The following is a 115343-nucleotide window of genomic DNA, read 5'->3' as shown; positions in this document are numbered from 1 at the left end:
GGTTTCTGCGCGCCGACCACTCCACCTCCCTGGCAACCCCGCAAGCCTATCTGCGGCGCATCGCGCAAAATCTTCTGATTGACCGGGCGGAACGCGGCTCCACCAAGATCGCCGAGCGGTCGGTGGGACTGATGGAAATCCATGACCTGGTTGCCCCTGACGATCAACACCGCGATCTGGTCGGCCGCGAGGAACTTCACCATTTCAATGCGATATTGCAGCAGCTCAAACCCCGAACCCTTGAGATATTCCTTCTGAGCCGCGTTGAGGGGTACACCTACAAACAGATCGCCAGTAAGCTCGGCGTGACCGTCTGGGGCGTCAAGTGGCATATGCTGAGAGCGATCGAACATGTTGACCGAAATCGGGGCACCCGATGAACATGGGGTACTGGTTCTCCCGCTCGCGCCGGATCGAGCGGCAAGCCTCCCGCTGGGTCATGCTCATGATCGACGATCCGCACAAGTATTCGGGTCGCGTGCAGCGGTGGATGGAGCGGAGTCCTGAACATCGCGCGACCTATAGCCGCATAGTCGCGGGACTGGGCCGTGCCGGAAACGCGGCCGCGATGTTACCGGAACTGCAGGAATTCATGGTGCGCAAAGCTACTCCGCCAGCGAGACAAGCTCGCAGCCCGCTGGCTCTCGCGGCCCTCGCCGGACTGGCTATCATTAGCGTGGCGGCACTTTATCAGTTCAAGGCTGGTGATCCGCGTCCTGTGCCGATAGCCACCGCGAATATCTTCAACGCCGAGCCCGGCAAGAAAACAATCGAGCTCGCCGACGGATCGCACGTCACCTTGTTTGGCGCGACAAGGCTGGCCGTGCGCCTCAGCGCGCATGAGCGGCGCATCGATCTGTTGAGCGGACGAGCGCGCTTTGAAGTCAGCCACGACGCCTCGCGTCCCTTTGTCGTTATCGCAGGGGGCGGCAGTGTCACCGCGCTGGGCACATTGTTCGAAGTCGAGGTCGGAGCGAAGGTCGCTGTACACCTGCTGCGCGGGCGGATCCGGGTGGTCATGCCCAAGGCCGTGCCGGCCAGTACCCCCCGCGATGTCATCCTGACAGCGGGTCAGGATGTGTCCTACACATCTGAGGGCAGTGCCGATGAAGCCGCTGGTCACATTGCGCCTGCTCAGGCAGCACGAGACGAGGCTGGTACGGATGGCCCGAAGCGAACATTTGACGACGTGCCGGTGTCCACGATCGTTGCTGCCGCGAATAGGCAGTTCGACGTTCAGATCGAACTGGCCGATCCGTCCATCGGCCAGGAAAAAATCTTTGCTGAACTAAATTTTTTGAACCCTGAATCCGTTGCCCGAAAACTGGCGGAAATCCTCGATCTTTCCATAGACCGCAGCCGTCCCAGACGCCTTCGTCTGACGAGAACCAACTAACCACTTTTCTCGTAACCCGGTCTTCCCCTGTTGACCCCGCCGGAATGTGAAGGGCGGACCAACAGGGGGTACGACATGAGACCAAATCGGGGAGTTCTTCTGGCAGGCGCAGCCATTCTCGCGCTTGCAACTACGGAAACGGCCTGCGCACAGGATACCGGCCAGCAGACCTACGATATTGCCGAAACCGACCTCAAATACGCTCTTGGCGCCGTGGCCCGCCAGGCCGGCTTCGAACTGGTCGTGCGCAGCGATGCCGTTCAGGGCAAGCAATCCGCGGCAATCCACGGAAACTATACCCCGCGCGAAGCGATCGAGCTGCTGCTTCGCGGCAGCGGACTTCGTGCGGAAATCAAGGACGGAACGATTTTCGTCAGCAGAGTTCCGGCCGCCACCCCGGCCAAAATCAGCGCAGGCACGGAGACATCTGAGATCCTCGTGACCGGCTCGCGCGTTCGCGGGGCACCGATCGCATCGCCCACCATCAGCATCACCCACGCGGACATGGTCAATGCGGGCCAAACGCGCATGGCCGATGTGGTGCGCGATATCCCGCAGAATTTCGGCGGCGGAACCAATCCGGGGATCGGCTTTGCGGTCCCGGAATCGAAGGGTAATAGCCTGGGCAGCGCTTCGTCGATCAACCTCCGCGGTCTGGGTTCGGACGCCACGTTGACGCTGCTCAACGGCCACCGGCTGACCTACAATGCGGCTGATCAGGGCATCGACATCTCCGCCATTCCACTTGCCACGGTGGAGCGTATCGAGATCGTGGCCGATGGCGCCTCGGCGCTTTACGGCTCGGATGCGGTTGGGGGCGTTGCCAATATCATCCTCAAGTCCGATTTCGATGGCGTCGGGATCAGCGCGCGCATTGCCGGATCGACCGAGGGTGGCGGCTTTCAACAGCAATACGGCGCAACGGCAGGACAGGTATGGAATTCGGGCGGAGTGATCGTCGCCTACGAGTTCGAACGCGACAATGCGCTCATGGGCCGGCACCGGGACTACACCAAGGACCGCCCGGCCCTCACCCTGTTCCCGTCCATCAAGCGGCACAATGTCCTTGTGAGCGCGCACCAGGAACTGACGAGTTCGCTGACCTTTTCCGTCGATGCTCTCTACAACCGGCGGCGAACCGAGCGCAGCTACGCCTCGACGACTGACCCGGATTTTCAGGTGGCGGGCAACTACCGGGGGGACAAGTCGAACGCCTATGCCATCGCGCCCGAACTTGCCTGGGACCTTGGCGCCACGCGCCTCACGCTTTCCGGCATGTATGGCGTTGACAGAACGCACTACCTCGCCAATGTCTATCGTGGCGGCAGCCTCATTTTCCAGTCGGCCGGGTGCTACTGCAACAAGGCCCAGGCAATCGAACTGTCGGGCGAGACCCCGCTGTTTGCCCTCGGCGGCGGGGATGCCCGGATCGCCTATGGCGCGGGATACCGCAACAACGACCTTCACGGGTTCCGCACCCTCGGCGCGGTACAGGACATCCGGGCCTCGCAGGACAGCTACTACGGCTTTGCCGAGTTGAATCTGCCGCTCGTCGGCCCGCAAGACGAACTGTCGTTCTTGCACCGCCTCAATGTAAGCGCGGCCGTGCGCTACGAGGACTATCCGGGCATCGACCGGATCGCGACACCCAAGCTCGGCCTGATCCTGGCTCCGAGCGAGGACTTCGAGATCAAGGCCTCGTGGGGCAAGTCCTTCAAGGCTCCCACGCTCTACCAGGGCTACAGCGACAAGGTCGCGGTGGTGGACGCTGCTGTCTACTATGGCGGGGGCAGCTACCCCTCGTCGGCCCAGGTGCTGGAAGTTACCGGTGGCAACCCGAACCTGAAGCCGGAACGGGCATCGACCTGGACGGTGACATTCGCGGCGCATCCGGTCGCAGTGCCCAATCTCCGCTTCGAGATCAGCTACTTCAATGTGCACTACCGTGACCGGGTACTGCAGCCGGTCACCTATCTCTCGCAGGCATTGAGCAACGCCGTTTACGCGGACCAGGTATCCTTCGACCCTTCGGTTGCCGACCAGCAGGCCGCGCTCGCCGATGCCCTGTTCTACGACTATTCTCCGGCGGGCTACGATCCTGCCGCGGTCGTCGCCATCGTCACCAACAACTATCAGAACATCGCACGCCAGGTTGTCCAGGGCGTCGATGGATCGCTGCGCTACCAGGCCGATGTCGGCGCGGCGGGTCGCCTGTTGTTCAACGCCTCGGCCTCGTATCTGGAAAGCCGGCAGCAATCGAGCCCGCTGCAGCCCAGCGCCGCCCTTGCCGGCAACATCTTCAATCCGCCCCATCTTCGCGGACGTTTCGGCGTCACCTGGGAGAACGGGCCCTTCACCGCTGCCCTCAATGGAAACTACATCGGCCCGGTCAAGGACATACGCTCTGCGCCCTCGGTTCGCGTCGGCTCGATGACCACGTTCGATATCAACCTGCGCTACGAGTGGGGGCCGGGCAACGAAACCCTGAGCGGGCTCAGCATCGGGCTGTTTGTCCAGAACGCGCTCAACACCCGGCCCGATCTGATCGACTCGCCCCGGCTCTACCAGGCCCCCTACGATTCGACGAACTACTCGCCATTCGGCCGGGTGCTGGCCTTGAGCCTTGCCAAGAAATGGTAGCGAACGCCTCCTGCCTGAAGCCGGCGACCTTGTCCCTTGCCGCCGCATTCGCCGCGTTCACTGCCACCCCGGGCGCCGCGCAGGCCGGCGTCCGGGGAACCCGGGATCCTTGCGCAGGCGTGCTGGCAAGCCCGTTCGCCTCGCCTTCCCAACGGACCGCCTCTGCCCGGGATCTCGTGAGGCTGAGAGACGTTGGCTTCTACACCGGCTTTGCTCGCAAGAGCCCCCTCGGTGTCGCACCGGACGGGCGCAGGATCGGCTACGTGATCACACGGGCCGATCCTGAGACCAACGCCTGGTGTCAGGCGCTCGTTGTCCAGGATTTGGATGCGCCCGAACCGCGGGTCGTGGACACTGGCGGCACGTATATTCCCGTCATCCGCTATATTCGCGGCAACCGCACGAACACAGGCGCACCCGATGTGATCCGCCCGGCCTGGTCGCCCGATGGCAAATGGCTCGCTTACCGCAAGCGCGTGGACGGCATCACGCAGGTGTGGCGTGTGCGCGCCGATGGCAGCGAAAGTCACCAGGTGACCCACTCGGACGTCGATGTCGCCGACACCGGGTGGTCCCCTGACGGCAAGAGCCTGCTTTTCACCCGCGAGACCGGCGTGCTGGAAGCCGATGAGGCCATCAGGCAGGAAGGCCACGTCGGGTATCACTACGACGCGCGAACAACGCCCTTCTCGGGGATGGAACCGGCCGTTTCCGGACCGCGTCCGCTCGAATACCTCGCGATCGATCTTGCGACCGGCAAGATCCGCCCTGCCACCGAAAGCGAGAGGCACATTCTGGGAGAGCCAACTTTCGAGGGCCTTCCGGCCGGTTCCTCGAATGTCACGCAAAGCCGCGACGGCACCCTTATCTGGACCACCGCCAGCGACCCGAAACTCCTGATGAGTCCCCGGACCATCTGGCTCAAAAATTCTGGCGGGCCGGCTGTCGCATGCACCGCGCCCGCCTGCCGCGACATGAAGCGCGATGTCGAAGCGCTGTTCTGGGACGGCACCGCCGTGCTTTTCCTGAAGCGGGAAGGCTGGGCGGACGCCAGGACCGTACTCTACCGATGGGCGCCCGGAGCCGCCGCGCGCCGCCTTCACGAAACCGAGGATCTCCTGATGGGCTGCACGCTCACGGGACAACACCTGCTGTGCATGCGCGAGGGCACGCGCCAGCCCCGCAGGATCGTGAGCATCGACACCCGCACGGGAAAGGAGACGGTGATCTACGACCCGAACCCGGTCTTCCAGAACCTGAAGCTCGGTCGGACCAAGCGCCTCTACTGGCGTAATCGCTATGGTTTGCCGGCCTTCGGGGATCTCGTGCTGCCGCCGGGCTATGCCGGGGAAAAGCCGCTTCCCCTCATCGTGGTTCAATACATAACCCGGGGTTTCCTGCGAGGCGGCACGGGCGATGAATATCCGATCTGGCTATTCGCCGCCCATGGCTTTGCGGTGCTGAGCGTTCAGACCCCGCCGATGTTCCACGAGAGCCTGCCCGACGGCACGGTGCGAACCTGGCAGGAGGCCGAAGCCGCCGATACCAAGGGCTGGCGCGAAAGGTGGAGCACCCTCACCTCGGTGCTGGCGGGAATTGCCGCGGCGAAAAACGAAGTTTCCATCGATCCTGCGCGCATTGGCATTACCGGCCTTAGCGACGGGGCAACCACGGTGCAGTTCGCGCTGGTCAACGTGCCCAATACGTTCGCAGCCGCGGCCGTATCATCGTGTTGCATGGGGCCGGTGTCCATGCGTGTAACCGGTGGCCCGGCCTTCTATGCGCAGCTGCGCGGCGCAGGCTATCCCTCGCTGGCGAAAGACGATCCGGCCTTCTGGAGGGCGCTGTCGCTGGCCGAGAATGCCGGGCGGATCAGGGTGCCCCTGCTCATGCAGCTCGCCGATCACGAAGCCCCGCTGGGGCTCGATGCCTACACGCGCCTGCACGATCACGGCGCTCCGGTGGACCTCTTCGTGTTTCCGGGAGAATATCACACCAAGACGCAGCCCGCCCATCGTCTCGCCATCTACGAGCGCAACCTGGCCTGGTTCGATTTCTGGCTGGGCGAACATGCCGGGCCGTACGTACCGCAATCGGATGATGTACGGCGATGGCGCGCGATGCGAGAAGGCCTGGCCACGACACACACGCCCTGACGGCCGTCACGCCGCACTTTGCTCCCGAGACAGAACGCTGCGCACCCACATCTCGACATCGAGCAATTTCAGGATACGCAAGGACGCCTGCCCCGTCAGCGGCGCATTGCCGTCGAGCGCGGCAGCGAGGACTTCGATATCCAGCAGCCCTCGCCCGGCCAGTTCACCTTGACAGAGCCAATCGCGGATCTGCCTGCGATCCCGTTCAAGAACGCGCACCACGAACCCGTCGGGACCGCCCTTCTCGCGGCGATCGAGGATTTCAGGAGGAAGGCGATCGGCAAAGGCCCGCCGCGCGATCCAGCGATCACGCCCGCCCCTGCACCACAGCGATGCCGGGATGCGCAGGCACAGTTCGACGACTGGTTGGGCCAGCAGCGGGGAGATGATGGGGCGGTCCCGCTCGCGCGCCAGGCCTTCGAGATGGTTCTGGATGTTCATGATCGAGGCGATGTGCCCGGCCTTTCCCGGTGTCGCCCCGCGCGGGGCAACGAGCCAGGGATGATCGAGGCGTGCCGGAGAACCATTCCTGATCCGCTCGTTCAGAAAGGTCAGATCGCGCGGCCAGCGAAAGCCGGGAGAGCGCAGCCAGGCCCGCCGCATGGCTTTGCCCAAGACATGGAGCACACTGGTTTGCGCCAGGCGCGCAAGGTCGCGGGCGGTCACCAGGGCCGCGAGCGGTTCGCCCCGCCGCAGATGATCGGCGACCGGAGCCGCGGAAAGGAGGTAGCAGAAGACATTGTCCCCGCCCCCGCCACCGAGGTACGCCCCTGCCCCGAATTCATCGGCCATCTGCTGGCAGGCCCGGTCGATCGACTGCGCGAAGCCGCGTGAAATCGGGCGCGGCAGGTGCGCGCTGTCGCATTGTGTCAGATCCACCGAATCGATATCCTCGAACCTTTCGACGAGCGGTGCACCGCAGGCCCTGGCCATCGCCCGCGCATAGTGCCGTTCATCGCCCAGCGGTTCCTGTGTCGCCATGGTGAGGCCGGTGAAGCGCGCGCCGATCGTTGAAAGACTGGCCGCCACGATCGAGGAATCGAGCCCGCCCGACAGGGTCAACACCATGTGCTCGTAGGGCATCGTCAGCGACCGAACGCATTGCACGATCGTCTTGCGCAGGAGCGAGGCCGCCTGCTCCTCGTCGAAGAGCTGCCTATCGCGCGCCGCGAAAGTCCAGGGCGACCATAGTGCATCGATCGCCGGATGCTCGGCGTGGATGGACAGGCGCTCTCCACCGAGCAGTTCGGTCAGCCCGCGAATGCAGGATCGTGCCCGTCGCAGTTGGCTCGCCTGGAGATGGACGGCGAGTTCCTCCCAGTCGATGTCCAGGGGCAGTTCCCCGCACTGGCTGGCAATGTCGATGTCCGAGGAGATGACGGTCACGCGGTCCTGCAAGTGGTAATAGCAGGGCATGCCGGCAGAGGGATCGCGGATGACGGAAACCTCGCTGCCTTCACCGCGCACGACAAACGCGACATATCCGCCCCAGAACTCGCGCACCAGCGAGGCGCCGGCGGATTTCAGAACAGCGTCGCAAGCCAAGGACTTGAGCGTAGTCAGGCTGGTGTCGCCAAGGCCGGAAAAGACCTGCCCGAGAAGGATCAACTCACCCTCGCTGGTAACCGAAGTCACGACCGAGCAGCTGGTCACCATGCGCAGGCGACCTGACGAGATCATGCGGGCATCAGGCCCCAAGAGGCGCTGCGCGCGCTCGATTCGCTGATCAATCTCCGGCGACTGCCATCCAGGATGCGGCAGGATCCAGGCGATGTAGCGCGGCCGGCTCATACGGCCAGGATCGGCGTGAACTGGCGAACGCGCTCGAGGCTATCGTTGAGGAGCGTATCCCCGGCCTGGACCCAGGCATGGGCCTGGAAAGGGTTGATCGCAACGCCGATCACGAGCTCGCAGGCGTGTCCGCTCGCACGCAGCGTTCCGGCGAGCGCGAGTGAACGAGACAGGCAATTGCGCAATGGCGTGACCAATAGCCCCGCCGCTTCGAAGGCCCAGCAGATCCGCCTCGCATCCTCGAAAATGTTCGTACCGGCATTGTGCTCGAGCCGGCATGCCGATAGCTCGCTGACGAGATCAGAGAGCGGGCGCGTCTTCAGCTCATGCTGGGAGCGCTTGAGAGCCCAGGCTGCGCGCGCCTGGCGCCACGCACCAATGGGCAAACGCTCTGTGTCGAGCAGACTTGTCGCAGGATGAAATGCAGGCATGAAGGGCAGAATTGAACCCTGCCCGCTTACCTGCTCCAAGATGCCATCGCGCACCAGGCCATCCAGTATCGCGGGATCTCCATCCTCCGGATGGTGCTCGTCCACAAGCCGCAAGAAGGCCGCTTCGCACCGCGCGGGAAGCCCGAAATACCGGTCGCTGCGAAGATCGAGAAAGATGGCGCGTTCACCGAGACGGGCAAACGAAACGCCTTGTGCCAGAACCAGGCCCATGCCCAAGCCCCTTGTGGAGCGGTGCACGCCCGAAGGCGCACACCGCGGGTAGAAGTCAGTCGTCGGAAATGCCGGTCTGGATCCGAAGACCGACCTGGTCGGCGGCAACGTCGCCGTTGCCCTCGGTGCGCTCGCTGACCGCGCCGAGTTCGATCACACCCTCTTCGATGTGCTGGGTTTCACGTTCCATGGGAACCTCCTTCTGTCTGCCGCGGGATTGCGGCCTGAAGGATGCTATGCCCGGGCGTGCGTATACCCGATCACATAAGTTCCCAATCTGGGAGGGATGGCAGGGGCGTGCCGATAGCCGATCCCTGACACCCTAAAACGCTCGTCTTTCAAGGGACATAGATCGCGCGGACAATGGCCGGCACCCGCCGCAACCGGCGCCTGTGGTAGGCGCGTATCGCCGCGATCGCGGTCGAAGCCGGACCGGCGGCCAGCGCGCTCCAGACCGTCATGAGTTCGGCTGACCGGTCGCCGAGCTGGAATTCATGAAGGCGCGCGAGGTGGAGTCGGCTGCCGATAGCCTCGATCGCCGCGCCATGTTCGCCATTACGCGACGAACGACCTACCACTGCGAATAGGTCGCTCGTGGCCTGGACAATGGCTTCGGGATCGTCGTCGCGCAGCGCCAGCAAGCGTGGCAGCAGATCTTCTGCGTCAGCGCCGAAATCGCGGTGCCGCAAGGCAAGGCGCACGACATCCTGGTGCCATGCATAGAGGTTTGCAAGGGCACTGGCTTCGAAGTGCGGGACCTCGAAACCGCCCCCTGCCTGATGGTGCAACAGCCTTTCAGCGGCTAGGCGCTGCATGGCATCGCGCACCGGCGAAATGCTGGTCCCGAATTCCTGGGCGATGCTGTGCGAAATGACCGGTGTTCCAGGCCGGAACCGGCCGTGCATCACCTCGCGCTTCAGGCGCTGGTAGGTGAGTTCGGCGGTCACCGGTTCTGGCGCCACGCGCGAAAACCTCAGGCGCCTGCCGCCGACGGCGGATGATCGCCGGCAGGCCGGACCTGCTTGCCCAGGGTTTCCAGATAATAGTCGCCGATGCACTTGATCGTGTGATCCTTGAGACCGGCAAAGTGATCGACGATGAAGCCTACCGGGAATTTCATGTCGCTCTCCATGAACAGGAGCGGCACGAGAAGGTAGGAGACAGGCAGGCCGAGCGCTGCCGCGCACTTGATGTGCAGATCGATGGTCGAGCGGGGATTGCCCGCTTCGATCTCGCGAATCCAGCGCGCACCGATGCCGATCGTGCCGGCCAGTTGACGCTGCGTGATGCGTGCATGCTTGCGCCGCTCCTCGATGGTTCTGCCGGACAGCAGCTTCATCTCGTCCAGCAATTCATGGCCGCTTTGGGCACTGAGATATCGGGACATGTCCAGGACTCCCTGAAAACCGCCCAAAAAGGTTCGGAGCTTGGCCCGACAATCTCTATTGCTGGTGCCTTATACGCCGACGGTCAAATACAACAGTTTCCAAATTGAGAAGAACTTGCGCACACACTCTTTGGAAGAGGCCACAAGAACCGCTTTAAACACGCAAGACAGGCAAGAAACGGCGATTTCACAATTTTAATTGAGAATGCGCCTTGAGCAACCGACTGTCGTCCGTTGCTTCAAAGCCCAGGAGTCCGGCGATGTAGAGGTCCCGCACCGTAGGGGCTGCGGCAAAATCGGTAGATTCGCCCAACCTTGCTCGGATCGCATCCATGCGCTCGGCAAGTTGCGGGGTGGCCCCCACGAAGTGCGGCGTGCTCCCGCAGCTGCGAGCGAAGCGCTGCGTAACGAGTTCGGCCGCGATGTCACAGGGGGCAAGCCCTTCCAGCACGCTCACCGCAACGCCCAGTGTCTGCCCATAGGGAATGAACGCGCCGACAAGGCCGGCAAGGCGGCAGTGGCAGGCAAGGTACAGCGACACGCCGTCAGCGGACAGCATCAGCTTGTAGGTTCTCGATTTGCGCATCGTGCTGTGACCTCCCTTCAGCGATTCGCCGCTTCTTCCCCTGTTGAGACGCTCCTGGCCGAAAATCGGGCAGTTCAGGCTGTGCGCTGCGCGCAATAATGGGTGCTTTCAAGGCCGATAGCGGAACTCCAGTGCCGATGTGGGCGCTTGAGTGCCCCGACAAGGTCTTGAGTGCCCTCGTTCTTGCAGCACTCCCCCACTCATCGTCATGACAATGGTCGACCCACAGGGAACGGAACGCCTTGGCCCGACAGCCCCGGCTTACCGCCAAAGCCCTGGTTCAATCACCAATGATCCCCCGTTCGTTTCCGAAGCGGGAACGTTCCCGCGAAAGGAGGCCTCGTGCCCGATGCCCGACCCCATGCGCATGGCACTACTCGCGATGCTCCCCTTAATGCCGCTCACGGCGTGCAACGTGGCGGCGAGGTTGGATCCGCCACCGCCCATCCGCCCGCCAAGCCGCATCGTTGCCACCTCGCATGGCTTCGCGATCGAAAGGATCGGCCCTGATGAAGAGCGGCATTCCAGCGCTGCGCTGGTCCCGCTCGGCCGCACGATCCGCCTCGATCCGGCGCTTCTTCCGTTTCCCTCGTCCTTTCCCATCAGGAGCACGCCCCATGCCCCTTCCCCGCAAAACGATCCAACGCAGGCGATCGGCGACCGCCACGATGCTGGTTCTCAGCCTGATCGGTACGACGCCGTCCCTCGCCCAGACAGGACCGACAACGACCGGTAGCGATGCCCAGGTTCTGAGCCAGGCGGCGGAGGCCGCGCAGCGCCAGCTCCACCAGACCTTCACCAACCTTACATTCGAGGAATTCGGTCCCGCCCCGATCAAGGGCGCGATCTACCAGGCCTTCGCCGGCGGGCGGGTGATCTACTATGCCCCGGCGAGCGGCCACATAGTCTTCGGCACGGTCTACGACAGGAACGGCCTCAACGTGACCGCGCTGGCCCAGGAGGCCAGCGCCAGGAAGCGCTTCAAGCTCATTGATCCCAAGAAGGCGCTGGCCATCGGTCCGGTCGCAGCACCCACCGTGATCGAGTTCACCGATCCCGACTGCCCCTATTGCCGCGCGCTCGACCGGTTCTGGGCGGCCAAGGCCGCCGAAGGCAAGCCGGTACGCCGCCTCATCTATTTCGTGAGCAAGATCCACCCGCAATCCGCGGCCAAGGCCGAGCATATCCTGTGCTCGAAGGACCAGGCCGCCGCCTTCCACGCCATCTACGCCGGCGCCGATCCGCAAACGCTACTGACCTGCGAGGAAGGCAAGGCGCGCGTTGCCGAGGATGCAGCACTGGTCGAGGCGATGGGCATTGGCGGGACGCCGACGCTAATCGCCGGCGGCAAGCTCATCTCAGGCTTCCGCCAGGCCGAGCTCGAGGCCTTCCTCGACGGCAAGCAGGCCGGGCATTCTGTCGAAAGCGAGAGCGGCGACAATGCCGCGCGCTGACCTGCAACACCCCCATCTGGCGGACGCCAGCTGCCTGGCCTTCGATGCCGCGGCGCGGCGGACCGGAATGCCGGCACGCGCGGTCCTCTCGGAGCCGCCCGCCTCGCGCGACGGCAGGCAGCGATATTCCATCGATGCCGAAAGGCTCAAGTCCCGGCGGCTCCCATCTGATGGAGCACAAACAATGATCCCAAAACTCCGGCGGAATGCCCTCGCCGTCCCCAACATGCTCGCCAATCTTGGCCTCCCCCTGGCCCTGATGGTGCTCTTCAGCACCGGTGCCCACGCCTTCACGGCACCGGCGGTGGGCGATCTTGGCTACGACATCTACGACATCGTCGTGAACAAGGGCGTCAAGGGCCCGCTCGGCTTTGTCGGCGGCGTCGCGGCCTTCCTCTTCGGCGTCTCGCGGCTCTTTTCCAACGTCATGGTCGGCATCCCGACCATCGTTGCCGCGGTGTGCCTGATCAAGTCGGACACCATCCTCCAGACCTTTGGAATGGTGATCTGACATGCGGTGCGCGGACCTTTCGGGTTGTCCCCTTGGCCCGCGGGGCCCGCGCACCGCGCCCCGGACCGAAGGCCGATGGTCGGCCTTTGGAAAATGGCGCCTGGCGACAGGTGTCATGAAGCAGGAGGAGAAGGGCATTGGACGAACGTCTGCCCCAGTATCTGCACGGCCCGGTCCAGATCCTATGGTTCGGCTCGGACGAGTTCATTCTGGTCATGTCGACGATCTTCGTTGCCGCCATCGTCGGCGGGATCGTCGGATGGACGCTCATCGGCGCCCTTCTCCTTTTCATCCCCTGGAAGCGGGCCCGCCCGCGCGGCTTCCTCTCCCATCTCGCCTGGCGCTGGGGCCTCGTGCGCTTTGCCCACTACCCGGGTCCCACCCAGACCCGCTTCTTCGAGTGAGACCGACAATGGCGCTGTTTCGCAATGGCATTCGTGGCGACAAGGACGTGGCCTCGCGGCCCGACCCACTCGCGGGCAAGCCCGCAAGTTTCGGCATCCATCGCTACCTGCAAGGCTCGGCCAACCTCTTCGAGGAAAACCGGCTCCTCAAGTTCGCGATTTGCGGAACGCTGGGGGTGACGGCGGTACTGGGCATGCTGCTCTACACCACCAACCAGAACCAGCGCACGGTGATCGTGCCCTTCGGTGCGGGCGGCGATCTCTACGTCACCGGCAATACGCCCTCGTCAGGATACCTGCGCACCATGACCCGCAATGTGGTCAGCCTTGCCGGGACATATTCGGCCTACAGCGCCGATCGGCAGTTCCAGGAACTGCTGAGCCTTGCGCATCCCAGCGCCTACAACGGCCTTCGCGACAGCTTCAACGCCATTCTCGACGAGCTCGCGAGCAATCCGACACTCTCGATTGCGACCTACGTCCGGTCCGACCAGCCCGTGACCTGGACCAGGAGCGAGATCGTGGTGCCCGTCGAGAAGGTGCGCATCATCGGCGGGGTCGTGCGCAAGTTCCGGGGCAATTTCCGGATCGGCTACGCGATCGACAACGGCCGCTTCTGGCTCACCCGCCTCTCCGAGGAAAAGTTCGATGCCGAAACCCACTAGGCGCAGCCCAAAACGCGCGGGCGACACCGCGCTGCTCGCCGCCGTCATGGTCGCGCTTCCCACCCCCGCGCCGGCGCAGACCGTGATGGCCCTGCCCGACCAGACGAGCACCATTCGCCTCTCCAACCGCGATATCAACCATGTGGTCTGCGAGGGCGGCGAGATCGAGGACGTGCGCTTTTCCGCGGAGAAGGCGATCGCGGTTGAAAAGGCCCGATCGGACGCCTGGATCAAGTTCCTGGTGAAGGAAATCGATGAGCTGGGCGCGGTCACCAGAAGCTACGTCACCACTCCTTCGGAATTCTTCGTCTCGTGCAATGGCGCGATCTACACGCTTTATGCCGAACCTTCGGATATTCCGGCGCAAACCGTGACCCTGGCCCCGGGGCGCCCCCAGCGTGCAAAGGCCAACGCCGATCTGCTGGGCCCCCTGGTCGAGGAAGAACGCGCGGTTTCTATCAGCCTTGCCATGCTGCAGGACCGGCTGCCCGCAAGCTTCGCCGCAGTAGCGCCTGCCTCGGGCACGATCGCGCTCCCCGCCCTTCCCGGCATTGAACTGACGGAACGCCGGCGCGTCGCAGTCGAAGGCGCGGAGCTTTCGGCATCGGAATACCTTGTCAGCCCGGCGGCAAGCGTGACTCTCGACGAGCGCAACTTCCTCGACCGGAGCCTTGGCACCAACATCTTCGCGGTCACGCTCGACCGTCTCGTCCTCAAGGCGGGCGAGACCGCGCGCCTCGTCGTCATCCGCAGGGGAGAGGCGCAATGAGCAATGACACGCGCCGCCCGGGGAACACGCGTCCGGCGCACAGCGGGCATGAAGGTAAGCCCGAAGGCAGGGAAGCCGACAAGGACATCCGCCCCGGAACGCCCCTGATGCATCCCTCGCTTGTCGATGTGCTGCGCGCGCGCTGGGACACGCTCGGATCGGGCACGCGCCTTCGCGTCAAGCAGGCAACACTTCTCGGCGCCGTCGGGCTGCTTGGCTATGCGCTCTATACCGCCAGCAGCGCGGGCGATGAACCCGAGGCCGACACGCCCGAAGCATCGACCCTCAACATGGGCGCGGGCCTTCGCGGCGACAGCCTCGAGGAGAAGCTGCGCGGCGATTTCAAGAAGGTCCTCGACGACCAGAAGCTGCTGGGCGACCGGCTCGCCGCGATCGAGGAAGGCAAGGCTCCGGGCCAGGCCGGCGCCCCGGCCCTCGGCGAAGACCTGGGCGATCTGCCACCGGCACTGGACGGAGACATACCCTCCTTTCCGCCCCCGCCCGAAGGCATTCCCGACACCATCACGGCCATGCCGCCGCTGCCGCCCTCAGCCCCGCCTGCACCGCCTGTCGAGAAGGTGGTTGGCGCGATCGGGTCTGCGACGAGCCCGGTGCTCGCCAAGGGCACCGAGGGAGCGGCAGCGGACTCGAAAAAAAAGAATCGGACGATCTATTTACCGCCTGGTTTCATGAAGGCGCGGCTCCTGACCGGCGTTGATGCCCTGGCAAGCCGCGATGCGACCTCGAACCCCGAGCCGATCATCGCCCGGGTCCAGGCGCCGGCCGTCCTGCCCAATGACGTCAAGGCGAACCTCTCCGGGTGCTTCGTCATCGGCAATGCCACCGGCAGCCTCGCCAAGGAGCGGGTCGAGGTCCAGCTGGTGAGCCTCTCGTGCGTCGACTTCGATGAACATTCCGTCGTCGATCAACCGGTCAAGGGCTTCTTCGTCGATGCCGATGGCAAGAAGGGCCTCTCGGGCCGCGTGGTGACGCGGGCCGGGGCCGCCCTTGCCCGCAGTTTCATAGCCGGCACCATCAGCGGGATCAGCCAGAGCGTCGAGAATACCTTTGGTGAAACCTCGACCTCGGCGCTCGGCACGGTGCGCTCGCTCGACGCCGCCGATGCCGCGAAGACCGGCATCGCGGGTGGGCTTTCCAAGTCCTCGGACAAGCTCACCGACTTCTACCTCGATCTTGCCCGCCAGGCGGGGCCAATCGTCGAGGTGGGCGCCGCCAAGGACGTGGTCGTCGTCATCCAGGAGGGCGTTGCCCTCGAAATCAAGCCCGGCGCGGGATCGCAGTTCTGATGCCCTGCTTTCCCTCATTGCACCGCTGCTCAACATCCGGAGAAGCCCCCATGGTCCTGCTCCCCGATTATTCCAAGCCGCGAGCCACGGGCCTGATTGCACCTGTTCTGATGGCCCTTGCAGCATCGCTTTCCGGCTGCGCCTCGCTCGGGTCGGTCATGTCGCCCTACCCGGAAAAGTTCTCCTGCAAGAACCCCGATCATGGTCAGTGCATCCACCCCGAGGACGCCTACGAGGACGCGCGCGCGGGCCGCAAGGGACGCTCGGATCCGGCCGTGACCAACGACAGGAAGCTGCTGCGCGATCGCGGCAAGGCTGCCGGTAACTTGCGCGACAGTGCCCGCGACGCAGCGGGCGCCTTCGCCGGCTACCGCGACAGCGTCTACCGCGAACTCCAGGGCCTGGTCGAGGCCCCGGTGACGCCGATGCTGAAGTCGGGCGAGACCGTGCGCACGCTGATCCTGCCCTATGCCGACCGGCAGCGGGCCGACCGGCTCTTCATGCCGCGCTACGTCTATTCGATCCTTGAACGCCCGACCTGGGTGGTGGGCGGTTATCTCGTAAAGCCCGTATCCCCTGCCGCGCAGCTGCCGGTGCTGGGACAGATCCGCGAAAAGCCCGTCGATGGCATCGCTACCGACGGCCCAGGGCATGCTGAACCCATGCCAGCATCGGAGACCGGCCAATGAGCGCCCGCCCCAACAGGGACAGGATCGGCGATCTCAGCTTCGCGGCGCTGCGCCGGCAGGTTTCGCGGGACTCCTACTCCGATCACCTCCCACTCGTCGCCTGGGCCGAGGAGGAAGGCGCGTTCCTCACGATCGACGATGGTTGGGGCTACGCCTGGGAACTGACACCCAGCGCCTACATGTTCGCACATGTGCACTCGGCGCTGTTGGGTCTGCTCAACATTCATTTCGAGCCCGGCACCGTGCTGCAGATCATCAGCTTTGCCGATCCGCTCATCGACGGCGCGCTTGATGCCTTCCTTGACCTCAAGACCCGCGACGATCCGCTGATCCAGGCTTCGGCGCGGCGCACTTACGATTACCTGCGCGACGGACGCCATGGGCTTGGCGCGCTGCACGGTATCCCGGTGCGGAACTTCCGCACCTTCCTGGCAGTCAAGACGCGCAAGCCATTGGGCCGCGATCCAAGGCGCCAGATCGAGGAGCAACTAGCACGCCTCGGGATCGCACCGATGCCGCCAGAGGCCCTGATGGCCTTCTACCGCCGCGTCTTCAACGGCGTGTTCACCTCGGCTCCGGGCCATTTCTCCAACGGCACCAGCGATGGCAGCGCGCCGCGCCCCTTGCGCAAGCAGATCATCGATGCCGGGCCGGACTTGCTGTTCGAGGGCCCCGAAGTCTTCCTCGGCGGCCAGGTCGCACGCTGCCTCACGCCAAAGGCGCCTGCGCGGCGGATCACCGCGGAACGGGCCAGTAGGCTGACCGGCGGAATCCGCGGATCTGCCGAGGACAGCGACCAGATCGGCGGCCCCTTCCTCTACACCCTGAACGTGCTCTTCGATCACAGCGCGTTCGAGATCCACAAGCGCGCGCAGATTCTCTCGGCCCAGAAGGCCGCAGGCTCCTTCGCGGTCGAGGTCGGCAAGCAGATCGAGGAAATCAGCTGGGTGCTCGACGAGGCCGGGAGCAGCCGCTTCGTGCGCGTCATCCCCTCGGTCTGGGTCTTCGGCGAAACCCGAGGGCAAGCGCGAGAAATGGCCGCGCGCGCAAGGCGGTTGTGGGAAGCCGAGCCCCTGCCCTTCATGATGCAGGAGGAAAGCTACCTCAATCCGATCCTGCTCCCCATGAGCCTGCCTTTCGGGCTCTATGCTGACGGCAAGACGCTGCGCATGCTCGAGCGCGATTTTCGCATGCCGGTGAAAGCCGCCGTGCTGATGAGCCCGATCCAGACCGACTTTCGCGGCGGCGGGCGTCCGGCCCTCCTCTACACCGGCCGCAAGGGCCAGCTCATCACGCTCGATCTCTTCGATCCACGCATCAACAACTACAACTTCATCGTCTCGGCCGAGTCCGGCGCGGGCAAGAGCTTCCTCCTCAACAACCTGTGCCAGCAGTACTACGCGAGCGGCGCGCTCATCCGCATCATCGATATCGGCGGCTCCTACCGCAAGCTCTGTACCCTGTGCTCGGGCCGCTACATCGACCTTGGCGAGGAACGCCTGGTCCTCAATCCCTTCGACCTTGGCCTTGCGATCGACGGCGAGGACAAGCAGTCCGCGATCGCCATGGCCGTTGCCATCGTCGCCGAAATGGCCAACGCGGCCACCCGCAAAGGCGTTTCCACCTCGGAATGGAACCTGCTCAAATCCGCTGTCCAGTGGACCATTGATACTGGCCGTGCCGAACGCGGCATCGATGCCGTGCGCGAGTGGCTCGGAAGCTATCCGGCCCAGACCCGGACCGATCTCGACAAGGTCGAGCATCTCCTCCCCGTCGCGCGCGAGCTGGCCTTCAACTTGCGCGACTTCGGGTCGGACGGCGCCTACGGTCACTACTTCAACGGTCCATCGACCTTCGATATCTCGAGCGACGAGTTCGTGGTGCTCGAACTCGAACGCCTCAAGAACATGCCCGACCTCTTCAACGTCGTGGTCATGGTGGTGATGAACGCGGTCACTCAGGAACTCTACCTCTCGGGCCGCGACCGGCCAAGGTTCGTGCTCTGCGACGAGGCCGCGCAGTTCATGACCCGCAGCGACGGCCAGGACCTCTCGCGCCTCGCCGAAGCCTTCGGACAAGGCTACCGTCGCGCACGCAAGTACCAGGGCAGCTTCGGCATCGTCATGCAGTCGATGAACGACCTCCTGCTCTTCGGCGGCACCGGCCAGGTCATCCTCGAAAATGCGGCAACGCGCTTTCTGCTCCAGGGTTCGACGTACGAGAAGGCGGTCGAGAACAAGATCCTCGACTACTCGCCCTTCGTGCTCGACCTCCTGAAGTCGGTCCGCAACAACAAGCCCAACTACTCCGAAGTCTTCATCGACTCCCCGCTGGGTCTGGGTATCGCCCGGCTCGTCGTCGATCCCTTCAGCTACTGGATCAACACCTCGGCGCCGACCGAAGTCGCCGCCTTCGAGGCGCTCATTCGCCGAGGCCGCTCACCGCTTGAGGCCGTCTGCGAACTTGCAGAGGTCGATCCCGCCGAAATCCTCGGCACCCGTCCGCCGCTCCTTCTCACCGCGCAGGATGAGGAGGCAGCATGATGCGAACGCGCCCCAGCCACCCCGACCAGATGAGCCTCGACTGGAGCAAGGATGCCGAGATCGAGCGTATCATCGAGGCGCGCGTTGCCATTCGCGCAGAGGCCGCGGCCCTGCGCTGGCGCTTCCGGCTGATCCTTGTCGAAAGCGTCATGATGACAGCCCTGGTGCTGGCAGCAGGCTTCATGCTGGGGCAGCCCACCGCGCTGGTACTGCGCGGCGCGTTCCTTGTCGGCATCGCCTGCTTTGCAAGCGGCATGCTGCTCATCGTGCTCTCAGGTGCCGCATGCCACCTCTCCGCGCGCCTGCGCCGCGGGAGGCACCGGTGATGAGGCCCCTGCCCCCGCAGCACGATCACGCGCGCGCGGTTGCCCTGTTCCAGGCCGCGACCATCGCCTCGCTGGTGCTCGCTTCCGCCCTGCTCGGCGCCACTGCCAAGGGCGCGACTTCGACGATCGGGCGCACATGGCCCATCGCCGAGCCGGATGCCCTCTCGGAAATCGAGGCCCGCACCGCCAGACTCCCTGCCGACATGCGAGCGCAGTTTGGTCCGCGCTCCAGATGGTCGGCCATGAAGGCGGCCTCACTGACGCCCGCCACCGTCAACCGGACGCGAAATGTGGTTCCCTTCTACACGCTCGATACCGAAATCCGCCTGCCGGACGGCAAGGTGCTCTACCCCAAGGGCTTCACCTTCAATCCGCTCGACTACGTGGCGCTTCCCCAGCGCCTCGTAGTCGTCCGGCCCCGCGATCTCGCCTGGGCTCTCCAGACAGCGCGCTTGAGCGATTTCATCCTGCTGGCGGCAGGCGATGCACGGGATGAGGACGCGATCACGCTGTCCGAGCGCACGGGCCGGCCGATCTTCATTCTGGAAGAGCGCGTGAAGCAGCGTCTCGGCCTTACCGTCGCGCCGGTCGTGGTGCGCCAGCAGGGCAAAAGGCTCGAACTCACCGAAGTCCGCCTCGATCGGCGCGGGAACCGAAAGGATGCCACGACTACGCCCGCCAGCGAACGCAGGCCCCAGCCATGAACCGCTCACGCGTCCGAAACTCCCTTGGAGCAGCCCTGCTTTTCGCCTCAAGCCTGGCAGCGAGTCCGGCCCAGGCATCGTCCTGCCCGGCAGGCACGGTGTTCAATCCCGTAACCAAGGTGCGCTGGAACTGCATCTTCCCCATCACGATCGGCGGCGTGCGCGTGGGCAGCACCGACAAGCTCTCGCGCGAGCTCGACGCGCAGTCCTCCTCCAAGCCGCTGTGCGCCTGTCGCAAGGGGGCGACATTCTGGTTCGGCGTCAAGGTGAGCTTCTGGTCCCCGAACCGCATGATCGATGTCGTGACCGAGCCAGGCTGCATGATGGCTCTGGGTGCCGATCTCATGCCCACGCACGGCCGCCTCCAGGGCAGCCAGAGCTCGATTTCGGACGGGACGAACACGCGCAAGATGTTCGCGCAGATGCACTACTACATCTCGCCGGTCTGGAAGATGCTCGACATGTTCACCGACCTGCCCTGCCTCGAGGACGACGGTTTCGACGTAGCGATGATCACCGAGGTCCTGCCGACCTGGCAATCGGGAACGCTTGGTGCGATCATTCAGCCCGAGGGCATACTTTTTGGCAATCCCGCGGCGGGACTTGCCTGCATGGCTGACAGCGCGGCGGCCGCCGCGGGCAAGGTCATCGATCCGCTATTCTGGTGCATGGGTTCGTGGGGCGCGACGTACCCGGTCGCGGGCGACATCCATTTCGATGACAGTGTCGAGGCCTGGGCAGGCCTGGCGGCGCGCGGCACATTCATGATGGGGCGGCTCGGCGCGCTTACCATTTCCTCGGCCGACGGCTGCTCGTTCATCCCCCAGCCCATCTGGACCAAGAGCCGCTACAAGTATCAGCTCATGGAGCCGGTCAAGGGCGGCAAGTGCGTGAACGTCGGGCGTCCGGGCGCGCTGTGGTCCTCGGCCAAGCATGCCCCGGGGCAGGACAACGCCCAGTTCATGCTCTTCGAGAAAGTCATCTGCTGCGCAGGAGTGAGCACGCCATGAGCGCTCCCCCTGCCCGCATCTCACCCCATCCTCTTTTCGCGCGCGGCCCGGTCCCGCAATGGTCTGCCCGCCACAGCCACGAAGGCTGCCGGGACGCGCGCGGAACAGGAGCGGCCTTGCCTGCCCCCGGGCAGGGTCGCTCCGCCCCCGGTCGGCATGGCTGCCGGCGGATCCCCGGAACGTTCGCCCTCTCAACCGTCCCGGGCTCCGCCGCGGCCATGCCGGCCACCCTTGGCCATCATGCTCCCATCGGGGTCCGGCCTGCTCCCGGAGGGAGCGGGCAATGAGACGCTGGCCATGCCTTGCCGTGAGCACGATCGTTCTGCTTCCCGCCGCCCTCCAGGCCCAGGGCGTGGAAGAGCGCGCCAAAACCGCGGCCAGCGCCTCGCGGGCAAAGACCGGGACCAGCGATGTGCTTCTCGATACCTACGTGACGCCCGCCATGAGCGGAGAGGCCGTGACGACGATCGATGGCAGCAAGAGCTTCACGCCCACCATCGCCTGCCAGAAGAGCGCGAAGCTGCTCGAAGTGCTGATCCAGCCTTCGGGAACCGGCGACATCGGCCTCGTTCGCATCTCGCGCGACACCGACATGGACGGTACTTTCGATACCAACTCGAACTTGCCCGTCCCGGTTTCGGGCATCTGCGCCAATGGCGTGCTCTCCTGCGATCCCGGCACTTGGACCAATTGCCGCGCCTTTCGCTGGGACGTGGATGCGGCGAAGAACCTGAAACTGACCGAGGTCCAGATGCCCGAACTTGCCGGATGCTATTGCGTCAATGCCAGCTGCGGCAGTAATCTCGTCTTCGGCAACCTGGCAACCGTCCTCAAGGACCTTGGCGGCGGAATGGTCGGCGCGCTAACCACCGCGTTCCCGGCGGTCGGTGTTGCCGAGGCGCGGATCAACGGGCCCGTGATCGACTATGTCGGCGCACAAACCACCAGTTGTACCGGCGGCGATGCTGCCGCCGAAACCGCCTACCGCAAGAATCCCACCGCGATCGGCGGCGATGCCTTTGCGCTGAGCTCCACGAACTCGGTGTTCCAGGCCCTGCAAGGCTCGGCGGCCGGCTCCGGCAAGGCCGAAGTGACCCGTGCATGCACGATCGAGCGGGAGATCAAAGTCCGCTCCTGGAGCTTCGACGATGTGCTGGGAGTGTCAGGCGCGGTGCAGACGGTCACGAGTTGCGGTACCGATTGCCGGCGCTACCGGATCGGCGGCGACGGGAACTGCAACGATGTGCCCCCGCTTTTCAGCGCGACCATCGATACTCATGCGCCCGATCGCATCGTCTCGGCCCGCGTCGTCGGCCTGGGCGCCGACGACTGGGTCCAGGGTCGCGTCAACGGCCAAATCATTGGCTCGACCGGTAAACGTCCCTGGCTCACCGATGGCCTGCCGACAGGTGATTGCCGCCAGGGCGGCAGCGATCCCTATGTCCCGCTCGATATCGATATTGCTCCGCTTCTCAAGGCCGGTTCGACCACTGTGGCCGCAAGGGTGCGCGGCGGCGGCGATGGCCGCCAGGGCTACATCGACATCGAGATCACCGCGAAAACGGGATGCGATGTGAGCGAGCGGCTGATCGACCTGTGCGCCGCCAATGCCGCTGACGACACATGCCGTCTCTACAATGAGACGGTCGATGGGGTAGCTACGGTCGTGAACGGGGTAGGCACCGGCCTTCGTCCCCTTGCCGGGACCCGCCTGTTCGGGACCGGCGCCTGCACCTTCCAATTCGCCCGCGACTTCTTCAGCCGCGAGCGGCAATACCGCTGCATCGTCGATAGCGCAGCCCTACCGGAACCCGATCTCAGCCGCGGCGCTTACGTCATCGACCACTCGACCGAGACCCTGCTCGCCGATCGCCAAACCGCGTCCGATGGCACTGTCACGACCTCGACGCGACCCTTCAGCCTGCCGGAGCGGGGCTCGGTGCCGACGTGCGAAGCGATCTGCAAGACGCGCGCGCCGCGCGCCAATACCGATGCAGCGCCTGCCGGTGTGGTTGGCGCAAAACAGAACGATCCCGCCGGCTACGACACCTTCTATCACGTCTGCAACAGCGCCAATGCCTGTCCTGCAGGCCCCGGTGAACAAATTGTAAGCGCCTGCGGCTGCCTCGATGATTTTCCCGAGGCCGTGGTCATGATGCAGACCGTCCGGCTCGCAGGCGCAGACATGGTCTGCACGAGTGCTGTGCGATGAGAGCCTCCCGCCTTCTCCTTGCACTCATGGCTGGCGCAAGCTTTGCCGTCACAGCGCCTGTCCATGCCGAAGCGCTCTGCGCTGCCGATCTCGACGGCAACGGCGATGCCGCCGCGCCCGGCGAAGCTGCCAGCTGCCTTGCAACCACCAGCGGGAACTGGCTTTGCCCGATCGAAGCGGTGAACTGTGTAGCGGGCACCGATGGCTCCTACGCCTGCCCGCTCGGGGACCAATTCGCTTGCGAAATACCCTCCTCGGGCAGCACTCCCGCCTGTTCACCCCACGCCTGCCTCGATACCGATGCGACACCGATCGCAGAGGAACCCGCCATAAACGATCCGGGCGTTCCGGCCGATGGGGCGCTCGATGCCGAGGGGAACTGCACCGCTAGAATCGAGATCTTTTCCGGCCGCGCCATGCGTTGCCGCCCTCCGGGACTTTCCGACAGCTTCCAGAATTGCTGCAAGGACAAGGGCAAGATCGTCAAGGACGGCATGGGCTCGTCGGTTGCCTCGATCGGCACCAAGATCGCGGTCGCCAAGGGCGTCTTCACCGGCATGAAAGCCGCCTATACCGCCTTCAAGGCCGGCGCCACGGCAGGCGAAGCCGCCAGCGCAGGCGCAAACGCGCTCATCGTCGGGATCGATCCGACCTCGATCGCGATCAGCCTTGCCGTCAACTTCATGATCGAGGTCCTGCTCGCGGGCTGCGACCAGGAAGACATGGAGACCGGCATGCTGCGCGGCTCGGACATGTGCCACGAAGTCGGCACCTACTGTTCCTCCAAGATCCTGGGCGTCTGTGTCCAGAAGGCCAAAGGGCACTGCTGCTTCAACACCCGGCTCGGGCGCATCATCCAGGAACAGGGCCGCCCCCAGCTCATCGCCTTCAACCAGACAGGCTGGGGCACACCCAAACATCCCTACTGCCGCGGCTTCACGCCGGAAGAGTTCCAGGCCCTCGACTTCTCGAAGATGGATCTCTCCGAATACTACTCGGACATCGAAGCACGCACCCAGAGCGAAATACAAATCGATATGGAGGCAAGGATCGATGCCTACTTCCGCCCTTGAGGATTTGGCTGATGCCGGGCTGCGAACGGGCATGTTCTGCGCTTCCGGTGCTCACGTTCAATCGAACCCCGTTCATCCTGAGCGTGTCGAAGGATCTGCGCCGGTTCTCGAACCTACCCATTCTCGCTCCGGCCTGAGCCAAATCCGCGTTGCGCTATGGTCAGTTATCCCGATTCTGGCGCTTTCACTGGCCTCTCCGGTCTCTGCACAGGAGACATCGGACAAAAGCTCAGCCGGGACCAAAAATCCGGTCGCACAGCAGGGTGACGCGGCCATGGATCGGCTGAAGGAGGCCGTGAGCCGGCAGAAGACGGACACCGTATCGGGACCGACCGCGCTGCCCGACCTGCCCGACGAACAGCGCCGCCGGGCCTTCGATGGTCTGCGGGCGCGGACACCTGCGCCGGAACTGGCGGCACGGGCACGTCGGGGACTCGAGGCAGCGCGCGAGGGTGTGGCGACAGAGCGTGAGACGATGGCCCGGCGCATGGCACAGGCCTTGGGGTTGGACGCGCCCGATGCAGTGGCGGTCGCGGATGCCGTGCAAACACCCGCAGCCAATAGCTGGGTGCCGGTGCTGTTCGTCTCGTCCTCGATGCCGGTTGCGGTGCTGCGCACTTACGCGGGCCAGCTCGAGAAAGCGGGCGGGCTCATGGCGTTTCGCGGAATGCCGGGCGGGCTGACGCGTGTCGGGCCGATGGCCAAGCTTTCCGCCAAGATCCTGCGCCTCGATCCGGGCTGCGAAGGCCCGGCCTGCGCGATGCGGGGCGTCCAGATCATCGTCGATCCACTGGTGTTTCGCCAGCACGGCGTCACGCGCGTCCCCGCCCTCGCCATGATCCCGGGCGATCCGGCCCAGCCCTATTGCGAGCGCGACGACGGCGCGCCGGTAAGCCCGCATCTGGTCTACGGCGATGCGGCGCTATCCGGACTGCTTGGCGAATACGCCCGCCTCGGCGGCAGACAGGAGGTGCGCGATGCTGAAGCTCGTCTGGAAAACCGCTAGGTCCGCCTGGCCCGGCATACGCGACCTGCCGCTGCGCGCCGCCGTGGCGCTGGGAAGCGCGGGGCTGGGCGAGCCGGTGCGCCCAACCCGGCTCTGGAAGGCCTACGCCATCGTGCTGCCTGTCGGGCTCCTCGCCTGCTGGGCGATCCCACAGGTCACCTGGGTCATGAGCCCCTCGATCCCCGCCATCGCGGTGCGCGCCGATCCCGGCCCCATCCGCAAGGGAGACTTCGTGATGTTCACGCTCTCGCATCCGCTAGCGGGGCCCGAGCCCGTCAATGTGACCAAGGAAGCGCTGTGCCTGCCCGGTGATAGGATCGCTATGGTCGAGCACCCCTCGATGCAGCCCTCCCTGCGAGCAGGCAAGACCGATGGCTGGTACTACTGCAACGGTGAGCTTCTGGGCATTTCCAAACCGGTTGGCCGCAATGGGCAAGCCCTCACGCACTGGATGCCTGCGGAACCGCTTATTCCCGAAGGCATGATCTACGTTGGTTCGCCCCATCCCGATGGCTTCGACAGCCGCTATTACGGCCCTGTGGCGATCAGCCGCCTCACCCGCATGAGGAAGGTGCTGTGAAGATGCGCGCGCGGCCTTTCCCGCCTCTGCTGGCGACCGTCCTGGCACTGAGCCTGCCGCCTCCCGCCATTGCGCAGCAAGGGCCCGGGACCCGCGAGGTCAAGCAGGGCTATTGGTGGTATGCGCCGCCTCCCGTGCCCGTAACGGACAGGACAGAAGAACCGGATCCGCTGGCCAAGCCCGTCATTCCCCCCATGGCCGAACTGGCGAGCTGGACACCGCCCCGCATTCGCAGGCTCATCGAGGACCAGCGCGACTATGCCGCGACCGTGCTCACCGTCGATGCCGTCGCCGACTTCTGGCGTCTCGAAGACTTCGCCCGGCGCAAGGCCCGCGCCTTTGCCGGGCTCACCCAGATCGCCATGCTGCAAAATCCTGCGCTAAATGCGAAGTCGACCAATCCGATGGTGGGCGATGCGAGAGCCGAGCTTACCGCTCACAAGGATCAGGTCCGGCAGCGCTACTTGCGCGCGCACGCCAATGAATTCGCGCTCGTCATGTTCTCGCGAAGCGCCTGCGGCTATTGCCGTGTGCAATGGCCCATCGTCCAGCGTTTCCAGGACGAAATGGGCTGGCAAGTCACACTGATGGACCTCGACAGGCGTCCGGACCTTGGAGCGCGCTACGGGGTCGAAGTGACACCCACCACCATGATCATTCGCAGGAACAGCCAGCAGCGCATGGTCATTGCCGCCGGGATCGAGGCCTACCCGAACCTCGCCCAGATGGCCTACCAGGCAGTCAAACTGCTCACCGGCGACATCCGCCCCGAACAGTTCATGACGGGCGCAGGCGAGGAAGGCGGCTTCTTCGATGCCCTTTCCGCGGGTCCCATCGCGGCAAGCGATCCGCGTGCACTGTCCCGGGACCCGGGAATGGGCGATCTGGCCGCCCATCGGGGGTATGGCAATTGACGCGAGCCACGCGCCTCCTGCTCCCGGTCGTGGCCGCCGCCTGCCTGACCGCACTTGGTCCTGCCAGCCCGGCCCTGCCTGCGGCGCGGGAAGATGCCAGGGCAGCCGCGATCCACCCGGTTTCCAACATCGCACAGATGCAGGCCTGGCTTTCGCGCGTACCGGTCACCCGCGAATTTCCGCCCGACTTTGCCGGATCGCTGCGCGCATATGCCTCCGCCTTTGTGATCGAGATGAGCACGGCGCCGGGATGCGTGCCGTGCGCGGATCTCTGGACCCGGCTCGGCATGCTGCGCCAGCACTATGGCTGGCAGATGCGCACGCTATCGCGCGAGGACGCGCTGCTGCGCTCGGGCCGGCTTGGCCTGCCCTGGGTCGGCCATCCCGTCGCCTGGGTCCGGCCCATCGACGATCCCTCCCGCATGGTCCCCATCGCGATCGGCACTGATCATGCACCCAACCTTGCGCGCAACGCCTGGCTGGCCGCGCGCATGCTGACCGGCGTGCGCCCGGAAGTCGGCGTACGTGCGCTGTCCAAGTTCACCGGGATCGTGGGCGCAAGCCCGATATCCCGATTCCATCGCTGAGGGACCGTTCATGGCGGGCAGGTCCCTTCCCCTATCGGCACGAACAGAAAGACGCCCGCCATGGCCAAGTGCTTCTCCCGCCTGAACATTGCCGCAGCCGCGTTGCTCGCCTCGTGCGCGGCAAGCGCGCCAGCCCATGCCCAGAGCTGGGCCGAAACATGGTTCGACAATGTCACCTACACGAGCCCGGGCAGCTTCGAGGACCAGACCCGCGGCTACGTGACGGCCGGTGGCATTTCGGGCCGGGTCGATGTTCACAACGACTACCTCACCAGTCTCACCCTGCCCAAGATCAAGGCGGGATGCGGCGGCATCGACATGTTCCTGGGCGGGATGTCCTTCCTCGATCCCGACTATCTTGTTCAGAAGCTGGAAAGCATACTCCAGGCCGCACCCGCCGTCGCATTCCAGTACCTCCTCGAAACCCTGGACGAGAAGATGGGCAACATCATCTCCAAGATGGAAGCGGCAACCAACTTCCTGAACTCGATACAGGTGAACGACTGCCGGCTTGCCAACCGCATGGTCCAGATCGCACACGGCGATGACAACATGTCGGGCATCATCGAGGAGATGACCGGCTACAAGTCGGTCAAGCAGGGTTTTGCCAAGAGCTACCAGCAGAGCCGCGAGAAGATCGAGGCGAACGCGAACAACCCGACCGAGGACCTGAAGGAAGCACTCGCCAACTGCCCGGCCGAAGTTACCGAGATCTTCCGCACCGGATCGCTGCTCTCGCATGCCGCAACACGAGTTGGTGCAGGTGACTGGGCGAGCGTCATGCGAGCGCGGGTGGGCGACGTCTACATGCGCTGGGACGCGGCCGACAAGGTGCCGCTCTTCTCGGCAATCCCGGCCTGCCCGCACCAGGATACCGAAAGTGCTGAGGATTTCCTGACTGGCAAGGTCCAGCGCCGCGCGCTCAACATTCCAGCGACTGCCGCCGATTGCTCGGCCGGAACCGGCAAGGGTGCGTTGGATTTGGCGCGCGAACGCATGGAAGCGATCGCCGGCAAGATCAGGTCGCGGACTGCGCTCACGACCGACGAGCGCCAGTTTGTCGCCAATATCCGCACCCTGCCCGTCTACCGCATGCTCGAATGGGGCGTGCGCCAGGGCGTTCCGGACTCGGTGATCGCCGACACCGACGAGCTGGTTGCCCTCACCCTCGCCTACCAGATGCTCAATGACCTCACGCGCAGCATCGACTTTGCCGTCTCGAACGCCGAGCGCGGGGCCACTGCGGCAGGCGCAGCCGATGCCGCCAATACCAACCTGTGCCAGACCCGTATCCTCACCAAGGGCATCGAGCAGCTTCGAGGCCTGCGCGAGGAAGTGCTGCGCCAGCGCGCGCAGATGCGCCAGAGCTATATGGCAGCGCTCGACGCCGCCAATCTCTCGGCCAATTACGCCGGGCTCATCCGCCAGCGCGACCGCGATGCGCGCGATGCCACCGGTGCCGCTGCGGCACCTGGCCGGTGAGGCGAGACATGACCCAATCCTCCCTTGCCCGCACCGCCATCGGCCTTCTCACCGCCCTGGCTTTGAGCCTCATCGCAACACCGGCCCTGGCGGTCGATACGAGCTTCTACACTTATGATGGCTTTGCCGAGACCGTCGATGCATTCCGGCTTGTCTCGATGATCTTTGCCGACCCGCGTTACGAAACGCTGGTCGTGATCATTGCGGTGGTCGGCATTGCGCTCGGCGCCGTGATTGCCAGCGTACGCGGGCAAGGCATGGGCCTTGTCGCTTTCGGTTTCCAGATCCTGGTGGGCGTCGGCCTTTTCGTGGGGCTGATTGCCACGACCGGCACGGTCCATGTCTACGACAAGGTGCGCAACGCCTATCAGCCAGTGGGCGATGTGCCGAACCTTCTCGTGCTTGTTGCGGGCGTCACCAACCTGATGGAGCGCTCGCTCGCCGAGACCATCGACGACAATACGCTGGATCCGGGTGCCAAACTCGAATTCGGCGCGGGCGGGCACAGCTTCGATCTCTTCCTCAACGCCGTGTCGCCCAATGGTCCGATGACCGACAGCTTCCTCGATGCAACGATCAAGGACTATCTGCGCCAGTGTTATCCGGTGGCGCGCGTCTCTCCGGCCTACCCTGTCGACGACGACCAATTGTTCCGGACTGCGACCGACCTGCCGGCAGCTTTTGCGGCCATGGCCGGGCCATCGACATTCAGCACGGTCTATACCGCCGCTGACAAGGGCGGGACTACGGCCAGTTGCACTGAGGCCTGGGATCATATTCACACGCGGCTGTCCGATCCCACTCTGTTCGAGGGCTACACCCGGCAGGTCTGTCAGCGAACGGGTTACGACATAGCCGATGCCGCCCAGCTTGCCCGTTGCCGCTCGCGCATTGGCGATATGGGGCAAATGATGATGGGAACGCCGCTTGTCCTTCAGGCCTTCATGAGCGATGTGCTGCTCGGTAATGCAGTGGGCGACGTGCTTTTCGAGGACAGTCCGGCAGCAGCAGCCCGGGTCATGGCCAACAGGGCGATCGTCTCGAATGGCCTGGCGACCATGTCGGTTGCCAACGAGTGGATGCCGACGATCCGGGCCACTGTCTTTGCCATCATGTTGTTCATGGTGCCGATTGCTCTGCTCTTCGTGCTGACCCCCATAAACTTGCGGGTGGCAAGCTTTGCGATCGGGCTCTTCGTCTTCGTCGCGCTGTGGGGCGTGATCGATGCCGGGATCTACCAATTGACGCTTGGCCGGGCGATGGAAGTCCTCGCGCAGATGCGCAGCAACGCGGTTGCCGCCAATGCCTGGATGCTGGCGCCCTCGGCTGCCATGAAAGCGCTTGCCATCTTCGGTACCTTTCGCACCGCAGCGGCGGGATTGGCTGGCGCTTTCGTCTTCACCGTATTCCGTTTCTCCGGAAACGTGTTTTCCAGCTTCACCGGCGGCGCATTGCAGGCCCAGGGGCTGGGTTCGACAGCCGCTGCCCCGATGGCAACGCGCGAGGGCTATGCCTCCGCGATCGAGGCCCAGGCCTCCGCAGGCGGGACGATGGCAAGGCGCAGCGCGACCTCGAGCTTTGGTGATTTTGGCGAGCGCTCCACGTTTGGGGCGAACCGGTCGTTCGGCGCGGCGGACACGGTCCTTGGCGAAGCGAACAGCGGCATGCCCGGTGTCCCCGCCTTCGGGATGGGCGCGATTGATGCCTCCCGCGAACTTGGCGGGATCGCCCCCGCCCTTGGCAGCCGCAGTCTCGCAGAGCCGGCGGCCGCGCGCGCGGTGCGTGCCAATGCAACGACCGCGGCAATCCATAACTTTGCCGAAAAGGATGCCCTGCGCAGCCTTGGAACCGGGTACTTTGGAGCGGGCCAGTCGGGGGAAAAGGCCTTTGCCGCCTTCGCGCAGAACATGGTGCAGTGGAAGGCATTCGGCGACGAGCGCGCCTATTCGATGATGTTCCAGGGTGCTGCCCGGCATTTTGAACGGGGCGGCTATTCTCGGGCGGACGCGCAGCTGAAGGCGTCGGGCGTAATTGGCGAAGCCGGAGCCGATCCCACCTTCGCCAAGCTCATCGCCAATGCCTACGAGCAGGAGCAGATGCTGCAGAATGACCTGACCGGCGCGCAGGTGCAGGCAGGCGCCATGCAGGGCCGGCGCGATTACGCCGGGGATCGCGTAGCTGAAGTGGAGCGCGGCAATGTCGCGACCGAGCAGGCCTGGAGAACGGGGAACAACGAAGGCCAGCGCACCGCTGCTTCCATGCTCGGCCTTCCTCTCGATGAAACCAGCCGCCGCATCGCCTTCATCAATGCCCTCTCGGGCGAGGCACGCTCCTCCGCCATTACCCAGCTCTCCCGCGCTACTGGCCGGAATGAGGCTCAGGTCTTGCACGCCCTGGAGACATACAACGCCGCTGTTTCGGTGGGGACGGCGGATGGGGCGAGCGCCGAGGCCGCCCGCGAAGGGACTAGCATCTACGGCCGCACCCGCGAAGCTGCAGGTTACGATTTTGCCGAGCGGTCCGGGAAGCTCGATGCCCAGCGGGAGGTGGGAACCGACGGAACGCGTAGCGCCGCGCGCATCGGTGAGCAGCGGCGGCAGGCGGAGAATTTTGGCTATGCCGAAGGCGCCGCGGCAGCCGGAACCTCCGTACGGCAGGCTGCCCGGCTCGACAGCTTCATCCAGGCGCTGCGGCAGACCTCGGGCAATCAGGTCGATATGGCCGAAGGCGGGGCTGACGGCATCGCCGACCGGGCTCGGAACGAGCGCCTGACCCGCATCGTCGACAACGAACGGCTGACCCGCATGCAGAAGCTGCTCAGCGATCACGGCATCAAACTCACCAAACGGCAGATCGCGATGGACCAGAACGGGGATTTCAGCCTCAACCTGACATCCCGTACGGCCGCGGCGATGTGGCGCGGCGGTCTCATCAACGAGAGTCAGCTTGGCGCGATTGCCAATGGCGGGACAGCCCGCTTCTCCTTCGCCCATGACGATGTGCTGGTTTCCAGCAGCGCGGGATTCAGCCAGTCGGCGCGCAGCGATACCAGCACAAGGTTCGAGGCTGGCAAACAAGCTGGGCCGGACACGATCGAGCATTTCCTGGGCGGTGGGAAGGAAGGCCACGAGGCCATGGCCAATTGGCTGCGTGGCGGGTTCGAGATGGATCGGCACGGGAACTGGCGGTTGAAGCCGCAGGTAGCCGATACGCTACAGCGTGATGTTCAGGCCATCATGGCGCAGACAGGGTGGACGCGGAGTATTGAGCGCTCAGCGCAGGATCAAAATTCCATGGGGACTGATGTTGGCTTTTCGATCTCGGCTTCTGCAAACCGCAGCGGCCCCAGCAGAGCTATGACTGGTGATCGAAAATCTTCGAAAACCGGCATTTCAGGCGGTGCGGCGGGAAATCTAGGATTTGAGAGTTCCGACATTGGCATCACCTCCGAAACTGCCAATGCCAGGATCGACGTAGTGAATTACGATGTGCGTGAAGCAATTGCCGGAGCCGAGCGTGCAGCATCTCGATCTGCGACCCCGGCGCACACCTTTTCACAAGAGCTTAGTCGGCAGGTATTGGGGCAGGATGGCCTACGTAGCCGCTACCTTGATCAGGCCGATGCTGGACGAGGCACTGCAGACATCACCGGCCCGCTTACATCCATAGAGCAATCGTCGGTCTTGCGCACCGGTCGGTTCTCGAACGACCTGGAGAATGGGCCGTTTGACGGAAGTTCGAACTCGAACAATCGCAGGGACAAATGAACCGCTTAACGATCCGGATGGAAATGACGCCAGTGCAGCATGCCTGAGCGCGGATCGAGCGGATCAGAATGTGGATCACGAAGGCCTCCGACTGAACGCTTTGGGAACATCTGTTCCTGCGTCGGTTCAACGAATTCCCAGTCGCTCGCGGCGAACCAGGCCTGCGCAAATCCGATTCCGAGAATGAGCAGCGCCGTCATCGGAAAGAACAGGACGTTCAGGTAACCGGCGAGCGCGCTGGTGTAGAAGCCTTCAAGCGACGGTACATAGAACGACGCGCACTTACCCGCCCAGTAGATGGCAATGCCTGCCCACCACAGTTTTGCCAGCCATGGCCTCCACAGCCAAGCAGACGCTTTTGGCTTGGAAGTGCCAAGGGGCGCGTGATTTTGCGTGGTGTTGCTCGGATCGTTTTCTGGTTCCACAGGGGGATCCTTTCCTCCTGAGATGCTACCATCGATAGGCGGCAAGGAAAACCCAACGGCGAATGACTGAGTCTGAGATTCTTGTCACACCGCTACCCTCTTTGGCGTGCGATGCTCCTTTCTCCCTTACCCTCCTTCGGGCGATTGCCTGCGTCCATGGAAATGGACAAAATTCAGATCTGACTTAAACATATTCAGTTTATCCCACATAATTCGATAGACGGCTTTACCTGGGATAGACGCCCATGCCCATCGCCCGCGCCTTTACCGCCGAACAGTCGCGGCAGCTGGTCAATCTGCGCCAGCGCTACGAGGTGTGGCGCGATGCCGAGTGCGAGCTGGCGCGCTTGCCCTATGACTTGCGCCGCAAGACGGTGAACGGCCGGACCTATCTCTACCGGATCTTCGACCGCGGCGGCAACGGCAAGAGCCTGAGGCCGATGGATGCGGCCAACGCGCGCCAGTTCGGCACGTATCACCCCGCCAAGACGGCGCCGAAGGCGCGCATCGCGGGCCTGAGCTGGCGAGTCGCGGAGGGGATCCCACCCTCCGCGCTCTCAGATCCGTACGTGAAGCTCTCACTTCATACGGCTCCCATCAGGCAAACGTGTCGCTCAGGCCGCCGCGCCAATGTACAAAAAGACCTGTGTTCGTGCGAGCGAGCCGTTCCAGGAAGTGGCTCGCTCGGATCTTGTGGCCTTTGAAGCGCTTGAATTTGCGCATCACCCAAGCCCGCAGCGTCTGATTGACGTAACGGTAGATCTGGGTGAGGGCCGATGGTGTGTATCGCCCGTAGTACTCCGTCCAGCCCCGAAGGATTGGATTGAGCTTGTGTGCAATAGTTTCCATCGTCACGTCTGTTCGACGCCGTATGTTCAAGTCCCTGATCGTTTCCCGCATTGCCTGTAGCGCCGATGAGCTGATTGCTGGCGCGAAACCGCAGAACACGTTGCCGTGGCTGCTTTTCACGGTGCGCGGTCGAAAGCAATATCCAAGGAAGTCAAATGAGACATTCGGATATCGCCCCCGGCGATTGGAGTCCCTGCAGTAAACGATCTTTGTTTTGGTGGGATGCATTTCAAGCTCACACTCTGCGAACCGCTCCTGAAGCATTGCTTTTACGGCTACTGCTTCGTCTTCGGTCCGACAGTGTACCAACCCGTCATCTGCATACCGACACCATGGGAGGTCGGGGAGTGTCCTTTTCATCCAGAGGTCAAAAGTATAATGCAAGAACAGATTCGACAAAATCGGCGAAATTACACCCCCTTGTGGAGTACCGTGATCCCGTTCGATCAATTTTCCATCCCTGATCATGGGCACTTTCAGCCATCTTTCGATGTATAATAGTACCCACTTGCACGACACATGCCTCTTTACTGCCTTTAGCAAAAGCTCGTGAGAGATGTTGTCGAACAGTCCTCTAATATCAAACTCAAGAACCCAGTCATATTTCCAGCAACGCTTGCGCGTCACTCCCACCGCGTCCAGAGCCGACTTACCCGGCCGGTACCCGTAGGAATCGTCCAGAAATACGGCGTCGAGTCCCGGTTCGATATACTGTTTCGCCACCATCTGCGCGATTCGATCGCTGACAGAAGGAACCCCTAAAATGCGCTCGCCTCCCGTTTTCTTGGGGATGGCGACAGCGAGTACTGGCGGCGGAAAGTAGCTTCCCGAGCTCATCCTGTTCCAGATCTTGTAGAGGTTGCCCTCCAGATCGGCTTCGAAGTCCTCGATCGTCTGGCCATCCGCGCCAGCGCCGCCTTTAGCGGATTTGACCGCTTTGTAGGCTTCGTACACCAGCCGTCGTTCGATCTTGAACGGCTTGTCTGTCATATCCGTCGCCGTCATCCTGCTTTCCAGTTGTGTTGCGGATATGACCACCTGATCCGACCCCTTCGCTCCAGCCCCATTACAGGACCTTCATCGCTAATGCGGATCGGTCCGCCCCAACGTCCTGCATCGGTACGCTCGCCTCACGGTGATGTGCCGCTTGTGCTTCTCCCTTGGCATCAGAACGCTGGTTCCTGCAGTTCCACATGAAAGCCTGCATCCAGCTCATGCCCCCTATACGCCGACCGCTGTCCGCCCAGTCATCAGGCTCCCGACGGACTTGTCCCGGAGGGGTCGCACACCCCCGGTTTTAGCGGTGTCAAAATGATCTTCACGACGCGTCATCGAAGGGTTCGCTTACGCTCATCTTCCGGATGCTTACCTGCCCCGGATCATGTCCGAGACGTTTGACCCAACGCTCACCACCACGACTCTTCTATCGCAGCAGCTTGGGCTGGTTTGAAACCCGCACCTGAATGCCGACCCCAAGGGGCCTACCCTCATCTTTCACGCAGCTTCTCAGCATGTTGTCAGTTCATGATGGAACCTCCTTCTGCTTGCTGCAGCACACTGCGCCCCTTGATCTTCTTGCCTGCGTCATACCCGCTAGGACCACCGCTTTCCGTACTGGTCGCCTGCGCGACGAGTACCGCAACACACATCAGTTCTTGTCATTGGACGATGCCAGGGCCAAGATCGAGGCGTAGCGGACGGGACTTCAACGAAAGCCGAGCTCACAAATCCCTGGGGTTCATGATGCTGGTCGAATTTGCTTCATCGGCCGGGGTTAGCCCCGGCCGATGAAGCGCCGGATCTCTCTTTCTGGCCGGAGGCAATTCCGCGACAGGGTCAGTTCACGAAAACCTACCACCCTTGGACCAACGGCCAAGCCGAACGCATGGTACGGATCATCAAGGAAGCGACCGTCAAATCCTCCCATTATGCTTCCCTTACCAAGCTACTGCGCGCTGAGACCAATCACCTAGTCTTACTGAGTCACAAAAATCGTCAGCTGGGGGATTCGCTGGTGATTGGGTTGTGATAGGCTGCTGATTCCTAGCGATGGATCAGCGGTATGGTAACGACCAACGAGAATGCAGTAGGCGCGTTTGATCAATATGTCGAAGCACTGACGGAAGTTATCGGGCATACGGATCGTGCAGAGCCTCTTCGAGATTATTGCACAGGTCTGATGATGCCAGTGGCACGCAAGAGCGTGGAACCGCTGGCAGCAGTGACGGCACCGGCACGCGTATCAGCCAAGCATCAGTCTTTGCTGCATTTTGTTGGGCAAGCACCGTGGTCTGATGAAGCACTTATGCGGCGTGTCCAGGATTGGGTCTTACCTCGGATGATCGAGCGGGGCGGGCCGATTACTGCCTGGATCATCGATGACACGGGTTTCCCGAAGAAGGGGCAACATTCGGTTGGTGTCGCCCGTCAATATTGTGGTCAACTCGGCAAGCAGGATAATTGCCAGGTTGCGGTCAGCCTCACCATTGCCAATGAGGGTGCGAGTTTGCCGGTCGCCTGGCGGCTTTACCTTCCAGAGATCTGGCTCGATGACGCAGAACGCCGCCGAAAGGCCAAGATACCAGACGAGGTGGTGTTTCAGACCAAGCCCCAAATTGCGATGGATCAGGTCCGCTCTGCGCTCGCGGCACAGACGCAGTGAGTATCGTGCTTGCTGATGCAGGGTATGGCGCGGATGGCCAGTTTCGCCAGGGGCTGACCGATCTGGGTCTCACATATTCGGTTGGCGTCCAGCCAACTATCAGTCTTTGGCGTCCGGGCGAAGGGCCGCTGCCGCCAAAGACATGGAGCGGCAAAGGCCGTCCTCCCAAGCTGGTGCAACGAAGCAAAGCTCACAAGCCGCTGTCAGCCAAGGCATTGGCGAAAGATTTGCCGGCCAACGCGTGGAAGACCATCGCATGGCGCGAAGGAAGCAATGTCGAGCTGGTATCCCGTTTTGCTGCAGTGCGCCTTCGTGTCGCCTCCAGAGACTATAATCTTACCCAGCCACGAGCAGAAGAATGGTTCCTTGTCGAATGGCCTGAGGGCGATCAAGAGCCAAGCAAGTATTGGCTCTCAACATTGCCGGAAACGACCACGCTACATGAGCTCGTTTCGGCGACGAAAATGCGGTGGCGGATCGAACGAGATTATCGAGACCTCAAGCAGGAATTGGGCCTTGGCCATTACGAAGGGCGGGGCTGGCGTGGCTTCCACCATCATGCCAGCCTGTGCATCGCAGCCTACGGATTCCTGATCTCCGAACGGGAGACGATTCCCCCCTCAGGATTTGCCTTTACCTGGAACCGCGAAGAAACTCCGGTTCCCCGTGGTTCGCGATCCCTTGGACATACCGATACGGCCCGAACGCCACACCTCGAATTCGATCGCAACGCTGCGTAAAATGCTGACCACAGCAGTGGCGCGACGCCTGACACGATGTCCATGCTGCGCCAGAATGAACGAGTCATTTGTGACGCAGTAAGACTAGAGCCGCGCCGGTGCCTGGCGGCCGAGCAGATAGCCCTGAAGCAGCGCGAGAGCGACGGCCACGATGGACAGGATATGGACATTCGCGTCATCGACGATGCCGCGCCCCATAAGCGGCATGCCGAACAGTCCCATGAGCAGCAGGCCCAGCAACAGCCCGCAGATCGCCCAGAGCAAAGAGCTGCCCGGCGCGGGCGCGGGAACATGCGCGCCGGACGCGCGCACCGCTAGCGGCGCGGCGGCGGGAGCGGCCGCTGTCGGCACCGGCGCCGCGACGGCGGGGCCGGTCTGACGGGCCAGGATTTCCTCCGCGAATTTCTTGAAGAACGCGGCCGACATCGACCGGGCGGTCGCGTCGATCATCCGCCCGCCCAACTGCGCCAGCCTGCCGCCGACCTGCGCCGAGACATCATAATGCAGGATGGTCCCGTCGCCATCCTTGGTCAGCCGCACGACCGCCCCGCCCTTGGCATGGCCGGCGACGCCGCCCTGCCCTTCGCCGCTGATGCGATAGCCGTTGGGGGGATCGAGATCCGACAACGTCACCCGCCCCTGGAAGCGTGCGGAAATCGGACCGACCTTGATCACGGCGATGGCCGCCATTTCCGTGTCCGATTCCTTGACCAGTTCCTGGCAACCAGGGATGCATGCCCGCAATATGTCAGCGTCGTTCAGCGCCTTCCATACCGTATCGCGATCCGCCGGGATGCGCTGTTCGCCCGTCATGTCCATGCTGAAATCCTCCCTTGCCTCAGCCGTCTATGCCGCCAAGGCAGAGATATTTGATTTCCAGATAGTCCTCGATGCCATATTTGGAGCCTTCGCGGCCCAGGCCCGATGCCTTGACGCCGCCGAAGGGTGCAACCTCGGTCGAGATGATGCCTTCGTTAATGCCGACGATGCCGGCCTCTATCCCCTCCGCCACACGGAAGATGCGGCCGACATCACGGCTGTAGAAATAGGCGGCGAGGCCGAATTCGGTATCGTTGGCGAGCGCGATCGCCTCCGCCTCCGACTCGAAACGGACCAGCGGGGCGAGCGGCCCGAAGGTTTCCTCCGCCATCACCGCCGCATGTGCCGGCACATCGACCATCACCGTCGGCTCGAAGAAGGAGCCGCCCAGTGCGTGGCGCTTGCCGCCCGTCAGGATGCGCGCGCCTTTTGCGAGGCAGTCAGCAATATGCTCCTCCACCTTGGCGACGGCGGCGGCGTTGATGAGCGGGCCCTGGGTTACGCCGTCATCGGTGCCGAGGCCGAGCTTCAGGCCTTTGACCGCCTCCACCAGCTTCGCGGCGAACCGGTCATAGATGCCGCTCTGCACCAGGAAGCGGTTGGCGCAAACGCAGGTCTGGCCGCTGTTGCGATATTTGGATGCCATTGCGCCGGCGACCGCCGCATCGACATCGGCATCGTCGAACACGATGAAGGGCGCGTTGCCGCCCAGTTCCATGCTGGTCTTCTTGACCGTGGGCGCGCATTGGGCGAGTAGCAGCGATCCCACGCGGGTCGAACCGGTGAAGGACAGCTTGCGCACTTTCGGATTTTCGCACAACTCCTGCCCCGTCACGCTCGATGGGCCGGTAATGACGTTGCACACGCCCGCCGGCATGCCCGCGCGCTCCGCCAGCACGCCCAGCGCTAGCGCCGAAAAGGGAGTTTCGCTCGCCGGGCGAATGACCCCGGTGCAGCCTGCCGCCCAGCCCGGGCCGGCCTTGCGCGTGATCATCGCGCTCGGGAAATTCCATGGCGTGATCGCCGCGAAGACGCCGATCGGCTCCTTCTGCACGATGATCCGCCGTCCGGGCAGATGGTTGGGAATGGTTTCGCCATAGACGCGCTTCGCCTCTTCCCCGAACCATTCGATGAAACCTGCCGCATAGGCGATCTCGCCCTTCGCCTCGGCCAGCGGCTTGCCCTGTTCGGTGGTCAGGATCAGCGCCAGGTCATCCTGATTTTTCATCATCAACTGGTAGAGCCGCCGCAGGATCGCCGCGCGCTCCTTGCCCGTCTTCGCACGCCATGCGGCCTGCCCTGCATAAGCGGCGTCGATCGCGCTTGTCACTTCCTCGCGCGACAGGGTGGGCACATGGCCGATCACCGCGCCGGTCGCGGGGTTGGTGACTGCGGTGACGGCACCACTGGCCGCGTCCACCCATTCGCCGCCGATCAGGCATTGCTGCCGGAAAAGACTCGGATCCGTGAGGTTGCCCAAGCTGGTCTGCGCGGTCATGCTGCTGCTCCTTGCTGGTCGAAGCGGACGATCAGCCGCGCGACGCTGCCGTCGTGCAGCCGATCGAAGCCGTCGTTGATGTCGTCGAGGGAGATGGTGCCGCTCAATAGCCGGTCAACCGGCAGGCGGCCCTGCCTGTAAAGGGCGATATAGCGCGGAATGTCGCGCAACGGCACGCAGGTGCCGATATAGCTGCCCTTGAGCGTGCGTTCCTCCGCGACCAGCCCGACGACGTTGACGCCAAGCGCGGCGTCCGGCGGCGGCAGCCCGGCAGTGACGGTCGTTCCGCCCCGCCGGGTCATCGCATAGGCATTTTCCAGCGCGCGCACGGCGCCAGCAAATTCGAAGGCGAAGTCAGCGCCACCGTTGGTGAGCGCATTCACCTCCGCCACCGCGTCTACATGGGCGGGGTTGAACGTCGCAGTCGCGCCCAGTTCCTTCGCCAGGCTGAGCTTGTCTTCGGACAGATCGACGGCGATCACCTGCGCCGCGCCCGCCGCGATCGCTCCGAGCAGGGCCGCAAGCCCGACTCCACCCAGCCCGATGATGACCACCGACTGGCCGGGCTGCACCTTAGCCGTATTGACCACCGCACCCACGCCCGTCAGCACCGCGCACCCGAACAGCGCGGCGATGTCCAGCGGCAGTTCCTTGTCCACTTTCACCAGCGACCGGCGCGACACCACGGCATGATCGGCAAAGGCTGAACAGCCAAGATGATGGTGGACCAGCGCCCCGTCCCTGCCATCATGCAGGCGACATTCACCCGACAGAAGCATGCCCTTGCCATTCGCCGCCGCACCCGGTTCGCACAAGGCGGGCCGCCCCTCCGAACAGGGCAGGCAATGGCCACAGCTGGGCATAAAGACCATCACCACATGATCGCCCGGTGCGAGATCGTCGACATGGTCGCCGATCGCCACGACGACGCCCGCCGCCTCATGCCCGATCGCCATCGGCATGGGCCGTGGCCGGCTGCCGTTGATGACCGACAGATCCGAATGGCACAGCCCCGCCGCCGCGATTCGCACCAGCACTTCGCCCGGACCCGGCGCGTCGAGTTCCAGCGTCTCCAATCCCAGCGGCTTCGAATCGGCATAAGGATGGCTGGCCCCCATTTGGCGCAGGACAGCGGCTTTGACCTTCATTTCTTACATCCTTCGTCCAGCCCGCATTTGCGCGGCGATTTCTGTTGGCGCTTGACGATCCGTAGCACAGTCCACTAATGCAAGTCACTATGGCAATGAGCCATGAGCGTCGATTCCGGCGAAAAATGGGAAAGCGCAGCGATGTCGACCAAAGAGGATCAGCGAGCCAGCCGGGGCCAGCGCTACAGCTATGCCCAGTGGCTCTCCATTACGACGCGCTGGAAGGACAATGACGTCTACGGCCATGTGAACAATGTCGAATTTTACAGCTATTTCGACACGGCGGTGAACGCCATGCTGATCGAACGGGGCTTGCTCGACCCGCAGTCGAGTCCGGTCATCGGCCTGGTAGTGGAAACCGGCTGCCGCTACTTCGCGCCGATCAGCTTTCCCGAAACCATCGATGCGGGCGTCCGCGTGGCAAAGCTCGGATCATCGAGCGTCCGCTATGAAATCGGCCTGTTCAAGGCGGGCGAGCAGGAAGCCGTGGCAGAGGGTCATTTCGTCCATGTCTATGTCGACCGCGCCGGCCGCCGTCCCACGCCCCTGCCCGCGGAACTGCGCGGCTTCCTCGCCACGCTCGTGAAGGACGCGGCATGACCCCGGCGGACGGCATCCGCGTCGAGCGCGCGGACGGCATCGTCACCGTCCGACTCGACAAGCCGGAGCGGCACAATCCCATTTCCTTCGTCATGTGGCAGTCGCTGGAGGCGATCTTCCGCGATCTCGCCGCCGACCACAGCCTGCGCGGCGTCATCCTGACCGGCAGCGGCAAATCCTTTTCGGCGGGCGCCGACATAGCCGACTTCGATGAAACGCGCGGGACGCCCGAACAGGGCATCAATTACGAAGCCAGCGTGGATGCCGCCTGCGACGCAATTGCAGCACTTGGCGTGCCGGTCATCGCCGCAATCAGGGGCTATTGCTATGGCGGCGCCTGCAATCTGGCGATGGCCTGCGATTTCCGCTTCGTGTCGCCCGACGCGTGCTTTGCCATCCCCGCCGCGAAGCTTTCCATCGTCTATAGCGCGCGTGGCATGACGCGGCTGGTGTCGCTGGTCGGCGTCAGCGAGGCGAAGCGCATCTTCTTCACCGCCGATGCCTTCGATGCCGACCGGGCTATCGCCAACGGCTTCGCCGACGAGCTGTCCGACGATCCGATGGCGACGGGATCGGCCTGGTTCGAGGGTATCGCGCATCTCGCGCCGCTCTCAATCGCGGGCTCCAAAGCCATATTGAACATGGCGGCCATGACCGACAGGCCGTTCGACGCGGCTCTGGCGCATGACGTGACCTACCGTGCGCTCACCAGCGCAGACTATCGCGAAGGCCGAGCCGCCTTCGCAGAGAAGCGGCCGCCCCGCTTCACGGACGAATGACATGAAGCCCGTCGTCTTTGACTATGTCCGCGCGCACTCCGTCGATGAGGCGGTTGCAGCACTCGCCTCGTCAGGTGGCGAGGGCAAGGTGATCGCGGGCGGGCAGAGCCTGATGCCGATGATGAATTTCCGCATGGTCCGTCCGTCCCTGCTGGTCGACATCAACCGCATCCCCGGCCTCGACCAGATCGAGGAACGGGGCGAGCGGCTGCATGTCGGCGCGTTGGTGCGCCATCGCATGACCGCCAGCGATCCGGTCATCGGCCGCCATCTGCCGGTGCTGCATGCGGTGATGGAGAATGTCGCGCATCTCACCGTCCGCAATCGCGGCACTTTCTGCGGCAGCGCCTGCCACGCCGATCCGGCCGCCGAGATGCCGATGATGACGCTGCTACTGAACGGCGGGGTGCATATCGCCTCCCCGCGCGGCGAGCGGGTCGTTGCAGCGCGCGATTTCCTGCTCTCCTCGCTGACTACCGCGCTGGAGGGGGACGAGATGGTGACGGGGATTGCCCTCGACAAACTACCCCCCGGCACCGGCTGGGGTTTCGAGGAATTCGCCCGCCGCCATGGCGATTATGCGCTCGCCGCCGTGGTCGCGACCATGGAACGACGCGACGGACGCGCCCACCATGTGCGCGTCGCGGTGATGGGCGTGGGCGACACCGCCGCGCGCCTGCCCGGCGTCGAGACAGCGCTGGAGGGGCAGCGCGTGGACGAGGATGTGATCGGGGACGCCGTCGAAAAGCTGCGCGCCGAGATCGAGCCCAACAGCGACCTCAACGGATCGGCCGATTATCGCAGGCATCTGGCGGGCGTGCTCGCCGCGCGCGTGTTCCGGGCGGCATGGACGCGTGCGGAGGAGGCGGCATGAACGGCAAGGTCGACATCAGCGTCACTATCAACGGCGCATCCTACACCCGGTCGGTCGAACCGCGCATGCTGTTGAGCGATTTCCTGCGGCATGAGCTGGGGCTGACCGGCACCCACGTGGGCTGCGAACATGGCGTCTGCGGCGCCTGCACCATATTGCTCGACGGCCGCAGCGCGCGGTCCTGCCTGACGCTGGCGGTGCAGGTCGACGGGCAGGAGATCGAGACGGTGGAGGGCCAGGGCAGTCGCGAGGAGCTGGGCCGTGTCCAGACCGCCTTTCGCGACCATCACGGCCTGCAATGCGGTTTCTGTACGCCGGGTTTCATCATGACCATCACCGACATGCTGCGCCATCATCCACTGGAGACAGACGAACAGATCCGCGACGCGCTGTCGGGCAATATCTGCCGCTGCACCGGCTACCAACATATCGTCAACGCCGTGCGCGAACTGGCGAAAGAAAGAGGTCCCCTGCTATGAAGATGCATTTCCTGCCCGGCGGTCGGCTGCGCATGCGCCGGGGCGTCTATTATCCCGGCGCCACGCGCGAGGAGACGGTCGAACTTCCCGTCATCTGCACGCTGCTGAAGCATGATCAGGGCAATGTCCTGTTCGACACCGGATGCAGTCCCGACGCGGCGAACGATCCCGAAACGCGCTGGGGCGGCGTCGCCCGCGCCATGGTCCCGATCTACCGGCCCGAAGACACGCTGATCCATCATCTGGGCGAAACCGGCCTGGTTCCCGACGATATCGATGTCGTCATCTGCTCGCACTTCCACCCCGACCATTGCGGCTGCAACGAGCATTTCAGGCGCGCGACGATCATCTGCCACCGCGACGAACTGGCCGCAGCCCAGACCCAAGGCGTCGCCATGGGCTATCTGCCGCAGGAATGGGACCATGCGCAGCGCGGCTTCGACACGTTCGAAGGGCAGCGCGACCTGTTCGGCGACGGGCGCATCGTCCTGCTGCCGGTGGCCGGCCATACGCCCGGCATGATCGCGGCGCTGGTGGCGCTGGAAGAGAGTGGCGAATTTCTGCTCGCGTCCGACGCGGCGGCGGTCGCGGCCAATCTGGTCGAAGGCTATGCGCCCAAGAACAGCTGGGACATGGACAAAGCCAATGCCGCCCTCGCAGAGATCAAGGCCATCGGCGAACGCGGAACGAAAGTGATCTACGGCCATGACGACGCGCAGTGGCAGACGCTGCGCAAGGGAGCCGAGCATTACGCATGAGCGCAGCCGATCTCTCCGTCGAAATGCGGCCGGGCCTCGTCGGCAAGCGCGTCAAGCGCACCGAGGACCCCCGCCTTCTGTCGGGGAACGGCCAATATGTGGATGACATCAAGCTTCCCAATATGGCGCATGTCGCCATATTGCGCAGCGACCAGCCCCATGCCCTGATCCGCGACATCCGGGTCGAAGGCGCGATGGACGTGCCCGGCCTGATCGCCATCTTCGAAGCCGCCGACCTGGAAGGCGAGGTGAAACCCGCCATCCCCAGTTCCCGGATGAAGGGCTATTATGCCACGCCCTACTGGCCACTCGCGCGCGACAAGGTGCGCTATGTCGGGGAGCCCGTGCTCGCGGTGGTGGCGGAAAGCCGTTACGCCGCAGAGGATGCGCTGGCGCTGATCGAGGTCGATTATGAGCCCCTGCCCTTCGCCATCCGGCAGGTGGACGCGGTAGAGGACGGCGCCCCGCTGATCCATGAGGAAGCGGGCACCAACGTCATCATCGCCCGCGAATTCGGGCGCGGCGAGGTGGACGTCGTGTTCGCGAACGCACCCATCAAGGTCGGCGCGCAGTTCCGCATGACGCGCAAGACCGCGACGTCGATGGAAAATCGCTGCTACCTCGCCGATTATGACCGGCGGCGCATGGCGGTGACGCTCTGGACCAGCAGCAACATCCCCGGCATCGTCAAGGACGCTCTTGCTGACAGCCTCTCGCTCCCCGGCGCCCGCCTGCGCGTGATCGCGCCCGATGTGGGCGGCAGCTTCGGCGGAAAGGGCTCTCTCTATCATGAGGAAATGCTGGTCTGCGCGCTCGCCCGCAAGCTGGAACGGCCGGTCAAGTTCACCGGCGACCGGCTGGAGGAACTGACCGCGTCCAGCCAGGCATTCGACGAGTTGATCGACGCCGAACTGGCCGTCGATGAGGAAGGCCGCTTCCTCGCCCTGCGCGCCGAGGTCATCGGCGATATCGGCGCCTATTCCATTTATCCCTGGACCGCCGGGCTGGAGCCGGTGCAGGTCGTCAGTTTCCTGCCCGGCCCTTACCGCATCGAACATTATCGCGGGCGGGTACGCGGCGTGCTGACGCCCAAGCCGCCGACCGGCCCCTATCGCGGCGTCGGCCGCCCCTCCTCCACCTTCGCGATGGAGCGGCTGGTCGACATGGCCGCGCGCAAGCTCGGCATGGACGCCGCCGAAATCCGCCGCCGCAACCTGATCGACGGCGACGAATTTCCCTACCGCACGGGCTCGGGCATCATTTGGGACAAGTCGGCCTTCATGGAGTGTCTAGAGTCCGCCTGCACCCATCTCGACTATCCCGCGCTGATCGAACTGCAAAAGAAGGCGCGCACCGAGGGCCGCTGGATCGGCATCGGCCTCTCCTGCTATGCGGAGCTGACCGGCATCGGGTCGCGCATCGCGGTCGCGCCGGGCATGCCGATCAACACCGGCACCGAAACCGGCACCATCACCATCGATTCCACTGGCTCCGTGATCGCCGCCTTTGGCATCGCCTCCCACGGGCAGGGCCTGGAAACCACGCTGGCGCAGATCATCGCCGACGAACTGGGCTGCGCGCTGGAGGATATCGAGATCAGGCAGGGCGACAGTTCGCTCGTGCCGATGAGCACCGGCACCTATGCCAGCCGGTCGGCGGTGATCGCGGGCGGCGTCGCGACCAAGACCGCGCGCGTCGTCAAGACCAAGGTGCTGCGCGCCGCGTCCCTGCTGATGGACGTGCCGGTGGACAATCTGGAGGCTTCGGGCGGCATCATCCGCGCCCGTTCGTCCAACGCGGCCATGACCTTCAAGGAACTGGCCAACGCCGTCTACATGCAGATGGGCCGCATACCACACGACAAGCGGGAGGATTTGACCGGTTCCGAATCCTACGACCCCTATCTCGGCACCGCCTGCTCCTCCTGCCATGTCGCAGTGGTGGAGGTGGACCCCGAAACCTATGGCGTGCGCGTCACCGACTATGTCGTCGCGGAGGATTGCGGACGGATCATCAACCCGATGATTGTCGACGGCCAGGTCCATGGCGCCGTCGCGCAGGGGATCGGCGCGGCGCTGCTCGAAGAAATCCATTATGACGATGACGGCCAGTTGGTGACGGCCAGCCTCGCCGACTATCTGCTGCCGCTCGCGACCGACGTGCCCGACATCGGCATCGTCCATATCGAGGCGGACCTGCCCAACAATGTCGGCGGCTTCCGCGGCATGGGCGAAGGCGGCACGATTGGTGCGCCAGCGGCTATCGCCAACGCCATATCCGACGCGCTTTCGCCGCTCGGCATCGAAATCCAGACCCTGCCCGCAACCCCCGACCGGCTGTTCCGGCTGGTCGAACGAAGCCGGGCCACGCATCAACAGGAAGGACAATGACATGACGGGACAGCTTGCAGGAAAGGTCGCTCTGGTCACGGGCGCGGCGCGCGACGTGGGGCGGCAGATCGCCCTCGCCCTCGCGGCGGAAGGAGCAGCGGTCGCGGTCAACTACCAGTCGAGCGGTGACGCGGCCGAAGGCGTCGTCAAGGATATCGAAGCCGCAGGCGGCAAGGCCAAGGCATGGAAGGCCGATGTCGGCAGCTCGGCCGACACCAAGGCGATGGTCGACGATGTCGTCAAGACCTTCGGAGGCATCGACATCGTCGTCAACAATGCCGGCGTCGCCCAGCGCGCGCGCTTCCTCGAAACCACCGACGAACAGTGGCAGCGTCATATCGACATCGGCGTGCTGGCGACGGTCTACACCTCGCGCGCGGCGCTGCCCTATATGGTCGACGCGGGCAAGGGCGGACGCATCATCTCGCTGGGCGGTGATAGCTCGCGCGTGGGCGAGGCGAACTTGTCGATGGCGGCGGCGGCCCGCGCAGGAACCATCGCGCTCATCAAGTCGCTGGCAAAGGAATTCGGCCGCTACGACATCACCTGCAACGCCATCACGCTGGGCATGATCCAATCGGCCCACTCCGACCCCAAATGGCTGGAGGAAATGATGCCCAAGATGGTGAAGAACTATCCGCTGAAGCGCATCGGCCAGCCGGGCGACGTGGCGCCGATGGTCGCCTTCCTCGCGTCGGAAGGCGCTAGCTGGATCACGGGCCAGACCTTCAGTATCAACGGCGGTTTCGCGATGGTCTGACGGCCATCGGCGCACTGAAACTATCGAGGATCTTATGACGCCGATCTACATCATCTCCGCCGTGCGGACCGCCATTGGCGATTTCGGCGGCAGCCTCAAGGATATTCCGCCCGCCCAATTGGGCGCGGCGGTGATCGCCGAAGCGTTGAAACGCGGCAACGCCTCACCCGACCAGGTCGGGCATGTGGTCATGGGCAATGTCATCCCCAGCACGGCGAAGGACGCCTATCTGGCTCGCGTGGCGGCGATCAACGCGGGCCTTCCGGTCGAAGTGCCCGCGCTGACGCTCAACCGCCTCTGCGGATCGGGGCTCCAGGCGATCATCTCAGCCGCGCAGATGCTGACAACGGGCGATTGCGACATCGCCGTCGCGGGCGGCGCGGAATCCATGTCCCGCTCGCCCCATATCGTCAGCGCGGCGCGCTTCGGTCAGAAGATGGGCGATGTGCAGATGACGGACGCCCTGCTGACGGTACTCAGCGACCCGTTCGAGGGTATGCACATGGGCATCACCGCCGAAAATGTCGCCAGCGACCATGGCATCAGCCGGGAAAGGCAGGATGAACTGGCGGCGGAAAGCCACCGTCGCGCCGCTTTTGCGCAGTCGGAAGGCCGCTTCGCCGAGCAGATCCTGCCCATTGAGGTCAAGGCGAAGAAGGGCACGCGCCTGTTCGACACCGACGAACATGTTCGCGCCGAAACGGACGTGGCCGGCCTCGGGACGCTGCGCCCCGTCTTCAAGAATGAAGGCAGCGTCACTGCGGGCAATGCGTCGGGCATCAATGACGGCGCGGCGGCGGTGCTGCTGGCGTCGGAGGCGGGTGTCGCGCGCGCCGGCCTCAAGCCCTGGGCGCGGATCATCGGCTGGGGCCATGCCGGAGTGCAGCCCGACCGCATGGGCATCGGCCCGATCAAGGCGGTTCCGATCGCGCTGGAAAAGGCTGGCCTCTCTATCGACCAGATCGACGTGATCGAATCCAACGAAGCCTTCGCGGCGCAGGCCTGCGCGGTGGCTGACGTGCTGGCCTTCCCCCCGGAAAAGGTCAACCCGAACGGTTCGGGCATCTCGCTCGGCCATCCGGTCGGCGCGACCGGCGCGATCCTGACCGTCAAGGCGCTCTACGAGCTGGAGCGCATCGGCGGCCGCTATGCGCTCATGACCATGTGCATCGGCGGCGGCCAGGGCATCGCGATGGTGATCGAAAGGCTCGATCGGAAAGGTTGACCCGAGTTGCGCAGACTGATCAGCCCGCACATATAGCGTTTGCGCGAATGATGGGGGGCAGTGCCGTCGATCTTGATGGTACGTCCCCCCCATCCCGCGCCGGAAACGAGGTGAAGTCATTGTCCGCGTCCCAGCTTGTCCGCAATTGTTCCGTCGCCCGGACAATCGACATATTGTCGGACGCCTGGTCCTTTCTGGTGCTGCGCGAATTCTATATGGGCGCGCGCCGCTTCGACCAGATCCAGACGGTCCTTCACTGCCCCCGCAGCACGCTGAGCGACCGGCTGACTCGCCTCATCGACGCCGGGATATTAGATCGCGTGACGACACCCGGCGGCCGCCCCGAATATCGGCTGACGGAGCGGGGCCTCGATCTCTATCTGGTCATGCTGGCGCTGCTCCGCTTCGGCGACGATCATCTGGCTGGCGAGGACGCGCCGCCGCTGCGGCTGCATCACATCAAATGCGGCCATGACTTCCGGCCGCAGACGGTCTGCTCCGAATGCAAGGAGCCCGTCACCGCGCTTGAGGTCAGTTATCGCGACGGCCCCGGGGCAGGCCAATCGCCCTCGCCCGATCTACCCCAGCGCCGCCGGTCGAGCAAGGCCGGCGCGTTCGAGCGCGGCCGGCCTTCATCCGTGTCGCGCACCGTCGCCATCCTCGCCGATCGCTGGTCCTTCCTCATCCTGCGCGAATCTTTTTTCGGTGTTAAACGCTATGATCAATTTCAGGAAGCATTGGCGATCGCGCCCAATATTCTTGCCAACCGGCTCAATACTCTGGTCGCCACGGGCATATTGGCCAAACATCCCTATCAGACCAATCCGCCCCGTTTCGAATATCGGCTGACGTCGACCGGCCTCGACCTCTATCTGCCGCTCATCCAGATGCTGCGCTGGGGCGACCGGTGGATGGACGGGCCCCCGCCGCTCATCCTCACCCACCGCGCCTGCGGCCGCGATTTCCAGCCGCTGCTGGTCTGCGACCATTGCCACGAACCGATCACCCCGCGCGACGTGCGCTATCGCCTCGCCTATCAGCCGCCCGAAGGCGCCGTCGGCCGCGCCCTCATTCCGTCATGATCGACGCGGCGCCGTATAGACTCGCGGCGGACACCGACGCTCTGCGCGCCGCAGCCTTCGAAGGGGCGGTGCTCTGCACGCTGGTGGGGGTGGAAGGCGGATTTTCCCGCAGCGTCGGCGCGCAGTTCGCGGTGCGGCCGGACGGCTCCACCGTGGGCGACATGACGGGCGGATGCCTCGAAGCGGCGCTCATTACGGAGGCACAGGATGCTCGCGCGACCGGTCGGGCACGCGGCGTGCGATACGGCCTCGGCTCGCCCTTCATCGACATCCGCCTGCCCTGCGGCGGCGGTGTCGACTGCTTCATCGATCCCGTTCCCGACCGCGCGCTCCTCGCCGATGCGCTCAGCCGGCTGGATGGGCGCGCGCCCGTGGCCCTGTCTTTCGCGACGGAAGAGGGCAAGGCGAACTATCGGCTGGAAGCAGCGCCGCCCGGCTGCGTCTCCGGCTTCGGGAAAGATCGCGTCCGCTTCACCCGCATCTTCCATCCGCGCCTGCGCCTGCTGCTGCTGGGCATCGGCCCGGAAATGTACGCGGTCACCCGCTATGCCCAGGTCCATGGATGTCAGGTGGAAACATTCTGGCCGGCGGGGCGGCAGGGAATGCCGCCCCACGCCCAGCCGCTATGGCTGGGAAGCCCGCCCGACCTCTCCGTCGATCCCTGGACCGCGATCATCCTCCTCTTCCACGAACATGAGTGGGAATCCGGCATCCTGCCCTGGGCGCTTGCATCCGACGCCTTTTTCGTCGGCGCCATGGGTGGCGCGCGCACGTCTGAACGGCGCCAGGTGGAATTGCGGCGGCTGGGTATCAGCGAAGCGGACATGGCGCGCGTGTATGGGCCGATCGGACTCATCCCCCATGTGAAGGATGCACGCACCCCGGGGCCTCTCCATTCTGGCGCAAGTCGTCGAACATTATCTCGATCAGATAGTCCCCGCCGAGAGATAGGGCCGTCCACCCCTCCCCCTGAATAGATGTTTCCCCAGGGGACATCGAGAAACAGGGGTAGCCATGTCACAATTTGACCTGAACGACGGACAGCTTGCCATCCGGGAAATGGCCCGTCGGTTCACGGCGGACGCGATCACGCCGCATGCGGGCGCGTGGGATGAAAAGCATGTCTTCCCGCGCGACACGATCCGCGCGGCAGGCGCGCTGGGCTTCGGCGGCATCTATGTGTCGGAGGAAGCGGGCGGCATCGGCCTCGGGAGGTTGGAATCGGCGCTGATCATGGAGGCGCTGGCCTATGGCTGCCCGTCGACCAGCGCCTTCATCTCGATCCACAACATGTCGGCCTGGATGATCGACCGCTTCGGCGGTCAGGCGGTGAAGGACAAATATCTCCGCGCGCTGGTGCCGATGGAGCATGTGGCGAGCTATTGCCTGACCGAAGCGGGCTCCGGCTCGGATGCGGCAGCGCTTAAGACCAAGGCGGTGCGCGATGGCGATCATTATGTCGTCACCGGCTCCAAGCAGTTCATCTCGGGCGGCGGGGAGAGCGAAGTCTATGTCACCATGGTCCGCACCGGCGGCGAGGAGCCCAAGGGCATCAGCTGCCTCGTCATCGAGCGGGATATGCCCGGCGTCAGTTTCGGCGTGCAGGAACGCAAGCTCGGCTGGCACTCGCAGCCGACCGCGCAGGTCAATTTCGACGGCGTGCGCGTGCCGGTGGAAAATCTCGTCGGCGCCGAGGGCGAAGGCTTCCGCATCGCGATGATGGGGCTGGACGGCGGGCGACTCAACATCGGTGCCTGCTCGCTGGGCGGGGCGCAGCGCTGCATCGACGAAGCGGTCCAATATACGAAGGACCGCAAGCAGTTCGGCCAGTCAATCGCCGATTTTCAGAACACCCAGTTCATGCTGGCCGACATGCAGACCGAGCTGGAGGCAGCGCGCGCCCTGCTCTATGCCGCCGCCGTAAAAGTGACGGAAGACGCGCCCGACAAGACGCGCTTCGCCGCCATGGCCAAGCGCTTCGCCACCGACACGGGGTCTTCGGTGGTCGACCGCGCGCTCCAGCTGCATGGCGGCTATGGCTATCTGATGGACTATCCGATCGAGCGTTTCTGGCGCGACCTGCGCGTCCATTCCATCCTGGAAGGCACCAACCAGGTCATGCGCATGATCGTTGCGCGCGACATGTTGCGCTGATTGCATCGCCCGACTTCCGATAGGTTGTCGCGACGCGCTTTGCGCCGATGGTAGGCAACACACAAAAGCCATGATGAGACGACAATGGATTTCTCGCTGACGGAAGAACAGGAAGCGTTCCGCGACGTGGTGCGGCGCTGGGTCGATGCTGAAGCACCCAAGGACCTCATGCGCCAGTTGGAGGCGGACGAGGAAAATTATCCCTTCCCGCTGTGGGACAAGCTGAAGGCACAGGGCTTCTTCGGGATCGGCATCCCGGAAGAATTTGGCGGCTTGGGCGGCGACGTCATGACGCAGATGATCTTCGCCCGTGAACTGGCCCGCACCGCCGGCGGCCTCATCTGGACCTGGGGCGTTACTTCATTCGCCGGCGCCAAATCGGTCGGCCTCTATGGCACGCCCGAACAGAAGGAACGCTGGCTGCGCCCCATGGCGGAGGGCAATCTGCGCGTCGCCATCTCCGTGACGGAACCCGATGGCGGCACTGACGTGCTGGGCGCGATGAAGACCAACGCGGTCAAGGTCGAGGGCGGCTGGAAGGTCAACGGCGCCAAGATGTGGACTACCGGCGCCAAGGTCGCCGACCGGCTCCTGCTGCTCGCCCGCACCGACAAGGATGTGGAAAAGCGGCATCAGGGCCTGACCTTGTTCTTCGCCGACGCCAAGTCACCGGGCATCACCGCCTCGCTCCTGCCTAAGCTCGGCATGCGGGCCATGGGGTCCTGCTCGGTCACTTTCGACGATGTGTTCATCCCCGATGAAGACGTGCTCGGCACGCCCGGCAACGCCTGGTACATGATGCTGCCGACGCTGAATAACGAGCGGATCATGGTCGGCGCGCAGTGCCTGGGCGCCATGGACGGCATTTTGGAGGACGCGCTCGCCTATGTGAAGGAGCGCAAGGCGTTCGGCGGCATCATCGGCCGTTTCCAGATCCTCCAGCATTATATCGCTGACATCGCGACCTGGCAGAAGACGACGGAACTGCTGCTCTATTACGTCGCCAGCCTGCAAGCGGCCGGAAAACAATGCGGCGTGGAGGCCAATATGCTGAAGATGGTGGCGACGGAAAATGCCGTGAAGGCGGCGGATCTGGGCATTCAGATCATGGGCGGCATGGGCTATTCGGCAGAAACCGACATGCAACGCTACTGGCGCGACCATCGCATCCTTCGCATGACGCCCATTTCCAATGAGATGGTACGCAATTCGATCGCCGAAAGCCTCGGTTTGCCGCGCTCCTTCTGAGGGAGATAAGCCTTGCCCGATATGGACGTTTTGCCGCCGCCTCCCGAGGTCGCCGGCCTCCGGCTGGACGGCACGGACGCCTATGTCATCTCAGCCCAGGAGAATGAGGTCCTGTGCCGATCGACGGGGATAGCACCCGCGGACGACGGCACAGCACACCCGATTTATTATTATGTCGCGACGCAGGTGGCCATGGGCAAGACCGTGGCCGGACTCTGTGCTGCCTGCGACTTCGATGTCGACGATGGCCCGATGATGGGGAGCAGCGAGGTGCGCTTTTCCACGCCGTTGCAAACCGGGCTGCCCTATACCGTCTCGGGCGAGATACTGAGTCTGGAGCGCAAGCGCAGTCGCAAACTCGGCGTCATGGATGTGCTCACCTATAGATTGCGCCTCCATGGACCGGAGGGCGGCGCGGCGCTGGAAACCGACAATGTTTGGGTGCTTCCAAGGAGGGAACTGGCATGACCTATGCGGTGGGCGACGAACTGCCACCTTTCATCATAGATCACGTCGATCCCGATGCGATGAAGCAATGGGCCATCTTTCTGGCGGATCCGAACCAAATCCATCTCGACGTCGAGTTCGTGAAGGCCAAGGGACTAGGCGACAGGGTCATCAACCAGGGGCCCATCAACATTGCCTATATGATGAACTGCCTGTTGTCAGCGTTCCCCGGCGGGCAGATCGCCAACATGACGTCGCGTTTCCTCGACAATGTCTATGGTGGGGAAAGGATCGTCGCCAGGGCAACTGTCGATGGGGTAGAGGACGGCAAGGTGACCTGCTCCGTCAGGCTGGAAAGCGAGGATCGCGGGATGGTCAATTCGGCAACTGCGACCATTGTCGTGCCGCCTTCCCAATCGAGCGCTGAATCCGCAGAGCAGGTCGGCAACCAAGCGCCGAACAGCCCCCTATCCTGGATGACATGGTTGCTCTATCCAAAGGCATGAGTTGTCGGGAACACCCTTTCTGTACAATGTGACCGCGTGGTCGAAACACCCGCGCTATTCTGGCTAGAAACGGGATCGGCTCGGATCATCCGTGCCGATCCGGTCGCTGCTACCGCTCCGTTCAGTCCCAATGTTCCAGAAGGTCGCCGATCGCCTCTTCAACGATATACATGCCGTCAATCCCTGCCATATAGCCGGTGCCGAGCGTCACAGCGTTGATGACATGGTCGCGGGTCATGCCCCATGCCTTGCCGAGCAGAGTCGCCTCCCGGATGCCGTCGCGGAAGCCCCGGTTCATGTTGTAGTGGATGAGGATATAGGGGACCATCTGCTTGGGCAGCGCGCCGGTCGCCAGCGCGCCTTCGAACTTGCCGCGATGCTGCTTGACGAAGCCTGGATTATATTTGGCCAGCGTCGAAATCGACTTGGGTACATAGCCGATGGTGTCGGTATACCATTGGTCGAGCGATTCCCGCTCCGCCTTGGTCAGTTCCGGATTGTCGAAATCGAGCCCGCTGCGGAAGGCCGCAGCGTCGGGCGCCCAGCCCTCGGGCCACTGGATCGCATGCGCCGGTTCGCGATAGCTCGCCATATAGTCGAAGGCCTGATTATACACCTCGTTGAAGCCGCAGGGCCCCGAGTGCATGAAGGCCAGGCCGAAAATCTCGTTCACCTGCGCCTTGCTCGCGCCCATTTCTTGGCAGCCCATCACTTCGTGCAGGACGCCGCCCGGCACACGGTTGCACGCATACCAGTGCAGCATGGTCAGCATCGTGATCCCCATCGGAATCTCGCCATTGGCGGGCACCGCGTGGAGGAACTGCATCTGCCGCATGTGATATTTCAACATGTCCGGCCGGTTCTGGATCAGGAAGCTGTAGGCAGTTAGCGGATAGGCCATCTTGCCCGGCCGCCATGCCATCTTGTCCGCCCAGAATTCTGCCTTTTCCTGATCGGTCGTCTCATGGACATTGGTGAGGTTGAGGCCCCGCGTGTAGGCGAAGCCATATCCGTTATCCGACATTGCTCATCTCCATTTCCGCCGCTGCGAGCGGTTCAACCCTTGCGCGACGTGCCCAGCACCACGAAGCAGATCATGCACGGTTCGCTGCCGCGATTTTCCCACGCATGCTTGGCGCCATTCTGGACCATCACATCGCCGCGCCGCAGAGTCACCTCGCTGCCGTCCCCCTGGATCAGCGTGATCTCTCCGGAAAAGACGAAGCCCAGGTCGACCGAGTCCGTCGAGTGCATGCCGACGTCGAAATCATGCTCGCCGCCCGAGGTGACGGCCGCCTGCAGTCGCTGATATTCCGGATCGGGGGCGATGGCGGGAAATTCCACGCCCTTGACGCCGAAGCCGGGCGGGAAGGTCACCATATTGGCGCGCATGCCGCCGGCTTCCGGAAAGATGCTGCGCGGCTGATAGGGGCCTTCCGGGCTGAACGGCAGCGTCGGCAGTTCCTCCCACCCCCACATGCCATACCATTTCGCGCCGCCGCCCATTTCCATCGGCGCAACTTCTTCGACATGGGTATAGATATGGCGATCATCGCCCGTCTGGCCGGTGACGACGCGTCTTACTGGCGGAAGCATGTTGATCCTCTCTCCCTTATTTCATCAAGATAAGGCGATTAGCCCCCTCGCCCGGCTTAATCCAGACAGGCGGCGGCATCGGCCTTCTTCGAAGCAGGAGTTTCGGCAACGGCAGGGTCCACGCCACCTATCTAAAGTCCGGTCGCGCGGTGCGGACTGACGCGGTTGATCGCATTGCTATCCTTCCCTTCGGCAGGTCCGGGGCGGAGGTTCCTCGCTGAGAGACCGCTCCGAAACACTATGAACGGAGCCGCCGCCATGCGCTATGATTTCGACCTCTTTGTTATCGGCGCCGGATCGGGCGGCGTTCGGGCGGCGCGGATCGCGGCGAGCCATGGCGCCAGCGTCGCCATCGCGGAGGAATATCGCGTCGGGGGAACCTGCGTCATTCGCGGCTGCGTCCCCAAGAAGTTGCTCGTCTATGGCGCCCATTTCGCCGAGGATCTGAAGGACGCGCGCCGTTTCGGCTGGAACGTGCCTGACTGCGATTTCGACTGGACGGTGCTGCGCGACAATGTGCTGGCCGATGTCGACCGGTTGGAGGGCATGTATGGCAGTACGCTGGAAAGCCACAAGGTCCGGCTGTTCCGGGAACGGGCGACAATCACTGGCGCCCATTCGATAACGCTCGCCAGCGGCCGGACCATCACGGCGAAATATATTCTCATCGCTACCGGCGCTTGGCCGATGGTCCCGGAGATTGAGGGCGCGGAGCATGGTATCACCTCCAACGAGGTCTTCCATCTGGACGAATGCCCAAGGCGCGTCGTGATCGCGGGCGGCGGCTATATCGCCAATGAATTTGCGGGCATCTTCAACGAATTTGGCGCCCATGTGACGCTGGTCAACCGATCGGACCAGATGCTGCGCGGCTATGACGCGCAAATTCGCGACCGGCTGCTCCAGATCAGCCTCAGCAAGGGCATCAACTTCCGCTTCAACGCCCCGCTGGAACGGGTGGAAAAGCAGGAGAATGGCACGCTGCGCGTCCATATCAGGGATGGCGATCCCATCGATTGCGACCTGCTGATCTTCGCGACCGGACGCAGGCCCAAGAGCGACGAGCTAGGGCTGGAGGATGTCGGCGTCGAGATGGACGGAAAGGGCGCGATCAGGGTCGATGACCATAGCCGCACCAGCGTCGAGAGCATCTACGCCGTGGGCGATGTGACCGACCGGGTGCAACTGACCCCCGTCGCCATTCGCGAAGGCCATGTCTTTGCCGATACCGTCTTCGGCGGCAACCCGCGCACGGTCGATTATGGCTGCATCCCTTCGGCGGTGTTCAGCCATCCTCCTATCGCCGCCGTTGGCATGACAGAGGCGGAGGCGCGCGACAGGCTAGGCGCGGTCAAGGTCTACACGTCGGATTTCCGGGCGATGAAGAATGTACTCGCCGGGCGGGACGAGCGCGCGCTCTACAAGATGGTGGTCGATGCGGCGACCGAGCGCGTCGTCGGCCTGCACATGATTGGCCCCGACGCGCCGGAGATATTGCAGGCGGCCGCCGTCGCGGTAAAGGCAGGACTTACCAAACAGGCCTTTGACGACACCGTCGCGCTTCATCCCAGCATGGCCGAGGAGCTGGTGTTGCTGAAATGAAAGTTCAGGTCGGGCTGGCGTCGATGCCGACATTTCCTTGCGGATAGCGGCCCAGGAACAGGATGCTGAACCCGCCGAAGGCGAACAGGCCAAGCGCGACCTGAAAGCTCGCCGTATAGGAACCGCTGATCTGCGATAGATAAGCAAAGGATATCGGGCCAAGGCCCGCGCCCAGCGCGACGCCCGTATAAAGCAGCCCGTAGATCCGCCCATAGTTGCGCAGCCCGAAATAGCGCGCCGCGAAATAGGCGAGCAGGTCCAGTTCCGCGCCCGCCGCCGCGCCAACCAGCACCGATGCCAGCATCGCCGTCGCATAGCTCGGCTCGCCCATCAATATCAGGCAGGCGATGACCGGAGAGGTCAGCGTGACGGCGGCGACGCCCGGCCCCCAGAAACGGTCCAGCAGCCAGCCGATCCCCAAGCGCGCGATGATGAGTGAGACACCATAGCCGCTCTGTATCGATGCCGCGACCGCGGGCGTGAAGCCCTTGTCGGTCAGCGCCGGAATGAGGTTAGGCACGATGCCCGTGATCCCGATATACATCGTCAGGATCGACGCCAGGAGCAGCCAGAAACGATAGGAGCAAACGGCCTCGCGCAAGGTGAAGCCCGTCAGCGTCCGCTCGTCGACCGCCGCCGCGCTGCCCGGCGAGGACTGGCCGGGGAAGAAGAAAAACGCCGCCAGCGTCAGGGCGATCATGGGCAGCAGGGCCAGCGCCATGTAGCCCACGCGCCAGCCGTAATTTTCCACGACATAGACCGTATAGGGCGGCACGAAAATCGCCGCCATGCCTGTTCCGGACAGGGTCAATGCCAGCGCAAGTCCCCGGCGCTCATGGAAATGGCTCGCAACGGCGCGGGTCCAGCTTACTGGGCCGCTCCCTGCTCCAAGCAGTGCGACAGCCGCGTAAGCGAGGTAGAAATAGCCGAGCGAACCTCCCGAGGCGCCCGCCATCAAATATCCGACGGCGACGCCGACAAGTCCCCATAGCGCGATCTTCCGGCCGCCATAACGGTCGATCATATAGCCTACGACCGGGGCGAAGAAGCCGCCTAGGCCCACGCCAAAGGCTATCGCCCCCTGAACCTGCGTGCGCGTCCATCCGAATTCCCGCCCCAGCGGATCAATGAACGCGCCGATCGAATAAGTGACGAAGCCGATCGATCCGAAACCGACGCCAAAGGCGCTCGCCAGGATCAGTCGCCAGCCAAGGGAAAATTCTCCGTCCGCCTTTCCGACCGGGGATTCATTCATGACAGACCCTTCTGACGATGCAGCTCCATTGACGGCATAGGTGCAGACGGATCTGAAATCTACTCATGTCCCGTCCGGCCCGCACCGACATCGATCCAGCCGGGGCAGCTTTTCAGTGCAGCGGCGGGTGCGCGCCATATGCGCGGGGCGCGGCTTGAACCGAACCACAGCAGCTCTCCGACCTGGGTGGCGGTCGTCGTCACGGTGGGACCAAGCGACAGCGTGCAGGTAACTGTGAGCGAGGTCGGATCGATGCGTGCGACATAGCCAGTGAACCGGCATGTGGGACTGTTCGATCCGGGACAGGATCGCATGATATCGGCGGGCTTGCCGTCCAGCCCGCCGACCAGGATCGCGCCGTCTTTCGCCACGCTGAGATTGTCCGCACCGAACGTCACCCCAACCTCGCGCCGCGCCGGAATCTTGCCGGGCGTCAGCTCTATCACCTTGCGCGTCGGGAAGGAGGAGACATAGATCTTCCCCCCATCGGGCGCGATCGCGATGCCCGTCGGCACCTCCGCCGCGCTGCCCGGCAGGCTCGTCCAACCGGCCGAAGCAGTCCAGTAGCGGACGTCGCCGGTTCGCGGCATGCCGTTCACCAGGGGCGTCACCGTCGCATAGATCCGTCCGTCACGGGTCCAGGCCACGCCATTACCCACCGTCCCGGCAGGCGCCGCAATACAGTCCTTCCATCTGAGCTTCGGCGCGGCGCCAACTGCGGGGGGTAGCTCGATATCGAATATCTCGATCGATTCCCGACCGCCATGGTTGACCACATATAGCTCGCCGCCGCGATCGGACGTCGGCCGATAGGAAATGCCGTGACCGGAAAATTCGCCGGACGCAAGTTCAGCCGGACAGGCTGATCGGGCGGCGCTGGAGGCCCGTAGCGGCGATGCTGCCGGAGAAGTGGCGCCATTGTCGGGATAAAGCTGCTCGAACCGCGCCGTTGCGGTTTCCACGGCATAGAGGGCCGGTTTGACGTCGTCGGAACTCATGCTGCTGGCGATCAGCCATCGCCCACCCGGCAGGACGGCCATATCCTCCACATTGGGCAGCGCGATCGGCTCCGCAGCTTCAAACGGAGATGGCCGGCCCGAAGCGGATTGCGCCGGAAGAAGCGAGACGGCCAACCCGGCCAGCACGGTCACAATTCTCGTCTTCAAATCGCCTCTCCACAAATAGTTGTGCCGGATTGAAACGGGGCGGCCGCCGGACCGGCTCGAACAGAAAAATGGAAGGGCGCACACGCTTTGGAAATGTGCGCCCTTCCTCCATTCAGGATCGACTCCGACCTGAGCCGGACCAGTCTTACCCGCCGAAATTATACCGCAGACGCAGACCATACATGCGCGGCGGAAGATAGCCCGAATGGACCGCACCACCGGAGAAGGCGTAAGGGAACTGGTTCGGGATCTTGATCACCTCCTTCGTCAGGTTGGTGACGAAGAGCGAAAGGTTGATCGGCGTGCCGGCCACTTCTTTCCAGTCAAGGTTCAAGTTGACCAGATTGTTGGACGGCGTGATCCCGACTGGATAACCGCTCACATATCGCGGATCGCTATAGTTGGTCACGACCGTCGACGTATAGGTCCAGGTCGCTCCGACCGACAGTGAGCCCAGGCTTTCATCCAGCGGTAGCGTGTAATTTGCGTCGACGCTCAGCTTATGCTTGGGCGTATCCAGGAAGCCAGTTCCCTGGGCGACTTGCGGGTTGACCGATCCGAAAGGCGTCCCGACCAGTTGGGCAGCCAATTCCGACGGAGAGTCGATCTTCACGATCTTGGTGTTCAGATAGGCATAGCTGGCCGACAGGCGAAGCCGATCGAAGAATAACAGGGATGTATCGACTTCCACGCCGTAGGACCGCGCTTTACCCGCGTTCAGGATTGCCGAAGCGCCGCTGATACCGGCTTGCTGGGACGCCGCCGTGGGGATCAACTGTGCCAGCACCTGGACATCCGACAGCTTGTTATAAAAGCCGGCGACATTGAAATAGCCCTTAATCCCGCCATTGAAGCTGAACTTGGCGCCGGCTTCATAGCTATCCATGCTTTCCGGACCCCAGGTCTCAAAGCCCACGGAATTGAAGTTGATGCCACCTTGGCGGTAACCGCGCGCATATTTTCCATAGAGCAGCAGATCAGGAATCGGCTTGTAGTCGAAATCGATGACCCAGGTCGGCTTGTCCGATTTATTCTCACGATGCGTTGAACATTGGCTCGGCGTCTGAACGACCTTGCCCGGATAGGTCACAGTGTCCGTGCAGGTCCGGCGGATCGATTTGCCGGTGCGCGGATCGATGTATGAACCCGGCGCCGTCGAGAACGAAATACGCGTTCCCTGCCCGGTCCCCACGATCTTATCGAAGGTCCAACGCGCACCTGCCGTCAAGGATAGCTGGTCGGAGAACTTATAGGTGCCCTGTCCGTAAATGCCATGATTATCAAAGGCCATCTTCGTTCGCGCCTCGGAGAAGTTTCCGAAACCCAGAGGATTGGTGCAGTTGAAATTCTCACCATCGGCACAGTTCAGGAAGTTGGGCGAAATCGTGTTGCTGAACCCGATCGGTCGGCTGAACTCAAGATATCCACCCAGAACATAATTGATGCGGTCATCTGCGCTCTTGCCCTGGAGCTGCAATTCCTCCGTAACTGTGGACTCCGCGGCGGCATAGCTGCCCTTACCCGCCCCGTTGGTAGCGAAAAGAATATAGGGCTGACCTGCCGGGATAAAATTACCGAAAAGGGTAAAGCCCCCGCTGTTATTCTGATTCGGCGTGGTGAAGTTGGTGGATAGATAAGCGAGATTCATCCTCTCACGAAATTCGCCATAGCTGGCGATATTCTTGAGCGTGATCGTATCGCTTGCGTGCCAGGTGGTTGTGTTGATGATCTGCCACTGCTCAAGATGCTCGAAAGGATTGACCAGGCTATTTTCGACATCGTAGGGACCATCGCCTCGTGCTGTCTGCCGCGTAAGCTGATCCTGGCAGGATAACGACTGCAAGAGGTTCGTGCCGGTGCCACCCACATTGCAGTTGTTTATGTGGGAAGCATAACCATGGGTGCGCGACCGGCTGTAGTGCGCAATCATGTAGTTTTCGAGGTTCGGCGTGAGATCGGCAACAACACTGAGCCGCCCGTAGAAATAATTGACGTCGTTGAAGTCCCGTGCGCCAACGGGCGCATGGTTCTTCATATAGCCGTCGCGCGAATTTCGCTCTACCGTCAAACGAACCTTGAAGGTATCGGCGAGCGGGACGTTGAGCGCACCGGTCAGGCGGACCTGATCATAATTGCCGTAAGTCCCCTCGGCAAAACCCTCGAACTTGTCGGTGGGTTTTTGCGGCGTCAGCAGGATGGCACCGCCGGTCGTGTTGCGGCCGAACAGCGTGCCCTGTGGTCCCTTGAGGATCTGCACATTGGCCAGATCGCTGAAGGCACCGGCGCCGACCGTATTGCCGGACGTCGTCCCGCCCTGGGCGCGCACACCGACGACTTCGGCGAAGTACATGCCCACCGTGGGAGCCGTATTGTTGGTCTGATTGAAGCCGCGGATGGCGAAAGATGCCTTTTCCGGGCCGTAGCGCTGGTTGACGCTGAGCGAAGGGGTGTAAGTCGCCAAGTCCGTGGCAACGGCAACATTTCGCTTCGTCAGATCTTCCTGATTAAAAACACTGATCGAGATCGGAACATCTTGAAGCCGTTCTTCGGACCGACGAGCAGTCACGATTATGTCGCCTGCGGATGCAGCAGGCGCGTCTTCCGCCGTTTGCGCCTCGGCGGTTGCGGAAAGCGCGAACAGTGCACTTCCGGCCAGAAATGTGCCTCGCAGAAGGCCGACTCGGGCTTGCTCCTTAAACGTCATGGCTTCCTCTCCCCTGGTAAAATGCATTGTACTTCATGTGCTGTTTAATGGCTTGGGGGACTATGCATCTCATCGCTGCCCCAATGTGTAACCTATCTTTCCGCAGGCTGTCGCAGCGGGATCGGTTCAGTCCCTGATCCGGCCCCAGACCAAAAAAGAGCGCTTCCGCATGACACGGGAGCGCTCTCAACACTTTGGAATATTCACACTGAACTTATATTATAAGGGTCTTCGTGATGATTTCACGATATATTCACGCCCACCTTCAATCAGAGTTTGATATTGAACAATGTCGCCGCATTGGTGGAGAGGATCATCTTACGCTTTTCATAGTCGAGATGCCCAATTGATTCGACCGCGCGCTCTTGAATGCCCGGATAGATCGAAGTCGGATGCGGAAAGTCGGTCTCGAACATCACGCGGTCATAGCCGATCTCTTCGAGCATCTTCTGCGGGCCATATTTCTCGAACCAGTAGGAGACCCAGAAATTCTTAGCGAAATATTCCTTCGGACGCTTTTTGAGACCGGTCATCTCGGGCACCAGCATCTCGTTGAACTGATGGTCGAGGCATTCCAGCACGAACGGCATGTAACCGATGCCGCTTTCAATCAAGCCGAGCTTTAGATCCTCATATTTGTCCAGAATGCCCGAAACCATGAAGGTCGCCATGCTGACGGAGATCGCCAGCGTGTGGAGCATCGTAACAACCGTCTGGGTCTGGTAGAAATTCAGATTGTCCCAGATCGCCGTGCTCGAATCCAGCGCTGAATTCAGATGGAAGTTCATCGATGTGCCGGTCGAGTTGCACAGATCGAAAAACTCTTCCCAAACCGGGTTTATGACGCCGCCTTCCCCAAGATAGGAATCGCCCGCGCGCTCGGGCCGATCGGGCAGAACGAAGCCCTTGATGCCCATATCGATCATGCGGCGCGCTTCTTCGAGCAGGAACTTGTTGTCCCAATAGGGCAACTGCGCCATGCCCATGATCCGGCCACCCGACTCCTCCATCCGCTCGATGCAGACGTCGTTATAGATGCGGATGATGGTATCACGGAGATCCTTGTCCAGCCCCAGCAGCGCACCGGCCTGGGTCACGCCGCCATTCTGGAAGCAGATATGGCCCCAGACGCCCATGCGATCCATTTCCTCCAGCCGCTCTTTCACCTTGAACGAGCCGGGGTGGATCAAGTCGTAATTGGTATAGGACAAGCGGCCAAGCAGCTTGTTACGTTCCTTGCTGACGACATTGCCGCCATAGGAACCAAAATCCTTGTCACCGACATACCAACGCACGATGCCGTTCTTTTCGACGACACGCGGCATCTTGTCCTTGAGGTGGGCGGGCGCATTGCGCTGGAAAAGATCTGGCGGCTCGGTGAAATGGGTGTCGCAGTCGATGATCTTGATGCCTTCGAACAGCGGATGCACGCCCTCATGATATTGGGAATGATCTATTTCGCGGACGGTGCCGCCGGGCTGACGGCCTTCATCCAGCCAGTATTTGCGCGCGTCATCCTCACTCGCTTTGATAACGGTACTTTTTGCCTTCACGTCGGTCACGATCGCCTCCTAATTCGGCCTGTCCGGTATTTCTTGCTAGTCTTGTTGGCAACATACGGCCAATTCCGACTCCAGGCCGGAACCCATTTCTGCCGCCATGCCATTTCACATGTAATATGTTATCTCCGGTCCTACGTCAATCGAGAACGGACGCCGCCCATGCCCGAAATCTACCCTTCTCGCCGCCGTGCCGTCGCTGGCCGGCTTGCCCGGTGACAAAAAGCCCGGCACGAGGCCGGGCTTTTCTCTTCAAGAACGACGGTGTCTTCAAGCCGCAGGGAATGACGGTCAGAAGCTGACAGTCAGGTCCAGGCCATAGGTGCGCGCGGCCTCATAGGTCGTGCCGGCCACAAAGTAGGAATAGTTGCCCCACATTGACCCCCGATTGTTCAGCAGGTTACGTGCCCAAGCCGCGACTTCGACCTTGCCCGAACCCAGCGTGATGTCCTTCAGGGCCACGCGGGCGTTGCCGATCCAGTTGCCGCCTGTCTTGTAGATGCTCTGGAAACTTGGCTGGATCGCGGTTGTGAAGATACCTGGCGTGATCACCTTCGACCGATAATTGGCGTCGAAGCGGATCACCAGGCGCGCATCGCCCAAGCCCGGATTGGGATCCGACTCATAATCAAACGCCAAATTCGCGGTGGTGGAAGGACGTAGCCAGACCGGGAAGCTGTCCGGCGATCCGCCGAACTGGGCGATGGTGCTGAGCCAAAGCGGGGTGAACTTGGTGAACTTGAAGTCGGTGTAGGACACGGCGCCGGACAGCGACAGGCCATGGAGCGGAACCACGGTTGCCTCCGCCTCGAAACCCTTGGCCTCCGCATTGCCATAATTGACCATCGCAAGGTTGAGTTCCGGATGGCCCGCGAGATAGCCCGGGACGCTTTGCTGCAGATTGCCATATTTGGCGAAGAAGCCGGTCAGGTTCAGCCGCAGGTGCCGGTCAAACAGGTCGGACTTGATACCCGCTTCCCAAGATTTCGCCGTTTCCGGATCGAAAGCAACGCCACCCACCGAACCGCCCGAAATATAGCCGGTCGAGAATTTGGCATAGGCGAGGATATCGTCCGTCACATGATAGTTGACCCCCACCAGATAGGTCGGCTTGGTCTTCTTGTAGGTGAAGGGCGTTGCGGTCAGCGGAATGCCATAGGCGGGAATGGCCCTGTAATAGGTGCCATCCTTCTTGTCGCGCGTCACGCGAATACCACCGACGATATCCAGTTGAGGCGTGATATGCACTTCGGCCTGACCGTAGGCCGCGGCCGACTTGGCCGTGAGGAAGGTGATGTCGCGACCGGCAGGCAGGACGTTGCCCGGTAGAGGAACGGTGAAGAAATTCGCAATCCCGGCCAGCCCATCCGGCGCGCCGGTGGAGATCTTTTCCTTATAATAGAGGCCACCCAACGTGAGCGTCAGCAACTTCGAATTATAGTTCAGTTGAAGTTCTTCGCTCCACTGCTTCTGCCGGCTCGCATTCTGGTTCACGTTGAAATAGAAGGGATCGGGATTACCCGGATAGAAGAGCTGCCCCAGACCGATATTGTCGAGCGTGCCGAACACATCGACCTTGCGATAGGCGGTGATGCTCTTGAGCGCCAGATCCTCATTAATGTCCAGATTGGCCGTCAGGACATGCCCCTGGGTCTTCATCCGTCCCGGAACCGCAAAGGCGTTATGCACCGCGTCAGGGCGCCGATCCCCGGAAAACAGGGGCGGGTTGGCGGCGATCGCCACGTTGAGCGCCGAAAGCCCGAACCCGGCCGCCACGGCAGGATCATAGGCGATCACGCCCGAACCCTCCGCGGTCGTGATCGCCTTGGCCCAGTCGAACTTGTAGACAAGGTTGAACCTGTCGCTCGGTTCGAACTTGAGCGCGGCGTGGAACGCGTCGGTCTTGTTGGCGCCCAGCGTCTTGGGTGAAATCTGACGGCCAAGGCCCGCGGCGCTGCGATCGAAGACGATGCCGGCATCCAGATTCTTGATGTCGCCGTCCCGCTCGTTGCGCATATAGCTGAGATAGCCGCTGAACGCCCCGAACTGCGGCAGTTCCAGATGGGTGATCGACCGGAACTGGTCGAAATTGCCGACCGACACTTCCTGGCGAACGCCGAATTCGCCCGTCGGATCGGCCGTCACAAAGCTCAATGCGCCGCCGGTCGTATTCCGGCCGAACAGCGTGCCCTGAGGGCCGCGCAGCGCTTCGACGCGGACCAAGTCGAGCAGGTCTGTCGTCAAGCCATAATTGGCGCCCACATAGACGCCGTCGATGTTGATGGAAATCGACTTGTCAGACCCTGGCAGGCCGCCCGCGCTGGCGACGCCGCGCACAACGATCTGCGGGGCACCCAGCCCGCCCGGCGTCTTGCGCACCGAAACGCCCGGCGCCACGGCACCTACGTCCTGCAAGCTGGTGATGCGGCTGGCGGTCAATTCCTGCTGCCCGATCACGGCGACGGAAATCGGCACATCCTGAAGATTCTGCTCGCGTTTCTGCGCGGTGACGATGATCTCGTCGATGCCGACATCCTTGGTCTGGGCTACTGCAAGACCACTGGTCATTGCAGAGGCGAGAAAGAGGCTGAGCCTCACTCCATTCTGATATTTCTTCTGCATCCTAGTTTCCTCCCCCTTTTTAGTCTTCAGGCGATCATGGGTCCGCTGAATGCCATGTCCTATGTTCGCGGATCGATCGAAACGACCGACATTTTATGTTAGGTACTTGGCCTGCAAAACCTATCTTTCGATAAATCACGTGCAACATGTGATAATCGTGATAATTCGCCGGATCTAGGGCACGATCGCGGTGGCTTCGACCGACTGGCACCACATGAAATCCTCGACGAAACGACGTCGGTTGAGCGTCCAGTCCCCGTCGCGCTTCGCCCAACGGTCAAGATAACGTCCGCGGCAATGGTCATCGGTTCGCTCATTGCCTTCAGCCTCCCCATGACGCAGGATGATCGCGCCGGTTTCGCTGACGGCCCGATCGCCATCGACGACGATCAGTATATTGGCGATCTGATGGCGCTCGGCCCGGCCATGCGCGTGAATTTGTGCGCGAATGGCTCGCTCGGCCGACAATTGTTCGATTTCCTTGCCCTCGCCGCCTTCCATTGATGCAAAAAGTCGATAGGACGGGTCCTCACGGTCCCGCCGGGCTTCGTGACCCATCCGCCCGTGTCCCGACTGATTCCACATCAGCTCTTCGGTCAGCGTGCGATGATCGATTGCCCAGCGGCCATCCCTGCACGACCAGCGATCCAGATATCGCCCGCGATAATGGCTGTCGGTGACCATCCCGGACCTGTCGGGATATCCACGGAGTACTGCGTGCGCGCATGTCTCGCTCACGGCCCGATCGCCCTTTATCCTGATTGTCGGGTTCATGATCTGGTGCGAATGCGCGGCGTACACCTCGTGCCCCAATGTCATCTGGACGGCCATTTCCATGGCCCGGCCCTTCAACTGTCCGGACTCATAATCCAGCGTCGCATCATCATGCCAGACCGATTTCCACAGCTCGACGTCGAAGCGGTCGATGCCTCGGCAATAGCGATTCAACTGGCGCAGAATTTCCCGTTCCGCGATCAGGATTTCACGGCGGTCTCGCTTTTCTTCGGCATCTCCGTCCCTATCGCTTACCGGAAAGGCGAACAATGCGCAGACGGGATCGGCGCGGTCGCGACGCGACCTTTCACCGCGTCCGCCATCCTCGACCGGCTGCGTCCATGTCGCGCGCTCGACCACCCGCCTGCCGTCGATCGCCCAACACCCGTCGCGTCTGGACCACTGGTCCAGATATTCTGCCCGATCATGGCTGTCGACCATCGTGGCGGATCGACGGACCGCAGACAGGTCGCATCGACTGAACGCATGATCGCCATCGACCACGATCTGCACATTGGACAGATGATGCGCATGGCATTGGGACGCGCCCAATTGACCAATGATCGCGCCTCCCACTTCTACAACCGGGCCGCCCGTTCCCAGGACTTCGTCATCCCATGTCCCACCCTCATGCCAAACGGACAGCAGCAGAGGCAGGTCCAGCCGGTCCTGAGCCCGGCAGGCTGCGTAGAGTTGCTGACGGATCTCGCGCTCGGCCAGCAACGACCTCAGATCGTCACTCGGCATGGCGTACGCCCGGGCTGTAGATGATGGGGAAGGCAGGATGGTCGAGCGGACCGAACGCCTCCAGTCCCAGCCCGTCCGTGAACGGGCTCTGCGCGCCTGTATAGCGCGCGTCCCCAGGCAGATAGAGCGCCCCCCATGACCAGCGGGGGTGGGGGCTGCTATTCGCCCCGGTGCCATGGATGGTGAAGTGGCTGTGCACTGTCACATCGCCTGGCAGCAGGTGGATGGGGTCGGTGAGCGTGCAATGTTCTTCCAAACAGGACGCCCAACCCTCCCAGATTTCCGGGTTCAGCAAATTGCCCAGATTGCCGAGTTTATGCGAGCGGCTGTAGAAACGGAGCGCCCCCTGCTCCGGCCTCACCTCGTCGAGCGCCAGCCAGATGTTGAGCGTGTTCGCCTCCGAAAAGAAGTTTTGCAACGTGTCTTGATGATAACGCGTCGGCTCCGCCATCACGCCGCCGGCCGGATGTTTCAACAGCAGGGAATCACGCATCTTGCGAATGGAACTCTCTCGCCCGAACAGACGCGCGAAGTTCCGGCCCAGTGTCGGCGAGGTGGCGAGGGCACGGTAATGAGGATCGCTGTCGCCAAGGCCGACATGCGTGCGGAACCAGCGATATCCCTCTGGAAGTTCAGGCTCGTCGTTCGGCGCATTGCCGTCATCGCCAAAAAGCCCTTTGGCACCTTTCAACAACTGCGCGGCATAGTCGCGGCTGATCAGTCGCTCCAGCTTCACCCATCCATTTTCGAAAAAGAACCGAACTTCCTCATCCGTCACCGCGCGTACGCCGGGATCGACGATCGTTTCGCCTGACATGGCTCTGCCTCTCCTGAAGATGCTACTGACTAAAAGGTCAGTAGCACGTGGCTACGTCTCGTTGACCACCCTGTCAACCTTTGTTAGCCGGTCCGACGACGCGGTTGGGAGGCGGTAATTTGGTCGAAAAGAACAAGGCGACACGGCGGCGTCTGTCTGCGGATCAATCGCGGATGCTTATTCTTGAAGCAACGGAACGTCTTTTGCAGAGGCAGGGCCATGACGCGCTTACTGTTCGCCGCGTCGCTGCAGAGGCGGGGATGAAGACGCCACTCGTCCACTATCATTTTGAAACGACCGAAGACCTGTTGATCGCCTTCTACCGCTATATCGGTGAGAAGCATCGATTGAATATCGAGGCAGCGCTGGCATCGGACCGGCCGATCCATGCGCTGTGGGACGTCAACACCGCCCGCGATGCCGGGCGGCTGATGGCAGAAATGATCGGCCTTGGCCACCGCAACGAAGTCGTGCGGGCAGAGTTTGCCGCCCATGTCGAAAATTTCCGGGCGATGCAGGCGCAGGCATTCGAGACGGCGCTTCGCCCGCATGCCGCCGCTGCCGGCTGCACGCCCGACGCCGCCATCTTCATCCTCACCGCCGTGACGACCGCATTGATCATGGACCGGAGCGTCGGCATCAACGCAGGTCATGAAGACGGTATTGCATTTGTGAAGGCCTGCATGGATTGCCTCGAGCCCTGACATGAGGCGCATCAAAGCCTGAGATTGTCCGTGGGCACCAACCCAAAGATAGAGGACAGCCGCCTGTTAGCCTTTAGAGCCTGTCGATGCTATCCGTGATGGATAGAGCCGCGATTTCATATGGTTGGCAACGATAATCCGCCAACATGGGCAGGAGAGAAATGGATGGGCATCCCTATGTTGAAGCGTGCGCGAACCCGCGCCACGACCCTTGCAGCGATGATGCTGGGCGTGTCGTCGCTGCCAGGCAGTGCCGCCAGCCCGAAGGCCGACGCGCAGCCCGCTGGCGCATGCCCTGCCAATGCGAATGACCGCTCGATCTGTGGCATTTCCAATCCCGAAGACATGGCGCCGCTCGCCCGGAGCGAATGGATTATCGTCAGCGGCTATACGCCCGACGCCCTCTACAGCGTCAGCCTCCGCACGCGTAAGGTGGTGAATCTGGTCCTCGGCGTTCGCGCCGGCTGGGACAGAAAGACCTATGCCGACTGTCCCGGCCCTCTCGCGCCGGGCGCGCTGACGGCACATGGTATTGCCCTCACCGACAGCGCCGCGCCGTCGCTCTTCGTCATCAATCACGGCAGTCGCGAAGCGATAGAGGTTTACCGGGTGCGCCGGCACGACGCATCGCTCACCTGGGTGGGCTGCGTGCCGATCCCCGCCGACATGATGGCGAACTCGCTCGCGCATCTGAAATCGGGCACGCTAGTCGTCACCAGCCTCGGAAAGGCGAAGACCAATTTCCTGCCCGACATCATCGCTGGCCGGCCGACAGGCGGCGACGTCCGGCTGTGGTCGCGCGACAGGGGCTGGCGCATCCTGCCTTATTCGCAGGGCTCCGGACCGAACGGCCTGGCGCTCGCGCCGGACGAACGATCCATCTATGTCGCCATGTCGGGCGGTCGCGAAATCGTCCGGATGGCGCTCGACGGCAAGTCGAAGCCGGTGCGATCCGCGCAAATGGACATATTGCCAGACAATCTGCGCTGGACTGCCCAGGGAACGCTCATCACTACCGGCATGCGCTACGACCCGGAGGTCAATGCGCGCTGCTTCCAGGGCCAGAGCTGCCAGCCCCGGTTCGACGTCTATGAGATCACGCCGAAAACGCTCGCCGTGAAGAGCCTGTCCGGCCGCTTCGAACCCCGGCCCATGCCGCTCCCCACCACCGCGCTGCGGGTGGGTGGCGAATTGTGGGTCAGCTCGGTCAGCGGCAAGAATATCGCCGTCTTCCCGCTCAAGCCGAATTGAAGCAAGGGACCCGCGACCCTGAAAGGCGCTGGCCGACGACCTGACGCTTCACCCGAAATGGAGCTTCAGCCCCGGTTCGTCCCAGCGAATTTTGACGAGGCGGCCTGTCCGCAGCAGGGTCACATAAGCATCGCGCATGTCGTCACCGCCAAAGGCGATGTTGGTGACGGTGCGGTCCGGCAAGGGCAGGAAACGCGTCTCTCCATCGGGCCGGAACGTCGTGATGCCGCCGCCGATGATGGTGGCGACGCACACCGCGCCGGCTTCGGTCACGGCCAGACTGTCGAACACGGACTCGCCCGCGGCCGATCCCACATATAGCGGCACCGGCGCGTTTGTTTCGGGATCCTTGCACAGATGTCCCGGCGCATCGAGCGCGAAACTGAACAATCGGCCGGTCCAGCTCGCGGTCACATAGACCGTCTTGCCGTCGGGCGAGAGGCCCACGCCATTATAGCCCAGCCCGCCAAAATAGCCTTGGCGGATCTCGCTGCCGTCCGGCCTGCACCAATAAAGGCCGCTCTTTTCGATCTCACGCTCGCGCACGGTGCCGAAATCGGTGAACCAGATGCCGCCCGTCTCGTCGAACACCAGATCGTTGGGCGCGCCTATTGGCCGTCCATCGATGCTGTCATACAGCCGCTCGATCCGGCCGGTGTTCAGATCCACCCGCTCGATCCGCCCGCCGCCGCCATGTTCGCCGGGTCTGTTGCCCTCGCCGCCGCAATTGCAGACATAGAGCGCGCCGTCCGGGCCGATCTGCGCGCCATTGGGCGTGCCGCCAGTTTCCGCGACCACCTCTGTCCTGCCGCCGCCCCACACACGGCTGATGCGGCGGGCATGCATCTCCATGACAATCACCGAACCGTCCGGCATGACCACGGGGCCTTCGGGCGCCTTCAGCCCTTCGGCGAGGACTTCGAACTCGGTTTCCATCATGGCTCTCCTTTGATGCGATTCATGCGCCCAAGCCAAGCGCGTTCCTGATAGCGGCCCACAGCCGTTCAAACCAGGATAACCGCCCCGTTTCGTCATCGCCGCCGTCCACGGCAAAGACCCACAAAGCAGGCCCGCCTGTGGATGCTTCGATCTCCGGCGTCAGATGAGCGACGAAATTATCCTGATAGGTGCCGCCGCCGGTGACGATCGCGACATATTGCCTGCCCTGCACCGCATAGGTGATGGGGAAGGAATTGGGCGTGTCATTGAGCCGCGTCTGCCAGAGCGTCTCGCCCGTGCCACTGTCCAGCGCACGGAACCAGCGGTCGCGCGACCCTTCGAACAACAACCCGCCCGCCGTCGCAAGCACTGCCGAGGCTTCGGGCGCGCGGCGACTATTTTCCCACAGCGTCTTGCCGGTGCGCAGATCGACCGCCGTCACCCGCCCGAACTTGTTGCCGGAACCGGGACGCGGCGTGACTTTCCAAACCGACCCTGCGATGTTGGAACTGTCGATGGTCACTTCCATGCAGCTATCCAGCGCCGGGATGAACAGCACACCGCTGCGTGGATCATAGGATGTGGCGGGCCAGTTGCGGACGCCCGCAGCGAAGGGACAAGCCTTCGTAATCCGGCCCTCGCCTGGAATCTTGTGCAAGTTGACGGTCTTAGCGCCCGTGACTGGGTCGATTGCGGTGATGATATCCTGAATCCCATAGTCATAAGACCAGAGATACTTGCCGCTCTTGATATCGAGTGCTTCCAGCACGCCCAGCTTGCCCATGGACATCGCGACCTGCCTGCCGGACCCGCGCGGATCCTTGACAATCATGCGCTCGAAAGCCCAATCCTCGTCCCAGACGTCGCCGGGGAAATGCTGGAAATGCCAGGCGAGTTTCCCGGTTCGGGCGTCCAGCTTCAGCGTGGAATTGGTATAGAGCGCCGCTTCCGGTTTTCCAGGATCCTTTTTTAGCAGCGTGTTGACCAAATACGTGTTGCCGGTGCCGAATACGATCTGATCATTGGCATAATCATAGCTTGGCGCCGTCCAAACGCCAGCACCGCCGCGCTCGGATGCCGGGGCGCCGCCCCAGCTTTCCGCGCCGGGCGCATTGTCGCCAGGAATGGTGTCGAAGCGCCACAGCTCCTCACCCGACTTCGCGTCAAACGCCGCCATGAAGCAACGCATCCCCTTGCCGAAACAGACAGCGCCGCCTTGAAACACCCGGCCATTGGCCACCAGCGGGGCGGAGGTGAGCGAATTCTTGTCGCCGATCACCTTGTCCCAGCGCAGCGCGCCAGTTCGGGCGTCCAGCGCCATCAGATGATTGTCGACGGTCGATGCGTAGAGCGCATCGCCATAGAGGGCCATGCCGCGCGGTTGGCTGAGGCCCCGGGGTACCGCCTTGTCCTCCCGCTTCCAGATCGTGTCGCCTGTCAGCGCGTCGAGTGCGGTGATGTGCCCGCCGCCGTGCAGGAAAATCACGCCATCATGTTCCAGCGGGCCGATGCCATTCGTGCTCGATCCCAGCGACTTGCTCCAGATCGGCCTTAACCGCCCGACATTGGATCGGTTGATCTGGCTGAGTTGGCTATAGCCGAGCGCATTGGTGCTGCCGCGCCAGACGAGCCAGTCGTCGCCTGCCTCATGCCGCAACATCATGTCGGTGACGGGTCGCAACCTGGCCGCGACTGCCTTCAGCCGCTCGCCGGCGGCACGGTAAATATCATCCACGAAGGCCGCGGGGGCGGGGGCGAGGGCGGGCGAGGATGCCTCAGCCTGTCCATCGGCAGGTTGCGCGCCGACACCATTTTCCGCCAGCAGATAGGATGCAAGCGCCTTCGCGGTCCCCACCTCTAGCGGCGGGTCGGCCGCAGGCGGCATGGACCGAGCAATAAAGTCTGCCAGCCCGTCAACGCCCGCGCTGCCCCATTTGGCCTTGAAGGCCGCGCTCTTGAGCGTCGGCCCGCCGCCGCCCTGAAGCGACTGGCCGTGGCACAGTGCGCATTTGGCGTTATAGATCGAAGCGCCACCGCCCGCCGCCGCCGGCTCGCCGCCAGCCTGGGCAATCGCGCCGCCCGCCGCCGCCAGCACGATGACCGCCGGAATGATCATTCGCTTATACCTGCGCATTCACCCCACCCTCTTTTATCATTTGTCCTATCGACGCGGCGAACCGCTCATGAAAATTAGCGCGCAGGCCGGGTCCGGCCTGCGCGCCCTTCCATCTTATCCCGTCGGAACCTGCACCCATCGAAGCGTTGCCGGGCTAGGAAACGGCATCAAAAGCGTTCGACGCCTGGCAGATTGAAGAATTCCTCGCCCATGCCTTCTTCGAACCATTCGGCCATGTCTTTGTCCAGATAGATGCGCTCACCGCACATCTTGCCATTGGCGAAGGGGATCACGGCGTTGGTATAGCCACGGAAGGTCGATCCATCCTTGCGCGTGTAGACACAGCTAAACTCGTGCGCCAACATATTGGGGCTGGTCGTGGTGGAATAATATTCGCGCGTATCCTCGCCGTTACGCGGGTCGATCTGTTCGATCACCACGCCATAATTAATCTCGTGATAGCGGCGCAGCGCTTCCTTCCCCGTTATGCGGATGCGGTTGGGGTAGAATTCCCATACCGCGTCGTCCGTGATGGATTCCGCCATGATCCCGTCGAAATCACCCTCCATGAACTTGCGCGAATGTTCCAGGTTGAAATCGATCATCTCCTGGGCGCTCATCACCGTTTCGCTGGAAAACTGTTTCTTCCAGAGATGATCGGGGATTTCGACCTTGAAATCGGCGTCAGACATCGAACTACTCCATCTGCATTATTATATTCAGAATCCAATCCGCAGGACGGCCGGACGACGTCCGCCATTCTGGACGTCGCTCGTTACAGGGTGAACCTATCTGAAGGCAGGCGGATGTGGATGATGGGCTGAACGGAACCGACTTGGCAAGCTTGTGCGCCTTCTGGAAGATAGGTTTCCGCCGCCTCTCCAGTCTGCACGACTTCCTGTCAAATGTGCTCGGGCAAGGCTCGGCGGGGAGATGGATGATGGTGGCAGGTGCAGGCGTGGAGATACAGGTTCGTCCCGTCACGGACGCGGAAATCGCCTTTTTCTTCGAACATGGATGGGTAAAGCTGCCCGCCCTTATCGACCCGCAATGCACCGCCATCCTGCTGGAGCGCGCCCAGCGCACCTTCGGCGTGGATGGCCGCAAGGGGTTGGAGCAGGAAACGCCGGCGACGGAATATTGGCAGACATGGTTTCGCAGCAATTCCGACTGCGGGCGGGATGACTATTATGCCGCGCTCCGGACATCTCGCGAACTCGGCCGCAACGCCGCGCGCCTGCTGGGTCGCGACAGTTCCATCCGCATGATGATGGACGCAACCATGGCAAAACTGCCCGGCCATAGTAGCAAGGGCAATGGCACGGACTTCCACCAGGACACGCCCGGCCACATGTATCTGGAAGCGAACTTCCTCACCCCCTGGATCGCGCTGGACAAGGTCGATCAGGACATGGGCGCGATGCAATTCTATTCCGGGTCGCACAAGCTCGGCAATCTCGGTCAGGTGGGGGCGCTTTGGGAGGAATGGGCGCCCTATATCGAGCGTTTCTGCACGCTGTCTGAACCGATCGCGCTGCAACCGGGGGATGCCACGGTCCACGCCAACGGCACGATCCACGGCACGGCCCCCAATCGGGGTCAGCGGCCGCGTTGGTCATGGGCGGGCGTCCTCGTGCCGGGAGACGCGCGCTATACCGGCGCGCAGAGCGAATATACCGACGGGCGGGGGATGAAGGCCTATGGTCCATTGGACCACCCTGATTTTCCAGTCATTTACGACCCGCACAAACAGTAGCCAGGAGAGACGAAGCCATGAGCTATTATGCGGACGGGGCTCTTGATGCGGACAAGATTAAATTGGCGCAATCGGGCTTTACGCGCTGGGTGGACACCAGTTCCTTCCAGCCGGTCGACTTGGACGATCGCTGCTCGGTCGATTTTCTCCAGGCAGCGCTATCACATCTTCCCGATGTCGAAATCGTCTTGGCGAAGGTCAACCGGTCCGGGCAATTTGCGCCACCCCCGTCTCACCTGGTTCCCGACTATGCGCCGGCTCCATCCCTGATCACTGACCTTCCGGCCTTTTGCCAGATACTCGCCATTCAGCGCGCGGCAGGCGGCCATGTGGCCCATATGCCCATCTGGGTTCCGCTGGCCTGGAACGGTCGTTTCCTGGCGACCGGCGGGATGGGCAGCATCACCGGGCCGATATGGTTCGAACAGCCCGCCGTTCGCACAGTGACCATGCCGATCGCGCTGCGCAACGGATTTGCGACGGCAGCCACCGACGCGGGCAATCGCGATCCGCGCTTCTTCGACTGGCCGTTGGACCCAAAAAGCGGCGCGCTCGACTGGGACCTGTTGCGGAACTGGTCCTATCGCGGCACCCATGAATTGGCCGTTGTCGCAAAGGCGGTGACAGAAGCACTTCATGGCAAGCCCCCGTCCCGTTCCTATTATGCCGGTTGCTCGGGCGGCGGGCGTCAGGGCGTGGCCGTCGCGCTTCGCTATCCTGAAGATTTCGACGGCATCTGGGCGTCCGATGCGGCGGTGAATTGGACCTCGCTGTGGCCTTCCGCCATGTGGCCGGCGCTGGTGATGAAGGAATATGGAACCGTCCTTCCGCCAGCAAAGTTCAAGGCCTTTCGCAACGCCGCCCTGGAGGCATGTGACGGCGCCGATGGAGTTCGGGACGGCTTTATTGGCCTGGCGGAGTTGCGGCCTTTCGACGCGCATTCCGTCGTCGGCCGCCAGACGCTCGCCGGCCCGATCACGACGATCGACGCGGAGATCATGCAAAAATTATGGGACGGTCCCCGTCGCGCCAATGGCGAAAGGCTGGGCTATGGTCTGCCCGTGGGCACCGAGAGTTGGGGCGCTGTGGGCATTTGTAAATCGGTCGAGATCGAAGGCCGGCTGGAACCCGTCTGCGACGAGAGCCAGGCCTATTATCTCTATGGACGGCTCTCCCTTTGCAAGCGGCATTGAAACGTTCTGCGTGGATCAGTTGCAAACATCTATCCGGCGTCAGCTGGTTGCCCAGAGCGCCCAAATGGGGAATCCGCACACGCGCACCTCTACAGCTGGTAGGCCTCAAGAGCCTCGATAATAGTCAGGTTCATCGCGCGTCGGCTCGATCAGTGCAGTCCATTTCTCCGTCTACTCGCAAACTGGTTCGATTCTTCAGGCGGCGGCGCGGTAATGATCGCCCGTTCGAAGCAGGGCCCAGATTATCCGTGCGTTCTTGTTGGCGATGGCAACCGTTGCGCGGTTGAAACCGCGTCGCTCCCGAAGCTGGTTGGCCCATTGGCTCATGGGATCATTCTTATTCGGTGCCGTTCTCACGACGGCACGCGCGCCGTGAACCAATAGGCTGCGCAAATGCTGGCTTCCTCGTTTGGAGATGCCCATAAGCACGGCCTTGTCACCGCTCGAAAACTGGCGCGGTACTAATCCAAGCCAAGCCGCCATGTGGCGCCCATTCCTGAAGTCCGAGCCATCGCCGACCGCCGCGACAATGGCTGTGGCCGTTTTGGGCCCAACGCCTTTGATCCTGGCGACGCGCTGACAGGACTCGCTCGCCTTGAAGACGGCGTCGATTTTCTTGTCGAAATGCGTGATGCGACGATCGAGATCGCAGAAGAAATCCCACAGCTCGGCAATGGTCTCACGCGCCATGGTAGACAGGCCGGAATCGGCACGGGCGAGTATGTCCGGGATCATGCGCCTCGCCCGTGTGATCGACTTTGCAAAGGCGATACCGCGATCAAGCAACAGTCCGCGCATCTGACTGACCAAGGCAGTTCGATGATTGACGAGGCGCTGGCGGGCTCGGTGGAGGGCTTGGACATCCTGCTGCTCCACGCTCTTTTTGGGCACCAGCGGAATGTGGGGTTGACGCACAGCCGTGCAGATCGCCTCGGCATCGTTGCCGTCGTTCTTCTGCCTTCGTACTAATCACGAGGTTCCCATAATGCGGAGGAACGCGGCCTGATTGGCGGATTTTTGCCGATTTCGGATCGCCTTGCTTTGCATTATTTGGCGCCGAAGCTCTGCGGGTCAATCGACCAGCAGAGGAGCCGCCAATGTCGGATAACCATCACGAACTAATCGCCGCACTCAATTCGTCGCTTATCGGTCAGCGATACAGCCCGGTTGTGGCGAGGAACTACTGCGCCTACGCGTCTGGATTTCTCGATTATCTGGGGCAGCGGGGCATCCCGGTCGCGGACGTGATCGGCGTGCATGTGGAACAATATCTGCGGCATGCAATCGTCCAGTTCGAAAAGCAGCGTGGTCGACGTCCCAGCGCGCGCTGGCACGAGGTCCCGCGCTCCGGCATTCATGCGCTGTTGCGGCTCGTTCACGGCCAATGGCCGCCGGCTATCAAGCCTACCTGCGCAGCCGATGAGATCCGATTTTCAATCTGCGCCGAATACGAAATCTGGCTGCGTGAGGAACGCGGGTTGGCTTGTTCCAGCGTTGCAGCGCTGATGTGGGAAGCCCGGAACTTCCTTGCCTGGCAGATCGATCACGGGCTCGACGGTTTGGCGGCTCTGAGCGTGACTGACATTGACCACTACATGGATTTGCGCGCGCCGAAATTGAAGCGCTGCTCGCTGAAGTCCGTGGCAGAGCGGCTTCGTGCGTTACTGCGCTACCTCCATATCACGGGTCGCGTTACGACGGATCTTTCCGGGCATGTCCTGGCACTGACGCTTTATGCATATGAAGGCGTACCTTCGGTCCTGGACCGCGGTCAGATCATCGCCGTGCTGGAGAGTGCCGAGAAGGACAAGTCACCGGCGGGGTTGCGGGATTATGCGATCCTGCAACTCCTCGCAGCCTATGGTCTGCGGTCAGGTGAAATCCGCCATCTCCGGATCGAGGATATCGACTGGCGAACGGAAGCCATCCATGTGCATCACCACAAAACGCGAGCCAGCACATTCCTGCCCCTTCTTGAGCCGGTCGGCGAAGCGGTGCTCGCCTATCTGCGCTCCGGGCGTCCCTCGACCGATGTCAGGGAGATCTTCGTGCGTACACGCGCGCCCTACCGAAAGCTCGATAAGCTTTACAGCATGGTTCGGCGGCGGCTCCGTGACGCTTGCGTCCAACCGCCTGGTAAGTGCGGCCCCCACATCTTCCGTCATGCGCGCGCGGTCGACATGCTGCGCGCTGCGGTGCCTCAAAAGATCATCGGCGACGTGCTGGGCCATCGTTCGACAGGATCGACGGCTCCCTACCTCAAGCTTGCTACCGAGGATCTCAGGGCCATCGCGCTAGACGTGCCGGGAATGGAGTTGGTGGCATGACCGCGCGCTGGCCCGATCCCGACCGCGCGATCATTGGCCGCTATGTCGCGAGCCTTGATCTGCGCAGCACGAAAAGCCGAGCCTGCTATGCCCAGGTCTTGCATGGCTTGCAGGATGTCGCCGAACGTTACGAGGCACTCGATCAGGAAGTGCTGCTGGTCTGGCTACGAGAATCAGCCGTTCGTCGAGCGCCGTCCACGCTCTTGCACCGCACCCGCATCGTTGACCGGTTCTTCGAACGCCTGGCGGAAATCGGCGCGATCCAACGCAACCCTGTCTCCGCTCTGCGCGATGAGTGCAATATCAAGCAGTGCATGCCGATCTGGCGGGCATTGGCGTCGCGGAATCCGGAAGAGGCACTTGCCGAACTCCACCAACCCAGACCGTTCGGCAGCGTGCTGGGCGAAATGATGGCCGAACATGTCGCGATGATGCGGCGCAGAGGATACAAATACACATCGCAGCCCCAGTTGCTTCTGCGGTTCGACCGGTTCCTGCAGTTGCATCCGGGACCGGAAGCCGAGCCGTTGAGCGCCATGATCGATCGATGGGCCAAAACGAATGGCACGCTTAATCACGCCGAGGAATGCGAAAAGCTCGCGCGCGTCTTTGCGAAAATCCTTCGTCACCGCGACCCGTCGATACCCATGCGCCGACCGGACCCGAGACCGAGGAAGGAGGCCTCCAAGCAATGGCGAACGCCTCATATCTACTCGCCTGCCGACGTGCGGCGGATGCTCGAGATCGCCCGTAACTACCCATCGCCGGGGGCACCACTTCGCCCGCAGAGCATGTACACCATGCTCCTCCTCGCCTATTGCGCGGGCTTGCGGCGCGGAGAGCTTGCCCGTCTCGATCTTGGTGATGTTGACCTGCATGCGGGTACCATCACCATCCGGCAGACCAAGTTCTTCAAGACCCGCATTTTGCCGCTACCGGGCAGCGTTGTAGTCGAGCTTCGGGCCTACATCGATGCGCGCTGGCGTGCCGGTGGATCACAGGACACGCGTTCGGGTCTGTTCTGGCACGAGCGAGGCGACGGCCATTACACCCCGGAAATGATCACCTGGCTGCTCACCGACGTCATACGCCGCGCCGGGTTGAAACCATTGCGAGGAAAGGCAGGCCCGCGCGTGCATGACCTGCGCCACTCGATGGTCGTGAACAGAATCCTCGAATGGTACCGAACGGGCAACAATCCGCAGGATCGCCTGCCGTTCCTCGCGACCTATCTCGGCCATCGGGATATCAACTCTACCCTGGTTTACATCACCGTGACGCAGGAGCTGTTGCATTACGCAAATGACCGGTTCCGGGCAATTGGCGCACAATGCCTCAGCCTGGGACAGGAGGCACAGCCATGAGCAAGGCGGACCCGTTCCCGAACCTGCTGCGCGCGTTCTTCTACGAATGGCTAGTCGAACAGCGTAACGCGTCCATCCATACGGTTCGATCATACCGCGACACCTGGCGGCTGTTGCTGCGGTTCATCGCGCAACGTACTGGAAAGAAGGTGGCTACGATCACGCTGGCCGATCTGGCCGCCAATGAGGTGACCGCGTTCCTCGGTCACGCCGAACATGAACGCGGTGGCACAATCGGCACGCGCAACTGCCGACTTGCCGCGATCCGCAGCTTCTTCCACTTCGTGGCCACCAAGGATCCCGCGTCGATCGCGCAATGCGTCGAAATCCTCCATATCCCGATCAAACGCGGTCCCGTGTCGGAGCCGAGCTATCTGGATCCGGCGGAAGTGACGGCGATCCTCGCTCAGCCAGACCGTTCGACCGTTGAGGGTGCGCGCGACCATGCGCTGTTCTCGTTCCTCTACAACAGCGGCGCACGGATACAGGAAGCGCTCGATCTATGCCCCGAGGCGATACGGTTCGAAAGCCCGAGCTGCGTGCGCCTGACCGGCAAGGGGCGGAAGGAGCGCATCTGCCCGTTATGGCCGGAAACGGTCCTGCTGCTGCGCAAGCTGCTCGAGCGGCAACCACGGGCTCCGGACCAGCGGCTGTTCGTCAACCGCTATGGCGAACCGCTCAGTGCCTCGGGGGTCCGGTTCAAGCTTGCCGCCTACGTGAAGGCTGCGACCGAAACCACGCCAACGCTACGTGCCAAGCATGTGACGCCACATGCCTTCCGACACGCCACCGCCGTGCATCTCATCTCGGCGGGCGTCGACGTTACAATCATACGCAGCTGGCTCGGCCATGTGAGCCTCGATACGACCAACCACTATGCCAGGGCCAATCTGGAAACGAAGCGGAAAGCCCTGGAAAAGGTCGCCGCTCCGACCACACCTAGCGGCAAGCCATCCTGGAAGCGCGATGTAAGCGTGCTCGCCTGGCTCGACACGCTCTGAAATAATGAGGAGGAACAGGGACAAAATCGGCGAAAATCCGCCAATCAGGCCGCGTTCCTCCGCATTATGGGAACCTCGTGATTAGTACGATTATGCTCACCACGCCATAACTTCACGAACGGTTTCACATATTGCGGGCTGACGATCTTCACCTTGTGGCCCAGTTCCTCAAACTGACGAGCCCAGCAAAATGCCCCCGTGCAGGCTTCAATCGCAACGGTACACGGTTCGATCCCGGCTATCACCGAGAGTAGCTGGTCGCGCATGACCCGCCGTTTGAAAACCGCATTGCCCTTGCGATCAACGCCATGAAGCTGGAAGACATTCTTCGCTAAGTCGATACCGAGGACATCGATGGTCATCGCTTCTCTCCTTCAAGTTCGATTACACAACAGTGCTCCGGGGTGGGAGAGCCGTCCATCCCATTAGCTGGATATTGGAAGACCTCCAGTTCGACTGGAAGACCCTCAGCCTAGAACGCTATGAGGAACTGACTGACCTGGGTTTCGCGAAGTTCGAGGATATCGCCACCAATGATCCTGATCTGTCATCTCTGCGCGTTTGCGGCGGCAAGCTGCTTCTCACTCAGGCGGTCAACGACCAAGTCGTTCAATACGCCTCTGTGGTCGACTATTATCGCAGGGTCGTCGTAACCTGTGGGGGAGAGGCGCAGACAGGCTCCTTCGCGCGGCTTTTCTGCACCGACGGCGACATCCACGGCACCATCGCTGGCCCGGGTCCCGGCCTGACGACGGCGTCGGCAATGACGGCGCTGATGGCGTGGGTCGAACAAGGCGAAGCGCCTGAGGAAATCATCGCTGAGCGCGTCGATGTCACTACGGTCCAGGTGGTCGCGGCGCGGCCCACTTATCCCTACCCGGCGGTGACACGCTATAAGGGAAGCGGCGATCCAGCAGTGGCGTCAAGTTACGTTGCGTCGCTGAAATCATGTCGATAGCTGCCGTCGCAGAAATTGCGTGGGCGAAAGTCCTACATGTCGGCTGAATGCAACGCTGAAGGCGCTCGCCGAACCATAGCCGACGCGTTCCGCGATCTCGCCGACATCGCATTCTTTCCGGCGAAGCAGTTCCTTCGCCATGGCCATGCGCCAGGCGAGCAGATATTCCATCGGAGCAACGCCCACGGCGCGGCTGAACCGCTCGAAGAAGGCCGAGCGGGAAAGAGCGGCCGTTTTTGCCATTTCGGCAATCGTCCAGCGACGAGCTGGGCTTTCGTGGATGCCGCGTATCGCCTGCGCCAGTCGTTCGTCGGCCAGGCCGCGCAACAGGCTGGGCGACGCGGCGGTCCCGGCCGTGGTACGAAGCGCTTCGATCAGCAACACCTCCAGCAGGCGGGCCAGGATCACCTCGCGCGCGGGCCGAAGCGCGCGGGCCTCCTCCGCGACGAGTTGCGCCAGCGTCGACAGCCTTGCTTCGCCGCGAATATGCACCAGTTGCGGCAGCAACGATACCAACAGGGCGGCATCGGACGATTCGAAGATGCAGTAGCCGACCAGATAACGAACGTCCGGCGCACCGGTCGCGATGCCGTGCCGCACTTCGCCATGCTCCAGAGTGGTCATCGATACATTGAGGGTTTCGGGCGCGACCGGCTCAAGATCCGACATGGTGAAATCGTCGCCCGAAGGAATCAGCGTGAAATCCCCCTCCTGAAGGATTATCGGGTCACGACCGTCTACGGCCAAACGCCCGGAACCCTCCAGGGTGAGGCAGAAAAAGGGCTGCCTGAACCCCGAACGGCGCGTGCTCCAGCGGCCCTTGCCACTCACCAGTTTCGAAAGCGGTGCGGTGGGCTGGAGCAGCGCGACGATCTCCGCCACCGGGTCGATCATGGCCGGACTCCTGCAAATGATTTCTGGACTTTCAACCATAGATCGTCCGGCATCCCTCGTCTATACCGGCAAATGGAAAATCATTCCGGAGTCGCCTTGCCGGATAAAACCATCCCATCGCAGGATGATCTTCAGGCGCCTCGCGACACATCGGTCAGGCGCGCGCGAAACGCGCGGAACAATGCAGCTTTCAGGTCTGCCCTGCAGAAGGGTGACCTTTGTTCTCCGTCCGCCGGATGGGTTTGAACCAATAACCGCCATGCCAATCAAGGCGGACACTAGGGGAGGATAAGATGAGACAGACCATGCACGCCCAGGCTATTCGCGCCTTGCTCCTTGGATGCAGCGCGCTTGCTTCGGTGGGGTTGGCCCACGAGGCACAGGCTCAGGCTCCGAGCGAGGCCACGCCCGCGGCCCCGGCGGGCGATATCATCGTTACCGCGCGCAGGACCGAAGAGCGGTTGCAGGATGTTCCCGCGTCGCTGACCGTTTACAGTCAGGCGGACCTTACCAAGCGGAACATCTCCGTCGCGACGGATCTTGCCACTTACACGCCTTCCCTGTCGGTTAACCAGCGTTATGGACCCGAAAAAGCGTCCTTCAGTATTCGCGGCTTCAACCAGGACCTGTCCACCGCGCCGTCGACGGGCGTCTATTTCGCCGAAGTCGTGGGTGTGCGTGCGCAGGGCGGGACGACGGGCGGCAACACGGTGGGTGCCGGGTCCTTCACCGACCTTGCCAATGTGCAGGTGCTCAAGGGCCCGCAAGGGACACTGTTTGGACGTAATACGACAGGCGGCGCGATCTTGCTGACCCCGCAAAAGCCCACCGACAGACTCGAGGGCTATGTCGAAGGCACCTATGGCAATTTCGACCAGAAGCGTGTCGCCGCGGTCCTGAACGTGCCGCTTTCCGACACGTTCCGGATCAGGGCGACGGTCGAGCGCAATGACCGCGACGGTTATATGATAAATCGATCAGGCGTCGGCGCCAGGGACTTCAACGACGTCAACTATCTCTATGGACGCCTCAGCATCGTCGGCGACCTGACGCCCAATCTCGAAAACTATCTCATCTTCCACTATAGCCATTCGAATACCCACGGCTATGCATCGCGCATGGTCGGCTGCAACCTGAATGCGACGGGCCTCGCCCTGCTTCAGGCGACATCCTGTGCCGACCAGCTGGCGCGGCAGAACGCTCGCGGCGACAGTCTCTACGACGTGGAAACGCGGATTAGGAATCCCTTTATCAAGATCGACACCTGGCAAACCATCAACACCACGAAATGGCAGGCCAGCGATACTTTGACGATCAAGAACATTATGAGCTACGGCGAATATAAGGAGTTCGACTATTTCGACGCCGGCAGCAGCAATTTCGTCGTCGCCAACGTCAACAATCAGGGCGGGTTCCGCGCGCGGAACATCAGTCCTGCCTTCCCTGACATCGTCATTCCAGCCGGCACCGCCTATGACCGCGTTGTCCTGGACGTGATCGCGCCGGGCGCTCCCGCGGGCGCCGAGAGCAGCTTCATCGAAGAACTGCAAATCCAGGGCAAGACCGCCGACGACCGGCTGAACTATACGATAGGCGGCTATCTGGAGTTCAGCAGACCGCTGAGCTGGAACCAGAGCGCCACGGGGATCTTTACTCTGTGCGACCGTCCCAGCACCCTGTCCTGTACCAATCCGATCCTGGCCGGCAGCATCGGCGAAAGCCGCACCCGGTTCAATTTTGACAACCACGGCGTCTACGGCCAGGCGACCTACAAGCTCACCGACCAGCTGACCATCACCGGCGGGCTGCGGTGGACGTTCGACAAGATCGTCGCCACCGACCGCACGACCCGTGCCGCCCTGTCCACCGCCGCCGGATCGTTCGTCGATCCCAGGACGGGCGTGTCCATCCGACGGACATGCGCTGACACGGCGCGTTTCGCCAACATCGCCCGCACGGATCCGTCCGCATGCGAAAAGACCATTACCAACAAATCGGATGCGCCGACATGGACCGTCGGCCTAGATTACAAGCTGTCGCCTGATCACCTGCTCTACGCGAAATATTCGCGCGGCTATCGTCAGGGGGGCATAAACTTCGCCTTTATCGGCCTCGAATCCTGGCAGCCCGAAAAGCTCGATTCGTACGAAATCGGCGGCAAGGCAAGTTTTCATGGCGCGATCAGTGGATATTTCAACATTGCCGGCTTCTACAACAACCTCACCAACCAGCAGGTTGCCGCTCTTCTTGTCGCCACGCCTGAAGCGCAGGCACGCGGCATCAATGCGGGCTCGTCCATTATCAACGCGGGCAAGTCCAGGTCCTACGGCATAGAAGTCGACACGTCCGCCCTGTTCTTCGACAGCCTCCGCCTGTCTGCCGGCTATACCTATCTTAATACCAGGATTGTCGAGGTGGCGACCCCGGCGGACCTGGCGCCAAAGCTGGTCGGCACGCCCTGGGCATCGGCCACCCCCCGCGTGAAGAGCGGAAGCAACTTTCTGGATAGCCCCAAGCATCGGCTGACAGTCACCGGCACCTACACCCTGCCGCTGGACAGCGGCGTCGGCGAGGTTTCGGTTGGCGTGACCTGGGTTCATACGTCGAAATACATCACCAACGCTCTGGAGCCGCAATATGTCAACGGCTTCCCGATGGGGATCACCCCGTCGAGCAATTTGGTCAACCTGAACCTGGACTGGAACAGCGTGGGCGGGTCTCCCTTCGATGTCGCGCTGTTCGCCACCAACGTCACCAAAGAAAAGATCAAGCTGCCGAACCAGAATTCCTACACGGTTTCCGGCGTCGCCGAAGTCGGGATGAGTCCGCCCCGGATGTACGGTCTGCGCCTCAGATACCGGTTCGGCGAATAGGAAGGGCGGCGCGCAGTGGTCCCACTCCCCCGGCTGCGGCGCGCCATTCCCATCAGATTCGGCCCCTTCGCAAAAGGCAGGGACGCCATCGGAAAGGCAGATATGACGCAACCACTGAAAGTTGAAGGCAAAGTCGCCATCATTACCGGAGCCGGAGGAAAACCGTCTCCCACGGGCTCCTTCGGCACGGGCAAGGCGATCGCGCTGTTGCTGGCGCAGCATGGCGCAAAGATCGTCGTCGTCGACCGTCATCAGGATCGCGCCGACGGCACCCGGCGGCTGATCGAGGAAGCGGGCGGGGAAGCGGTCACCGTCCTCGCCAATCTCGCCACCGAGGCGGATTGCCAACGGATCGTCCGCGAAGCGCTCGCCGCCTTCGGCAGGGTCGATATCCTCGTCAACAATGCTGCCGTCTCGCCGCTGAAGACGCTGCTGGACACCACGGTGGAGGATCTGGAAAACAGCATCACCGTCAACCTCACCATCCCTTTCCTGCTGACCAAGGCCGCGATTCCGCAGATGATCGAGGTGGGCGGCGGCGCGATCGTCAACATCTCGACGCTCGCCGCCATCAGGGGGGCGGCCGCCATGCCCGCCTATTCGGCCGCAAAGGCGGGCATGACCGGTCTCACCATCAGCACGGCGGCGGGCTATGGCCAGCAGGGCGTGCGATGCAACGCGATCATCGTCGGCGCGCTCGACACGCCGCTGCGGCGGGCGACGGTGCCGGGCGAATATATCCCGCGCGTCGCCGCGCTCAGCACCGAAGGGGATTCCTGGGACATCGCGCGGGCCACCCTCTTTCTCGCAAGCGAGGATTCATCGCACATCACCGGCGTCCTTCTTCCTGTCGACAGCGGCAATTCGATTCTCAGTCCCTGACGACGCGCAACGGCTCAATTGTGCAAATACAGAGTAGGAGAGTGGGGTGTCGAAGGCGATGGAAGATATTGGCTCCAGCGGGCACATCAGGTGGAAACGACGGACCAGGGCTGAAAAGGAACCGATCCCGTCGGCGGCACGGCGAGCCGCGACTGCTGCATTTGCGGGCAGCTTCATCGAATTTTACGACTATTCCATCTTCCACGTTCTGCTTGTCTATTTCTCGCCGATCTTCTTCCCCGGCACCAACCACAGCGCGCTTCTGGCCGGGCTGGCGGTTTATGGCGTGGGCTTCATCGGTCGCCCCGTCGGCGGCATCCTGTTCGGGCGCATAGGCGATTTGCGCGGGCGACGGACGGCGCTGATGATGACCATCGGCCTCATGGGCCTGTGCACCGCGCTGATCGGCCTGCTTCCGAGCCATGCGGCGATCGGCCTGGCTGCCCCGGTGCTCCTCGTCCTTCTTCGTTTCGGCCAGGGGCTATCCGCCGGATCTGAAATCATGGGATCGGTGACGCTGGTCATCGAAACGGCGCCGCGCTCGCGCCGTGGGTTCCTGGCGTCCATGACTCCCCTTGGCATGGCGTCGGGAGCCCTTTTCGGGAGTGCTATCGCGGCCGCCGCCAGTGCGCTCCTGTCACCGTTGGAGATGAGCAGCTACGGTTGGCGCATCGCCTTCCTGCTTGTCATACCCCTGACGCTGACCGCGTTTCTGTTGCGCCGGCGGGTAGAGGACTCGCCCGAGTTCGCCGAACTGGCGCGTAGCCATCACACGGTAAAGGCGCCCTTGCGCGAAGCGGTGGTCCCCAACTGGCGGCAACTGTTGCTGGCAAGCGCCGTGGCGATCACGGTCAACGGGCCGGCAAGCGCTGGCACTTTCTACATTCCCTATCTGGTCGGCACCCGTGGCCTGCCCTTCGCGGAAGTGGCGATGGTGAATTCCATTGCTTGCGCTATTACCTTGCTGGCGCCGCCCATAGCTGGCCTGATGACCGATCGGCTGGGTAATCGTTCGATGCTGGCGCTGGTTTTCGCCGCGTTTTTCGCCCTCGCCTTCCCCATATTGTGGCTGATCGGGACGACCGAAAGCCTTTTGGTGTTGGGCCTGACACTCAGCCTGCATCTGGCGCTCAGCCACTTCATCGCCGTGCCGGCATGGAGCTATATTGCCGGGCTGTTCCCGGCGAACGTGCGCTACACCGGTTCGACGCTTGCCGCCAATGTGGGCGCGGTTCTGGTGGGCAGTTCCGGCGGCTTCGCTGCCGCCGCGCTTGTCTTCGCCACGGGTTCGTCGCTGGGCGCGACGATCTGGATCAGCGGCTGGAGCCTTGCGGGCCTGTCCGTCCTCGCCCTCAGCCGAGGCTTTGCACGACGCTTGAACCAATCCATGACCGGAGTCGCAGCATGAACGCCGAAAAAGACGGTCTCCCGATGCCGCGCCGTCTGCTCGCCATCTCTGCGGTCAGCTTCGGTCAGGCGCTGTGCATCATGGACGGTTCGGTCGCCAATATCGTGCTGCCGACCATCGCCTCCGACCTGCGCGTGGACAATTCCGCCGTTGTCCTGGTCGTGACCATATATCAGCTCGTTCTCGTCATGGGTCTGCTGCCCTTGTCGGCGCTCGGTGACAAGATCGGTCACAATCGGCTCTATCGGCTTGGGCTGCTGCTTTTCTCCATAGCCACCGGCTTATGCTTCTTTGCTCATAATCTGCCGTTGCTGCTCGCCATTCGCGCGCTGCAGGCGCTCGGAGCGGCGGCGGTGCTGAGCGTTTCCATGGCGATCGTGAAGGCCATATATCCGGCGCATCAACTGGGCCGTGGGCTGGCACTGAACACGATCGTGGGGGCTAGCGCAGCAGCGCTCGCGCCCACACTGGGCGGCTTCATTCTGGGCGTCGCGCCCTGGCCCTTCGTGTTCGTCATCGGCGCGCCGCTGGGGATCATTTCCCTCCTGCTCGACAAGGCGCTGCCCCCTTCAGAGCCCAAGGGCGGCACCTATGATCTATGGGGCGCGCTGCTTTGCGCCGCCATGTTCGGGCTGACCATCGTCGGCATCGAATATGCAAATCAGGGCGGCGCCCTGAAAGGGGCGGCCGCCATTGTCGTCGCGGGCCTGCTCGTGGGATATTTCTTCGTCCGTCGCGAACGCGGACGAACCAGGCCGCTGATGCCGATTGACCTGCTTTCCCAGCCCCAGCTTGCCTTGCCCACCGCAGGAGCGGCGCTGATCTATACGGGTTTCACGATCCTGATCGTCATGCTCCCCTTCCAGCTTCAGTTAGCCCATGGCTTCAGCCCGATGGAAGTCGGCACCCTGATGGCGTCGATGCCGATAGCCTCTTTCTTCGTCGCGCCGGTCGCGGGCATCCTTTCCGACCGCATCCGGCCCGATCGGCTGGCGCTGTTCGGCTCGCTGATATCGGTAATGAGCGTCGCGGCACTGGCGCAGGTTCCCGCTGATGCCCGCCAGCTCGATATTCTCTGGAGGCTTGTCCTGCTTGGTATGGGTGTTAGTTTCTTCACCGCCCCGAACACGCGCATGTTCATAGGCGCCGTCCCGCACGATCGAACCGCCGCCGCCAGCGGACTGATCGCCACGACGCGTCTGATGGGTCAGACACTGGGCGCCACGGCCGCCGCCACCTTGCTGGCGCTTGGTTTCAATGAGTCCCTGATATCGCACATGACGGTCGTAATTCTCCTCTTGCTTGCGGGAGCGACATGCACAGCGCGCGCCTCGACCTCCAAGATTCAGGATAACGTGGCGGTCTTGACCAGATGATCAGTCGCTGGATGGGGGCAAATTATTTTCCTTCGCGGAGTTTGGAGAACGCATGCACAGATTCTTGCCTAAAGGCATATTGCTCTTGCTCTTCTCCTCTAGTTTCGGCGCGCATGCCGAAACTGGCAAAAGATGCGGCGCCTATAATGGATTGGATGTTTTGTGCCTTTCCTCGCATTCTGAAGATCTGGTCAAGTTGCCTGACACCAGATGGCTCATCATTTCCAATCCTTTGCGGCTCCTCGACACGGTTTCCGACAAGAGCCGTGTAGTGGCCGAGATAGCGATCAAGTTCGATCATGCGACCTACCGCAGTTGCCCCGGCCCTATCGCTCCAACAGGTGCGAGGAAAATGGGCTATGCCGGAAGTGCACTCAATCTGCGCGTCGGGAGACCAGGCACCTACACGCTCTACATGCGTGGCCCCGAAAGACGAATTGAAGTTTTCGATCTCGACGCGCGGCCCAAAATTCCGCGCCTAACGTGGGTCGGTTGCATTCCTACGCCGCAAGGCTTGTCCCTCAACGCGATAGCTCCATTGCCCGGTAAAAGGTTGGTGGCCACCAATTTCGCGAGCGCATCGTTCGGCAACTTCGCCACACCGGAAGGACGGGCCAGTCTGATCCGCAGTTTGTCCAATTCAGAACCAACCGGTGATCTGTGGGAATGGGGACCTGACCTGGGCTGGTCTAAGATTCCCGGGACAGAGGGGTCGGGCCTCAACGGTATCGAAAGTTCGAAAGACGGGAGGATTCTGTATGGCGCCGAATGGGGGCGCAGTCGGATCATCATGTTCCAGCGCGGCAAGGCGGGACCACCCAGGGTCGTTACAAAGCTCAATTTCAGGCCGGATAATATCCGGCTCCAGCCTGACGGCTCGCTGGTGATCGGAGGGCATAGAGCGAGTGTCCAATCCATATTGAACGACTGCTCGTTTGAACATCGGTGCAGGGAGATCCATTCAAGCGCAGTGATCCTCGACCCCTTGACCAGAAAAATCCGCTACGCCTTGAAAGACCTGCCGCTGCCGAGCCCAGCGCCGCTATCATCGACAGTCGGACGCTGCGCTCCACCCCCGAGAGCGGCGAGCGTGCCGGCTATGACGGTGGCAAGCGCAAGAAGGGATCGAAACTCCACATGGCAGTCGACACGCTGGGCCATCTGCTCGCGCTTCATGTGACGCCGGCCAGTGCCGAAGACCGCGGCGAGGTCGAACGGCTCGCACGCACCGTACAGGCCGTCACCGGCAACACGGTCGATATCGCCTATGTCGATCAGGGCTATACCGGCGCGCGGGCTGCCAATGCCGCAGCCGCCCATGCCATCACGTTGGAGGTCATCAAGCTGCCCGAGGCAAAGCGGGGCTTCGTTCTCCTGCCACGGCGATGGGTCGTCGAGCGATCCTTCGCATGGGCAACCCGCTTCCGCCGCCTCGTCAAAGACTACGAACGATACGCACAGACCCTCGCGGGGCTGCACGTCGTCGCCTTCGCTTGCATCATGATGAAGAAAGCCACAACTGCCGTCGCCGGTTCATAACAGCCTCTAGGGTTTGTGGACACTTACCTGAGCCATAGGACGGTAGCGGCGAGGGTAACGATAGCGAGGTAGTTTCGAGCAGTTTTTTCGAAGCGTGTAGCGACGCGGCGGAACTGCTTGAGCTTGCTGAAGCAGCATTCGACGAGATGGCGTTGGGCGTAGAGATGCTTGTCGAGCGGAAGCTTGCGGGCGCGCGACGGGTTGCTGGGGATGACGGCGACAGCGCCCTTTGCGGCAATGGCCTGCCGGAAGTGGTCGGCGTCGTAGGCGGTATCGGCCATGACGACCTTCGCAGGCAGGCCATCGATCAGCGGCGCGGCTTGAGGCACATCGCCGCGATGACCGGCGGTAAGAGCAAACCGGACCGGGCAGCCCAGACCGCGAACCGCAAGGTGGATCTTGGTACTCAGGCCGCCACGAGAACGGCCAATGGCTTGATCTTCAGGCCCCCTTTTTTGGCCCCCGCCGCATGTTGATGGGCGCGAACCACAGTGGAATCGACAATCAGATACTCAAAATCCGGATCATCGGACATCGCCTCGAATATCCGCCACCACACGCCCTTCGCACTCCATCGGCTGAAGCGCCGGAACACGCTGTTCCAGTCTCCGAACACCTCGGGAAGGTCGCGCCAGGGCGAACCCGTCCGCACGATCCAAAGCACCGCCTCAACGAACATCCTATTATCCCGGCCAGTCGAGCGCTTCTGGTCAGGTCGCCCAATGATCAACGGGGCCATCCGCTCCCAAGCGGTATCACTCAAAACCAGTCGATCCATCACACCCAAAGCCGCCTCCAAAAGACAGCCTTGAATCAGACTTTACCGAAAATGGGAATCCTAAGAGTCCACACCACCTAGAGCGCCCGGAACCGCTATCGGGTTATGACGCCCGGCCGGCATGTAAGCGCGATATGCGGATCAGTCCGTCGGCTTGCACTTGAAGGTCGCGGCAACCTCACCAATCGCGCAGGTTTCGCCGCGCTGGTTCTTTACGTCATAGGTGCGGATGATGATGCCTTCGCCCGGACGTGACTTGGACGGGCGTTTTTCCTTGACGCTCATCACCAGATGGATCGTGTCGCCCGCCTTGACGGGGTTCTGGAAGCGCCAGCTGATGCCCAGATTGGCGACGATCGTCCCTTCCGCGATGCCCATGCGCGCGCCGAAGCCCGCTGCCAGTGACGCGATCAGGAAGCCGTGCGCAATCGGCGCACCGAAGGGCGTGGTCTTGCAATATTCATGGTCGACATGGATGGGATTCATGTCCGACGTCAGCGTCGCGAAGGCCAGAATGTCATAATCCGTGACGGTCCGCCCCGGCGAAATCCATTCCTGACCGACTTCCATCTCATCATAATAGAGGCCCATAAACTTTCCTTTATTTGCAAAAACTGATGCCGCCTTACGCGGCGCTTGGCCGCCAATAGGGAAGCACGATCCCGTCCGTTTCCTCCCTGAACAGCACGTCTAGGTTCATACCAACGCGTACATCGGCCGGATCGCACTCCATGATGCGGGTGTGAAAGCGCACGGTCGGGTCTTCTTCCGCCGCGACGAGACCCACGACATAGGGCACTTCGTCAGCAAGACTGGGATGAAAGGCACGATGGACGACGGTGTAGGTGTAAAGCGTGCCACGGCCCGACAGTTCCACCCAGTCGACATCCTGACCGCCGCACCAGTGGCACCCGGCCGCCGGGCGATGTCTCTTGCGGCCACAGGACCGGCACTGCTGCACGGTGATGACATGGTTCCTGCAGCCATCCCAATAGGGCTGGGACAGAATATCGGGGACCGGGACGAAAGGCGCCATCTTCACTTCCTCAAAACCATTGCGCTGCCTTGTGGGCCGCCAAAGCCGCTCACCAGACCAACTTCCGCGCCCGCGACCTGCCGGACGCCCGCTTGGCCGCGCAATTGCGTCACCGCTTCGGCCACGACATTGAGGCCGTTCAGATAGCCCTCGTTCAACATACCGCCGCCCGTGTTCAGGGGTAGCGATCCGCCAGGCGCCGTGACGCCCGAGGCCACCATGGGGCCACCCTCTCCCTTCGCGCAGAAGCCGAAATCCTCAAGCTGATGTACGACGACGAAGCTGTAGGCGTCGTAAATCTGGGCGAAGTTCATGTCGCTGGGGCCAAGGCCCGCCGACTGCCAGACGCGCGGCCCGACATAGTGGGAGAAAAGCTGACTGTAATCTTCCCATTTTTCATAGTTGCGGCCGCCACCCGGACCCATGCCATAGGCGCCGCCCCGGATGTAGACGGGCGACTGCGCCAGATTCTTCGCCCGCTCGGCGCTGGTAACGATGATCGCGCAACCGCCGTCAATCTCGCGGCAGCAATCCAGCCGCGACAAGGGATCGGAAATCAGCGGCGCCGCCAGATATTCCTCCATCGTCAGCGGCTCGCGGTTGAATGACCGCTCATTGTCGATCGCCCATTGCCGCTGGGCGATGGCAACCTGCCCATAATGTTCCTTGGTCGTGCCATAGGTCGCCATATGATGGCGCGCCCACATCGAATACCACACCGGCACGCCCAATATACCATAAGGCATCAGGAACTGCATCTCGCCCGCGGCCTTGCCCGCGGCGCCGGTTTCGCCAGCGCGCTGGCCCGACCTGCCGTTCATCGCGCGATAGCAGATGACGGTTTCGGCAAGCCCCGCCATCACCGCCATCGCCGCTTCCAGGATCACCGCGCAATTGCCCGGCCCGCCCTGTGCGATTTCATTGTACCAGCGCAATTCGCGGATTCCCAGCGAACTGGCGACCACCTGCACCGGCGCGCTATCCCCCATATGATAGGTCAGCAGCCCGTCCACGTCGCTGGGCTTCAGCCCCGCATCCGCCATGGCGTTCCGGCACGCCTCGACCGCCAGCATTTCCGTGGTCACGCCGGATTTCGACGAGAAAGGCGTGTAGCCCAAGCCGACGATGGCGCATTTGTCCCTGAGCATGATAATCTTCCTACGAATGCGCCGCGGCCAGCGCCGGCGCCTCTGCCTGCTGGACCACTGCCAGCCCGTCGATCAGCACGGGCTTGCCCTCGTCCAGCATGATGGGGTTGAGGTCGAGTTCCGTGAGGCCCTCGCCCTTGCTGACACACCAGTCGCTGACGCGCACGATGACATCCGCCAGCGCTTCTTCCGCACCGGGGTTGAAGGACAGCAGCGCCTTGACCGCCGGCACTTCCTTCACCAGCGCGCGGGCATCGTCCGGCGTGACCGGCAGCGGCGCGAAGCTGATCTGCTGCAATGCCTCGGTAAGGATGCCGCCCAGGCCGAAGGTCAGGACCCGCCCGAAGCTCGGATCATGCGACATGCCTAGGAACAGCTCGGGGCCGGGGGCAACCATCTTCTGCACGAGGACGGAGTCCACCGCCGCGCCGGGCACGCGTTCCTTCACGCGGGCGATCATCCTGTCGAACTCGTCGGCCACGGCATCCCCGCTATGCAGGCCGAGCGCGATCCCGCCGACCTTGGCGCGGTGCGGGATGTCGGGGGAAATCACCTTGATCGCGACCGGGAAGCCAACCTTGCGCGCCGCGCCCGCCGCATCCTGCGCGGAAGAAGCGACCAACTCGTCCAGCACCGACACGCCGAAGGATTTGAGCTGCGCCTTGACGACATCTTCGGTCAGAACTTCCTGTTGTGCATCGCGAAGCGCCACGTGACCCGCATCGCCCTTGCCTGCCACCTTCGCGCCATCGTCCGTCGGCAGAATGAGGTTCAGCGCTTCGAAACATTGGGCAAAATTGTCGAAATAGGGCACGCCGACATCGGAGAAATAGGCAGCCACTTCCGGCCCGCCGGAAATCCAGGCGGCGACGGCATATTTGGGGCAGTCGGCCAGCACCTTCGCCGATGCTTCGGCCAACGCCTGCCCGATCGCATGCTTGTAGGCGCCGAACACGACGACCTGATCGATACCGGGGTCGGCGACCAGACATTCCAGTACCTTGGCGAACTTGTCGGGCTGGTAGAACAGACCCGAGGTCACGTCGATCGGATTGTCAAAAGACGCAAATTCGGGCAGCCATTCCTTCAGCCGCTCCTTGGTGTCCGGGTGCAGCGTCGGCACCGCAAAGCCGCTTTCCTCAACGAGATCGGCGGCGATCACCGCCGTGCCGCCGGAAATGGCAAGGATCGCCGTGCGTCGCCCGGTCGGCAGCGGGCGGGTCGCCAGCAGCAGCTTGCAGACCGCGACCAGTTCCTCCAGCGTACGGACCTTGACGATTCCAGTTCGCCGGAACAGCGACGAACAGATGGCGTCGTTTCCTGCCATGGAACCCGTGTGCGAAATCGCCGCGCGAGCGCCGGCCGAAGCACGAGCGGATTTGAACACCACGATATGCTTGCCCGCGGCCCTCGCCTTCCTCCCCAGTTCCAGCAGCCGACGACCGTTCTTGAGCTGCTCTGCATAGGCAACGATGACCTTGGTGTTCGGATCGTCGACCAGATATTCCACGAAATCGGTCAGGCCATGTGTCGTTTCATTGCCGGAACTGATGATGTGGCTGAAACCGATCCCTTGCTTGACCGCCATGGAATAGAAGATCGGCCCCATTGCGCCACTCTGTCCGATGTAGGCAACCGGCCCGGCCTTGAATTCGTCACCTTCGAAAACGGCGGTGAAGGACAGGTGCTTGCGATGGTGAAAATTGATACTGCCCGCGCAGTTCGCGCCCATGATGAGCAGTTGATGCTCCTGCGCGATCGCCTTCAGCTCGCCTTCCAGCACATGGCCTTCGCCGCCAACTTCGGCAAAGCCCGAACTGATGATCATATAGTTCTTGATGCCCATCGCCGCTCCTGTACGGAGGACGCCCGCGACATCGACTGCCGGGACCGAGATGATGGCAAGATCCACCGGCCCGCCTATCGACTCCAGCGAGGGAAAGCATTTCTGGTCCAGGATCGTATCATATTTGGGATTGATCGGGTAAAGTTCCCCTTCATAACCCAGCGACAAGAGGTTCGCGACGATCCGGCGGGCGGGGCCGGAAGGACGCGCACCGATGCCGACGACGGCGATGGAGGCAGGGTTCAGCAAGCGATCGAAATCATAAGCCATAAGTCTTCAGACATCCTTCCGCTGGGCCGCGTCACCCGCGCATGAGTGATTGCCCATAGTCTTTTCGCGAGGCCCAATCAGAATTCGAGCACGATCCGGCCACGCAGGCCGCCCTGTTCGAGCCGCCGGTGCGCCTCGGACGCTTCCTCCTTGGGGTAGGTGCCGACGACACGGATCGTCAGCTTGCCCTCCTCTGCCAAGCGACGAAGCCTGTCCAGTTTGTCCCGTTCCTCCGAATGCAGCTTGGACCGGACGGGAATCAGTTTGACACCGCGGTCCGCCTCGCCGGTCTGCATCCGCAGCGTGATGACCGTGCCACCGTCCCGCACCGCCGGGGCGAGCCGTTCGTTGAACAGCGCGCCGTCGATCGCGCCATCGACGCCATCGGGGAACTGTTCCCGCACCCGCTCCGCCAGATCGTCTCCCCGACGCAGCACCACGTCTGCGCCAAAGCCCTTCACGGCTTCTTCATCAGCTTGGGACGCGTCGGCAATCACCACCAGCCCGTCTTCCTTGGCCAGTTCCACCGCATAGCCGCCGAATGTTCCGGCGGCCCCGCTGACCAGCACCGTGCTTCCCGGCTTCAGACCCAACAGATCAATCGCAAGGCGCGCGGTCATGGCATTCATCAGGATGGTGCTTGCTTCGACATGGCTCATGCCGCGCGGCGACTTCACCACTGAATTGGCAGGGACCGCCAGCATCTCCGAATAAGCGCCATAGGAGCCATTGGGCGCGATGAATGCCATGACGGGATCGCCGACATTCAGATCTGTTTCCACGCCTTCGCCGATCGCCAGCAGCACGCCTGCAGCATCCATGCCCGGCACATAGGGCGGCGGCGCAGTGCGGCCGAACATCTTGACGTGCGTGCCACTGCGGATCAGCGCGTCGGTCGGGTTGACGGCTGCCGCATGAATGCGGATCAGCAACTGCCCCGGGCCGGCCACCGGGTCCGGCAAATCCAGAATCTCAAGAGCTTCAGGACCGCCAAAATCGGTCAAACCTACGGCTTTCAAGTGATCCACTCCCGTTAAACTTCTGGCCGGACCCGTCCGGCATATGTCAAAAATACATATTGCATGTAATGATCAATCGTCAAGTCTGAACGACATGAAGCTTCTTGCGCTGGAGTGCGTTCCCAATTGCCTGTCGTAAGATAGGACGATGGCAATTTGTCCACGCGATCGCCGTGCGCATTTACCCCGACAGCTTGACACGCCACGGCCATGCTCTTTATCGGAATGGACAATCAGAGCATCTCTTTGCACGAACGAACGGCGTGTGGTGATCGCCCGGATACTATTCTGTTTGGCGCTGTCCCATCTTCTTGTAAGATATATTATCGCATAAGAACGGCCCATATCAGCGATGCGTCATTTCTAGGAACGTCAGTGGCAGCAACATCCGATAACCAGTTGAGAAACCCGTCCCTGTCAGACAAGGCCCGCGATCGGCTTCGAGCCGCCATCCTGGAAGGTGAACTCAAGCCGGGGGACAAGATCAATATCGAGCGGGTCGCCGAAACCTTCGGCATCAGCCGCACTCCCATTCGCGAGGCGCTGAAGGCCCTGGAAACGGAAGGGCTGGTCCAGATCCAGGCCAATCGCGGCGCTATCGTCGAACCGCAGGTATGGCAGGAGATCCATCACCGCTACCGGATGCGTAGCCTGTTGGAAGGCTATGCGGCCGAACTGTCCTGCGCAAAAGGGGATGACAAGCTGATCGCCGCCCTGCGGGACAACTGCGCGCAGGTGAAGAAGGCAAGCCAGACCGCCAAGCCCGTGAGCATGGAAAATGCCCGTATGATCGCGGAACTCAACCGCAGCTTCCATCGCATGATCTGGGTCGGTTCAGGCAGCATGACGCTGGTCCGCTTTCTGGAGGCACTGGACCTGCCGCAATCGTTCAACGATTCCTTCTACAAGGAAAAAAATTCCCGAGATGTCGTCTGGCAAAGTCATGAGGCAATCGTGGATGCGTTCGCTGCGGGCGACTCCAAAATGGCAAGCGCCCTCATGGAACGCCATGTCCAACAGGCGGTAGACCTGCTGGCGTCCCACGCTGACGACCATATCAGCGATCTTTGCTGCTAAATCGGGTAGCGGCTGCGTCGCTGTCCGGTCGACGGCGCCACGATCCTCCGCGCCTCACCAAAGATAGGCCGTGCGGCTCCGTCGCCAGGATAGGGTCGGCGTGACAGGTGCTTCGTCACCACCCCCGGGGCAGAATGACACGGCCAAGGCGCCGCCTTGCCGGCAATTGGTGCAGGAGAGCCGCAGTTGAACAACCCTATCGATCCGCCGCCGCTCAACCTTGAGCTTCATCGCATCATGAAGGAAAAGCTGGGTTCAAACCCGATGGCTTCTCCCGACATAAGCGCCGAACAATTATTGAACATTGTCGGAAATGATCCGGGTACACCCGATGCGGTGATCGACCAGGGCGGCGCCGTAAAGATCACCCATTTGAAAATCCCGGCGGCCAGCGGCGAAGAACAGATACCCGTCCTAATCGTCGAGCCGTCCGGCAGGACCGGCAGGCCCTTGCCGTGCCTTTATTATACGGCAAACGGAGGAAAGATCAGGCAGGGGGCGACGGCTGGCGTCACGCCCTTCGACACGGCATTGGTCGCCACGCACGGCATCGTACTGGTAAGTATTTCGCCCAGGGTCGGCCCAAAACATCGCCACCCCGCACAGGTAGAGGATGCCTATGCCGGTCTGGAGTGGCTCAACGAAAACGCCGCCCAGCTCAGCATCGATCCGACGAAGATCATCATCATGGGCAAGAGCGGTGGCGGCGGGATCGCCGCATCGACGGCAATCTATGCGCGAGACAGAGGGGGGCCGCCGATCGCCTACCAGATGTTGATCTATCCCATGCTCGACGATCGCACGGTCACGGTATCGAGCCGTTACGCTGCAGCCGGATGGGGGCCGCGCCATAACCAGATCGGCTGGAACGCGATATTGGGCGATGCCACCGGCGGACCTGATGTCGATTCCTATGCTGCGGCGGCCCGTGAAATGAACCTGAAGGGTCTTCCCCCCGCCTATGTGGAGGTGGGGTCGAGCGAGATATTCCGCGACGAAGACTTGCAATATGCCAGCCGTCTGGCTGAGGCGGGCGTGCCGGTGGAGATACATTCGTGGATGGGCGGATTCCACGGTTTTGAAATCGTCGCTCCCGATGCCGCGCTTTCCCGGTCCTGCCTGCAGACACGCGAATCATTCCTCGCGCGCGCTCTGACCGAGATGGCCGATAGCGGATCCAGTCCCGCCAGGTGACCATCGTCACCTGGCTGCATGGGATCTAAGGAGTCAGATAGGCGCCACCATTCACCCCCAGCACCTGACCGTTCACCCATGCGCCGTCATCGGAAAGCAGGAATGCGACGGTGGCCGCAATATCCATCGGAACGCCAAGCCGCGTGCTGCGCAAGCCCGCCTTCAGTTCGTCGATGAATTGGGGAGGCATGACTTCCTTGGCTTTTTCGGTCAGCACCACGCCGGGTGCGACGGCATTGCAGCGAATGCCTTCCTGACCCCAGCGTGATGCGACATGGCGGCACATGGCGTTCACGCCTGCCTTGGATGACGAATAGGCCACGGGGGCTTCGTCCCGCCCGATGGGTGGAGAACTGGTCGTGGTCGTCGTGCAGACGATGCTGCCGCCGCCGCTTTCAAGCAGGTGGGGAAGCGCGGACCTGATAAGCGTCGCATAGCCGATCAGATTGACCCGCAGCGTTCGTTCCCAGATCGCCACGTCCATGTGCAAAATATCGATGTCACGGCCAAATATCTCCTGACGCAGGTCGGCCGCGTTGGCATGAAGCCCGTCAAGACGGCCGAAATGGCTGACTGCCTGCTTGACGAGGCTATCAGTCGATGTCTCGCATGCCTGATCGTAGGCAATCGCGATCGCTTCGCCCCCGGCATCGCGGATTTGCCGCGCGGCTTCTTCCGCGCCGCTGGCATCAATGTCGCCCACGGCGACCCTGGCGCCTTCAGCGGCCAGCCTGCGCACAGTCGCCAGGCCGATGCCGGTCGCGGCGCCCGCGACAATAATCACCTTGCCAGCCAATCCATTCATGCTCACCCGACTCCCGGAATATTTTCAAGCGTCTGCATTGATCCTCCGCGCGGTGAGCAAAACGTCACTCAAGAGCGGAGTGACCTTGGCTATTGCTCCAGCGCACCCCGTGCAAAGGCTTCCTTATCCATCATGTTCTGGGCGCCCAGCCTGCCCTCTTTCAGGGCGGTGAACATCTCGTCGATCAATTCGTCGCCCACTTCGATCTTCTGGATCTTCCACATGATCGAATCGATGATGGCGGAGGCATAACGGAACACTATGTATCCGATCGCTTCGATGGTCCATTTCGTGCCCCGGTCTGCCGCCAGTTCGCGGAACCGATCGGCAGTCAGTGAGCCTTCGACTGTGAGCCTCACCAGTTCCACCAGCTCCTTACCGTGCGGAGGCAGCGCATCCAGCCGGCTATCCCGAATTGCCTGGATGTCGTCCGCGGAGATGCCGTTGGCGGCCGCCACCGCGATATTGCCCGCCTGCACCCAACCATTCACGAGTAGCGGAAGTAGTCCCATGTCGATCCAGGCACGCTCGACCTCGTTCATGGTGCCGCGAATGCTTGCGGTCATGTAATAGTCGCCCAGTTCAGCCCAGAGGCGAGCGAGGCGTGGGGTCTGCAACAGGCCGGTGAACAGCGGGGCGACTTCGAAGGGATATTCGTCGCGAAGCATCGGCATGCAGTCGAACTTGCGCTGGTCGCGGGCCACGACCCAATCGAGATCCCTGGCCTCGCTTTCGCTGAGCGTCTCCTTCTCAGGCAAGGGCAGGAAGCGGCTCATATCCCGCCCTTCCCCTTCCTTGTCCCAGTCGAGCGTCGCCCAGGTGAGCTTCAGGACTTTCATCTGGGGTGAATTTTCGCTCAACATGGGCACCTCTCCAAAATTATCTTACGGGCATCGATAACGCCACAAAGCCAGGCAATTATATTAAAAGCAATGCGTTGCCAGGCTTCTTGCGACCGGCTGTCCGCAAGGTCGGCAGACCTGATCCCTTCAACTTTTTAGCTGTGGCCAGCGGCACGCAACCTATCCAATGTCAGGTCTTCGTTCGGCAGGCGTCGGTGCAATCCAGATCCTGCCGACTGAAAGATAGGTCAATCGCGCATCTTGCGCGCTACACCCTCTTCCACTCGAAATATGCATAAACAGGCAAGGAGGCGATGGTGATTGAGCTTTTTGGCGGATCTTCCCCAAATGTCCTGAAGGTGGTGATTGCCCTTGAGGAGTTGGAGTTGGAGTATCGCCACACCAAGGTGGACATCATCAACCTAAAATTCGAACCGGAATTTCGGAAAGTGAACCCAAATTCGCGCATTCCGGCGATCATCGATCAGGACGGCTTCGGCGGCAAGTCGTTTCCCCTGGGGGAATCGGGCGCGATCCTGTTCTATCTCGCGGAAAAGCATGGCGCGTTCCTGCCGGAGGCGTCGGCCGACCGCTATACCTGCATGCAATGGCTGATGTTCCAGATGTCGGGCATCGGCCCGATGTTTGGCCAATATGTGTATTTTAGCCGCCGCGTGAAGGACCAACCCCACGGCCTTGAGCGCTACACCAACGAAGTGCTGCGCCTTTACGATGTCGTCGAACGGAGGCTGGCGGAAAGCCGCTATCTGGCGGGCGACGAATATAGCATCGCCGACATGGCGTCCTTTCCCCCGCTTCGATACGTCACCATCACCGGCCTTGACCGGTCCGCCTATCCCAATATGATCCGTTGGATGGACGAGATTGCCCAGCGCCCGGCGGTGGTCCGCGCCATCGAAAAGAGCGGGCAATTCGATCTCGACAATCATGAAGGCGCCGCCAAGATGACCCCGGATCAATGGGACCGGGCCTTCCTGCGGGGCAAATATTCCAGGGCACACACTCTGGGGGTGACGCCCGCACCCTGACGCTTCGCGGCGGGGGCGATCACCCTCCCCCTTCGCATACGGCCGGCGTGTCGGGGTCCGTCCCCGAACGCATCGGCCGGACTGAAACAATTGAGAGGATAGACCATGATTGCCCTGAACGACGAAGAACTGCTCGCGGCCATGCAGCCCGAAAACCGCGCGATTTTCATGCCGCTGGAAAAACGCCCCGGTCCTCGTATGACGCCACTCGAAATGATCGAACTCAACGGGGAACATAGCCGCCGTTTCTTTGCGGGTGATTTCGACGGCATCATGGAACATTCGCTCATCGACGATCCGGTCTATGAATTTCTTCCTGCTCGCATCCGGGTCAGGGGCAAGGAAGCAGTGCACCGCTATCATGAACTGAATTATGAAATCGTGATCGCACAGGTCGATCCCGAACGGCGGGAGACGCCCGCAGATGCGGGCGTCACCCTCACGCGATCTTTCGGCGAGAACAGCTTCACCACGGAAATCAGTACCATGCTCAAGATCGGGACGGGTGAACCACAGCGTTGCTACTTCAACGCGGTCATCACGTTTCAGGATGGCAAGATGGTGGGCGAACGCGTCTGGATGGACCAGAAGATGAACGACTTCTTTGTCGCCGGGCTGGAAAAGGATCCAGAATTCTTCAAACTTCCGGGCGTCGAACGGTTTTAAGCGTCAAGTCACAGGAAATAGTCATGGTCGTGCTTGAGCCGGAAACCGCGGTCCATTCAAAACCGTTACCAGAATTGAACGGTCTCAACGCACCCTTCCTCGAAGGGCTGCGACGCCACGAGTTTCTGGTGCCACGGTGCCGGGACTGCGGCGATTATCACTGGGTGCCGTATCCGGCATGCCGGACGTGCCTGTCAGACGCCTTGAACTGGACTCCCGTTTCCGGCCACGCCCATCTTTATTCCTACACGGTCGTGCACCGCGGGCTGGGCGCATTCGCGGAGGAAGCACCCTATGTCGTGGCTATGGGGGAGTTGGTTGAGCAGCCGCGCCCCTGCATTGTCATAGCGCAACTGGTGGGGACCCCCTGGCAGAACATCCATATCGGTCAGCCGCTGCAAATCGGCTTTGTGGACGTGCCGGGCGCAAACGCCACGTCCTACCGCTGGGTCGTTCGCGAGTGATCCCTGCGGCCTTGGGCCATTCGATGGCGGGGTCATGAAACAGTGGTGAGGTGACTGTGCACGACTTGCGCGGCAAACGCATCATCATCGGCGGTGGCGCAACGGGAATCGGGGCGGCTCTGGCGGCGCGCCTGACAGGTTGCGGCGCGCATGTCGTCGTCGGTGACATCAACAGTGCTGGGCTCGATGCCCTGATGTCCGATTTGGAGGGTTCGGAAGCGGCGGTGCCGGTCGTTTTCGATCTGGCTGATGATGCGTCCATCGATCGCCTCGTCCAGCGTTGCGTCGATCAGTTCGGCGGCGTGGACGGCCTTGCGATCGCCGGAGCCGATCTGTCTCCCACGACAGCGGACGCAGATCGCCCCGTGCTGGATATGGACTCAAGAGTCTGGGAACATGTGTTCCGGGTCAACACGATCGGTCACGCCAGACTGATGAAGGCGGCGATGCCGCACCTGATAAATGCGGGCGGAGGCACCATTGCCGTTGTCACCTCCGGAGCGGCGTTCATGGGTTCGACGAGCTGGCCCGCTTATGCTTCATCCAAAGCGGCGCTGGGCGCGCTGGTGAGAAGCGTTGCCCTTACCTATGGCAAGTTCGGCGTGCGTTGCAACGGCGTCAATCCCGGACGCATCGTCAAGGAAGGCGACTATGAAGTGCCGATCAATGCGCTGGACCGTGTTGGCCGGCCCGACGATGCCGCGCGCGTGCTGGCATTCCTGCTTTCGGAGGAAAGCGGCTGGATCACCGGACAGATAATCTCTGCAAACGGCGGGAGTTCTTTCAGGGAATGATGTCTTCCGCTTTTCCAGGGCGTCAATTGGTCGCATGGCGATCGCCGACATCTCTCTGACTCAAATCGAAAAGAGTTCTCAATGGACAGAAAATCACCGGGACTGACGGAATGGAAGGCATACTGGCCGTTGGTTCTGACGGCATTTCTGGGAATGTCCTACCCACCGGTAGCCTATTATTCCATGGGCCTGTTCATCGAGCCGCTTAGTCAGGACTTTGGCTGGAACCGGACCGAAATTGCGATTGGCGCCAGCATTTCCGCAATCATATCGGTCCCATTGATGCCGCTGGTGGGGGCACTTGTCGATCGTTGGGGAGTTCGATTTCTGGCCCTGCCCGGCACGATTATGACTGGCGCATGCATTGCTTCTTTTGCGACCGCTAACGGGAATCTGACGCAATGGGCCCTCCTGTGGGGCATATTCGCCCTTTGCCAGGCCTTTTTGAAAACGACCATCTGGACCGCCGCCGTCATGTCGCGGTTCGTTGCCTCGCGGAGCCTTGCGGTCGCTGTCACACTTTGCGGCGTGTCCTTTGCGAATATCGTTGCGCCGCCCCTCGTCCGATGGCTGATCGAAAGTTTCGGGTGGCGAACAAGCTATGTCGCCATAGGCATTGGCTGGGGACTGCCCGTCTTCATCCTGTGCGCGCGGTTCCTGTACGATGGACATGATGACAAGCGGCGGGGCGATCCGGTCAAAGCTGGCGGGCCGCAGATTTACGAATATGGGCTTTCGATCCGTCAGGCACTTCGCAGTGGTCCGATCATCCGTGTCGGTGCCGCAACGCTCATCACGCTGCTGCTGACCGCCTGCCTCGTTGTGCACCAGGTGCCGCTGCTGATCGAGGCGGGGCTCAGCCGTACATCGGCAGCCTATCTGGCAAGCCTGTCCGGCTTCGGGGCCATTGCCGGAAGCCTGGTCAGCGGTTGGCTGATGGATCGTTTCCATGCCGGGACAGTCGGGGCGATCACTAACGCGATGGCCGCAGCCGCCCTCTTGCTGTTGCTGGAACCGTTTCGAACCCCAGCGCTGATCGTAACCGCCATGTTGGTGATCGGCTATGCGAGCGGCACCAAGCTGCAACTCTGCGGCTATCTGACCAGCGTTTATGGAGGCATGAAGAACTACGGGAAGATATTCGGTGTCATGGCCAGTATCATCGCCGTCAGCAGCGCCCTTGGCCCCATGCTGGGGGGTGTGATCTACGATACTACCGGCAGCTATTCCGTTTTCATCCTGGGTTCGATCCCCGCAAGCCTGTTTTCGGCCATGCTGCTGGTTGGCCTGGGCAAATATCCTGACTGGAGCGCGGTGGAGGACGAACCTTTCGCGGATCGAACGGTAGCGGTAGCGAAGTAAGCCTAAAAAACTGAAGGCCGCATGACATCATCATGCGGCCTTCCCTTACTGGCAGGGCTTCAACCGGCCTATCGGTATGAGACGCCGCCGATGCCCGGTAGTGGCTCGCCCTGATGAACCGCCCCGCTGGTGATTGCGCGTTCTATCTCGCTGGCGGAGAGACCAGCCGTTTCGAGCAGTTCGGAACTATGTTCCCCAGCACCCGCCGTCAGCAGCGTGTCCGACCGCTCGGTTCGCGCGAAGCGGGCGAGGCGTTGCGGCACATAGAAGTCGCCTCCCGTATTGCCCCGCACGGTCGTGAGATAGGCATCCCGCACCAGCGGGTCAGCTGGCAGTTCGCTGATATTGCGGGCGGGAACTGCCGTGATTCCGTGCGCTTCCAGCAACGAGATCGCATCTTGCCGGGACAGTTTTTGCAACGCCTGGGAAATCTCGCCGATAGCGGCTTCGTCGGACAGCGCCGAAGATTGCAGCAAGCCTGCATCGACGAACTGGTCGATGCTGTTCGCCAGCACCCTGACATAGCCGTCGGCAGCGGGATAGAAGCGATCGATCTTCGAGGGTCCGGCAAAGTCCCGACCGCCGATGCGCGGAGCAGGACAGTGCTGATAGTGAACCAGTTCGCCCGACTGCATGAACACCGAAGCGGCGGCCAGCGAGGTGGCAGTACGTTGCCCCATGCCGGTGCGCGCGCGATGGAACAGCGCAAGGCAGGCCGCGAAAGCGGCGGCGCATCCACTCGAAACGTCATTGACGGCGACGCCGATGAAGACCGGATCACTGTCTCCACCCTGGGCCCTCTGCATGCCGGACGTAGCTTGAATCATGGGATCGAAAGCGGGCCGGTAAGCTGATGGGCCGGTTTCGCCGAAACCCGTGACCGAAACGGAGATCATGTCCGGTTTGACGGCGGTCAGCGAGTCATAGTCGATCGCCAGGCGCCCCAGAACGCCAAGCCGGTAATTGTCGATGACGACGTCGCTCACGCCGGCCAACCGGAGAAAGGACTCGTGCCCGATGCCGTTGCGCAGGTCGACCTCCAGGCTTCGCATGCCGCGGTTGTAGTGCGATCCGACCATGCGGAACACATCGCCACCCCGCGGTTCGACCTTCACCACGTCCGCGCCAAGTTCTGCCATCAGCATGCCCGCATAAGGCCCGGCGAGCATAGCTCCGAGATTGAGTACCCGAATGCCGTCCAGCGGCCCGCGACCGGACCGAGGGGACTTCTGTTTTGTCGGCACCGCCTGCTCGGGCCAGGACGGCAGATCATCCAGCGCAACGAAACGACGGGGTGAGGAGGCCTTGGCAGGCGTGCCGAACAGGTCAACGAGCAACCCGCCCATCACCACTTCGCCATGACGCGGGTCAGTCAGCACCTGACGTTGACCCACCGCCCGGATCTGAGGATCGTCAAGCCAGTTCTTGCTTTCCCCGACAAGGCCGACGGGGACATCGGCCGCGTCAAGCTGCTCCAGCCAATGGTCGCTTGGTTGGGAAGCGAAGGCATCCTCGAACGCCTTGCGAACCCAGCCGCGATTTTCAGGGCTGTGCAGGTTCGTGAATACCCCGTCAATCCGGGGATCGTTCCAAAGGTCTGCGATACCCAGCACAGCCAGGGCGGCTTGCTGGAACTTGGGCGTGGGCGCTCCGAGGAATACCCATTTGCCGTCAGAGCAGCGATAGGAGGAGTAAGGCGGGTTCGGCCCACCCGGCCCGACCGCCGTGTTGATCGACGGCGCGGTGGGGTCCATCACCAGCGTCGCGATATTGGCCACGATCGACCCGTGGAAACCATCGACGACCACCTGCTGGCCGAAACCCGATTTTTCCCGCTCGACCAGCGCTGCGACCGCAGCCGTCGCAGCCCACAGGCCCTGTTCATAGGAGATATAGGGCGTCACGAGATCGATGGCACCGCCCTCAAATGACCCTTGGCGGAGAGCAACCCCGGATGTTGCCGCAAGAAGATTGTCGACATCAAGGCCGCCGGCATCAAGCGCAACGCATGAGGGCATGTGCAGGTGAACGAGCCTTGGCAGCGCATCGACATCAAGATCAAGTTTGGCGATGGTCGCGTCGTCACTGGTGACGCAAATGTCCGCGCCGCGGAGGAGTTGACGCACCACATCGATGCTGGATTCAGTGCTCCAGTCCAACGACGTGCATAGCTTGTTGCGATGCCAGACCGCCAGTCCGGGAAGGTCGGCGGACGCCGTCCATGTCGGCGGCTTGATATGGATGATTTCCGCGCCATAATCGCCCAGTAGCATAGCGGCGACGGCGCTCGCGATGGTACCGCTCAGGTCGAGAATCCGAACTCCAGCTAGTGCTTGATGATTATTCATTACATCCTCTTCTTTATTTGGTTTCATGGGCCGCGCGCCTAGTCGGCCGCAAGCACCAAACTGCCGCAGACCCCGTGTACGGCGGCACCCTGCGAAAATGCGAAACCTATCTGCGCATCCGGCACTTGCCGGGCGCCCGCCTCGCCGCGCAGTTGGCGCACAAGCTCGATGGCCATCATCCCGGTGGGATTGCCATTATGCGTGTTGGATAACAGGCCGCCGTCCGTGTTGCACGGCATGGACCCGCCAAGGCGGGTGTGCCCGGCACGGACATAATCCGCCGCTTCCCCTAATTTGCAAAAGCCCAGTTCTTCAAGGTCGCGGAGGAATGTGACTGAAAAACAGTCGTAAAGATTTGCGACATCAACCTCGCCGGGCGTAATGCCCGCCTGAGCGAAGGCGATTTCGCCGACCTTGCTCGCAGCCGAGCCTTCCCGTCCGATCCAGGGCGTGTCGATAGTCATGTACAGATCGGAATCCACAGCCTCGGCTCCGCCGATTATCCAGACCGGCCTCCTCCGGCAATCGCGGGCGATGTCGGCCGCAGCGATTACGATCGCCCATCCTCCGTCATTGTCCAGCGCGCAATCCAGTAGGCGAAGGGGGTCAGCGATCAACCGGGAATCCAGCACGTCCTGGACTGTCAATTCACCACGAGACCCCATGAGCGATGCCGGATTGAGCGTCGCATGATGTCGATGAATGACCGGAACCTGCGCCAGGTCTTCGCTCGTGACCTTGAATTCGTGCATGTAGCGCCTTGCCCACATGGCATACCAGGGGGCCATATAGCCGCCCCAGGCCATGCTTTCCCAAGTTTCTGCATGCATGGTCTGGTTGATCTTGCCGCGAGGGCCGATCTCCAGATTTGCCTTGCCGTGGAACAGGACCACCACATTGGCGAGACCGGCGGCGATGGCCGCAGCGGCCTTCTGAGCGCCCAGATGCCCCCCGGCGCTGTCCGTATAGGTCAGCGCCCTGCCACCCAATTGGGCTGCCCAGTGCTGCGCGGAAGGGAGCTTCAGCCCCGCCGCCTCCATCGTGATTGGCGCAACGATGCCATCAACCTCCGCCAGAGATAGCCCTGCATCGTCGAGCGCACCCTTGATCGCTTCTATCTGAAGCGACGTCGATGATCGCTGGAGGGACCGCCCCTGTTCGGTCGTATATATGCCTACCACTGCGGCAGAACGATGCTGAAAAGTCATAGGCCCTGTCCCTAAACTGCATGCATGACGGCGGCCCGGATGCCTGACATCGCACCCTCCCCCAGTATGGCATAATCTTCATATCAGCCGTGCATGGCACGGTTTTCGGCCTTATGCACTGCTGCGTGCGTCAAGAGTTAGACCAGCCCTTGGGCTTTGAACCTTTCTTTAGTAAGGCATTTATCGATGGTTCCTGCTCCCGGCGACGCTGGAAAAACCAGTCCGCCAGGCGCAGCCTCCCTGTTGATAGGTCATTCCTGTTATCATGTGGTCAAGGATGCGGATCATGCGTCGCCTTATTGGACGCTGTGGAACGCCAATATCGAATTTCGTCCTAACGGAGAGAGTGCATGTCGGACATTTGGAACGGGATCAACAGCCTGTATTTTGAGTATTGCGAAGCGATCAATTCGAACGATCCCCTGCGATACTCGATGACCTTTTGCGAAGATGGCGAAATCCGCATGACCGGGCGCAACCCGATGATAGGTCGCGACGCCATTCGCGGAAAGGCTAACCCGGAGGATTTCGGCCTCAAATTCCTCTTTCAGGTTCCACCCCGCTTCCATATTCTGGAACATGCCGCCGACACGGCCAAAGTGCGCGCCTACACCGTGGAAATCAGCAACCTCCGGGGCGTCGGCACTTATTATCTGGCAAATTATCTGGACGAATGCGTGATGGACGAGGGCGTCTGGCGCTTCAGGAAGCGTTTGGGCGATGTGCTTTATTGGGGGTCATCGGACATGATGGGCGACCAGTTCACCTATCCAGCGCCGGCCCGCTTCTGATGGTGCCGGATAGTTGACGCCATGGGGGAATGCGATCGCCGAGACTTTCGCCTTCCCCCGCTTTCATCGCGCAGCCAGCGTCACGGATCCGGGCCAACGCCTCATTCAGCGGAACACATTCTCCAGCAGCGTCAACGTGCCCGCCCATGAGATGTCGCTCGACAATTCATGGTAACTTAACCCCTCCAACTGCTGTTCATGGGCATATTTATCCGTGAAGCCATGATCCGCCGCGCCAAACAGTGTGATTTGATAGTCACGATGCCCCGCTTCGATCATTTCCTGCCGAAGCGCCGCCACATCCGCATCCGGCGCCCAGGGGTCCCCCCCGCCGGTGTAGATAACGATCTGGCCTTTGATGCCACCGGCTTGGGCCTTCTGATAGGTCGTCAGAATACCATGGTAGCTAATCGCGGCGCGCAAATCCGCGCCGCTACGCGCCATTTCCAGCGACGTGGTGCCGCCATAACAGAAACCAAGAGCCGCGATGCGCTTTTCATCGACATAGGGTAGACCCTTTGCGACATCAAACCATGCGACGGTGCGCGCGCGTTGCTTCGACGGGTTGTCCAGAAATTCCTGATAGGCAGGTCCAAAGCCTTCCGGGCCTGCGCCTTCCAGATGCGCGCCATACATGTCGGTGCAGATCGCAACATAGCCCAGAGCCGCCAGCTTCTTTGCGGCAGGCTCCACGACTTCCTTGTGCGCGATCCCCATGCCGCTGTGCATGACCAGAACAGTCGGGCGGGGTTGATCGCCATCGGGGCGCGCAATATAGCCTCGAAGCAGCGTTCCGGCATGCTCCAGTTCGATCGGCTCCATTGTTTCGAACATCTTCTTCCTTTCTGTTATTTTGTTAGCTCGGCCTACCGGACCATCGCCTCTGCCGCAGTCCGGACCGGTAAATCGAGACACAAATGCGGCCGCGACAGCCAGGGAAAATGGCTGGGTCGGCCATTCCACGACATTGTGGGCATGGTTAGCATCGCATGATCCTCGTTCGCACCGCGTTCGGAAAAGTCAACCGCGACAGTATGGATGCTCCATTGTGCTTGCAGCACTGCGCCCGAAGGCTTCACGAAGGAGGAAAGCATAAAACCTATCTTGTGAAGGGACGCCCCCCGAACACCGTCAATACATTTGCACCGTTTCCAGTAGATTACCTTCCAAGTCGTGCCAGAACGCTATCAGGGCGCGATGCTGCCTGTCATTCCGCTGTTCGGCGATCCGCCCGCCATTCTGCACCACCCGTTTGATCAGGCCATCAATGTCATCGGTGAAGAACACATGCACAGTCTGATCATGCGAGACCGCTCCATCATCCAAAAACTTTATCAGAACGAGAGGGACATGGCCGCCATCGGGGAATTTGAAAAGGATTTCTTCCATCGGCCGGTGATTCATGACGGACTTGAAGCGCATCGCCGGAACAATTCCGAACACATGCTGATAGAAGGCGGCGCTACGGTCGAGGTCGCGCACAATCTGCTTGGCCTGGAAGGTGCCGGGCGACAGGCTTTCCGCTGTTGCGGCGTGCTTGCCTGCCAGATGGCCTTGCCGATCGGGTGACGCTGTATTTCGCCCCCCATCCTCGCCTTGAGCGTACACGCCGCCGCCAAGGCCCGCGATGGCGACCACGGGCAGGACAAGCCGGCAAGCGTTTGACAGCATATTGGCGGTAATCATTCTCTCCTCCTCTTCTTCGACAAACAGGCGCATCGGTCGCAACGAGTGCTTGGTGATGCTCGCCGCCCGGCACACGGCCGAGTCGACAAAAGCCTCCACTGCACCCGATGCCGATTATCGAAAGACAGGTGCCGTGGATTCAACGAGGTCGAAGCTTCGCTCCCCAATAGTTGAAGGGAGGGTCGGACAAGTGCCGCTGCAATCCCGTCATAAAAATCAGGAGGATGAATGATTGGCTTGAATGATGATGAACTCCTCGCGGCCATGCGGCCCGATCTCCGCAATGTCGTCCGGTCCCTGGCAAACCGCCCTGGGGCACGAATGACCCCGCTGGAAATGATCGAATTTAATTGCGAACATGCCAAACGCTTCATGGCCGGTGATTTCGAAGGCATCATGAATCATTCGTTGATCGATGAGCCGGTCTATGAATTCTATCCCAGCCGTATCCGCGTGAGCGGCAAGGAAGCTGTTCATCGCTATCACCAACTGAACTACAACATCGTGATCGCGCAGGTCGATCCGAAGCGCCGCGTGACACCCGCCGAAGAAAGCGTGACATACACGCGAACCTTCGGCGAAAACAGCTATGGCACCGAGGTCAGCGGCTTGTTCAGGCTTGGCGACGGTGACTATCAGCGCTGCTTCTTTAATGCGGTAATTCCCTTCCAGGATGGCAAGATGGTCGGTGAGCGGGTCTGGAAAGACCAGAAGCTCAGCGATTTCTTCGTCAGCGCGCTGGAAGCGGACGGGTCGTTTTTCGATCTGCCCGGCGTGCAGCGATTCTAGAACGCTTTCCAAGCAGATGGAATCATTTGCTGACTCGGAAAACGCGCCAAAACAAGGAGCTAGAGCAACCGTTCCGATGGAATCGGATTGGGATCTGCTCCAGACGTAAAAAACCAGAAGAGGAAGGAGAGCCAACATGTCCACAACGACTTTGGAAGCCGGTTCCACGCTCAGGATCATCGATGCGGATACCCACTATACTGAACCCCATGATCTGTGGACCAGTCGCGCGCCCGCATCGTTGCGGGCCCGTGTGCCGCAGGTGAAAGTACATAATGGCGAAAAGGCATGGGTGATCGATGGCGACAATCTGATCGGTTTTGGCGCCAATCCCGCCAGCGTCATCATGAAGGACGGCAGCAAGCTGAATTCCATGCACAGCTTCCTCGCCACCCAGATCGAGGACGTGCACCCCAGTTCGTACGACATGAAGGCGCGGGTCGCGATGATGGACAGTCAGGGCATCTACGCGCAGGTGGCCTATCCCAACATCATGGGTTTTGGCGGCAGCCGGGCGTCCGACATCGATCCGCAGCTCCGCCTTGCAACGATCCAGATGTATAATGACGCGGTCGCCGAAGCGCAGGCCGAGTCAGGGGACAGGTTCATCCCCATGTGCATCATACCGTGGTGGGACATGAAGGCTGCGCTGGCTGAGATCGAGCGGGCGGCGGAGCTTGGCCTGCGCGGCATCGCGATGGGTTCGGACCCTCAGGAGCAGAAGGACAGCAACGGTGACCAGCTTCCCGACCTGGGGGATCTGCACTGGAATCCGTTGTGGGAGATTTGCGAATCGCTGAATTTTCCAATCAACTTTCACGTCGGCGCCAATGATTCCTCCATGCTCTGGATTGGCGATCTAGGTTGGCCGTCCATGGCTGACAATCTGAAGGCAGCCCTGCAACAGCCTATGCTCAGCATGCAGAACGGGCGCGTTGTCGGAAACATCATATGCTCCGGCCTGCTGGACCGCTATACGAAACTGACGTTCGTATCTGTTGAAAGCGGGATTGGATGGATTCCGTTCCTGCTGGAATGCATGGAATTCCAGTTCCACGAAACAGCGAGCGAGTTCAAATTCGACCTGACGCCCGCCGAGTATTTCAGGCGCAATTTCCTGGGCTCATTCTGGTTGGAGAACCGTAATCTTGCCAACGACATCAGGGCAGTAGGCGTCGACAGTGTCATGTTCCAGACGGACTTCCCACATCCTACATGCCTGTATCCGGTGGGAGACGTCGAAGGCCGGGTTTCGGGACTAACGGGGGAAGAACGCGCCAAAGTGCTCAGTCTGAATGCCGCACGCGTTTATAATATTCCTCTTTCCTGACCGACATGCGTCGGGCAGGCGATCGGTTCGGCCGTCGCCTGCGCGGCGCCCGCTCAGGCAACCTGTTGCCCTACATCTGGCAACGGCGGCGCGGCGGGTCGCGCCGCAGAAAGCATGACGACGACCACCGCCTGCACCACTGCGAAGGCGACGAACATCATGTCGTAATTGCCCCAGATGTCGTGAATTTCACCCGCTCCAACAGCACCAAGGGCGACGAATGCCGACTGGATCGGGATCATCAGCCCGCGCAATGTACCGTAGGAAGCGAGGCCGAAGACGTCCGCCTGCAACACCGGAAATAGTGCCGCGAATCCCCCGACTGAAAGGCCGAGCAGGGTGACGAAAATGAATAGCTGCACCGGACCGTGGATCAGGAGGAACGCCGCCGACAGGGGAATACCTATCATCAGCAATCCGATTATGAGGTTGAAGCGGTCGATGCGATCGGCAAAGACCGCCAGCAGCAGCTTGGCCGCGACGGCCGCTCCGGCGTAAGCGGACGCCATGAACGCGCCCTGCGTCATGGTCAGCCCATAGTCTAAGCCCAGCGGCACGACGGAGATGGCGAAGGTCGCCGAAATTCCGAAGGTCAGGGCGATACCAACAGCGATCAGCCAAAACTGCCGCATCTTCAGGAAGTATCCGACGCTCGCGGGTGGCTCCGCAACGGCCGCGGCCTGATCCGCGGACTCATCCGTCGTTCCCGGCTCGAGTTCACCAGGGCGTGGACGTTCGCGTACGAGGATCGCTACCAACATCAAGAAGATAATGAGGACAAGGCCTGTCACGAACAGCGCGGTGCGCCATCCGAACGCTTCCATGAGCAGCACCGTGGGCACCGGCACGATGACCTTTCCCATCGCCTGTCCGGTCACGGCAAGCGTCATGGCGCGCGCGCGATGAACCTTAAACCATCGCGTAACCAGCACCGTCATCGTCAACATGGCCGCACCGTCCAGACCGATGGCAATGCCGATCGCCAGCGCTATCATGCTGAGCCAGATCCAGTGCGACAGGGACAGGGTGATGAAACCCGCGCCGATCAGAAGGGCGGACACGCCCAGTATCAGTTTCAGGGGAAAGCGATCGAGCGCCCGACCGATAAAGGGCGCCCATATGGCGCTGCCCACATTTATCAGGACGAAGGCGCCGTTCATTTCAGCGCGCGACAGGCCGAATTCGGTGGACACGGGCACGACATATAGAGAAAAAGACGAAACGGTGGACCCAAATACAAGAATATAAATGACCGCTGCCAATATCACGATGCGCCAGCCATAATATAATCGCATCCACCCTCTCCCAGATTTTCGCAAATTTATGCTGGAAATCTTATTATTATGGAGGAGGC

General features: G+C 62.2%; 99 protein-coding genes and 6 pseudogenes (1 of these 105 running past the window's edge). 64 read left to right on the top strand and 41 right to left on the bottom strand.

Annotated elements, in window-relative coordinates; all coding sequences use genetic code 11:
- From SPHV1_RS09665 to SPHV1_RS09650, 4 genes are all read left to right on the top strand, one after another.
- Positions 1-380: the 3' portion of an RNA polymerase sigma factor gene (locus SPHV1_RS09665; protein WP_231634604.1), read on the top strand. It extends 283 nt beyond the left edge of the window; 380 of the gene's 663 nt are visible here — the last part of the coding sequence; its start codon lies off the left edge, out of view; it ends in the stop codon at positions 378-380.
- Positions 377-1396 (top strand): FecR family protein, encoded by a 1020-nt coding sequence (locus tag SPHV1_RS09660; RefSeq protein ID WP_082430941.1) that lies wholly within the window; start codon positions 377-379, stop codon positions 1394-1396. The genes SPHV1_RS09665 and SPHV1_RS09660 overlap by 4 nt, the downstream gene beginning before the upstream one ends.
- Positions 1397-1471: 75 nt before the next feature.
- The gene (locus SPHV1_RS09655) at positions 1472-4036 is read left to right on the top strand and encodes a TonB-dependent receptor domain-containing protein (RefSeq protein ID WP_054945821.1); all 2565 of its coding nucleotides are present in this window, start codon (positions 1472-1474) and stop codon (positions 4034-4036) included.
- On the top strand, positions 4030-6192 hold the full coding sequence (locus tag SPHV1_RS09650; RefSeq protein WP_054945820.1) for an Atxe2 family lasso peptide isopeptidase: 2163 nt from the start codon (positions 4030-4032) through the stop codon (positions 6190-6192). The genes SPHV1_RS09655 and SPHV1_RS09650 overlap by 7 nt, the downstream gene beginning before the upstream one ends.
- A gap of 6 nt (positions 6193-6198) precedes the next feature.
- Here the strand turns inward: SPHV1_RS09650 and SPHV1_RS09645 are convergent, their stop codons facing one another.
- From SPHV1_RS09645 to SPHV1_RS09625, 6 genes are all read right to left on the bottom strand, one after another.
- Positions 6199-7983, bottom strand: coding sequence for an asparagine synthase C-terminal domain-containing protein (locus tag SPHV1_RS09645; protein ID WP_054945819.1), 1785 nt, complete (start codon positions 7981-7983; stop codon positions 6199-6201).
- Positions 7980-8645: a lasso peptide biosynthesis B2 protein gene (locus SPHV1_RS09640; RefSeq protein WP_054945818.1), complete on the bottom strand. Its 666-nt coding sequence runs from the start codon at positions 8643-8645 to the stop codon at positions 7980-7982. Before SPHV1_RS09640 ends, SPHV1_RS09645 begins: the two co-directional genes overlap by 4 nt.
- A gap of 55 nt (positions 8646-8700) precedes the next feature.
- Positions 8701-8835 carry a benenodin family lasso peptide gene (locus tag SPHV1_RS24960; protein ID WP_156367311.1) on the bottom strand — a complete coding sequence of 45 codons (135 nt, stop codon included), beginning with the start codon at positions 8833-8835 and terminating at the stop codon, positions 8701-8703.
- 148 nt (positions 8836-8983) lie between these two features.
- Positions 8984-9607, bottom strand: coding sequence for a GntR family transcriptional regulator (locus SPHV1_RS09635; RefSeq protein ID WP_156367310.1), 624 nt, complete (start codon positions 9605-9607; stop codon positions 8984-8986).
- 11 nt (positions 9608-9618) lie between these two features.
- A complete protein-coding gene (locus SPHV1_RS09630; protein ID WP_054945816.1) occupies positions 9619-10032 on the bottom strand; it encodes a helix-turn-helix domain-containing protein in 414 nt (137 codons plus the stop codon).
- A 187-nt stretch (positions 10033-10219) separates the two neighbouring features.
- On the bottom strand, positions 10220-10618 hold the full coding sequence (locus tag SPHV1_RS09625) for a hypothetical protein (RefSeq protein ID WP_054945815.1): 399 nt from the start codon (positions 10616-10618) through the stop codon (positions 10220-10222).
- Positions 10619-11235: 617 nt separating this feature from the next.
- Here SPHV1_RS09625 and SPHV1_RS09615 point away from each other — a divergent pair.
- The 19 genes from SPHV1_RS09615 to SPHV1_RS09525 all read left to right on the top strand — a co-directional run bounded on the left by SPHV1_RS09615 (position 11236) and on the right by SPHV1_RS09525 (position 32621).
- Positions 11236-12072 carry a DsbC family protein gene (locus tag SPHV1_RS09615; protein WP_231634603.1) on the top strand — a complete coding sequence of 279 codons (837 nt, stop codon included), beginning with the start codon at positions 11236-11238 and terminating at the stop codon, positions 12070-12072.
- 184 nt (positions 12073-12256) lie between these two features.
- Complete coding sequence (locus SPHV1_RS09610; RefSeq protein ID WP_054945838.1) at positions 12257-12583, top strand: hypothetical protein; 327 nt, start codon at positions 12257-12259, stop codon at positions 12581-12583.
- A 137-nt stretch (positions 12584-12720) separates the two neighbouring features.
- The gene (locus SPHV1_RS09605; protein ID WP_054945813.1) at positions 12721-12987 is read left to right on the top strand and encodes a type IV conjugative transfer system protein TraL; all 267 of its coding nucleotides are present in this window, start codon (positions 12721-12723) and stop codon (positions 12985-12987) included.
- An 8-nt stretch (positions 12988-12995) separates the two neighbouring features.
- Entirely contained in the window at positions 12996-13652 is a 657-nt protein-coding gene (locus SPHV1_RS09600) for a TraE/TraK family type IV conjugative transfer system protein (RefSeq protein WP_054945812.1), read from the top strand.
- Positions 13636-14421 (top strand): type-F conjugative transfer system secretin TraK, encoded by a 786-nt coding sequence (locus SPHV1_RS09595; protein WP_054945811.1) that lies wholly within the window; start codon positions 13636-13638, stop codon positions 14419-14421. The genes SPHV1_RS09600 and SPHV1_RS09595 overlap by 17 nt, the downstream gene beginning before the upstream one ends.
- Positions 14418-15728 carry a TraB/VirB10 family protein gene (locus SPHV1_RS25745; RefSeq protein ID WP_082430940.1) on the top strand — a complete coding sequence of 437 codons (1311 nt, stop codon included), beginning with the start codon at positions 14418-14420 and terminating at the stop codon, positions 15726-15728. The genes SPHV1_RS09595 and SPHV1_RS25745 overlap by 4 nt, the downstream gene beginning before the upstream one ends.
- A gap of 50 nt (positions 15729-15778) precedes the next feature.
- Positions 15779-16417, top strand: coding sequence for a TraV family lipoprotein (locus SPHV1_RS09585; protein ID WP_054945810.1), 639 nt, complete (start codon positions 15779-15781; stop codon positions 16415-16417).
- Positions 16414-18960, top strand: a complete 2547-nt coding sequence (locus SPHV1_RS09580; protein ID WP_054945809.1) for a TraC family protein — start codon at positions 16414-16416, stop codon at positions 18958-18960. The genes SPHV1_RS09585 and SPHV1_RS09580 overlap by 4 nt, the downstream gene beginning before the upstream one ends.
- Positions 18957-19286, top strand: a complete 330-nt coding sequence (locus tag SPHV1_RS09575) for a hypothetical protein (protein ID WP_054945808.1) — start codon at positions 18957-18959, stop codon at positions 19284-19286. Before SPHV1_RS09580 ends, SPHV1_RS09575 begins: the two co-directional genes overlap by 4 nt.
- A complete protein-coding gene (locus tag SPHV1_RS09570) occupies positions 19286-19990 on the top strand; it encodes a conjugal transfer protein TraW (RefSeq protein ID WP_054945807.1) in 705 nt (234 codons plus the stop codon). Before SPHV1_RS09575 ends, SPHV1_RS09570 begins: the two co-directional genes overlap by 1 nt.
- Positions 19987-21000: a TraU family protein gene (locus SPHV1_RS09565; protein WP_054945806.1), complete on the top strand. Its 1014-nt coding sequence runs from the start codon at positions 19987-19989 to the stop codon at positions 20998-21000. The genes SPHV1_RS09570 and SPHV1_RS09565 overlap by 4 nt, the downstream gene beginning before the upstream one ends.
- A 283-nt stretch (positions 21001-21283) precedes the next feature.
- Complete coding sequence (locus SPHV1_RS09560; protein WP_054945805.1) at positions 21284-23212, top strand: hypothetical protein; 1929 nt, start codon at positions 21284-21286, stop codon at positions 23210-23212.
- Positions 23209-24285, top strand: a complete 1077-nt coding sequence (gene traN, locus SPHV1_RS09555) for a conjugal transfer protein TraN (RefSeq protein WP_054945804.1) — start codon at positions 23209-23211, stop codon at positions 24283-24285. The genes SPHV1_RS09560 and traN overlap by 4 nt, the downstream gene beginning before the upstream one ends.
- Positions 24286-24559: 274 nt before the next feature.
- Positions 24560-25291, top strand: a complete 732-nt coding sequence (locus tag SPHV1_RS09550; RefSeq protein ID WP_054945803.1) for a type-F conjugative transfer system pilin assembly protein TrbC — start codon at positions 24560-24562, stop codon at positions 25289-25291.
- Complete coding sequence (locus SPHV1_RS09545; protein ID WP_054945802.1) at positions 25263-25871, top strand: S26 family signal peptidase; 609 nt, start codon at positions 25263-25265, stop codon at positions 25869-25871. Before SPHV1_RS09550 ends, SPHV1_RS09545 begins: the two co-directional genes overlap by 29 nt.
- A 2-nt stretch (positions 25872-25873) precedes the next feature.
- On the top strand, positions 25874-26785 hold the full coding sequence (locus SPHV1_RS09540) for a conjugal transfer protein TraF (RefSeq protein WP_054945801.1): 912 nt from the start codon (positions 25874-25876) through the stop codon (positions 26783-26785).
- Positions 26782-27372 (top strand): hypothetical protein, encoded by a 591-nt coding sequence (locus SPHV1_RS09535; protein WP_082430939.1) that lies wholly within the window; start codon positions 26782-26784, stop codon positions 27370-27372. Before SPHV1_RS09540 ends, SPHV1_RS09535 begins: the two co-directional genes overlap by 4 nt.
- Before the next feature lie 60 nt (positions 27373-27432).
- Positions 27433-28854: a conjugal transfer protein TraH gene (locus SPHV1_RS09530; RefSeq protein WP_054945800.1), complete on the top strand. Its 1422-nt coding sequence runs from the start codon at positions 27433-27435 to the stop codon at positions 28852-28854.
- An 8-nt stretch (positions 28855-28862) separates the two neighbouring features.
- The gene (locus SPHV1_RS09525; protein WP_054945799.1) at positions 28863-32621 is read left to right on the top strand and encodes a conjugal transfer protein TraG N-terminal domain-containing protein; all 3759 of its coding nucleotides are present in this window, start codon (positions 28863-28865) and stop codon (positions 32619-32621) included.
- Positions 32622-32626: 5 nt separating this feature from the next.
- Here the strand turns inward: SPHV1_RS09525 and SPHV1_RS09520 are convergent, their stop codons facing one another.
- Positions 32627-33046 carry a hypothetical protein gene (locus SPHV1_RS09520; RefSeq protein WP_054945798.1) on the bottom strand — a complete coding sequence of 140 codons (420 nt, stop codon included), beginning with the start codon at positions 33044-33046 and terminating at the stop codon, positions 32627-32629.
- 245 nt (positions 33047-33291) lie between these two features.
- Here SPHV1_RS09520 and SPHV1_RS24955 point away from each other — a divergent pair, with 245 nt between their 5' ends.
- Positions 33292-33750: a hypothetical protein gene (locus SPHV1_RS24955; protein WP_156367308.1), complete on the top strand. Its 459-nt coding sequence runs from the start codon at positions 33292-33294 to the stop codon at positions 33748-33750.
- On the opposite strand, the gene ltrA is transcribed toward SPHV1_RS24955, so the two are convergent.
- A complete protein-coding gene (gene ltrA, locus SPHV1_RS09515) occupies positions 33644-34900 on the bottom strand; it encodes a group II intron reverse transcriptase/maturase (RefSeq protein WP_054945797.1) in 1257 nt (418 codons plus the stop codon). The genes SPHV1_RS24955 and ltrA overlap by 107 nt on opposite strands.
- 554 nt (positions 34901-35454) lie before the next feature.
- Positions 35455-35535: pseudogene (locus tag SPHV1_RS26140) on the bottom strand (IS5/IS1182 family transposase); the annotation flags it as partial.
- Between the two features lie 197 nt (positions 35536-35732).
- Here SPHV1_RS26140 and SPHV1_RS25740 point away from each other — a divergent pair.
- Both SPHV1_RS25740 and SPHV1_RS25735 read left to right on the top strand, forming a co-directional pair.
- Positions 35733-35870 (top strand): annotated as a pseudogene (locus SPHV1_RS25740) (IS481 family transposase); the annotation flags it as partial.
- 87 nt (positions 35871-35957) lie between these two features.
- A pseudogene (locus tag SPHV1_RS25735) lies at positions 35958-37297 on the top strand (IS701 family transposase).
- 84 nt (positions 37298-37381) lie between these two features.
- Here the strand turns inward: SPHV1_RS25735 and SPHV1_RS09500 are convergent.
- Genes SPHV1_RS09500 through SPHV1_RS09490 form a run of 3 tightly spaced genes read right to left on the bottom strand, consistent with a single transcriptional unit; the run spans position 37382 to position 40762 of the window.
- Positions 37382-38116 carry a carbon monoxide dehydrogenase subunit G gene (locus SPHV1_RS09500; protein ID WP_054945795.1) on the bottom strand — a complete coding sequence of 245 codons (735 nt, stop codon included), beginning with the start codon at positions 38114-38116 and terminating at the stop codon, positions 37382-37384.
- A gap of 19 nt (positions 38117-38135) precedes the next feature.
- Entirely contained in the window at positions 38136-39614 is a 1479-nt protein-coding gene (locus SPHV1_RS09495) for an NAD-dependent succinate-semialdehyde dehydrogenase (protein ID WP_054945794.1), read from the bottom strand.
- Entirely contained in the window at positions 39611-40762 is a 1152-nt protein-coding gene (locus tag SPHV1_RS09490) for a zinc-dependent alcohol dehydrogenase family protein (protein WP_054945793.1), read from the bottom strand. The genes SPHV1_RS09495 and SPHV1_RS09490 overlap by 4 nt, the downstream gene beginning before the upstream one ends.
- 102 nt (positions 40763-40864) lie before the next feature.
- Here SPHV1_RS09490 and SPHV1_RS09485 point away from each other — a divergent pair, with 102 nt between their 5' ends.
- The 14 genes from SPHV1_RS09485 (at position 40865) to SPHV1_RS09420 (ending at position 54064) form a co-directional block, all read left to right on the top strand.
- Positions 40865-41362, top strand: a complete 498-nt coding sequence (locus SPHV1_RS09485; RefSeq protein ID WP_231634602.1) for a thioesterase family protein — start codon at positions 40865-40867, stop codon at positions 41360-41362.
- Positions 41359-42141 (top strand): enoyl-CoA hydratase/isomerase family protein, encoded by a 783-nt coding sequence (locus SPHV1_RS09480; protein ID WP_054945792.1) that lies wholly within the window; start codon positions 41359-41361, stop codon positions 42139-42141. The genes SPHV1_RS09485 and SPHV1_RS09480 overlap by 4 nt, the downstream gene beginning before the upstream one ends.
- Before the next feature lies 1 nt (position 42142).
- Entirely contained in the window at positions 42143-43015 is an 873-nt protein-coding gene (locus SPHV1_RS09475; protein ID WP_054945791.1) for a xanthine dehydrogenase family protein subunit M, read from the top strand.
- Positions 43012-43494, top strand: a complete 483-nt coding sequence (locus tag SPHV1_RS09470) for a (2Fe-2S)-binding protein (RefSeq protein ID WP_054945790.1) — start codon at positions 43012-43014, stop codon at positions 43492-43494. Before SPHV1_RS09475 ends, SPHV1_RS09470 begins: the two co-directional genes overlap by 4 nt.
- Positions 43491-44252, top strand: coding sequence for an N-acyl homoserine lactonase family protein (locus SPHV1_RS09465; protein WP_054945789.1), 762 nt, complete (start codon positions 43491-43493; stop codon positions 44250-44252). Before SPHV1_RS09470 ends, SPHV1_RS09465 begins: the two co-directional genes overlap by 4 nt.
- Positions 44249-46642 carry a xanthine dehydrogenase family protein molybdopterin-binding subunit gene (locus tag SPHV1_RS09460; protein WP_054945788.1) on the top strand — a complete coding sequence of 798 codons (2394 nt, stop codon included), beginning with the start codon at positions 44249-44251 and terminating at the stop codon, positions 46640-46642. The genes SPHV1_RS09465 and SPHV1_RS09460 overlap by 4 nt, the downstream gene beginning before the upstream one ends.
- Position 46643: 1 nt before the next feature.
- Complete coding sequence (locus tag SPHV1_RS09455; RefSeq protein WP_054945787.1) at positions 46644-47402, top strand: SDR family NAD(P)-dependent oxidoreductase; 759 nt, start codon at positions 46644-46646, stop codon at positions 47400-47402.
- A gap of 34 nt (positions 47403-47436) precedes the next feature.
- Positions 47437-48627 (top strand): beta-ketothiolase BktB, encoded by a 1191-nt coding sequence (gene bktB / locus SPHV1_RS09450; RefSeq protein WP_054945786.1) that lies wholly within the window; start codon positions 47437-47439, stop codon positions 48625-48627.
- A gap of 173 nt (positions 48628-48800) precedes the next feature.
- Entirely contained in the window at positions 48801-49709 is a 909-nt protein-coding gene (locus SPHV1_RS09445) for a helix-turn-helix domain-containing protein (protein ID WP_197277693.1), read from the top strand.
- Positions 49706-50686, top strand: coding sequence for an XdhC family protein (locus tag SPHV1_RS09440; protein WP_054945785.1), 981 nt, complete (start codon positions 49706-49708; stop codon positions 50684-50686). The genes SPHV1_RS09445 and SPHV1_RS09440 overlap by 4 nt, the downstream gene beginning before the upstream one ends.
- A 37-nt stretch (positions 50687-50723) precedes the next feature.
- Positions 50724-51863 (top strand): acyl-CoA dehydrogenase family protein, encoded by a 1140-nt coding sequence (locus SPHV1_RS09435; protein ID WP_054945784.1) that lies wholly within the window; start codon positions 50724-50726, stop codon positions 51861-51863.
- An 84-nt stretch (positions 51864-51947) separates the two neighbouring features.
- Positions 51948-53111: an acyl-CoA dehydrogenase family protein gene (locus SPHV1_RS09430; RefSeq protein ID WP_054945783.1), complete on the top strand. Its 1164-nt coding sequence runs from the start codon at positions 51948-51950 to the stop codon at positions 53109-53111.
- Positions 53112-53132: 21 nt separating this feature from the next.
- On the top strand, positions 53133-53579 hold the full coding sequence (locus SPHV1_RS09425) for a hypothetical protein (protein ID WP_231634607.1): 447 nt from the start codon (positions 53133-53135) through the stop codon (positions 53577-53579).
- Positions 53576-54064: a MaoC family dehydratase gene (locus SPHV1_RS09420; RefSeq protein ID WP_082430938.1), complete on the top strand. Its 489-nt coding sequence runs from the start codon at positions 53576-53578 to the stop codon at positions 54062-54064. Before SPHV1_RS09425 ends, SPHV1_RS09420 begins: the two co-directional genes overlap by 4 nt.
- A gap of 121 nt (positions 54065-54185) precedes the next feature.
- Here the strand turns inward: SPHV1_RS09420 and SPHV1_RS09415 are convergent, their stop codons facing one another.
- Together SPHV1_RS09415 and SPHV1_RS09410 are read right to left on the bottom strand one after the other, a co-directional pair.
- Positions 54186-55088, bottom strand: coding sequence for a hypothetical protein (locus SPHV1_RS09415; RefSeq protein WP_054945781.1), 903 nt, complete (start codon positions 55086-55088; stop codon positions 54186-54188).
- 32 nt (positions 55089-55120) lie between these two features.
- Positions 55121-55660, bottom strand: a complete 540-nt coding sequence (locus SPHV1_RS09410; protein WP_054945780.1) for a cupin domain-containing protein — start codon at positions 55658-55660, stop codon at positions 55121-55123.
- A 258-nt stretch (positions 55661-55918) separates the two neighbouring features.
- Here SPHV1_RS09410 and gorA point away from each other — a divergent pair, with 258 nt between their 5' ends.
- Positions 55919-57262 carry a glutathione-disulfide reductase gene (gorA, locus tag SPHV1_RS09405; RefSeq protein ID WP_054945833.1) on the top strand — a complete coding sequence of 448 codons (1344 nt, stop codon included), beginning with the start codon at positions 55919-55921 and terminating at the stop codon, positions 57260-57262.
- Between the two features lie 4 nt (positions 57263-57266).
- Here gorA and SPHV1_RS09400 read toward each other — a convergent pair whose 3' ends face one another.
- The 7 genes from SPHV1_RS09400 to SPHV1_RS09370 all read right to left on the bottom strand — a co-directional run bounded on the left by SPHV1_RS09400 (position 57267) and on the right by SPHV1_RS09370 (position 68906).
- Positions 57267-58517 (bottom strand): MFS transporter, encoded by a 1251-nt coding sequence (locus tag SPHV1_RS09400; RefSeq protein WP_054945779.1) that lies wholly within the window; start codon positions 58515-58517, stop codon positions 57267-57269.
- Positions 58518-58576: 59 nt separating this feature from the next.
- A complete protein-coding gene (locus SPHV1_RS09395; protein ID WP_156367306.1) occupies positions 58577-59683 on the bottom strand; it encodes a hypothetical protein in 1107 nt (368 codons plus the stop codon).
- 145 nt (positions 59684-59828) lie between these two features.
- The gene (locus SPHV1_RS09390; RefSeq protein ID WP_054945777.1) at positions 59829-62387 is read right to left on the bottom strand and encodes a TonB-dependent receptor; all 2559 of its coding nucleotides are present in this window, start codon (positions 62385-62387) and stop codon (positions 59829-59831) included.
- A 269-nt stretch (positions 62388-62656) separates the two neighbouring features.
- The gene (locus SPHV1_RS09385) at positions 62657-63949 is read right to left on the bottom strand and encodes an amidohydrolase family protein (protein ID WP_082430937.1); all 1293 of its coding nucleotides are present in this window, start codon (positions 63947-63949) and stop codon (positions 62657-62659) included.
- 288 nt (positions 63950-64237) lie between these two features.
- Positions 64238-66568, bottom strand: a complete 2331-nt coding sequence (locus SPHV1_RS09380; protein ID WP_082430936.1) for a TonB-dependent receptor — start codon at positions 66566-66568, stop codon at positions 64238-64240.
- 174 nt (positions 66569-66742) lie between these two features.
- Positions 66743-68089, bottom strand: a complete 1347-nt coding sequence (locus tag SPHV1_RS24945; protein ID WP_054945775.1) for a nuclear transport factor 2 family protein — start codon at positions 68087-68089, stop codon at positions 66743-66745.
- Positions 68079-68906 carry a phytanoyl-CoA dioxygenase family protein gene (locus SPHV1_RS09370; RefSeq protein WP_054945774.1) on the bottom strand — a complete coding sequence of 276 codons (828 nt, stop codon included), beginning with the start codon at positions 68904-68906 and terminating at the stop codon, positions 68079-68081. Before SPHV1_RS09370 ends, SPHV1_RS24945 begins: the two co-directional genes overlap by 11 nt.
- Positions 68907-69079: 173 nt before the next feature.
- Here SPHV1_RS09370 and SPHV1_RS09365 point away from each other — a divergent pair, with 173 nt between their 5' ends.
- Positions 69080-69610: a TetR/AcrR family transcriptional regulator gene (locus tag SPHV1_RS09365; protein ID WP_054945773.1), complete on the top strand. Its 531-nt coding sequence runs from the start codon at positions 69080-69082 to the stop codon at positions 69608-69610.
- A 120-nt stretch (positions 69611-69730) separates the two neighbouring features.
- Positions 69731-70861 carry a hypothetical protein gene (locus SPHV1_RS09360; RefSeq protein WP_156367304.1) on the top strand — a complete coding sequence of 377 codons (1131 nt, stop codon included), beginning with the start codon at positions 69731-69733 and terminating at the stop codon, positions 70859-70861.
- Positions 70862-70909: 48 nt separating this feature from the next.
- On the opposite strand, the gene SPHV1_RS09355 is transcribed toward SPHV1_RS09360, so the two are convergent.
- The 3 genes from SPHV1_RS09355 to SPHV1_RS09345 form a co-directional block, all read right to left on the bottom strand.
- Positions 70910-71797 carry an SMP-30/gluconolactonase/LRE family protein gene (locus tag SPHV1_RS09355; protein ID WP_054945831.1) on the bottom strand — a complete coding sequence of 296 codons (888 nt, stop codon included), beginning with the start codon at positions 71795-71797 and terminating at the stop codon, positions 70910-70912.
- A gap of 22 nt (positions 71798-71819) precedes the next feature.
- Positions 71820-73916 carry a PQQ-binding-like beta-propeller repeat protein gene (locus SPHV1_RS09350; RefSeq protein ID WP_054945771.1) on the bottom strand — a complete coding sequence of 699 codons (2097 nt, stop codon included), beginning with the start codon at positions 73914-73916 and terminating at the stop codon, positions 71820-71822.
- Between the two features lie 167 nt (positions 73917-74083).
- On the bottom strand, positions 74084-74608 hold the full coding sequence (locus SPHV1_RS09345; RefSeq protein ID WP_054945770.1) for a nuclear transport factor 2 family protein: 525 nt from the start codon (positions 74606-74608) through the stop codon (positions 74084-74086).
- Between the two features lie 248 nt (positions 74609-74856).
- Here SPHV1_RS09345 and SPHV1_RS09340 point away from each other — a divergent pair, with 248 nt between their 5' ends.
- A complete protein-coding gene (locus tag SPHV1_RS09340; protein ID WP_197277692.1) occupies positions 74857-75672 on the top strand; it encodes a phytanoyl-CoA dioxygenase family protein in 816 nt (271 codons plus the stop codon).
- Between the two features lie 17 nt (positions 75673-75689).
- Positions 75690-76865 carry a tannase/feruloyl esterase family alpha/beta hydrolase gene (locus SPHV1_RS09335; RefSeq protein ID WP_054945768.1) on the top strand — a complete coding sequence of 392 codons (1176 nt, stop codon included), beginning with the start codon at positions 75690-75692 and terminating at the stop codon, positions 76863-76865.
- A 195-nt stretch (positions 76866-77060) separates the two neighbouring features.
- Here the strand turns inward: SPHV1_RS09335 and SPHV1_RS09330 are convergent.
- Positions 77061-77831 (bottom strand): annotated as a pseudogene (locus SPHV1_RS09330) (IS110 family transposase); the annotation flags it as partial.
- Positions 77832-77962: 131 nt separating this feature from the next.
- Here SPHV1_RS09330 and SPHV1_RS09325 point away from each other — a divergent pair.
- From SPHV1_RS09325 to SPHV1_RS09315, 3 genes are read left to right on the top strand one after another with little or no spacing between them, the layout of a single operon-like run.
- Positions 77963-79192, top strand: coding sequence for a site-specific integrase (locus SPHV1_RS09325; RefSeq protein WP_054945767.1), 1230 nt, complete (start codon positions 77963-77965; stop codon positions 79190-79192).
- Positions 79189-80556 (top strand): tyrosine-type recombinase/integrase, encoded by a 1368-nt coding sequence (locus SPHV1_RS09320; RefSeq protein ID WP_054945766.1) that lies wholly within the window; start codon positions 79189-79191, stop codon positions 80554-80556. Before SPHV1_RS09325 ends, SPHV1_RS09320 begins: the two co-directional genes overlap by 4 nt.
- Positions 80553-81557 (top strand): site-specific integrase, encoded by a 1005-nt coding sequence (locus SPHV1_RS09315; RefSeq protein ID WP_054945765.1) that lies wholly within the window; start codon positions 80553-80555, stop codon positions 81555-81557. Before SPHV1_RS09320 ends, SPHV1_RS09315 begins: the two co-directional genes overlap by 4 nt.
- Before the next feature lie 44 nt (positions 81558-81601).
- Here the strand turns inward: SPHV1_RS09315 and SPHV1_RS09310 are convergent, their stop codons facing one another.
- On the bottom strand, positions 81602-81919 hold the full coding sequence (locus tag SPHV1_RS09310) for an IS110 family transposase (protein ID WP_054945764.1): 318 nt from the start codon (positions 81917-81919) through the stop codon (positions 81602-81604).
- Between the two features lie 74 nt (positions 81920-81993).
- On the opposite strand from SPHV1_RS09310, the gene SPHV1_RS09305 reads away from it, so the two are divergent.
- On the top strand, positions 81994-82515 hold the full coding sequence (locus SPHV1_RS09305) for a tannase/feruloyl esterase family alpha/beta hydrolase (protein WP_054945763.1): 522 nt from the start codon (positions 81994-81996) through the stop codon (positions 82513-82515).
- Here SPHV1_RS09305 and SPHV1_RS09300 read toward each other — a convergent pair.
- The gene (locus tag SPHV1_RS09300; protein ID WP_054945762.1) at positions 82504-83409 is read right to left on the bottom strand and encodes an AraC family transcriptional regulator; all 906 of its coding nucleotides are present in this window, start codon (positions 83407-83409) and stop codon (positions 82504-82506) included. The two genes, SPHV1_RS09305 and SPHV1_RS09300, sit on opposite strands and share 12 nt — an antisense overlap.
- 293 nt (positions 83410-83702) lie before the next feature.
- Between SPHV1_RS09300 and SPHV1_RS09295 the strand changes: the two genes are divergently transcribed.
- The 4 genes from SPHV1_RS09295 to SPHV1_RS09280 all read left to right on the top strand — a co-directional run bounded on the left by SPHV1_RS09295 (position 83703) and on the right by SPHV1_RS09280 (position 89948).
- A complete protein-coding gene (locus tag SPHV1_RS09295) occupies positions 83703-86282 on the top strand; it encodes a TonB-dependent receptor (protein ID WP_231634600.1) in 2580 nt (859 codons plus the stop codon).
- Positions 86283-86384: 102 nt separating this feature from the next.
- Positions 86385-87164 carry an SDR family NAD(P)-dependent oxidoreductase gene (locus SPHV1_RS09290; RefSeq protein ID WP_054945760.1) on the top strand — a complete coding sequence of 260 codons (780 nt, stop codon included), beginning with the start codon at positions 86385-86387 and terminating at the stop codon, positions 87162-87164.
- A gap of 46 nt (positions 87165-87210) precedes the next feature.
- Positions 87211-88572 carry an MFS transporter gene (locus tag SPHV1_RS09285; RefSeq protein WP_054945759.1) on the top strand — a complete coding sequence of 454 codons (1362 nt, stop codon included), beginning with the start codon at positions 87211-87213 and terminating at the stop codon, positions 88570-88572.
- Positions 88569-89948 carry an MFS transporter gene (locus SPHV1_RS09280; RefSeq protein WP_054945758.1) on the top strand — a complete coding sequence of 460 codons (1380 nt, stop codon included), beginning with the start codon at positions 88569-88571 and terminating at the stop codon, positions 89946-89948. The genes SPHV1_RS09285 and SPHV1_RS09280 overlap by 4 nt, the downstream gene beginning before the upstream one ends.
- Positions 89949-89970: 22 nt before the next feature.
- Here the strand turns inward: SPHV1_RS09280 and SPHV1_RS24940 are convergent, their stop codons facing one another.
- Positions 89971-90249: a hypothetical protein gene (locus SPHV1_RS24940; protein ID WP_156367302.1), complete on the bottom strand. Its 279-nt coding sequence runs from the start codon at positions 90247-90249 to the stop codon at positions 89971-89973.
- A 686-nt stretch (positions 90250-90935) separates the two neighbouring features.
- Here SPHV1_RS24940 and SPHV1_RS09275 point away from each other — a divergent pair.
- A pseudogene (locus tag SPHV1_RS09275) lies at positions 90936-91487 on the top strand (transposase); the annotation flags it as partial.
- A 23-nt stretch (positions 91488-91510) separates the two neighbouring features.
- Here the strand turns inward: SPHV1_RS09275 and SPHV1_RS24395 are convergent.
- The 6 genes and pseudogenes from SPHV1_RS24395 to SPHV1_RS09240 form a co-directional block, all read right to left on the bottom strand.
- A pseudogene (locus SPHV1_RS24395) lies at positions 91511-92226 on the bottom strand (IS5 family transposase).
- A 180-nt stretch (positions 92227-92406) separates the two neighbouring features.
- A complete protein-coding gene (locus tag SPHV1_RS09260; RefSeq protein ID WP_054945756.1) occupies positions 92407-92856 on the bottom strand; it encodes a MaoC/PaaZ C-terminal domain-containing protein in 450 nt (149 codons plus the stop codon).
- 34 nt (positions 92857-92890) lie between these two features.
- Positions 92891-93301, bottom strand: a complete 411-nt coding sequence (locus SPHV1_RS09255; protein ID WP_054945755.1) for a Zn-ribbon domain-containing OB-fold protein — start codon at positions 93299-93301, stop codon at positions 92891-92893.
- Between the two features lie 2 nt (positions 93302-93303).
- Entirely contained in the window at positions 93304-94449 is a 1146-nt protein-coding gene (locus SPHV1_RS09250; protein ID WP_054945754.1) for a hypothetical protein, read from the bottom strand.
- Between the two features lie 10 nt (positions 94450-94459).
- On the bottom strand, positions 94460-96565 hold the full coding sequence (locus SPHV1_RS09245) for an acetate--CoA ligase family protein (RefSeq protein WP_054945753.1): 2106 nt from the start codon (positions 96563-96565) through the stop codon (positions 94460-94462).
- A gap of 77 nt (positions 96566-96642) precedes the next feature.
- Positions 96643-97584 (bottom strand): NADP-dependent oxidoreductase, encoded by a 942-nt coding sequence (locus SPHV1_RS09240; protein WP_054945829.1) that lies wholly within the window; start codon positions 97582-97584, stop codon positions 96643-96645.
- Between the two features lie 375 nt (positions 97585-97959).
- Here SPHV1_RS09240 and SPHV1_RS09235 point away from each other — a divergent pair, with 375 nt between their 5' ends.
- Together SPHV1_RS09235 and SPHV1_RS09230 are read left to right on the top strand one after the other, a co-directional pair.
- Positions 97960-98661 (top strand): GntR family transcriptional regulator, encoded by a 702-nt coding sequence (locus SPHV1_RS09235; RefSeq protein WP_054945752.1) that lies wholly within the window; start codon positions 97960-97962, stop codon positions 98659-98661.
- A gap of 186 nt (positions 98662-98847) precedes the next feature.
- Positions 98848-99855, top strand: a complete 1008-nt coding sequence (locus tag SPHV1_RS09230; RefSeq protein ID WP_054945751.1) for an alpha/beta hydrolase — start codon at positions 98848-98850, stop codon at positions 99853-99855.
- A 25-nt stretch (positions 99856-99880) separates the two neighbouring features.
- On the opposite strand, the gene SPHV1_RS09225 is transcribed toward SPHV1_RS09230, so the two are convergent.
- Both SPHV1_RS09225 and SPHV1_RS09220 read right to left on the bottom strand, forming a co-directional pair.
- Positions 99881-100660 carry an SDR family NAD(P)-dependent oxidoreductase gene (locus SPHV1_RS09225; RefSeq protein ID WP_054945750.1) on the bottom strand — a complete coding sequence of 260 codons (780 nt, stop codon included), beginning with the start codon at positions 100658-100660 and terminating at the stop codon, positions 99881-99883.
- A gap of 89 nt (positions 100661-100749) precedes the next feature.
- Entirely contained in the window at positions 100750-101523 is a 774-nt protein-coding gene (locus SPHV1_RS09220) for a hypothetical protein (RefSeq protein ID WP_156367299.1), read from the bottom strand.
- 296 nt (positions 101524-101819) lie between these two features.
- On the opposite strand from SPHV1_RS09220, the gene SPHV1_RS09215 reads away from it, so the two are divergent.
- The 5 genes from SPHV1_RS09215 (at position 101820) to SPHV1_RS09195 (ending at position 105837) form a co-directional block, all read left to right on the top strand.
- Positions 101820-102551, top strand: coding sequence for a glutathione S-transferase family protein (locus SPHV1_RS09215; RefSeq protein WP_082430944.1), 732 nt, complete (start codon positions 101820-101822; stop codon positions 102549-102551).
- A 105-nt stretch (positions 102552-102656) separates the two neighbouring features.
- Positions 102657-103217: a nuclear transport factor 2 family protein gene (locus tag SPHV1_RS09210; protein WP_054945748.1), complete on the top strand. Its 561-nt coding sequence runs from the start codon at positions 102657-102659 to the stop codon at positions 103215-103217.
- Between the two features lie 23 nt (positions 103218-103240).
- Positions 103241-103681 (top strand): Zn-ribbon domain-containing OB-fold protein, encoded by a 441-nt coding sequence (locus SPHV1_RS09205; RefSeq protein WP_054945747.1) that lies wholly within the window; start codon positions 103241-103243, stop codon positions 103679-103681.
- Positions 103682-103731: 50 nt separating this feature from the next.
- Entirely contained in the window at positions 103732-104475 is a 744-nt protein-coding gene (locus tag SPHV1_RS09200; protein WP_082430932.1) for an SDR family NAD(P)-dependent oxidoreductase, read from the top strand.
- 183 nt (positions 104476-104658) lie between these two features.
- Positions 104659-105837 carry an MFS transporter gene (locus SPHV1_RS09195; RefSeq protein ID WP_054945745.1) on the top strand — a complete coding sequence of 393 codons (1179 nt, stop codon included), beginning with the start codon at positions 104659-104661 and terminating at the stop codon, positions 105835-105837.
- A 68-nt stretch (positions 105838-105905) separates the two neighbouring features.
- Here SPHV1_RS09195 and SPHV1_RS09190 read toward each other — a convergent pair whose 3' ends face one another.
- Together SPHV1_RS09190 and SPHV1_RS09185 are read right to left on the bottom strand one after the other, a co-directional pair.
- The gene (locus SPHV1_RS09190) at positions 105906-108212 is read right to left on the bottom strand and encodes a CoA transferase (protein ID WP_082430930.1); all 2307 of its coding nucleotides are present in this window, start codon (positions 108210-108212) and stop codon (positions 105906-105908) included.
- 11 nt (positions 108213-108223) lie between these two features.
- Positions 108224-109393, bottom strand: a complete 1170-nt coding sequence (locus SPHV1_RS09185) for a thiolase family protein (protein ID WP_054945743.1) — start codon at positions 109391-109393, stop codon at positions 108224-108226.
- 350 nt (positions 109394-109743) lie between these two features.
- On the opposite strand from SPHV1_RS09185, the gene SPHV1_RS09180 reads away from it, so the two are divergent.
- On the top strand, positions 109744-110184 hold the full coding sequence (locus SPHV1_RS09180) for a nuclear transport factor 2 family protein (protein WP_054945742.1): 441 nt from the start codon (positions 109744-109746) through the stop codon (positions 110182-110184).
- Positions 110185-110289: 105 nt separating this feature from the next.
- Here SPHV1_RS09180 and SPHV1_RS09175 read toward each other — a convergent pair whose 3' ends face one another.
- Positions 110290-111018, bottom strand: a complete 729-nt coding sequence (locus tag SPHV1_RS09175; RefSeq protein ID WP_054945741.1) for a dienelactone hydrolase family protein — start codon at positions 111016-111018, stop codon at positions 110290-110292.
- 297 nt (positions 111019-111315) lie between these two features.
- On the bottom strand, positions 111316-111969 hold the full coding sequence (locus SPHV1_RS24390) for a VOC family protein (RefSeq protein WP_082430929.1): 654 nt from the start codon (positions 111967-111969) through the stop codon (positions 111316-111318).
- Positions 111970-112098: 129 nt separating this feature from the next.
- Between SPHV1_RS24390 and SPHV1_RS09165 the strand changes: the two genes are divergently transcribed.
- Together SPHV1_RS09165 and SPHV1_RS09160 are read left to right on the top strand one after the other, a co-directional pair.
- Positions 112099-112659, top strand: coding sequence for a hypothetical protein (locus SPHV1_RS09165; RefSeq protein ID WP_054945739.1), 561 nt, complete (start codon positions 112099-112101; stop codon positions 112657-112659).
- Between the two features lie 136 nt (positions 112660-112795).
- Positions 112796-113989: an amidohydrolase family protein gene (locus tag SPHV1_RS09160; protein WP_082430928.1), complete on the top strand. Its 1194-nt coding sequence runs from the start codon at positions 112796-112798 to the stop codon at positions 113987-113989.
- 53 nt (positions 113990-114042) lie between these two features.
- On the opposite strand, the gene SPHV1_RS09155 is transcribed toward SPHV1_RS09160, so the two are convergent.
- On the bottom strand, positions 114043-115284 hold the full coding sequence (locus SPHV1_RS09155) for an MFS transporter (protein WP_082430927.1): 1242 nt from the start codon (positions 115282-115284) through the stop codon (positions 114043-114045).
- Positions 115285-115343 lie beyond the last annotated feature (59 nt).

The sequence above is a fragment of the Novosphingobium sp. KN65.2 genome, assembly GCF_001368935.1.
Taxonomy (GTDB): Bacteria; Pseudomonadota; Alphaproteobacteria; order Sphingomonadales; family Sphingomonadaceae; genus Novosphingobium; species Novosphingobium mathurense.
The sequence above is the reverse complement of the archived record's forward strand: the minus strand, read 5'-3'. Positions and strand labels throughout refer to the sequence as shown.

Coding starts and splice junctions, on each gene's coding strand:
- SPHV1_RS09425 (WP_231634607.1), top strand. CDS start 53,133: ATGGACGTTTTGCCGCCGCCTCCCGAGGTCGCCGGCCTCCGGCTGGAC.
- SPHV1_RS09365 (WP_054945773.1), top strand. CDS start 69,080: ATGCTTATTCTTGAAGCAACGGAACGTCTTTTGCAGAGGCAGGGCCAT.
- SPHV1_RS09655 (WP_054945821.1), top strand. CDS start 1,472: ATGAGACCAAATCGGGGAGTTCTTCTGGCAGGCGCAGCCATTCTCGCG.
- SPHV1_RS09525 (WP_054945799.1), top strand. CDS start 28,863: ATGACCCAATCCTCCCTTGCCCGCACCGCCATCGGCCTTCTCACCGCC.
- SPHV1_RS09250 (WP_054945754.1), bottom strand. CDS start 94,449: ATGCTCAGGGACAAATGCGCCATCGTCGGCTTGGGCTACACGCCTTTC.
- SPHV1_RS09345 (WP_054945770.1), bottom strand. CDS start 74,608: ATGTCTGACGCCGATTTCAAGGTCGAAATCCCCGATCATCTCTGGAAG.
- SPHV1_RS09255 (WP_054945755.1), bottom strand. CDS start 93,301: ATGGCGCCTTTCGTCCCGGTCCCCGATATTCTGTCCCAGCCCTATTGG.
- SPHV1_RS09420 (WP_082430938.1), top strand. CDS start 53,576: ATGACCTATGCGGTGGGCGACGAACTGCCACCTTTCATCATAGATCAC.
- SPHV1_RS09595 (WP_054945811.1), top strand. CDS start 13,636: ATGCCGAAACCCACTAGGCGCAGCCCAAAACGCGCGGGCGACACCGCG.
- SPHV1_RS09340 (WP_197277692.1), top strand. CDS start 74,857: ATGGTGGCAGGTGCAGGCGTGGAGATACAGGTTCGTCCCGTCACGGAC.
- SPHV1_RS09660 (WP_082430941.1), top strand. CDS start 377: ATGAACATGGGGTACTGGTTCTCCCGCTCGCGCCGGATCGAGCGGCAA.
- SPHV1_RS09315 (WP_054945765.1), top strand. CDS start 80,553: ATGAGCAAGGCGGACCCGTTCCCGAACCTGCTGCGCGCGTTCTTCTAC.
- gorA (WP_054945833.1), top strand. CDS start 55,919: ATGCGCTATGATTTCGACCTCTTTGTTATCGGCGCCGGATCGGGCGGC.
- SPHV1_RS09320 (WP_054945766.1), top strand. CDS start 79,189: ATGACCGCGCGCTGGCCCGATCCCGACCGCGCGATCATTGGCCGCTAT.
- SPHV1_RS09500 (WP_054945795.1), bottom strand. CDS start 38,116: ATGGACATGACGGGCGAACAGCGCATCCCGGCGGATCGCGATACGGTA.
- SPHV1_RS24955 (WP_156367308.1), top strand. CDS start 33,292: ATGCCCATCGCCCGCGCCTTTACCGCCGAACAGTCGCGGCAGCTGGTC.
- SPHV1_RS09355 (WP_054945831.1), bottom strand. CDS start 71,797: ATGGAAACCGAGTTCGAAGTCCTCGCCGAAGGGCTGAAGGCGCCCGAA.
- SPHV1_RS09210 (WP_054945748.1), top strand. CDS start 102,657: ATGATTGCCCTGAACGACGAAGAACTGCTCGCGGCCATGCAGCCCGAA.
- SPHV1_RS09175 (WP_054945741.1), bottom strand. CDS start 111,018: ATGTTCGAAACAATGGAGCCGATCGAACTGGAGCATGCCGGAACGCTG.
- SPHV1_RS09625 (WP_054945815.1), bottom strand. CDS start 10,618: ATGCGCAAATCGAGAACCTACAAGCTGATGCTGTCCGCTGACGGCGTG.
- SPHV1_RS09545 (WP_054945802.1), top strand. CDS start 25,263: ATGCTGAAGCTCGTCTGGAAAACCGCTAGGTCCGCCTGGCCCGGCATA.
- SPHV1_RS09460 (WP_054945788.1), top strand. CDS start 44,249: ATGAGCGCAGCCGATCTCTCCGTCGAAATGCGGCCGGGCCTCGTCGGC.
- SPHV1_RS09565 (WP_054945806.1), top strand. CDS start 19,987: ATGAACCGCTCACGCGTCCGAAACTCCCTTGGAGCAGCCCTGCTTTTC.
- SPHV1_RS09190 (WP_082430930.1), bottom strand. CDS start 108,212: ATGAAACCAAATAAAGAAGAGGATGTAATGAATAATCATCAAGCACTA.
- SPHV1_RS09195 (WP_054945745.1), top strand. CDS start 104,659: ATGGGCCTGTTCATCGAGCCGCTTAGTCAGGACTTTGGCTGGAACCGG.
- SPHV1_RS09485 (WP_231634602.1), top strand. CDS start 40,865: ATGAGCGTCGATTCCGGCGAAAAATGGGAAAGCGCAGCGATGTCGACC.
- SPHV1_RS09530 (WP_054945800.1), top strand. CDS start 27,433: ATGGCCAAGTGCTTCTCCCGCCTGAACATTGCCGCAGCCGCGTTGCTC.
- SPHV1_RS09540 (WP_054945801.1), top strand. CDS start 25,874: ATGCGCGCGCGGCCTTTCCCGCCTCTGCTGGCGACCGTCCTGGCACTG.
- SPHV1_RS09180 (WP_054945742.1), top strand. CDS start 109,744: ATGTCGGACATTTGGAACGGGATCAACAGCCTGTATTTTGAGTATTGC.
- SPHV1_RS09645 (WP_054945819.1), bottom strand. CDS start 7,983: ATGAGCCGGCCGCGCTACATCGCCTGGATCCTGCCGCATCCTGGATGG.
- SPHV1_RS09185 (WP_054945743.1), bottom strand. CDS start 109,393: ATGACTTTTCAGCATCGTTCTGCCGCAGTGGTAGGCATATATACGACC.
- SPHV1_RS09575 (WP_054945808.1), top strand. CDS start 18,957: ATGATGCGAACGCGCCCCAGCCACCCCGACCAGATGAGCCTCGACTGG.
- SPHV1_RS09400 (WP_054945779.1), bottom strand. CDS start 58,517: ATGAATGAATCCCCGGTCGGAAAGGCGGACGGAGAATTTTCCCTTGGC.
- SPHV1_RS09480 (WP_054945792.1), top strand. CDS start 41,359: ATGACCCCGGCGGACGGCATCCGCGTCGAGCGCGCGGACGGCATCGTC.
- SPHV1_RS24940 (WP_156367302.1), bottom strand. CDS start 90,249: ATGATCGAACTTGATCGCTATCTCGGCCACTACACGGCTCTTGTCGGA.
- SPHV1_RS09415 (WP_054945781.1), bottom strand. CDS start 55,088: ATGTCGGATAACGGATATGGCTTCGCCTACACGCGGGGCCTCAACCTC.
- SPHV1_RS25745 (WP_082430940.1), top strand. CDS start 14,418: ATGAGCAATGACACGCGCCGCCCGGGGAACACGCGTCCGGCGCACAGC.
- SPHV1_RS09435 (WP_054945784.1), top strand. CDS start 50,724: ATGTCACAATTTGACCTGAACGACGGACAGCTTGCCATCCGGGAAATG.
- SPHV1_RS09165 (WP_054945739.1), top strand. CDS start 112,099: ATGATTGGCTTGAATGATGATGAACTCCTCGCGGCCATGCGGCCCGAT.
- SPHV1_RS09290 (WP_054945760.1), top strand. CDS start 86,385: ATGACGCAACCACTGAAAGTTGAAGGCAAAGTCGCCATCATTACCGGA.
- SPHV1_RS09260 (WP_054945756.1), bottom strand. CDS start 92,856: ATGGGCCTCTATTATGATGAGATGGAAGTCGGTCAGGAATGGATTTCG.
- SPHV1_RS09220 (WP_156367299.1), bottom strand. CDS start 101,523: ATGTTGAGCGAAAATTCACCCCAGATGAAAGTCCTGAAGCTCACCTGG.
- SPHV1_RS09205 (WP_054945747.1), top strand. CDS start 103,241: ATGGTCGTGCTTGAGCCGGAAACCGCGGTCCATTCAAAACCGTTACCA.
- SPHV1_RS09550 (WP_054945803.1), top strand. CDS start 24,560: ATGGATCGGCTGAAGGAGGCCGTGAGCCGGCAGAAGACGGACACCGTA.
- SPHV1_RS09490 (WP_054945793.1), bottom strand. CDS start 40,762: ATGAAGGTCAAAGCCGCTGTCCTGCGCCAAATGGGGGCCAGCCATCCT.
- SPHV1_RS24960 (WP_156367311.1), bottom strand. CDS start 8,835: ATGGAACGTGAAACCCAGCACATCGAAGAGGGTGTGATCGAACTCGGC.
- SPHV1_RS09410 (WP_054945780.1), bottom strand. CDS start 55,660: ATGCTTCCGCCAGTAAGACGCGTCGTCACCGGCCAGACGGGCGATGAT.
- SPHV1_RS09335 (WP_054945768.1), top strand. CDS start 75,690: ATGAGCTATTATGCGGACGGGGCTCTTGATGCGGACAAGATTAAATTG.
- SPHV1_RS09350 (WP_054945771.1), bottom strand. CDS start 73,916: ATGATCATTCCGGCGGTCATCGTGCTGGCGGCGGCGGGCGGCGCGATT.
- SPHV1_RS09580 (WP_054945809.1), top strand. CDS start 16,414: ATGAGCGCCCGCCCCAACAGGGACAGGATCGGCGATCTCAGCTTCGCG.
- SPHV1_RS09300 (WP_054945762.1), bottom strand. CDS start 83,409: ATGATCGACCCGGTGGCGGAGATCGTCGCGCTGCTCCAGCCCACCGCA.
- SPHV1_RS24945 (WP_054945775.1), bottom strand. CDS start 68,089: ATGCCGAGTGACGATCTGAGGTCGTTGCTGGCCGAGCGCGAGATCCGT.
- SPHV1_RS09225 (WP_054945750.1), bottom strand. CDS start 100,660: ATGAATGGATTGGCTGGCAAGGTGATTATTGTCGCGGGCGCCGCGACC.
- SPHV1_RS09295 (WP_231634600.1), top strand. CDS start 83,703: ATGAGACAGACCATGCACGCCCAGGCTATTCGCGCCTTGCTCCTTGGA.
- SPHV1_RS09440 (WP_054945785.1), top strand. CDS start 49,706: ATGATCGACGCGGCGCCGTATAGACTCGCGGCGGACACCGACGCTCTG.
- ltrA (WP_054945797.1), bottom strand. CDS start 34,900: ATGACGGCGACGGATATGACAGACAAGCCGTTCAAGATCGAACGACGG.
- SPHV1_RS09155 (WP_082430927.1), bottom strand. CDS start 115,284: ATGCGATTATATTATGGCTGGCGCATCGTGATATTGGCAGCGGTCATT.
- SPHV1_RS09615 (WP_231634603.1), top strand. CDS start 11,236: ATGCCCCTTCCCCGCAAAACGATCCAACGCAGGCGATCGGCGACCGCC.
- SPHV1_RS09495 (WP_054945794.1), bottom strand. CDS start 39,614: ATGACCGCGCAGACCAGCTTGGGCAACCTCACGGATCCGAGTCTTTTC.
- SPHV1_RS09455 (WP_054945787.1), top strand. CDS start 46,644: ATGACGGGACAGCTTGCAGGAAAGGTCGCTCTGGTCACGGGCGCGGCG.
- SPHV1_RS09360 (WP_156367304.1), top strand. CDS start 69,731: ATGGTTGGCAACGATAATCCGCCAACATGGGCAGGAGAGAAATGGATG.
- SPHV1_RS09570 (WP_054945807.1), top strand. CDS start 19,286: ATGAGGCCCCTGCCCCCGCAGCACGATCACGCGCGCGCGGTTGCCCTG.
- SPHV1_RS09160 (WP_082430928.1), top strand. CDS start 112,796: ATGTCCACAACGACTTTGGAAGCCGGTTCCACGCTCAGGATCATCGAT.
- SPHV1_RS09380 (WP_082430936.1), bottom strand. CDS start 66,568: ATGCAGAAGAAATATCAGAATGGAGTGAGGCTCAGCCTCTTTCTCGCC.
- SPHV1_RS09630 (WP_054945816.1), bottom strand. CDS start 10,032: ATGTCCCGATATCTCAGTGCCCAAAGCGGCCATGAATTGCTGGACGAG.
- traN (WP_054945804.1), top strand. CDS start 23,209: ATGAGAGCCTCCCGCCTTCTCCTTGCACTCATGGCTGGCGCAAGCTTT.
- SPHV1_RS09560 (WP_054945805.1), top strand. CDS start 21,284: ATGAGACGCTGGCCATGCCTTGCCGTGAGCACGATCGTTCTGCTTCCC.
- SPHV1_RS09640 (WP_054945818.1), bottom strand. CDS start 8,645: ATGGGCCTGGTTCTGGCACAAGGCGTTTCGTTTGCCCGTCTCGGTGAA.
- SPHV1_RS09325 (WP_054945767.1), top strand. CDS start 77,963: ATGTCGGATAACCATCACGAACTAATCGCCGCACTCAATTCGTCGCTT.
- SPHV1_RS09650 (WP_054945820.1), top strand. CDS start 4,030: ATGGTAGCGAACGCCTCCTGCCTGAAGCCGGCGACCTTGTCCCTTGCC.
- SPHV1_RS09245 (WP_054945753.1), bottom strand. CDS start 96,565: ATGGCTTATGATTTCGATCGCTTGCTGAACCCTGCCTCCATCGCCGTC.
- bktB (WP_054945786.1), top strand. CDS start 47,437: ATGACGCCGATCTACATCATCTCCGCCGTGCGGACCGCCATTGGCGAT.
- SPHV1_RS09585 (WP_054945810.1), top strand. CDS start 15,779: ATGGTCCTGCTCCCCGATTATTCCAAGCCGCGAGCCACGGGCCTGATT.
- SPHV1_RS09470 (WP_054945790.1), top strand. CDS start 43,012: ATGAACGGCAAGGTCGACATCAGCGTCACTATCAACGGCGCATCCTAC.
- SPHV1_RS09475 (WP_054945791.1), top strand. CDS start 42,143: ATGAAGCCCGTCGTCTTTGACTATGTCCGCGCGCACTCCGTCGATGAG.
- SPHV1_RS09370 (WP_054945774.1), bottom strand. CDS start 68,906: ATGTCAGGCGAAACGATCGTCGATCCCGGCGTACGCGCGGTGACGGAT.
- SPHV1_RS09600 (WP_054945812.1), top strand. CDS start 12,996: ATGGCGCTGTTTCGCAATGGCATTCGTGGCGACAAGGACGTGGCCTCG.
- SPHV1_RS09390 (WP_054945777.1), bottom strand. CDS start 62,387: ATGACGTTTAAGGAGCAAGCCCGAGTCGGCCTTCTGCGAGGCACATTT.
- SPHV1_RS09610 (WP_054945838.1), top strand. CDS start 12,257: ATGATCCCAAAACTCCGGCGGAATGCCCTCGCCGTCCCCAACATGCTC.
- SPHV1_RS09280 (WP_054945758.1), top strand. CDS start 88,569: ATGAACGCCGAAAAAGACGGTCTCCCGATGCCGCGCCGTCTGCTCGCC.
- SPHV1_RS09465 (WP_054945789.1), top strand. CDS start 43,491: ATGAAGATGCATTTCCTGCCCGGCGGTCGGCTGCGCATGCGCCGGGGC.
- SPHV1_RS09310 (WP_054945764.1), bottom strand. CDS start 81,919: ATGACCATCGATGTCCTCGGTATCGACTTAGCGAAGAATGTCTTCCAG.
- SPHV1_RS09430 (WP_054945783.1), top strand. CDS start 51,948: ATGGATTTCTCGCTGACGGAAGAACAGGAAGCGTTCCGCGACGTGGTG.